Origin of the sequence: Endobacter medicaginis (genome assembly GCF_014192375.1) — a bacterium.
In the GTDB taxonomy this organism is placed as follows: Bacteria; Pseudomonadota; Alphaproteobacteria; order Acetobacterales; family Acetobacteraceae; genus Endobacter; species Endobacter medicaginis.
Window position 1 is genome coordinate 282,886 of sequence record NZ_JACHXV010000004.1, and the last position, 95,873, is coordinate 378,758.

General features: G+C 68.8%; 85 protein-coding genes and 1 riboswitch (1 of these 86 running past the window's edge). Of the genes, 40 read left to right on the plus strand and 45 right to left on the minus strand.

What is annotated here, in order from left to right; translation table 11 throughout:
- The 3 genes from tkt to FHR90_RS07060 form a co-directional block, all read right to left on the minus strand.
- Window positions 1–1,437 carry the 5' portion of a transketolase gene (gene tkt, locus FHR90_RS07050; RefSeq protein ID WP_246330102.1) on the minus strand. Its footprint begins 654 nt before the window's first position, so 1,437 of the gene's 2,091 nt are visible here — the first part of the coding sequence; it begins with the start codon at window positions 1,435–1,437; its stop codon lies off the left edge, out of view.
- A 203-nt stretch (window positions 1,438–1,640) separates the two neighbouring features.
- Window positions 1,641–4,772, minus strand: a complete 3,132-nt coding sequence (locus FHR90_RS07055) for an efflux RND transporter permease subunit (protein WP_176621728.1) — start codon at window positions 4,770–4,772, stop codon at window positions 1,641–1,643.
- 24 nt (window positions 4,773–4,796) lie between these two features.
- Window positions 4,797–5,984, minus strand: coding sequence for an efflux RND transporter periplasmic adaptor subunit (locus FHR90_RS07060; protein ID WP_183274965.1), 1,188 nt, complete (start codon window positions 5,982–5,984; stop codon window positions 4,797–4,799).
- 278 nt (window positions 5,985–6,262) lie between these two features.
- Here FHR90_RS07060 and glgX point away from each other — a divergent pair, with 278 nt between their 5' ends.
- Genes glgX through treY form a run of 3 tightly spaced genes read left to right on the plus strand, consistent with a single transcriptional unit; the run spans window position 6,263 to window position 12,911 of the window.
- Complete coding sequence (gene glgX / locus FHR90_RS07065) at window positions 6,263–8,410, plus strand: glycogen debranching protein GlgX (RefSeq protein WP_394367821.1); 2,148 nt, start codon at window positions 6,263–6,265, stop codon at window positions 8,408–8,410.
- The gene (gene treZ / locus FHR90_RS07070) at window positions 8,407–10,176 is read left to right on the plus strand and encodes a malto-oligosyltrehalose trehalohydrolase (RefSeq protein ID WP_176621725.1); all 1,770 of its coding nucleotides are present in this window, start codon (window positions 8,407–8,409) and stop codon (window positions 10,174–10,176) included. The genes glgX and treZ overlap by 4 nt, the downstream gene beginning before the upstream one ends.
- Entirely contained in the window at window positions 10,173–12,911 is a 2,739-nt protein-coding gene (gene treY / locus FHR90_RS07075; RefSeq protein WP_176621724.1) for a malto-oligosyltrehalose synthase, read from the plus strand. Before treZ ends, treY begins: the two co-directional genes overlap by 4 nt.
- Before the next feature lie 6 nt (window positions 12,912–12,917).
- On the opposite strand, the gene FHR90_RS07080 is transcribed toward treY, so the two are convergent.
- Window positions 12,918–14,153: a Zn-dependent hydrolase gene (locus tag FHR90_RS07080; RefSeq protein ID WP_246330083.1), complete on the minus strand. Its 1,236-nt coding sequence runs from the start codon at window positions 14,151–14,153 to the stop codon at window positions 12,918–12,920.
- 87 nt (window positions 14,154–14,240) lie between these two features.
- On the opposite strand from FHR90_RS07080, the gene uraH reads away from it, so the two are divergent.
- The 4 genes from uraH to FHR90_RS07100 all read left to right on the plus strand — a co-directional run bounded on the left by uraH (window position 14,241) and on the right by FHR90_RS07100 (window position 19,274).
- Window positions 14,241–14,579, plus strand: coding sequence for a hydroxyisourate hydrolase (uraH, locus tag FHR90_RS07085; RefSeq protein ID WP_176626981.1), 339 nt, complete (start codon window positions 14,241–14,243; stop codon window positions 14,577–14,579).
- Window positions 14,580–14,759: 180 nt separating this feature from the next.
- Window positions 14,760–16,604 carry a S53 family peptidase gene (locus FHR90_RS07090; RefSeq protein ID WP_183274967.1) on the plus strand — a complete coding sequence of 615 codons (1,845 nt, stop codon included), beginning with the start codon at window positions 14,760–14,762 and terminating at the stop codon, window positions 16,602–16,604.
- A gap of 121 nt (window positions 16,605–16,725) precedes the next feature.
- Complete coding sequence (locus FHR90_RS07095; protein ID WP_176623018.1) at window positions 16,726–18,693, plus strand: oleate hydratase; 1,968 nt, start codon at window positions 16,726–16,728, stop codon at window positions 18,691–18,693.
- 44 nt (window positions 18,694–18,737) lie between these two features.
- On the plus strand, window positions 18,738–19,274 hold the full coding sequence (locus FHR90_RS07100) for a hypothetical protein (protein WP_176623020.1): 537 nt from the start codon (window positions 18,738–18,740) through the stop codon (window positions 19,272–19,274).
- 467 nt (window positions 19,275–19,741) lie between these two features.
- Here FHR90_RS07100 and FHR90_RS07105 read toward each other — a convergent pair whose 3' ends face one another.
- From FHR90_RS07105 to FHR90_RS07120, 4 genes are all read right to left on the minus strand, one after another.
- The gene (locus FHR90_RS07105; protein WP_176623022.1) at window positions 19,742–21,547 is read right to left on the minus strand and encodes a glycoside hydrolase family 15 protein; all 1,806 of its coding nucleotides are present in this window, start codon (window positions 21,545–21,547) and stop codon (window positions 19,742–19,744) included.
- A gap of 57 nt (window positions 21,548–21,604) precedes the next feature.
- Window positions 21,605–22,966, minus strand: a complete 1,362-nt coding sequence (locus tag FHR90_RS07110) for a DHA2 family efflux MFS transporter permease subunit (protein WP_176623024.1) — start codon at window positions 22,964–22,966, stop codon at window positions 21,605–21,607.
- A gap of 190 nt (window positions 22,967–23,156) precedes the next feature.
- A complete protein-coding gene (locus tag FHR90_RS07115) occupies window positions 23,157–23,657 on the minus strand; it encodes a GNAT family N-acetyltransferase (RefSeq protein WP_218061987.1) in 501 nt (166 codons plus the stop codon).
- Complete coding sequence (locus tag FHR90_RS07120) at window positions 23,657–24,292, minus strand: NUDIX hydrolase (protein ID WP_183274968.1); 636 nt, start codon at window positions 24,290–24,292, stop codon at window positions 23,657–23,659. Before FHR90_RS07120 ends, FHR90_RS07115 begins: the two co-directional genes overlap by 1 nt.
- Before the next feature lie 87 nt (window positions 24,293–24,379).
- On the opposite strand from FHR90_RS07120, the gene thiM reads away from it, so the two are divergent.
- The 9 genes from thiM to FHR90_RS07165 are packed head-to-tail and all read left to right on the plus strand — an operon-like array spanning window position 24,380 to window position 35,629.
- The gene (thiM, locus tag FHR90_RS07125; RefSeq protein ID WP_183274969.1) at window positions 24,380–25,207 is read left to right on the plus strand and encodes a hydroxyethylthiazole kinase; all 828 of its coding nucleotides are present in this window, start codon (window positions 24,380–24,382) and stop codon (window positions 25,205–25,207) included.
- A gap of 1 nt (window position 25,208) precedes the next feature.
- Window positions 25,209–27,896 carry a mechanosensitive ion channel family protein gene (locus FHR90_RS07130; protein WP_183274970.1) on the plus strand — a complete coding sequence of 896 codons (2,688 nt, stop codon included), beginning with the start codon at window positions 25,209–25,211 and terminating at the stop codon, window positions 27,894–27,896.
- Window positions 27,889–28,632 carry a 2OG-Fe dioxygenase family protein gene (locus FHR90_RS07135; RefSeq protein ID WP_176624493.1) on the plus strand — a complete coding sequence of 248 codons (744 nt, stop codon included), beginning with the start codon at window positions 27,889–27,891 and terminating at the stop codon, window positions 28,630–28,632. Before FHR90_RS07130 ends, FHR90_RS07135 begins: the two co-directional genes overlap by 8 nt.
- Window positions 28,633–28,686: 54 nt before the next feature.
- Window positions 28,687–29,907 carry an MFS transporter gene (locus FHR90_RS07140; protein ID WP_176624495.1) on the plus strand — a complete coding sequence of 407 codons (1,221 nt, stop codon included), beginning with the start codon at window positions 28,687–28,689 and terminating at the stop codon, window positions 29,905–29,907.
- A gap of 8 nt (window positions 29,908–29,915) precedes the next feature.
- Entirely contained in the window at window positions 29,916–32,297 is a 2,382-nt protein-coding gene (locus FHR90_RS07145) for an adenylate/guanylate cyclase domain-containing protein (protein ID WP_183274971.1), read from the plus strand.
- Window positions 32,294–33,133 (plus strand): ABC transporter permease, encoded by an 840-nt coding sequence (locus tag FHR90_RS07150; protein ID WP_266153122.1) that lies wholly within the window; start codon window positions 32,294–32,296, stop codon window positions 33,131–33,133. Before FHR90_RS07145 ends, FHR90_RS07150 begins: the two co-directional genes overlap by 4 nt.
- The gene (locus FHR90_RS07155; RefSeq protein ID WP_176626022.1) at window positions 33,130–33,852 is read left to right on the plus strand and encodes an ABC transporter ATP-binding protein; all 723 of its coding nucleotides are present in this window, start codon (window positions 33,130–33,132) and stop codon (window positions 33,850–33,852) included. Before FHR90_RS07150 ends, FHR90_RS07155 begins: the two co-directional genes overlap by 4 nt.
- Window positions 33,849–34,850, plus strand: coding sequence for an MlaD family protein (locus tag FHR90_RS07160; RefSeq protein WP_183274972.1), 1,002 nt, complete (start codon window positions 33,849–33,851; stop codon window positions 34,848–34,850). The genes FHR90_RS07155 and FHR90_RS07160 overlap by 4 nt, the downstream gene beginning before the upstream one ends.
- On the plus strand, window positions 34,847–35,629 hold the full coding sequence (locus FHR90_RS07165) for a hypothetical protein (RefSeq protein ID WP_183274973.1): 783 nt from the start codon (window positions 34,847–34,849) through the stop codon (window positions 35,627–35,629). Before FHR90_RS07160 ends, FHR90_RS07165 begins: the two co-directional genes overlap by 4 nt.
- A gap of 102 nt (window positions 35,630–35,731) precedes the next feature.
- Here FHR90_RS07165 and FHR90_RS07170 read toward each other — a convergent pair whose 3' ends face one another.
- Genes FHR90_RS07170 through FHR90_RS17625 form a run of 4 tightly spaced genes read right to left on the minus strand, consistent with a single transcriptional unit; the run spans window position 35,732 to window position 41,233 of the window.
- Window positions 35,732–37,336, minus strand: coding sequence for a cisplatin damage response ATP-dependent DNA ligase (locus FHR90_RS07170; protein ID WP_176624757.1), 1,605 nt, complete (start codon window positions 37,334–37,336; stop codon window positions 35,732–35,734).
- Complete coding sequence (locus FHR90_RS07175; protein WP_176624759.1) at window positions 37,333–38,379, minus strand: ligase-associated DNA damage response exonuclease; 1,047 nt, start codon at window positions 38,377–38,379, stop codon at window positions 37,333–37,335. Before FHR90_RS07175 ends, FHR90_RS07170 begins: the two co-directional genes overlap by 4 nt.
- Window positions 38,376–39,905 carry a GMC oxidoreductase gene (locus FHR90_RS07180; protein ID WP_183274974.1) on the minus strand — a complete coding sequence of 510 codons (1,530 nt, stop codon included), beginning with the start codon at window positions 39,903–39,905 and terminating at the stop codon, window positions 38,376–38,378. Before FHR90_RS07180 ends, FHR90_RS07175 begins: the two co-directional genes overlap by 4 nt.
- Entirely contained in the window at window positions 39,902–41,233 is a 1,332-nt protein-coding gene (locus FHR90_RS17625; RefSeq protein WP_183274975.1) for an alpha/beta hydrolase, read from the minus strand. Before FHR90_RS17625 ends, FHR90_RS07180 begins: the two co-directional genes overlap by 4 nt.
- 124 nt (window positions 41,234–41,357) lie before the next feature.
- On the opposite strand from FHR90_RS17625, the gene FHR90_RS07190 reads away from it, so the two are divergent.
- Both FHR90_RS07190 and thiE read left to right on the plus strand, forming a co-directional pair.
- Window positions 41,358–41,657 carry a putative quinol monooxygenase gene (locus tag FHR90_RS07190; RefSeq protein WP_176626969.1) on the plus strand — a complete coding sequence of 100 codons (300 nt, stop codon included), beginning with the start codon at window positions 41,358–41,360 and terminating at the stop codon, window positions 41,655–41,657.
- A 43-nt stretch (window positions 41,658–41,700) separates the two neighbouring features.
- On the plus strand, window positions 41,701–42,330 hold the full coding sequence (thiE, locus tag FHR90_RS07195) for a thiamine phosphate synthase (protein WP_183274976.1): 630 nt from the start codon (window positions 41,701–41,703) through the stop codon (window positions 42,328–42,330).
- 6 nt (window positions 42,331–42,336) lie between these two features.
- Here thiE and FHR90_RS07200 read toward each other — a convergent pair whose 3' ends face one another.
- Window positions 42,337–43,077 (minus strand): SDR family NAD(P)-dependent oxidoreductase, encoded by a 741-nt coding sequence (locus tag FHR90_RS07200; RefSeq protein WP_183274977.1) that lies wholly within the window; start codon window positions 43,075–43,077, stop codon window positions 42,337–42,339.
- An 89-nt stretch (window positions 43,078–43,166) separates the two neighbouring features.
- Here FHR90_RS07200 and FHR90_RS07205 point away from each other — a divergent pair, with 89 nt between their 5' ends.
- Window positions 43,167–44,111: a LysR family transcriptional regulator gene (locus FHR90_RS07205; RefSeq protein ID WP_183274978.1), complete on the plus strand. Its 945-nt coding sequence runs from the start codon at window positions 43,167–43,169 to the stop codon at window positions 44,109–44,111.
- Here FHR90_RS07205 and FHR90_RS07210 read toward each other — a convergent pair.
- From FHR90_RS07210 to epmA, 3 genes are all read right to left on the minus strand, one after another.
- Window positions 44,084–44,695 carry a fasciclin domain-containing protein gene (locus FHR90_RS07210; RefSeq protein WP_176626485.1) on the minus strand — a complete coding sequence of 204 codons (612 nt, stop codon included), beginning with the start codon at window positions 44,693–44,695 and terminating at the stop codon, window positions 44,084–44,086. The two genes, FHR90_RS07205 and FHR90_RS07210, sit on opposite strands and share 28 nt — an antisense overlap.
- A 64-nt stretch (window positions 44,696–44,759) precedes the next feature.
- On the minus strand, window positions 44,760–45,170 hold the full coding sequence (locus FHR90_RS07215; RefSeq protein ID WP_183275007.1) for a hypothetical protein: 411 nt from the start codon (window positions 45,168–45,170) through the stop codon (window positions 44,760–44,762).
- 158 nt (window positions 45,171–45,328) lie between these two features.
- Window positions 45,329–46,309: an EF-P lysine aminoacylase EpmA gene (gene epmA / locus FHR90_RS07220; RefSeq protein ID WP_176626529.1), complete on the minus strand. Its 981-nt coding sequence runs from the start codon at window positions 46,307–46,309 to the stop codon at window positions 45,329–45,331.
- 47 nt (window positions 46,310–46,356) lie between these two features.
- Here epmA and FHR90_RS07225 point away from each other — a divergent pair, with 47 nt between their 5' ends.
- From FHR90_RS07225 to FHR90_RS07250, 6 genes are all read left to right on the plus strand, one after another.
- Complete coding sequence (locus tag FHR90_RS07225) at window positions 46,357–47,388, plus strand: lysine-2,3-aminomutase-like protein (protein WP_183274979.1); 1,032 nt, start codon at window positions 46,357–46,359, stop codon at window positions 47,386–47,388.
- A gap of 45 nt (window positions 47,389–47,433) precedes the next feature.
- Complete coding sequence (efp, locus tag FHR90_RS07230; protein ID WP_176626511.1) at window positions 47,434–48,000, plus strand: elongation factor P; 567 nt, start codon at window positions 47,434–47,436, stop codon at window positions 47,998–48,000.
- A gap of 137 nt (window positions 48,001–48,137) precedes the next feature.
- On the plus strand, window positions 48,138–48,989 hold the full coding sequence (locus FHR90_RS07235) for an inositol monophosphatase family protein (protein WP_246330084.1): 852 nt from the start codon (window positions 48,138–48,140) through the stop codon (window positions 48,987–48,989).
- 49 nt (window positions 48,990–49,038) lie between these two features.
- Window positions 49,039–49,893 (plus strand): OmpA family protein, encoded by an 855-nt coding sequence (locus FHR90_RS07240; RefSeq protein ID WP_183274980.1) that lies wholly within the window; start codon window positions 49,039–49,041, stop codon window positions 49,891–49,893.
- Window positions 49,893–51,017: a flagellar motor protein MotA gene (locus FHR90_RS07245; RefSeq protein ID WP_183274981.1), complete on the plus strand. Its 1,125-nt coding sequence runs from the start codon at window positions 49,893–49,895 to the stop codon at window positions 51,015–51,017. Before FHR90_RS07240 ends, FHR90_RS07245 begins: the two co-directional genes overlap by 1 nt.
- Window positions 51,018–51,023: 6 nt before the next feature.
- Window positions 51,024–51,986, plus strand: a complete 963-nt coding sequence (locus FHR90_RS07250; protein WP_176625202.1) for a peptidoglycan -binding protein — start codon at window positions 51,024–51,026, stop codon at window positions 51,984–51,986.
- Window positions 51,987–52,156: 170 nt separating this feature from the next.
- Here the strand turns inward: FHR90_RS07250 and FHR90_RS07255 are convergent, their stop codons facing one another.
- From FHR90_RS07255 to FHR90_RS07280, 6 genes are all read right to left on the minus strand, one after another.
- A complete protein-coding gene (locus FHR90_RS07255; RefSeq protein ID WP_176625204.1) occupies window positions 52,157–52,798 on the minus strand; it encodes a TenA family protein in 642 nt (213 codons plus the stop codon).
- Window positions 52,799–52,854: 56 nt separating this feature from the next.
- Window positions 52,855–53,400 (minus strand): hypothetical protein, encoded by a 546-nt coding sequence (locus tag FHR90_RS07260; RefSeq protein ID WP_176625206.1) that lies wholly within the window; start codon window positions 53,398–53,400, stop codon window positions 52,855–52,857.
- Window positions 53,401–53,447: 47 nt separating this feature from the next.
- Window positions 53,448–53,573 carry a type B 50S ribosomal protein L36 gene (gene ykgO, locus FHR90_RS07265; RefSeq protein WP_176625208.1) on the minus strand — a complete coding sequence of 42 codons (126 nt, stop codon included), beginning with the start codon at window positions 53,571–53,573 and terminating at the stop codon, window positions 53,448–53,450.
- A 133-nt stretch (window positions 53,574–53,706) separates the two neighbouring features.
- Window positions 53,707–54,078, minus strand: a complete 372-nt coding sequence (locus tag FHR90_RS07270) for a helix-turn-helix domain-containing protein (protein WP_176625210.1) — start codon at window positions 54,076–54,078, stop codon at window positions 53,707–53,709.
- Window positions 54,078–54,380, minus strand: a complete 303-nt coding sequence (locus FHR90_RS07275; RefSeq protein ID WP_246330085.1) for a type II toxin-antitoxin system HigB family toxin — start codon at window positions 54,378–54,380, stop codon at window positions 54,078–54,080. The genes FHR90_RS07270 and FHR90_RS07275 overlap by 1 nt, the downstream gene beginning before the upstream one ends.
- A gap of 100 nt (window positions 54,381–54,480) precedes the next feature.
- The gene (locus FHR90_RS07280) at window positions 54,481–55,410 is read right to left on the minus strand and encodes a hydrogen peroxide-inducible genes activator (RefSeq protein WP_183274982.1); all 930 of its coding nucleotides are present in this window, start codon (window positions 55,408–55,410) and stop codon (window positions 54,481–54,483) included.
- A 170-nt stretch (window positions 55,411–55,580) separates the two neighbouring features.
- On the opposite strand from FHR90_RS07280, the gene FHR90_RS07285 reads away from it, so the two are divergent.
- The 3 genes from FHR90_RS07285 (at window position 55,581) to crcB (ending at window position 57,848) form a co-directional block, all read left to right on the plus strand.
- The gene (locus FHR90_RS07285; protein ID WP_176625759.1) at window positions 55,581–56,132 is read left to right on the plus strand and encodes a peroxiredoxin; all 552 of its coding nucleotides are present in this window, start codon (window positions 55,581–55,583) and stop codon (window positions 56,130–56,132) included.
- Window positions 56,133–56,196: 64 nt separating this feature from the next.
- Window positions 56,197–56,745, plus strand: coding sequence for a carboxymuconolactone decarboxylase family protein (locus FHR90_RS07290; RefSeq protein ID WP_176625761.1), 549 nt, complete (start codon window positions 56,197–56,199; stop codon window positions 56,743–56,745).
- A 52-nt stretch (window positions 56,746–56,797) separates the two neighbouring features.
- Window positions 56,798–56,876: riboswitch (Fluoride riboswitch) on the plus strand.
- 21 nt (window positions 56,877–56,897) lie between these two features.
- Window positions 56,898–57,848: a fluoride efflux transporter CrcB gene (gene crcB / locus FHR90_RS17845; RefSeq protein ID WP_183274983.1), complete on the plus strand. Its 951-nt coding sequence runs from the start codon at window positions 56,898–56,900 to the stop codon at window positions 57,846–57,848.
- Window positions 57,849–57,854: 6 nt separating this feature from the next.
- On the opposite strand, the gene FHR90_RS07300 is transcribed toward crcB, so the two are convergent.
- The 20 genes from FHR90_RS07300 to secA all read right to left on the minus strand — a co-directional run bounded on the left by FHR90_RS07300 (window position 57,855) and on the right by secA (window position 79,708).
- Entirely contained in the window at window positions 57,855–58,703 is an 849-nt protein-coding gene (locus FHR90_RS07300; protein WP_183274984.1) for a CatB-related O-acetyltransferase, read from the minus strand.
- Between the two features lie 90 nt (window positions 58,704–58,793).
- Window positions 58,794–59,600 carry a bifunctional hydroxymethylpyrimidine kinase/phosphomethylpyrimidine kinase gene (gene thiD, locus FHR90_RS07305; protein WP_176624725.1) on the minus strand — a complete coding sequence of 269 codons (807 nt, stop codon included), beginning with the start codon at window positions 59,598–59,600 and terminating at the stop codon, window positions 58,794–58,796.
- 4 nt (window positions 59,601–59,604) lie between these two features.
- Window positions 59,605–60,957, minus strand: coding sequence for a phosphoglucosamine mutase (gene glmM / locus FHR90_RS07310; RefSeq protein WP_176624727.1), 1,353 nt, complete (start codon window positions 60,955–60,957; stop codon window positions 59,605–59,607).
- Window positions 60,954–62,024: a dihydropteroate synthase gene (folP, locus tag FHR90_RS07315; RefSeq protein WP_183274985.1), complete on the minus strand. Its 1,071-nt coding sequence runs from the start codon at window positions 62,022–62,024 to the stop codon at window positions 60,954–60,956. Before folP ends, glmM begins: the two co-directional genes overlap by 4 nt.
- A 79-nt stretch (window positions 62,025–62,103) precedes the next feature.
- Window positions 62,104–63,537, minus strand: a complete 1,434-nt coding sequence (locus tag FHR90_RS07320; RefSeq protein WP_176624456.1) for an alkaline phosphatase family protein — start codon at window positions 63,535–63,537, stop codon at window positions 62,104–62,106.
- 105 nt (window positions 63,538–63,642) lie between these two features.
- Window positions 63,643–64,725, minus strand: a complete 1,083-nt coding sequence (locus FHR90_RS07325; protein ID WP_176624454.1) for a nucleoside hydrolase — start codon at window positions 64,723–64,725, stop codon at window positions 63,643–63,645.
- Window positions 64,726–64,797: 72 nt separating this feature from the next.
- Window positions 64,798–66,714, minus strand: coding sequence for an ATP-dependent zinc metalloprotease FtsH (gene ftsH, locus FHR90_RS07330; RefSeq protein ID WP_176624458.1), 1,917 nt, complete (start codon window positions 66,712–66,714; stop codon window positions 64,798–64,800).
- Window positions 66,715–66,847: 133 nt separating this feature from the next.
- The gene (tilS, locus tag FHR90_RS07335) at window positions 66,848–68,116 is read right to left on the minus strand and encodes a tRNA lysidine(34) synthetase TilS (protein ID WP_183274986.1); all 1,269 of its coding nucleotides are present in this window, start codon (window positions 68,114–68,116) and stop codon (window positions 66,848–66,850) included.
- Window positions 68,094–68,963, minus strand: coding sequence for a hypothetical protein (locus tag FHR90_RS07340; protein WP_183274987.1), 870 nt, complete (start codon window positions 68,961–68,963; stop codon window positions 68,094–68,096). The genes tilS and FHR90_RS07340 overlap by 23 nt, the downstream gene beginning before the upstream one ends.
- A 137-nt stretch (window positions 68,964–69,100) precedes the next feature.
- Complete coding sequence (pal, locus tag FHR90_RS07345; RefSeq protein ID WP_176625573.1) at window positions 69,101–69,586, minus strand: peptidoglycan-associated lipoprotein Pal; 486 nt, start codon at window positions 69,584–69,586, stop codon at window positions 69,101–69,103.
- 177 nt (window positions 69,587–69,763) lie between these two features.
- Window positions 69,764–71,167, minus strand: coding sequence for a Tol-Pal system beta propeller repeat protein TolB (tolB, locus tag FHR90_RS07350; protein WP_176625571.1), 1,404 nt, complete (start codon window positions 71,165–71,167; stop codon window positions 69,764–69,766).
- Between the two features lie 30 nt (window positions 71,168–71,197).
- Window positions 71,198–72,166 carry an energy transducer TonB gene (locus FHR90_RS07355; RefSeq protein WP_183274988.1) on the minus strand — a complete coding sequence of 323 codons (969 nt, stop codon included), beginning with the start codon at window positions 72,164–72,166 and terminating at the stop codon, window positions 71,198–71,200.
- Between the two features lie 7 nt (window positions 72,167–72,173).
- Entirely contained in the window at window positions 72,174–72,563 is a 390-nt protein-coding gene (gene tolR / locus FHR90_RS07360) for a protein TolR (RefSeq protein WP_176625937.1), read from the minus strand.
- Window positions 72,564–72,641: 78 nt separating this feature from the next.
- The gene (gene tolQ / locus FHR90_RS07365; protein ID WP_176625933.1) at window positions 72,642–73,367 is read right to left on the minus strand and encodes a protein TolQ; all 726 of its coding nucleotides are present in this window, start codon (window positions 73,365–73,367) and stop codon (window positions 72,642–72,644) included.
- Between the two features lie 124 nt (window positions 73,368–73,491).
- Window positions 73,492–73,905, minus strand: a complete 414-nt coding sequence (locus FHR90_RS07370; protein ID WP_176625935.1) for a YbgC/FadM family acyl-CoA thioesterase — start codon at window positions 73,903–73,905, stop codon at window positions 73,492–73,494.
- Between the two features lie 17 nt (window positions 73,906–73,922).
- Window positions 73,923–74,975 carry a Holliday junction branch migration DNA helicase RuvB gene (gene ruvB / locus FHR90_RS07375; protein ID WP_183274989.1) on the minus strand — a complete coding sequence of 351 codons (1,053 nt, stop codon included), beginning with the start codon at window positions 74,973–74,975 and terminating at the stop codon, window positions 73,923–73,925.
- A complete protein-coding gene (ruvA, locus tag FHR90_RS07380; protein WP_183274990.1) occupies window positions 74,972–75,577 on the minus strand; it encodes a Holliday junction branch migration protein RuvA in 606 nt (201 codons plus the stop codon). The genes ruvB and ruvA overlap by 4 nt, the downstream gene beginning before the upstream one ends.
- On the minus strand, window positions 75,574–76,080 hold the full coding sequence (gene ruvC, locus FHR90_RS07385; RefSeq protein WP_176624589.1) for a crossover junction endodeoxyribonuclease RuvC: 507 nt from the start codon (window positions 76,078–76,080) through the stop codon (window positions 75,574–75,576). The genes ruvA and ruvC overlap by 4 nt, the downstream gene beginning before the upstream one ends.
- A complete protein-coding gene (locus tag FHR90_RS07390; protein ID WP_176624587.1) occupies window positions 76,077–76,826 on the minus strand; it encodes a YebC/PmpR family DNA-binding transcriptional regulator in 750 nt (249 codons plus the stop codon). The genes ruvC and FHR90_RS07390 overlap by 4 nt, the downstream gene beginning before the upstream one ends.
- Window positions 76,827–76,978: 152 nt before the next feature.
- Entirely contained in the window at window positions 76,979–79,708 is a 2,730-nt protein-coding gene (gene secA, locus FHR90_RS07395; RefSeq protein ID WP_176624585.1) for a preprotein translocase subunit SecA, read from the minus strand.
- A 259-nt stretch (window positions 79,709–79,967) separates the two neighbouring features.
- Between secA and FHR90_RS07400 the strand changes: the two genes are divergently transcribed.
- The 3 genes from FHR90_RS07400 to FHR90_RS07410 all read left to right on the plus strand — a co-directional run bounded on the left by FHR90_RS07400 (window position 79,968) and on the right by FHR90_RS07410 (window position 84,579).
- Entirely contained in the window at window positions 79,968–80,924 is a 957-nt protein-coding gene (locus tag FHR90_RS07400; RefSeq protein WP_183274991.1) for a peptidylprolyl isomerase, read from the plus strand.
- A gap of 7 nt (window positions 80,925–80,931) precedes the next feature.
- Window positions 80,932–82,149, plus strand: a complete 1,218-nt coding sequence (gene argJ / locus FHR90_RS07405; RefSeq protein WP_183274992.1) for a bifunctional glutamate N-acetyltransferase/amino-acid acetyltransferase ArgJ — start codon at window positions 80,932–80,934, stop codon at window positions 82,147–82,149.
- A gap of 93 nt (window positions 82,150–82,242) precedes the next feature.
- Window positions 82,243–84,579 carry a TonB-dependent receptor gene (locus tag FHR90_RS07410; RefSeq protein ID WP_176623207.1) on the plus strand — a complete coding sequence of 779 codons (2,337 nt, stop codon included), beginning with the start codon at window positions 82,243–82,245 and terminating at the stop codon, window positions 84,577–84,579.
- A 9-nt stretch (window positions 84,580–84,588) separates the two neighbouring features.
- Here the strand turns inward: FHR90_RS07410 and FHR90_RS07415 are convergent, their stop codons facing one another.
- On the minus strand, window positions 84,589–85,275 hold the full coding sequence (locus tag FHR90_RS07415) for a Fe2+-dependent dioxygenase (RefSeq protein WP_176623205.1): 687 nt from the start codon (window positions 85,273–85,275) through the stop codon (window positions 84,589–84,591).
- Window positions 85,276–85,359: 84 nt separating this feature from the next.
- Between FHR90_RS07415 and FHR90_RS07420 the strand changes: the two genes are divergently transcribed.
- The 8 genes from FHR90_RS07420 (at window position 85,360) to FHR90_RS07455 (ending at window position 93,381) form a co-directional block, all read left to right on the plus strand.
- On the plus strand, window positions 85,360–85,914 hold the full coding sequence (locus FHR90_RS07420) for a flavodoxin family protein (RefSeq protein ID WP_176623203.1): 555 nt from the start codon (window positions 85,360–85,362) through the stop codon (window positions 85,912–85,914).
- 134 nt (window positions 85,915–86,048) lie between these two features.
- Window positions 86,049–86,921, plus strand: coding sequence for a cytochrome ubiquinol oxidase subunit II family protein (locus tag FHR90_RS07425; protein ID WP_176623201.1), 873 nt, complete (start codon window positions 86,049–86,051; stop codon window positions 86,919–86,921).
- Window positions 86,918–88,972, plus strand: coding sequence for a cbb3-type cytochrome c oxidase subunit I (locus FHR90_RS07430; protein WP_176623199.1), 2,055 nt, complete (start codon window positions 86,918–86,920; stop codon window positions 88,970–88,972). The genes FHR90_RS07425 and FHR90_RS07430 overlap by 4 nt, the downstream gene beginning before the upstream one ends.
- 2 nt (window positions 88,973–88,974) lie before the next feature.
- Window positions 88,975–89,649: a cytochrome c oxidase subunit 3 family protein gene (locus tag FHR90_RS07435; protein ID WP_176623197.1), complete on the plus strand. Its 675-nt coding sequence runs from the start codon at window positions 88,975–88,977 to the stop codon at window positions 89,647–89,649.
- Entirely contained in the window at window positions 89,646–89,969 is a 324-nt protein-coding gene (locus tag FHR90_RS07440; protein WP_176623195.1) for a cytochrome o ubiquinol oxidase subunit IV, read from the plus strand. Before FHR90_RS07435 ends, FHR90_RS07440 begins: the two co-directional genes overlap by 4 nt.
- A complete protein-coding gene (locus FHR90_RS07445; RefSeq protein ID WP_266153115.1) occupies window positions 89,966–91,786 on the plus strand; it encodes a glycoside hydrolase family 15 protein in 1,821 nt (606 codons plus the stop codon). Before FHR90_RS07440 ends, FHR90_RS07445 begins: the two co-directional genes overlap by 4 nt.
- Before the next feature lie 254 nt (window positions 91,787–92,040).
- On the plus strand, window positions 92,041–93,153 hold the full coding sequence (locus FHR90_RS17630; protein WP_408871430.1) for a bifunctional GNAT family N-acetyltransferase/(deoxy)nucleoside triphosphate pyrophosphohydrolase: 1,113 nt from the start codon (window positions 92,041–92,043) through the stop codon (window positions 93,151–93,153).
- 66 nt (window positions 93,154–93,219) lie between these two features.
- A complete protein-coding gene (locus FHR90_RS07455) occupies window positions 93,220–93,381 on the plus strand; it encodes a glutathione S-transferase C-terminal domain-containing protein (protein ID WP_218062125.1) in 162 nt (53 codons plus the stop codon).
- Window positions 93,382–93,403: 22 nt separating this feature from the next.
- Here the strand turns inward: FHR90_RS07455 and FHR90_RS07460 are convergent, their stop codons facing one another.
- Both FHR90_RS07460 and FHR90_RS07465 read right to left on the minus strand, forming a co-directional pair.
- On the minus strand, window positions 93,404–93,676 hold the full coding sequence (locus tag FHR90_RS07460) for a hypothetical protein (RefSeq protein ID WP_176625506.1): 273 nt from the start codon (window positions 93,674–93,676) through the stop codon (window positions 93,404–93,406).
- A gap of 40 nt (window positions 93,677–93,716) precedes the next feature.
- A complete protein-coding gene (locus FHR90_RS07465; protein ID WP_218062123.1) occupies window positions 93,717–94,553 on the minus strand; it encodes a M4 family metallopeptidase in 837 nt (278 codons plus the stop codon).
- Window positions 94,554–95,096: 543 nt separating this feature from the next.
- Here FHR90_RS07465 and FHR90_RS07470 point away from each other — a divergent pair.
- Complete coding sequence (locus FHR90_RS07470) at window positions 95,097–95,801, plus strand: hypothetical protein (RefSeq protein ID WP_183274993.1); 705 nt, start codon at window positions 95,097–95,099, stop codon at window positions 95,799–95,801.
- Window positions 95,802–95,873: the final 72 nt, after the last annotated feature.

Below are 95,873 nucleotides of genomic sequence, written 5' to 3' on the forward strand. Positions count from 1 at the left end.
GATCGAAGACAGCCGGATCGGCGCCTTCATGTAATCCATGAAAATCAGGAAGCCCGACACATAGGTGCGCAGGCCCGCCAGCGCCATGCCGTTGGCGATCGATCCCATCGCATGCTCGCGAATGCCGAAATGCAGGTTCCGGCCGCCATAATTGTCAGCCTCGAAGCTGCCCGCGCCCTGGAAGGTCAGGTTGGTCTTGGTCGAGGGCGCGAGATCAGCCGCGCCGCCGATCAGATACGGCACATGGGTGGCGATCGCATTGAGCACCTTGCCGGAGGTATTGCGCGAGGCATCGCCCTTGGCGTCGGCCGGGAAGGTCGGAATGTCCGCATCCCAGCCCGGCGGCAGCTCGTGCGCCTCGAGTTCATCGAGCTCGCGGGCGAGATCGGGATACTGCGTGCGATACTTCGCCAGCATCTCCTTCCACTCGGCCGACAGCTTCGCGCCACGCGCACCGATCCCCTCGGCGAAATGCTGCATCACCCCGTCAGGGACATAGAACGTCTTGTCCTCGGGCCAGCCATAGGCGCGCTTCGCCCCCTTGACCTCCTCGTCGCCGAGCGCCTCGCCATGCGCCGAATGGGTGCCGGCCTTTTTCGGCGCGCCATAGCCGATCACGCTGTGCACGATGATCATCGTGGGCTTTGACGTGTCGGCCTTCGCCTCGTCGATCGCCTTGAGGAACGCCGCGGTGTCGTTCGCGTCGGCCACTTCCAGCACGCCCCAGCCATAGGACTCGAAGCGCTTGTGGACGTTCTCGCTGAAGGCGAGATCGGTACTGCCCTCGATGGTGATGTGGTTGCTGTCGTAGATCCAGGTCAGGTTGCCGAGCTTGAGATGGCCAGCCACCGACGCCGCCTCGGAACTCACCCCCTCCATCATGTCGCCGTCACCGCACAGCACATAGACATGATAGTCGAACAGCGGAAATCCGGGCTTGTTGTAGCGGCTGGCAAGATAGCGCTCGGCCATTGCCATGCCGACCGAATTGCCGCAGCCCTGACCGAGCGGACCGGTGGTGGTCTCCACGCCGGAGGTGTGGCGATATTCCGGATGCCCAGGCGTGCGCGAGCTGATCTGGCGGAACTGCTTGAGATCATCGAGGCTCAGCGCCGGCTCGCCGGGTGTCTGATGGTTCTCGCCGGCCGACACCACGCCGGTCAGGTAGATCAGCGAATACAGCAGCATCGACGCATGGCCGATCGACAGCACGAAGCGGTCGCGGCCCGGCCATTGCGGGTCCTTCGGGTCGTAGCGCAGCACGTTCTGCCACAGCTCGTAGGCGACCGGGGCGAGCGCCATGGGCGTTCCGGGATGGCCGGAATTGGCCTTCTGCACCGCATCCATCGACAGCGTGCGGATGGTGTCGATGCAGAGCTTGTCGATCCCGGTCGCGCCGGTCCCGGAAGCAGGCGCACTGCCCGTTCCGTCGGCCATGCGCGCAGGCAGACAGCTGCGTGCGATCAGAGTACCCCTCATACGCTGACTCCTCTATATTTTTTATGTGCCATCATACTGCTCCCCCCAGCCTCGAAAGGAAAGCGCGCGCGGCGGTGTTTCGTTGTCGCCCCCCACGGCCTCGGACGATCACATTGTCTCGACCGGCCCGCGTCGTCGGGAACCGTTTGTCACAAACGCGATCAATGGTGCCCGCGGTCGCGACTGAACAGGGCGTGGGTCTTCTCCCGCATGGTCTGGAACACGACGTAGAGCAGCGGGATGACGAAGATGCCGATGAAGCTCGACGCCAGCATGCCGAAGAACACCGGCGTGCCGACATCCCGCCTGCTGATCATCGCCGCCCCCGATGCATCCACCAGTGGCCAGACGCCGAGGATGAAGGCGAACGAGGTCATCATCACGGCCCGGAACCGCATGGCCGCCCCCTCGGCGGCGGCGTCGCGGATCGACGCCCCCGCCTCGCGCCGCTCCTTGGCGAACTCGACGATCAGGATGCCGTTCTTCGCCGCCAGCGCGATCAGCACCACCAGCCCGATCTGGGCATAGAGATCGAGCGCCAGCCCGCTCACCTTGATGCCCAGCATCGCGCCCAGCACGCCCACCGACACCGACAGCAGCACCGGGATCGGGATCACCCAGCTCTCGTAGAGGGCGACGAGGAACAGGAACGCGAACAGCAGCGCCATCGCCAGGATCGGCCCGGTCTGACCCTGCGCCTGGATTTCCTGATAGGCGGTGCCGGTCCACTCGTAGCCATAACCGGCCGGCAGCACCTGCTTCGAAATGCCGTCCATCGCCGCCAGCGACTGGCCCGAGGAGATGCCCGGCCCCGCACTGCCGTTGATCGTCACCGCGCGATAGTTGTTGTAGCGGGTGATCGCCTGCGGCGAGGTGATGTAGCGCGCCGTCGCCACCGACGACAGCGGCACCACGCCGCCACTCGAGTTGCGGACGTAGATCTTCCACAGATCGCTGATCGACGAGCGGTCGCGCGCCTCGCCCTGCACATAGACCTGCCAGGTGCGGCCATAGAGGTTGAACAGATTGACATACGAGCTGCCGAGTGCGGTCTGCAGGGCGCCGAAGATGTCGGCGATGTTGAGCCCCAGTTCCTGCGCCTTGGCGCGGTCGATATCGAGATAGATCGACGGATTGGTGTTGTCGAAGGTGGTGAACACCCGTGCGAGCATCGGGCTGGCGTTCGCCGCCCCTACCACGCCGTAGGTGTAGCGGCCGAGCTCGCCGAAATCCTGTCCCTCCAGCGCCTCGAGCTCGTATTCGAACCCACCCGAGGCCGACAGGCCGATCACCGGCGGCAGATTGAACGGCACCACCATCGCACCCAGCAAGGACTGGCTCTGCCGCGCCATGCGCGCGATCAGCGTCTGCGCGCGCTCCTCCACCGAAGTCCGGTCGGCAAACGGCTTCAGCCGTCCGACCACGAAGCCGGCATTCGGCTCCTGCACCTGATCAAGGAACGAGAAGCCGGTGACGGTGAAGGTGTGCGCCACCCCCGGCAGCTTCGCCACCATCTGCTCGACCTTGGTCAGCTCGTCATGCGTGCGCGTCACCGACGAGCCGTCAGGAAGCTGGATCGAGTTGAAGAAGACGCCCTGGTCCTCCTCCGGCAGGAACCCGCCCGGCAGCCCTGACTGCACCAGCACGATGCCGCCGAAGCACACCGCCACCATCACCAGGCTGAGGACCGAGAAGCGCAGCAGGCGCTCGACGATGCTCGCATAGCCCCGCCGCGACCGCTCGATCACGCCCATCACACGGCCCATGATGCCGCGACTCTTGTCGGTGTGACGCAGGAACACGCCGCACATCGCCGGCGACAGCGTCAGCGCATTGAGCGCCGAGATCAGCATCGCGATACAGATCGTCACCGCGAACTGCTGGAACAGCACGCCCGACAGGCCGGGAATGAAGGCGATCGGCACGAACACCGACAGCAGCACCAGCGAGATCGCGATGATCGGGCCGGTGATCTGCGTCATCGCCTTGCGTGCCGCCTCCTTCGGATGCAGATCCGGCTCCTCCTCCATCACGCGTTCGACATTCTCGACCACCACGATCGCGTCATCGACCACGATGCCGATCGCCAGCACCATCGCCAGCAGCGACACCGTGTTGGCGGTGAAACCGAGGGCCAGCATGCCGGCGAACGCACCGATCAAGCTGACCGGCACCGCGATGGTGGGGATGATGGTGGCGCGGATGTTGCCGAGGAACAGAAACACCACGATCACCACCAGCACGAAGGCGATCAGCAGCGTCATGATCACCTCGTGCACGGTGTCGTGCACGAAGTCGGTGCTGTCATAGGTGACGTTGTATTCGAGGCCCTGGGGGAAACGCTGAGCGAGATGCGCGACCTTCTGCTTGATGGCGTTGGCGGTGTTGATCGCGTTCGCCCCCGGCGAAAGATAGATCGCGAGCGCCACCGAGGGCTTGCCGTCGAAGCGCGATTCGGAATCGAGGCTGGTCGCACCGAGCTCGACGCGCGCGATGTCACGCACCCGCAGCACCGCGCCGTCAGGAGTGGCGCGAATGACGATGTTGCCGAATTCTGCCGCCGTGGTCAGCCGCCCCTGGGTCTGGACGTTGAGCTGGTACTGCTGGTCCTTCGGCGAGGGCTGCGCGCCGATCCGGCCCACCGCGGCGACCTGGTTCTGCGCGGCGATCGCGTTCGTCACATCGGTGACCGACAGGCCGAGCTGGGTCAGCCGGTTCACGTCGACCCACACCCGCATGGCGTAGTTCTGCCGCGACAGCAGCCGCGCCTGACCCACACCGGTGATGCGCGAGACCTCGTCGATGACGTTGATGGTGAGGTAGTTGGCAATGAACAGCGGCGTGAACTTGCCGCTGGGGCTGTAGAAGTTGATGAACTGCAGGATCGCCGAGGAGCGCTTCTGCACCGTCAGCCCCTGCGCCTGCACCGCTGCAGGCAGCTGCGGATTGGCGGTCTGCACCCGGTTGAGCACGTTGACGGTGTCGACATCGGGATCGGTGCCGAGCAGGAAGCTGACGGTGAGGTTGTAGCTGCCGTCATTGCCGCTGGTCGAGCGCATGTAGATCATCTTGTCGACACCGACGACCTGCGCCTCGATCGGCTGGCCGACCGCCGCCTCCACCACCGCCGCCGACGCACCGTAATAGGTTCCGGTGACCTGCACCTGCGGCGGCACGATGTCGGGGAACTGGGCGATCGGGATGCGGGTCATCGCCACCAGGCCCGCAAGGGTGATCACGATCGCGATCACCACCGCCAGGCGCGGCCGATCGATGAAGACGCCAGAAATCATCGCTGTCCTCCCGAACCGCCGGCCTCAGCCGTGCGCCGCCGGTGCGTTGTTGTCGCGGCTCATCGGCTTCGCATCCACCTTCTGGCCGAGATGCACCCTCTGGATGCCGTCGGCGATGAAGGTCTGGCCCGGCTTAAGTCCATGGCGAACCACCACATCGGTGCCGTCCTCGTCGCCCAGCGTGATGTCGATCCGCGTCGCGTCGCCCTTGTCGTCGACGCCGTAGACGTAAGTGCCCTGCTGGTCGGCCAGCACCGCCGCGCGCGGCACCACGAGCTGCGTCTGCGGCTGCGGATCGCCGACGGTGACGGTGACGAACTCGCCATCGAACAGGGTGCGGCTGCCGGTACCGCTCTCGGCGGCGCCATGCAGCGGGTTGGGTACCGTCGCGCGCAGGTTCAGCGTGTCGGTATTGGTCGCCACGGTGGGCGCGACATAGTCGAGCTTGCCGGTCTGGTCATAGGTCGAGCCGTCGGCCAGCGTGAAGGTCAGCTTCGCCGCCCCCAGCCCGCCCTGGCTCGCGAACGACGAGCGCATCGCCAGCAGATCGCGGGTGGCGACCGGAAACAGCACATACATCGGGTCCTGGCTGACGATGGTGGCCAGCGCTCCCGAGTTCGGGCTGACCACGTTGCCGGGATTGACCGCGGTCGCGGTGATGCGGCCGTCGATCGGTGCACGGATCTCGGTATAGTCGAGCTGGATCTGCGCGTATTGCAGGTTGCCCTGCGCCGACAGCAGGGCGCCGACATTGCCGCGCGCGCTGGCCACCGCGTTGTCGAAATTCTCCTTGGCGAAGGCTGGCGAGTTCTGCAGGTTCTTCTGCCGCTGGAGCTGGATTCCGGAATTGACCGTGGTCGCCTTCGCCTGCGCGACCGCGCCCTGCTGCGTCAACACGTTGGCCTGAAAAGGCCCCTGTTCGAGCTTGTAGAGCAGGTCGCCCTTGTGGACCTCGCTGCCCTCCTTGAACAGTCTCTCGTCGAGATAGGCCGTCACACGCGGGATCAGGGCGACACTGTCGATCGCCTGCACACGCCCGGTGAACTGCCGGGTCTGTGTCACCGGCCGGGTACCCGCGACCAGCGTGCCGACGACGGGTGCCGGGCGCGACGCGGGGGCCGGATCCGCTGCCAGGGCGGGCCCTGCCGAGGCGGCGAGTGCCCAGCACGCTATCGCCGATGGCAGCCAGCCAGATGCAGTGCGCTGCCCCATCAACCCGGAACTCCTGACCGCCATCGCGCCACCCCTGGCCGTCGCGCGACGAGACATGCCCGCTCCCGGCTCGTTGTTGAGAAGGACCGGGCCTGAATTAGGGCGACGCTGACCGATTGGTCAATCCTTAAGCCGGCGACCTGTTTTCTCCGCCAGCCGCACAATATCCCGTCAGAGCGGGCCGTGTAGCCAGCTATTGAAGTGAAACCCGCGGCTGTCTCGGCTGTTCTGCGCTGGCAACATGGCACGTCTCCGGACGGTGCCACATCCGAGCGGAGATCTTCCCATTGGCCAATTATGCCTCACGCCTTCGTGAAGGTCTCCCCTATCCTCGCGGCGCAACCTGGGACGGCGAGGGCGTGAATTTTGCGCTGTTTTCCGCCAATGCCACCAAGGTCGAGGTCTGCCTGTTCGACTCCGACGGTAAGACGGAGATCGAGCGGATCACGCTGCCCGAATACACCGACCAGATCTTTCACGGCTATCTGCCCGATCTCGCCCCCGGTCAGCTCTACGGCTACCGGGTCCATGGCTCCTATGCTCCGGAGGAAGGCCACCGTTTCAATCCGAACAAGCTGCTGCTCGATCCCTATGCGCGCATGCATCATGGCGAGCTGGTCTGGGATCCGGCAATATTCGGTTACACGCTCGGCCACCCGGACGGAGATCTGAGTTTCGACGAGCGCGACAGCGCGCCATTCGTGCCCAAGAGCGTCATCGTCGATGCCGGGTTCGACTGGCATGGACAGCCCACCCGCCGACCCGTCGCCTGGGACCGCACCATCCTCTATGAAACCCATGTGCGCGGCTACACGAAGCTGCATCCGAAAGTCGCGGAGCATCTGCGCGGCACCTACGCCGGCCTCGCGACCAGGGAGGTGCTGGACTACATCCACGGCCTCGGCGTCACCTCCGTCGAGCTGCTGCCGATCCACAGCTTCATCAACGACGGCCCGCTGCTCGACAAGGGCCTCACCAACTACTGGGGCTACAACACGATCGGCTTCTTCGCACCCGATCCGCGCTACTCCGCCGATCGCGACCAGACATTGCGCGAATTCAAGGAGATGGTGTCGAAGTTCCATGACGCCGGACTCGAGGTGATCCTCGACGTGGTCTACAACCACACCGCCGAGGGCAACGAGCAGGGACCGACACTTTCGTTCAAGGGCATCGACAACGCCTCCTACTACCGGCTGCTGCCCGACAACAAGCGTTACTACATCAACGATACCGGCACCGGGAACACCGTGAACCTGTCGCATCCGCGGGTCATCCAGATGGTCACCGACAGCCTGCGTTACTGGGCGATGGAGATGCATGTCGACGGGTTCCGCTTCGATCTCGGCACCATTCTTGCCCGAGAGCCCAATGGCTTCGACAACCAGTCCGGCTTCCTCAAGGCCTGCTCGCAGGATCCCGTGCTGAGCTCGGTAAAGCTCATCGCTGAGCCCTGGGACTGCGGCCCGGGCGGCTATCAGGTCGGCGGCTTCCCGCCCGGCTGGGCGGAGTGGAACGACAAGTTCCGTGACGACGTACGCGACTACTGGAAAGGTGACGGCTCGGCGAAATCGCTCGCACCCCGCCTGCTGGCCTCACCCGAGACCTTCAATCACCAGGGTCGTCGCCCCTGGGCGTGCGTGAACTTCATCACCGCCCATGACGGCTTCACGCTCAACGACATCGTCACCTACAATGACAAGCACAATGACGCCAATGGCGAGGACAATCGCGACGGCAGCTCCGACAACCGTTCGTGGAACTGTGGCGTCGAGGGACCGACCGACGACGAGGAGGTCAACCGTCTCCGCGCCCGCCAGATCCGCAACCTGCTCGCGACCCTGCTGCTCAGCCAAGGTACGCCGATGCTGCTCGCCGGCGACGAATTCGGCCGCACGCAGCAGGGCAACAACAACGCCTATTGCCAGGACAGCGAGATCAGCTGGGTCAACTGGGAGATCGAGGAGAAGGGCCATAGCCTGATCGCCTTCGTCCAGCGCCTCACCGCGCTGCGTGCTCGGTTTCCCATGTTGCGTCGCGGCCGCTTCCTGACCGGCGCGCACAACGACGAGCTCGACATCAACGAGATCACCTGGATCGGCGCCGGCGGCGAGGCCATGACCCAGGAAGAATGGGACAACCCGCAGGTACAGTGCTTCGGCATGATGCTCGACGGGCGTGCGCAGACCACCGGCATTCGCAAGCGTGCGCTCGACAACACCCTGCTGATCATCTTCAACGCCTGGCAGGACGTGGTGAACTTCACCCTGCCCGAGCAGGCCGGCCCGTGCGTGTGGCGCCGGGAGATCGACACCAACCTGTCGGAGGCGACCGGGGCGGAGGAAACCAGCTTCTCGTCGGGCGACGTCTATGAAATGACCGGTCGCTCGGTGCTGATGTTCGCCCGCGACAAGGAAGCCTCGTGATCCGCACCCAGCACGGGCCGTTGCCGCTCGGCGACGGTCTGGTCCGCTTCCGCCTCTGGGCGCCGGCCCAGGACCGTGTCGGCCTCGAACTCGACGGGCACGACCACGCGATGGTTGCGCATGACGACGGCTGGCACACGCTCGATATCGCGGCCGCGCCGCTCGCGCGCTACCGCTTCGTGCTCGGCGACGGGCTGCGCGTGCCCGACCCGGCCTCGCGCTTCCAGCCCGAGGACGTGCATGGACCCTCGCAGCTCCGCGATCCGGGCACCTGGCGCTGGCGCAACGAGTGGGCCGGTCGCCCCTGGGGTGATGCGGTGATCTACGAGCTGCATGTCGGCACGTTCTCCGAAGCAGGCACCTTTCTCGGCGCGATCGAGCATCTCGACGCGCTGGCCGCGCTCGGCATCACCGCGGTGCAGATCATGCCGGTGAGCGATTTCTCCGGTGCACGCAACTGGGGCTATGACGGCGTGCTGCCCTACGCGCCCGATTCCGCCTATGGCACGCCGGACGATCTCAAGGCGCTGGTGGATGCAGCCCACGCACGCGGGCTGATGATCTTCCTTGACGTCGTCTACAACCATTTTGGTCCGGACGGAAACTACCTCTCCGCCTACGCGCCGCAGTTCTTCACAGACCGCCACAAGAGCCCCTGGGGCGACGGCATCAATGTCGATGGCGAGGACAGCGGCCCCGTGCGGGCCTATATCCTCGACAATGTCCGCATGTGGATCGAGGAATTCCGTTTCGACGGGCTGCGCTTCGATGCGGTGCACGCAATCAAGGACGATTCACGCCCGCATATCCTCACCGAGATCGCCCGTGTCGCGCGCGGCTGCGTCGACCGGCCCGTGCACCTGATCCTGGAGAACGAGCACAACGACGCCCACAAGCTCGAGCGCCGCGATGGCCGCCCGATCACCTTCACCGCGCAGTGGAACGATGACGTCCACCATGTCCTGCACGTGGTGACCACCGGCGAGAGTGCCGGCTATTATCACGACTACACCGACCGTCCTGCCCTGCTCGGCCGCGCCATCGCCGAGGGCTTCGCCTATCAGGGCGAGACCATGCCCTATAGCGGGTTGCAGCGCGGCGAGCCGAGCGCCTACCTGCCGCCGGAGGCGTTCATCGCCTTCATCCAGAACCACGACCAGATCGGCAACCGCGCGTTCGGCGACCGCATCGCCGCACTGATCCCGCGGGAACCCCTGCGCGCCATCACCGCCATCACGCTGCTGCTGCCACAGATCCCGATGCTGTTCATGGGCGAGGAATGGGGCTGCCGGCAGCCTTTCGCCTTCTTCTGCGATTTCGAGGGCGATCTCGCCGACGCGGTGCGCGACGGACGACGCGCCGAATTCAAGAAATTCCCCGAGTTCCAGGACCCCAAGCAGCGCGAGCGCATTCCCGACCCCCTCGCCGAGAGCACGTTTCTGGCGTTCCGGCTCGACCGCGCCAAAGCCGATCCCGCCACCCTGCAGCACTACACCGACCTGCTGCGCGTGCGCGCCCGCTGCATCCGGCCACTCATCGACCACATCACCCATGGCGGCACTACGACCGCGCTCGCCACCAATGCCTGGCAGGTGCGCTGGCAGGCCGACACTCCGGCGGGTCGACGCGTCCTGACGGTGCAGTTCAACCTCTCCCCCAGCCGGGTCACCGCCCGGCCCACCGGCGGACGGGTGATCTGGACCGAGGGCGACACCCTTCCCGATCTTGGCCCCTGGGCCGTCCGCTGGTCTGTGGAGACCCCATGAGCCTGGTTCCGCGCGCTACCTACCGCCTCCAGCTTCACAAGGAATTCGGCTTCGGCGACGTCGCCGCCATCGCCCCCTATCTTGGACGGCTCGGCATCAGCCACGTCTATGTCTCGTCCTGGCTCAAGGCGCGGCCGGGCAGTACGCATGGCTATGACGTGGTCGACCATACCGCGCTGAACCCCGAACTGGGCAGCGAGCAGGATTTCACCGCGATGATCGCCGCCCTGCGCGGCCAACAGCTCGGAATCATCCTCGATTTCGTGCCGAACCACATGGGCGTCGGCGGCGCGGAGAACGCCGCCTGGCTCGATGTCCTGGAATGGGGCCCCTCTTCGCGCCACGCCGGCTATTTCGACATCGACTGGGATCCCGATCGGCGTTACCTGCGCGACAAGCTGCTGGTGCCCTTCCTCGGCAGCCAGTATGGCGAGGCTCTGAGGAAAGGCGACGTCGCCCTCAAGGTGGATGCGGAACATGGCGGTCTCGCCGTCTGGGCCTACGACGCGCACAAGCTGCCGGTCTGCCCGCTGCATTACGATGAGGTGCTGCGCGGCACCCAGCTCGAGCTGGCCCGTCTCGGCGACGCATTCAGCGATCTCGCCTACTGGCAGCCACAGATGGCCGAGCGCGCCGACGAGCTCAAGGCCGAGCTGGCCGCGGCATTGCGCGATCCGACGACCCGCGCGACGCTCGACGCCACCATCGCCGCCATCAATGCCGATCCGGCCCGTCTCGATGCGCTGATCGAGCGCCAGTACTGGCGCCTCGCCTTCTTCGGCGTCGCCAGCGACGACATCAACTATCGGCGTTTCTTCAACATCAACGATCTCGCCGGGCTGCGCATGGAACTGCCCTCGGTGTTCCGCGACGCGCATCGCCGCATCCGACGCTGGCTCGATGACGGCACGCTCGACGGCATCCGCCTCGACCATATCGACGGGCTGCTCGACCCGAAGACCTATCTGGTCCGGCTGCGCGAGCTGTCCGAACGCCCGTTCTACCTGGTGGTGGAAAAGATTCTCTCCGCCCACGAATCCCTGCGCCCCGACTGGCCGGTCGAGGGCACGACCGGCTACGATTTCACCAACCAGATCCTCGGGGCGCTGATCGACCCGGCCGCCGAGCCGACGCTCGATGCGTTCTATCGCGACTTCACCGGCATCGACACACCCTTCGAGAGCATCGTGCATGAATGCAAGCTGCGCATCATGGACGTGGAGATGGCGAGCGAACTCAACGTGCTCGGCCGGGATGCCGGGCGCATCGCACGCCAGAACCCGCTGACGGCGGATTTCACCCGCCACATCCTCCAGCGCGCCCTGCGCCAGATCGTCGCCTGCTTTCCGGTCTACCGCACCTATATCGATGGCGAGGGAACACCCACCGAGGCTGATCGCCGCGATCTAGACTGGGCGATCTCGCAGGCGCGTCGGCGCGAGCCGGTGCTCGACCCCTCGGTGTTCGACTTCCTCGCCGCCCTGCTGTCGGGGGAGCTGGCGAGTGCGCCGGATTCGGGCTTCTCGCGCACCCGCGCGCTCCGCCTGGCGATGAAGGCGCAGCAATACAGCGGCCCGGTGATGGCCAAGGGTCTCGAGGACACCGCCTTCTATCGCTACAACCGCTTCGTCGCCCTCAACGAGGTCGGCGGCGAGCCCGACCGCTTCGGCCTCAGCGCCAACGCCTTCCACCGCGCCAATGCCCAGCGGGCGAAGCACTGGCCGTCGGCGATGCTCGGTACCTCCACCCATGACACCAAGCGCGGCGAGGACACACGCGCCCGCCTCGCCGTGCTGGCCGACCTGCCGGAGGAATGGACCCGCCAGGTGCAGGGCTGGAGCCGGCTGCTGCGCGCCCGTCGCGGCGACGTGGAGGGCAATGCGCCGCCGGATCGCAACGACGAATACCTGCTCTACCAGCTTCTGATCGGGAGCTGGCCCGTCGAGATGCTCGACGAGGTCGATGCGAAGGGCCTGGAGACCTACGGCGAGCGGATCGCCGGTGCTCTGGAGAAATCCATGCGCGAGGCCAAGCTACATTCGAGCTGGGCCATGCCGGACGAAGCCTACGAGACGGCGATGCAGACCTTCGCCCGTGATGCGCTCGACCCGGAGCGAGCAGCGTTCTTCAACAGTTTCCTGCCCTTCGCGCGCCGCATCGCCGAGGCGGGCGTCCGCAACTCCCTGGCACAGACCGTCGCCAAGCTGACCCTGCCCGGCATGCCCGACACCTATCAGGGTTGCGAGATGTGGGACCTGTCGCTGGTCGATCCCGACAACCGCCGCCCCGTGGACTATGCCGCGCGCGAAGCCGCCCTCGCCCGCCTCGCCGCGGTGGCCGACACCGATCGCGCGGCCCATCTGCGCGAGTTGCTGCGCGAGTGGCGCAGCGGCGCGATCAAGCTCGCCGTCACCCATGCGCTGCTCGAACTGCGCAGCGAACTGCCCGAGCTGTTCGCACACGGCAGCTACGAACCGCTGACCATCACACCGGCCCAGGCCGCCGAAGGCGAACTCCCCGTTCTGGGCTGGCGTCGCGTGCAGGGTGAGGTCGAGCTGGTGGCGGTGATCACCCGCTTCCCCGGCCGCGACACCAGCGTCTCCGGCCTTGCCGCCATTCCGTCCGGCGTCTGGGACGATGTGCTCTCGCAGCGCAGCGTCACCATCAGCGACGACGCGATCGCACTCGACACGCTGCTCGACGGCCTGCCGGTGGCGGTGTTGGTGCGCCGCTGAGCCGTCTCAGCCCCGCAGGTCGAGCAGCGCGCGCACCAGCACGCGCAGCGTGGCGGTGCCGTCCTCGAGACTGAGGAACTCGTCGGGGTGATGGCTGAGCCCGTCTCGGCAACGTGCAAAGATCATCGCCACCGGGCCCAGCGTGCCCATCACCATCGCGTCGTGCCCCGCGCCGCTGGACAGGGTCATCGTCGGCTCGCCCAGTGCCGACGCCGCACGATGCAGACGCTGCTGCCAGTCCGGATCGCAGCGCGCCGCCGCGGCCTCGTGTACGATCTCGCCCTGGCAGACGACGTGATGCGCCTGCGCGATCGTGTCCAGCGCCTGTCGGATCTCCGCCAGCGCGCGCTCGCGCAGCGTATCGTCGGGTGCGCGCAGGTCGAGACTGAACCGCACCTCGCCCGGCACCACGTTCGCCGCCCCCGGCAGCACGCTCATCTGCCCCACCGTCGCGGTCAGCGACGCATGTGCCAGTCCCACCGCCCGGATCGCCCCCACCATCTCGGCCGCCGCGGCCAGCGCGTCGCGACGCCCCGCCATCGGCTCGGTACCGGAATGTCCGGCCCGCCCCAGCACCACGAAGCGCATGCGCGTCGCACCGTTGATCGCACTGACCACTCCGATCCGCCGGCCCGCGCGCTCCAGCACCGGCCCCTGCTCGATATGCGGCTCGACATAGGCGAGCACACCGGCCGGGTCGCGCGCCAAGGTCGCGATCGCACCCGCATCGCCGCCGAAATCCGCCAGCGCATCGGCGAACGAGATCCCGTCCGCATCATACGCGTCGGCCAGCGTGGCCGCATCGAGCCGTCCGGCCAACGCCCGCGATCCGGTCAGCGTCACCGGGAAGCGCACCCCTTCCTCGTCGCCGAACCCCAGCACCTCCACCGCGAACGGCAGCGCGACGGCATCCAGCACCTCCATCGCGGCAATCCCGGCGAGCACCCCGAACGCACCGTCGAACCGACCGGCATTGCGCACCGTGTCGAGATGCGAGCCGATCAGCAGCGCTCGTGCGCCGTCCGGCCCCGCGCGCCGGCCGACCAGCGTGCCGGCGGCGTCCAGCCCCGTCGCCAGCCCGGCCTCGCGCATCCAGCCCGTCACCATCGTCACCGCGGCGCGATGCGCCGGCGTGAACGGCAGCCGCGTCAGCCCCGGCCCGTCGGTACAGTCGGCAAGCGTATCGAGCCGCCCCATCATCCGCCGGGCGGCCTGTTCGATCCGGGAGTCGAGTTCGATCATCATCGTGTCCATCGCGGACGGGATTTTGCCTTCGACCGCCGACCCGCGACAAGATCGGCACCCGAACCGCAGGAGCGCTGAAACGAAATGACCGGCAAGTTGTCCACCCATGTCCTCGACACCGCCACCGGCCAGCCGGGCGCGGGCATGCGGCTCGATCTCTTCCGCATCGAAGGCGAGCATCGCGAACTGCTCGGCACGTTCGTGACCAATGCGGACGGCCGCTGCGACGCGCCGCTGCTCGCCGGCGAGGCGCTCCGCGCCGGCACCTATGCCCTGACCTTCCACGCAGCCGAATGGCGCGGCGATGCCCCCGGCTTCTACGACGAGATCACCATCCGCTTCGTCGTCGACGACCCCGCGCGCAGCTATCACGTGCCACTCGCCCTGAGCCCGTTCGGCTACTCGACCTACCGCGGAAGCTGACCCTGACAAGTTTCACTATTGTAACAGGGTTCATTATATTTCTCCCGGTTCTCCCTTTTTGTCTTGATCCATCCCGGAAATTCCGATCAGGTTAATTTGGCGTCATGAGAGCGACACCTGGCTGCACCGCCGGTCTCTGCTCCAGGGCGCGATCCGATCGATCTGCAAGGAGTTTCCGGCTTGCCGTTTCCCTACCGAACCGATCCCCTCCGCCGTGCGGCCCTGCTGGCGAGCTGCCTGGCCGTCACCGTGCTCGCGCCTTCCGCGCGCGCCGCGGACGCGTCCGGCTGGACCGCGACAGACACGCAGGCCTTCGTGCCGGCCATGCTCGCCCCCCGTGTCGGCGCCACCGCCGCCACGCTGGCCTTCCAGCAGCGCCTGCGCACCGCCGCCGCCTCGGCGACCGACGTCGAGGCCACCACACCGGTCAGCGTCACCGTCGCGCTGAAACTGCGCAACGAAGCCGAGCTCGATGCCCACAACCGCTCCGGCGCAGCACCGCTGAGCGCGGCGGAGGTCCTCGTCCGCTTCGCCCCGACCCAGGCCCAGGTCGCCGCCGTGGTCGCGCATCTGCGCACCGCCGGCTTCACCGACATCGAGGTCGCGCCGAACCGCCTGCTGATCACGGCGAACGGCAGCGCCGCCGCGGTACAGACCGCATTCCACACCCGGCTCGCACAGTTCACCTTCGACAACCGGGCGGTGTTCGCCAACACCTCCGCCGCCCAGGTGCCGTCCGCCCTCGGCGGCACGGTCGCCAGCGTGCTCGGCCTGCAGAGCGTCGTGCGCCCGCGCACGATGCTACATCGCGGCCCGCTGCGCTCGCCCGCAAATCTTTCTCCGCTCGCCGGCACCCGCGCCACCGCCTCCACGGTCGCCCACAGCCCGACCGATTTCGCCAAGATCTATGATGCCAGCTCGATCTCGACCGGCTCCGGCACCAAGGTCGGCATCATCACCTGGGGATCACTGACCAAGGTGATCACCGATCTCAAGAGCTTCACCTCCTCGGCCGGCCTGCCGACACAGACCACCACCACCGTCAAGACCGGTTCCAGCGGCTCGTATGTCGTGGATGCCGATTCCGACGGCGAATGGTGCCTCGACAGCCAGACGATCGTCGGCACCTCGGGCGGCGTGTCGCAGCTCTATTTCTACACCGCGCCCAACGGCGGCAATGGCCCGACCGATGCCGGCATCACCGCCGCCTACAACCGCGCCGTCAGCGACGACATCGTCAAGGTCATCAACGTCTCCCTCGGCGAGGACGAGACCGCGTCCCACAGCTCGGGCACGCAGTCGGCCGACGACGCCATCTTCAAGACCGCCGTCGCGCAGGGGCAGACCTTCTCGGTCTCTGCGGGCGACGAGGGCGTGTACGAATCGACCGGCGGCGTGATCACCGACGCCAACGGCAACCTCAACACCGACCTGTCCAAATACAGCGTCAGCGAGCCCGCGACCTCGCCCAACGTGATCGCCGTCGGCGGCACCACACTGTCGACCACGTCGACGACCACCTGGGCCGGCGAGACGGTCTGGAACGAGGGCCTCGCCTACGCCGACGACTATGACTATACCGAGCGCCTCTGGGCGACCGGCGGCGGCGTCAGCGTCTACGAGACCGCCCCCTCCTACCAGACCACCGCACTCGGCTCCTCCACCACCAAGCGCGTCCTGCCCGATATCGGCTTCGACGCAGCCCAGGTCTCCGGTGCGAAGATCATCGTGCATGGCAGCACCGAGCAGATCGGCGGCACCTCGCTCGCGTCCCCGATCTTCGTCGGATTGTGGGCGCGTCTGGAAAGTGCCAATTCCAACGCGCTGAAGTTCCCGGCCTCGAGCTTCTACGCCACCTTCCCCGGCCAGCCGACGCTGCTGCACGACGTCACCAGCGGCAACAACGGCTACAACGGCTACGGCTACAAGGCCGCGACCGGCTACGACCGCACCACCGGCTTCGGCAGCTTCGATACCGCCAAGCTCGCCACCTATATCAGCGGCCATTCCACCTTCGCCCGCTGATCGCCTCCTGCACCGATCTCCGCGCGGCGCGGAGATCGGTGCAGCCTGCCACACCGCAATATCATTTGACGCCACGGTCCGACCCGCCTGCACTCCTACGTGCAGAACAGGGGATGGATTCATGGACCGCCACTTCGTCCAGCCGCTCAATCCGGACGCGGAGCCCTATCCGGTCGAAGCCGACGCCAGCGCCGCCTTCTGGCGCAAGGGCGCGCGGCAGACGATTCCCGGCCCCGACACGATCGGCGCGTATGCCCGCAGCCGACCGGCCCCGGTCGAACCCGTGCCCGGCCGCCGCGCCTGGATCATCGGCAGCGGCGTCGCCGGCCTCGCCGCCGCCTTCTACATGATCCGTGACGGACGCATGCAGGGCCACGACATCACCATCCTCGACGCGATGGACATCGCCGGCGGCTCGCTCGACGGCGCGGGCAATGCCGAGGACGGCTACATCATCCGCGGCGGCCGCGAGATGAACTGGAACTACGACAATTTCTGGGACGTGTTCGCCGACATCCCGGCCCTCGAACTGCCCAGCCCCTACAGCACGCTCGACGAATACCGGATGGTCAACGACAACGACCCGAACTGGTCGAAGGCGCGGCTGCTGCATCGAAGGGGCGAGGTCCGCCCCTTCGCCACCCTCGGACTGAGCCGCGCGCAGCAATGGGAACTGCTGAAACTCTTGCTCAGGCGCAAGGAGGATCTCGACGACATCACCATCGAGCAGTATTTCTCGCCCGGCTTCCTCGAGACCAATTTCTGGTATCTCTGGCGCTCGATGTTCGCCTTCCAGAACTGGCAGAGCCTGCTGGAAATGAAGCTCTACATGCACCGCTTCCTCGATGCGCTCGACGGGATGGCGGACATGTCGGCGCTGGTGTTCCCCAAATACAACCAGTACGACAGTTTCGTGGTGCCGCTGACGCGTTTCCTCGCCGACCATGGCGTGAGGATGCGCTTCGGCATCCGCGCCTACGACCTCGACATGACCGACGATGCCCGCACCGTCACTTCGATCCGCTGCAGGACCGGCGAGGCGGACGAGACCATCCCCCTCGGCCCCGACGACGTCGTGTTCGCCCTCACCGGCTCGATGACCGAAGCCACCGCCTATGGCGATCTCGACACCGTGCCGGTGCTCGATCGCGGCGCGCTTGCCCCGCACGACGACAGCGACTGGGCGCTGTGGCGCAACCTTGCGCGAAAATCACCGATCTTCGGCCGGCCGGAGAAATTCTGCGGCAATGTCGACGCCTCGATGTGGGAATCGGCCACGCTGACCTGCCGCCCCTCGCCGCTGATCGACCGGCTGCGCGAACTCTCGGTCAACGACCCCTATTCGGGCCGCACCGTCACCGGCGGCGTCATCACCTTCACCGATTCCGCCTGGGTGCTGAGCTTCACCTGCAACCGCCAGCCCCATTTCCCCGACCAGCCCGACGATGTCATCGTGCTGTGGGTCTATGCGCTGCTGATGGACAAACCCGGCGACCATGTCGGCAAGACCATGCCCGAATGCACCGGCCGCGAGATTCTCGCCGAGCTATGCTTTCATCTCGGCATCATCGACCATCTCGATGCCGTGGTCGAAAACACCAAGGTGCGTCTCGCCCTGATGCCCTACATCACCGCGCAGTTCATGCCACGCGCGGCCGGCGACCGCCCGCGCGTGGTGCCCGAAGGCTGCACCAACCTCGCCCTGCTCGGCCAGTTCGTCGAGACCGCCAACGACGTCATCTTCACCATGGAAAGCTCGGTGCGCACCGCGCGCATCGGTGTCTACACCCTGCTCGGCCTGCCCAAGCAGGTTCCCGACATCAGCCCGTCGCAATACGACGTCCGCAACATGCTGCGCGGCGCCCGCGCGATGAACAACAACGAACCGTTCCTCGGCGAACGCCTGCTTCACCGCCTGCTGGGCCGCACCTACTTCGCCCATGTCCTGCCACCGCTGCCCGACCACGACACCACCGAGGACGCCGCGGAGGCGGAAATGACCGGCCTGTTCGGCCGCGGCCATCAGGCGATCGCCACCCTCTCGGGCTGGGTGCGAGGCTTCCGTGACAGGCTCGGCGAGAGGTCTTAGCCAACTCTCTATCGGGAATTACTATAAGTAAGTGGAGGTCGAATATGAGCGTTACCGGTCTTGCATTTCTTGGGATGGTCTTGAATTGTCATATAACCGATGCTCATTATAAATTCCGATCTTCTTCCGAAGTGTCCGCCGAATTTGTTGACATTGGTGATACGAGCATCAATGAAAATGACGGCAAGACAATCGCTTTGCGAATGGATTTTTCGCGAACAGGTCATCAGTTTTGGTGGATCGCATCGGATGGAGGCAATACGACCCCAGAGAATATGACTCCAATCGAACACAAATCAAAAGATGATTCATCATTACAAGAAACACATGACTTAGGAAACATTTCCAAATTCGGATCACATGGAAACATATCTACACCGTTCATCGGATTCGACTCCAACTACAATGTGATCGATATAGTTCCATTGAAAAATGATACGCAGGCCCCTGCGCATTTCATAATGCCTTACCTGGGAAGTGTTATATGGAATGGATCCCAGAAGCCTTTCGGGTTCGGTTCAGCAGAAGATAGGATCGGAATCCAAATGTTCGATCTCGTGTCCTGCGATCGACATCGATAATATTTTGGACCAAGCGCGGGGGTATATACTTTATCTTCTACGCGCAGAGCTCTGAAGTGGCAGATGCGCGTCGGAAGACGGACGCTTCGATCTGGTCCAGCACTGCTCGATCTATTCCGGCGCGATCAGGAGCACGGGCATCGCCCTGGAGTGAACCGTCATAACCAGCTCGCTGGGCTGGGCGGTCAAGAACGCAAATAAATCGGCCTCAACCTCGCCTCCTTGAGCAACTGAAGGAGGAACTGGGCCTCGATCATTTCGAAGGCCGTTCCTGGATCGGGCTGCATCGCCACGCCCTGCTCGGCATGATGGCCTACGCGTTTCTGCAATCCTGCCGCCTCAAGGCGACGGTGCGGAAAAAAACATCGCCACACCCACCACCCCAGCCCAGCCTGACGGCGATCCGCCAGGCCATCCTCGACCGCAGTCCGCACCCGTCACGGAAAGTGCCAAAGTGGTGTCAGGCGCTACCGGCGCGCGGCCATCTCACGGTCGAGCGTGGTCGCGGCGCTGATGAGTGCGAGATGGGTAAAGGCCTGCGGGAAGTTGCCTAGATGCTCGCCCGCATGGCCCAACTCCTCGGCGAACAGCCCGACCTCGTTGGCATAGCCGAGCATCTTGTCGAAAATGAACCGCGCCCGGTCGAGATCGCCGGCCCGGGCGAGACACTCGACATACCAGAACGAGCACATCGTGAACGTGCCCTCCTCGCCCGACAGCCCGTCCTCGCCATTACGGTAGCGATAGACCAGCGAGTCGACGACGAGATCCTGCTCGATCGCCCGCATCGTCGACAGCCAGCGCGGATCGCTCGCGCCGATGAACCGGAGCAGCGGCATCAGCAGGCAGGCTGCATCGAGCGTGTCGCCTCCGCGTGTCTGCACGAAGGCCTGTCGCTCGGCATTCCAGAAATTGTCGTGAATGTCGTGGTAGATCGCGTCGCGCACCCGCCGCCAGTCCTCGATCGGCGCCGGCAGGCCGCGCTTGTCCGACAGCCGCACCGCGCGATCCATCGCCACCCAGCACATCAGCCTCGAGTGCAGGAAATGCTGCTGCCCGCCCCGCACCTCCCAGATGCCTTCATCCGCGCGCTCCCAATTGCGCGTCACATAACCGACGATCCGCCGCACCACCGTCCAGCTCTCATACGAGATCTGCGCGACATGCGCATCGGTGAGATAGATCGCGTCCATCAACTCGCCATAGATGTCGAGCTGGAGCTGGTTGTTGGCCCCGTTGCCGACCCGCACCGGCACACTGCCGAGATAGCCGCGAAAATGCCCGAGCTCCGTCTCGTGCGGCACCTCGCCGCCGTCGACGGCATACATGATCTTCATCTCACCGGAAGCGCCGGCCTCCGCCTCGCGCGCATTCAGCCACGCACCGAACGCGCGCGCCTCGTCGGCATGGCCGATACGCAGGAACGCATAGGCGATGAACGCCGAATCCCGCAGCCAGGTATAGCGATAGTCCCAGTTGCGCTCGCCCCCCGCCTCCTCCGGCAGGCCATACGTCACCGCCGCCACCATCGAGCCGTGCTCGGCACAGGTCAGCAGCTTCAGCGCCAGCGCCGAGCGCCGCACCTCCGCCGCCCAGCGGCCATTGTAGTCCGACCGGTTCGCCCAGGCGCGCCAGGTGTTCGACGTGGTCTTGAAGGACTCGGCGACCCATACATCCGCGCTCGGATCGCCGGCATCGAGTGCGGCGTCCTCCAGCACGAACGCCGCGCTCTCGCCGGTATCGAGCGTGAACTCCGCCACCGCATCGCCACCATCGGCCGCGAGATCCACCGTCGACCACAGCCGCAACGCCATCCCCTCGCCGTCGGGTGCGAAGATCGCCTCGCGACCGCTCCTCAGCTCCAGCTCATGCTTCGCGCGGCCGTAATCGAAGCGCGGCGCACAGTGCAGCCGGAACGTCACCGGCCCCATCACCGCCTTCACCCGCCGCACCAGCCGCTGCACCGGCGCATCCGCCCCCGGCTCGACCTCGGCATGGTTGAAGAAGTCGCAGATCTCGCTGACCCCGCCATGCGCCATCAGCCGCGTCAGCAGCACGTTCGTGTCCGGCAGATAGAGCTGCCGGTGCCGCCCGCCATCGAGCACGGGCGCGAGGCTGAACGATCCGCCCCGATCGTCGTCGAGCAGGGAAGCGAACACGCTGGGACTGTCGAAGCGCGGCCAGCACAGGAAGTCGATGGCTCCGTCATTGGCGACCAGCGCGGCGGTGCGAAGATCGCCGATGACGGCGTGGTTCTCGATCGGCTGGGCCATGCGCCACAAGCGCGCCGCCGCACGCTCGGTTGCCTGCGCCCAGAGACACGTCTTGCCCTACCGCGACGCGGGCGCCGAACCCCGCGTGCCCCACCACCCCATCAGCACGATCGCCACCCCCACCGCGATCACCGCCCACCAGGCGGGCACCAGCGCCGCCACATCGCCGCGCACCACGGTCCCCACCAGCGCGATACCCAGTGCCAGCCCCACCTGCCGCGCCGTCGACGCCACCGACCCGGCCAGCGCGGTGCGCTCGCGAGGCAGACCCGCAATCGCTGCCGTGCTGATCGGCGCGTTCACCGTCCCATACCCCGCTCCGAACAGCATCAGCGCGCCCATCAGCCGCCACACCGGCGTCGTCTCCGCCAGACCCAGCAGCGCCACCCCGCCCAGCCCGATCAGCACGCCTGCCACCAGCAGCGACGGCCGCAGCCCGAACGCCCCCACCGCCCGCCCCGACAACGGCGCCGCGATCATCGAACACAGCGCCAGCGGCACACTCACCAGCCCGGCCCGCACCGGCGAGAACCCGCGCAACACCTGCAGATAATAGGGCAGCAGGAACAGCAGCGCCCCCAGGCAGGCGAACGCCCCCATCGCAATCGCGATCGCCGCCACGAAAGGCGGCCTTCGGAACAGCTCCAGCTCCACCAGCGGCAGCCGCACCCGTCGTTCCACCACCACCAGCGCCGCCGCGCCGAGCCCCGCCACACCCAGCGACACCAGCACCCGAGCCGAACCCCACCCGGCCCGCGGCGCCTCGATCAGCCCCCAGACCAGCCCGGCCAGCAGCGCGATCACACAAAGCTGCCCCGCCCAGTCGAGCGGCCGCCGATGCCCTTCCTGCCCCACCGGCAACAGCACACTCGCCGCCACCAATGCGACGATCATCACCGGCACGTTGATCCAGAACACCGACCGCCAGCCCACCAGATGCGTCAGCGCCCCGCCCACCACCGGCCCGACCGCCATCGCCAGACCCGACACCGCCCCCCAGATCCCGATCGCCCGCGCCCGCGCCCGCGGCTCGGGATGCGCCTGCACGATCAGCGACAGCGCCGACGGGTTCATCATCGATCCGCCCACCGCCTGCAACGCCCGAAACCCGATCAGCCAGCCCATGCCCGGCGCCACCCCGCAGGCCAGCGACGACAGCCCGAAGATCGCCAACCCCACCCGAAACACATGCCGCCGCCCGAACCGGTCCGCCATCGCCCCCGACAACATCAACAGACACGCCGCCACCAGCGGGTAGGCATCCACCGTCCACTGCAGCGCGGAAATCGACGCCCCAAACTCGGCCCTGATCGACGGCAACGCGACATTCACCACCGTCGCATCCATCGCCACCAGCAACAGCGACAGACAACACGTCGCCAGCACCACCCCCGGCCGGCCGCGCCACCGGCGGGTCATGCGGTTTCGCAGGAGGCGCTGCCCCCTGCACCCCCGGCAAAGGGCTTCAGCCCTTTGCGATCCCGATCGTCATGCGACCGCAGGGATGGGCCATGCCCATCCCTGCGGTCGCATAATGACCGAGGTGCAGGAGGCCGAGCCTCCTGCCAGGGGGTGCGGGGGACAGCGTCCCCCGCGAAGCCCGCATCACTCATCCCAGCAGCCGGTGGACGTAGACGAGGTCGAGCCAGCGGCCGAACTTGAAACCCACTTCGGGCAGGCGGGCGGTTTCGGTGAAGCCGCAGGCGCGGTGCAGGGCGAGCGAACCCGTGTTGTCGGCGGCGACCAGCCCGATCATGGCGTGCATGCCGCGTCGGGTGGCGTGGTCGATCATCGCCTCAAGCAGCCGCCGGCCAAGTCCCTGCCCCTGCGCGTCGGGCGTGACATACACCGAATGCTCGACGGTGCGATCGTAGCCATCCTTGGGATGAAACGGCCCATAGCTGGCGTAGCCGAGCACGGTACCTGCACGATCGGCGACCAGGATCGGGAAGTTGCCGGCGGCCTGACGGGCGAGCCAGGCGGCGCGTTCGTCGAGTGTGGTGGGCTCGCGCGACCAGTTCGCGGTGGTGTGGGTGATGGCGTGGTTGGCGATCGCCAGCAGGGCGGGCAGGTCGGCGTCGGTGGCGTGGCGCAGGTCGATGGAGCCCATCAATCGAACTCGGTCGGCAGGTCGGGATCGCGGCGATGGGCGAACAGCCGGGCGATCTGGTGCGGCAGCACGCGGCCGCGCGACAGGTCGCCGGGGATCGCGTCCTCTGCGAAGAAGGCGATCTCGCTGGTCTCGAGGCTGGTGGCCGGCGCGCCGCCGGTGAGCGTGCAGAGAAAGAACAGCTTGTAGATCGAGAACAGCCCGGCCGGGCTGTGACCCTGGGTCGCGCGGTCATGCACCAGGGCGAGCTTGTCGGCGCGTCCCGTATAACCCGATTCCTCGTACAGCTCGCGGATCGCGCAGGCGCTCGCACTCTGGCCCGGGTCCGCCCAGCCGCCCGGCAGCGTCCAGCGCCCGCCATCGGCGACCTCGCGCACCATCAGGATGCGGCCCTGCGCGTCGAACGCGGCGGCGCGGACATCCACCTTCGGCGTCATGTAACCCTGCTCGGCGGCCAACAGCCCGCGCAGGGCGATCGCGTCGCCAGCGCCGGAGTCCGCCAGCATGTCGGCGGCGATCGCCTGCAACTGCGCAAAACGCTCGCGGTCATAGGGGTCGCGGGTGAAGGCGAGGCCGTTCTGGGCGATGGCGGCGAGCGAACGGGCGCGCAGCAGGGCCGCCGGTTCCTCCTCCATACGCCACCTCCCCGATCCGCCTGCCGTGACGATACAAGCGCGCGCCCGATTGGCAACCGTCGCGCCTGTCGTCAGTTAGTGTCCTGCATGAGCCCAGAGCAGACCCTTCGGACGCTTCGCGCCAGGCGTCCGCTCGTGCACAGCATCACCAATCTGGTGGTCGCCAACCTGACCGCCAACGCGCTGCTGGCGATCGGCGCCTCGCCGGCCATGGTCGAGGGCATCGACGAGGCGGCGGAGCTGGCCGCCATCGCCGACGCGCTGGTGGTCAATCTCGGCACCATGACCCGCGACCGTGCGGAGGCGATGGTGCTCGCTACCGCCTCGGCGCGCGCGCATCGTCGCCCCTGGGTGCTCGACCCGGTGGCGGTCGGCGTGCTCGACCACCGCTCGCGCGTCGCCGTCGCGCTGCTGGAAGCGCGCCCCGACGTGATCCGCGGCAATGCTTCCGAGATCATCGCCCTCGCCCGCCGTGCCCAGATCCATCAGACCGACGCCGTCGGCGGCCGCGGTGTGGACAGCGGCGACACCACCGAGGCCGCACTGCCGGCGGCGATGGCACTGGCCCGTGCGACGGGGGCGGTGGTCGCCGTCAGCGGCGCGATCGACCGCATCACCGACGGCGTGCGGCTGGCGACGATCGCCAACGGGCACGAGATGATGCCGCTGGTCACCGGGCTCGGCTGTACGGCGAGCGCGCTGATCGGCGCCTGCCTCGCGGCCGCCCCACCCTTCGAGGCGGCACTGCACGGCGCGCTGTTCACCGCACTGGCCGGCGAGATCGCCGCTGAGGGCGCGACCGGACCCGCCACCCTGCAACTCCGCCTGATCGACACGCTGCACACCCTCTGCGCGGCGGATCTCGTCCGCGCCCGCCTCACCGACACGCACGCCACAGCACAGGACCAGCACTGACATGCGGCTGACACGACACGCCTCCGCCGGCGCAGCGCTGCTGCTCGCGCTGTGTGCGACGGCTCCCGGGCCGACGGCCTTCGCCCAGGCCGAGCAGCAGACGGAGCATCATGCCGAGCCACAGCCCGAGCACCCCGACGCCCCACCGCCGCAGGCCGCGCATGACGACGACACGCAAGCCGCCCGGCAGGCACCAGCAAAGCCCGCACCCGCCCACGCCCAGACACCTGCCCCCGCGAAACCCGCGCCCGCGGCCGCCGCGCCCGCGAAACCCGAGGACAAGCCGGCCCCCGTCAGCCTGACCAAGGACAGCCTCGCCGGCGACCTGATCGACGAGGTCACCGGCGCGAGTGCCGCGATCGCCGCCCGAGTCGCCAATTTCGCCACCCTGTTCTCGGATCTCCGCTTCGCCACCCGCTTCTCGCATACCGAGATGACCGCGCCCGGCGGCCTCGATGCGCTGTGGGACCGGCTGGAGCACGGGCTCGGCCTGCTGGTGGCGGCGATCGTGCTGATGATCGCGCCGCGGCCTCTGCTGCGGCGGACGATGAGCCGGCTGGAGGGCATCGTCGAGCGGGCCGACCAGCGCGCAGCGCGCCGCCGCCTGGCCGAATCGCCCCCGCCGCCGCCGCCCGAGCCCGAACCGCCTGCCGACCCGGAGCCGGCGCGCGAGCCGGCCGGCGGCAAAAGCGACAGCACGCCGATCACCGATCACATCACCCCCCCGGAGGCCACCGTCTCCGTCGCCCAGGGCGAGGCATCTGAGGCCGAGCGCGCGGCCCTCGACGCTGACGGCAAGCCGCAGCAGGCCGCGGAGGCAAAATTGTCGCTGGCCGACATCCATGCCGGTGCCGCGACCCGCAGCCCGCTTCCCGCCGCCGCACCGCTGGCCGAGGCCGCCAGCGAGGAAGACCGTCAGGAGCAGCTTGCCGAGGCCGCCCGCAGCGCCGAGACCGAGGCGCGGCGCCGCGAGGAGCGCGAGCGCGACGCGATGAACCGCCACCGCACGCTGCATGTGCTGCGCCGCATTCCCATCGCCGCGCTGCGCCTGCTGGTCGAGCTGCTGCCGGTGGTCGTCTTCGCACTGCTGTTCTGGACCGGGCTGGCGGTGCTCGACATGCGCCCGGCGACCGAGCGGGTCTATACCGCGGTCGGAATCGTCACCATCGGCGCCTGGTCGCTGCTCGCCCTGCTGCGCAGCCTGCTGTCGCCGAAGCAGCCGGCGCTGCGCCTGATCGGCTCGGGCGACGATTTCGCCCGCCGGCTCTACGCCTGGCTGCGGATCCTGGTGATCGCGGCGGCGGTGGCGGCGGCGATGATCCAGTGGGCGCAGGCGATCGCCATGCCGACCCGCGGCGTGCGCGCCATGGCCAGGCTGATCGTGCTGATCGAGCACCTGCTGATCGCCGGCATGATCTGGAACCTCCGCCGCGACATCGCCGAGAAGCTCACCCCGCCGCGGCGCCTGCGCGAACGTCCGCTCGGCCGCGCGCTGAGTGTCGCGGCGCACTGGTGGTGGCTGCCGGCCCTGTTCTTCGACCTCGCCCTGTGGCTGGTCTGGGCGGCCCAGATCCGCGACGGCTACGAACGCATCTGGCGGCTGTTCCTGTCCACCGCGGTGATCCTCATCGTCGCGAGGCTGGCCGCCATCGCCCTGCTCGGCCTGCTGGACCGGCTGCTGCGCCTCGACGAGGCCCGCGCCAAGACGCATCCGCTGCTGCAAGCGCGCGTGCAGCGCTACTACCCGATCCTGCGCCGGATGGTCGGCTGGGCACTGGTGGTGATCGCGCTGATCGCCCTGCTCCAGGCCTGGGGCCTGCCGGCGCTGGACTGGCTGCGCAGCGGCATCGGCCAGCGCGTCACCTCGGCGGCGGGATCGATCGTGGTGGCGGTGATCTTCGCCGTCGTCGGCTTCGAGTTCGTCTCCCTGCTGCTCGAACGCCAGGTGGACCGCTATGTCGACAGTGGCCAGAGCGTGCGCGCCGGACGCCTGCGCACCCTGCTGCCGATCATCCGCTCCGTCCTGCTGGTCGCACTTGGCATCATCGTGATCTTCACCGTGCTGTCGCAGATCGGCGTGAATGTCGCCCCCCTGCTGGCCGGGGCAAGCATCATCGGCGTCGCCCTGGGCTTCGGCTCGCAGAAGCTGGTGCAGGACTTCATCACCGGCATCTTCCTGCTGCTGGAAAACGCCATGCAGGTCGGCGACACCGTCACCGCCGGCGGGCTGACCGGCGTGGTCGAGCACCTGTCGGTGCGCACGCTGCGACTGCGCGCCGGCGACGGCTCGGTGCACATCATCCCGTTCAGCTCCGTCTCCACCGTCACCAACGTCAATCGCGGCCGCGGCAATGCGGCGGTCAGCTTCGACATCGCGCCGAGCGCCGACGTCGACCGCGCCGCCGACATCCTCAAGGCGATCGCGCTGGCGATGCGCACCGAGGACGATTTCCGCGACGGCATGCTGTCGGACCTGCAGTACTGGGGCGTGAACGCGGTCAGCGGCACCGCCGTCAACCTCGCCGGCCAGATCGTATGCACCGATTCCGCCCGCTGGGCAGTGCAGCGCGCGTTCAACCGGCGCGTCCTGCTGGCCTTCCGCGACAAGGGCATCGAGCTCGCGAACACCATGCAGACCATCCAGCTTGTCGGCACCGATCCGGGGGCGCATGACGGCCCGCATGCCTGACGCACGTCCGCCCAGCCCCCCTCTCGCCGCCGCCGGATCGGCGCTGATCCGCGATGGCTTCGCCTTTGCCCGCGCCGACGAGATGCGCACCGCCCTGGTGGAGGCGGGTGGGCGCGACTGGGAGGGCTTCGCCGCCTCCTGGAACGATCTCGGACTCGACCGCTACATGGCCGATGGCGGCCGCTACCGCCGCCGCCGCCACGCCGCCTTCGCGCTGGCGGCGGACGGCACCATCACCCGCAAGCCGCACCAGCCGCATTATCAGAGTCGGGACTACAACGCCCTCAATGGCGGCGTGGAGCGCTGGTTCGCCCCCGTCACCGATGCGGTCGGCACCCATCCGATGACGCTGGCCGTCCTGCGCATGGCACACGACCTGTTCACCCCCCGCACACCGCCCGAGCTGCGCCCGTCGAGCTGGCACGCCGAACTGCACCAGTTCCGCATCGAGGCCGAACCCGGCGGCGAGGGCCGTCCCACACCCGAGGGCATGCACCGCGACGGCGTCGACTGGGTGCTGGTGATGCTGATCGGCCGCATCAACGTCCGATCGGGCCTGACCACCATCCACGACCTCCGCCGCCGCGAGATCGGTCATTTCACCCTCGCCGAGCCGGGCGACACCGCTCTGGTGGACGATTTCCGCGTCTATCACGGCGTCACCGCCATCCACCCGCTCGACCCCGCCCTGCCCGCCCATCGCGACGTGCTGGTGCTGACGCTCAGGCGGGGGTAGGCGCGGCGGAGATGAACGCCTAGACAGAAACCAGACCGCGCGAGGAGACACGGCATGGCGGGCACGGCGACGTCAGCGGCGACCTTCGGCCAGACCAGGCCCGCCAGGGGCACCATCTATCCGGTGCTCGGCGCGATCAGCGTCTGCCATCTGCTCAACGACATGCTGCAATCGCTGCTGCTGGCGATCTATCCGCTGCTCAAGGCCGGATTCGCGCTTGATTTCGGCCAGATCGGCCGGCTCACGCTGGTCTATCAGCTCACCGCCTCGATCCTGCAGCCGCTGATCGGCAACTACACCGACCGCCGGCCCCTGCCGTTCTCGCTGCCCTTCGGCATGGCCAGCACCGGGGCCGGGCTGATCCTGCTCGCCCTCGCACCGAACTACGCCACCCTGCTGGCCGCAGCCGGGCTGATGGGCATCGGCTCGTCGATCTTCCATCCGGAATCCTCGCGCATCGCCCGCCTCGCCTCGGGTGGCGCGCACGGGCTCGCACAGTCGATCTTCCAGGTCGGCGGCAATCTCGGCTCCGCCCTCGGCCCGCTCGCCGCCGCACTGGTCATCCTGCCGCACGGACGAGGTGCGACCGCCTGGTTCGCGCTCGCCGCCCTGCTCGGCATCGTCATCCTGACCGGGCTCGGGCAATGGGTGCGCGCCGGCGGTCATGCGAAGCCGAGACCGAAAGGCACCCGTCACCCCGCCACCGGCCTGTCATGCCGGCAGACCATTACGGCCCTCGCCGTGCTGGTCGCGTTGGTGTTCTCGAAGTATTTCTACCTCACCTCGCTGAGCTCGTACTACACCTTCTTCCTGATGCACCGGTTCGGCATCCCGGTGCGCTCCGCGCAGCTCGACCTGTTCGTGTTCCTCGGCGCGGTGGCGGTGGGCACCATCGCCGGCGGTCCGATCGGCGACCGGATCGGACGCAAGAAGGTCATCTGGGGCTCGATCCTCGGCGTGCTGCCGTTCAGCCTCGCCCTGCCACATGTCGGGCTGCACGCCACCATCCTCCTGTCGGCGATCATCGGCGTGGTGCTGGCCTCCGCCTTCTCGGCGATCCTGGTCTATGCCACCGAACTGCTGCCGGGCCGGGTCGGCATGGTGTCGGGGCTGTTCTTCGGGCTCGCCTTCGGCATGGGCGGCATCGGCGCCGCAGTGCTCGGCGATCTGGCCGATCACAGCTCGATCACCACCGTCTACCAGCTCTGCGCCTGGCTGCCGGCACTCGGATTGCTGACCGTGCTGCTGCCGGATGTGCGCAGGATGCCGGCCTGAGCGGCGGAGTGCGCGCCCAGGAAATCATCGACCCGACCGGACGGCGACGGCGCGATCTCGGCCGGCGCGTGCGGCGCATCGTGCTGCCGATCGCCGCGGTCGCCCTGGTGATGGCGGCGATGGCGGCGGTCGGATGGCGCAGCTACGACATCGCGCGCCGCTCGATCGCGAAACTCTCCAACGCCGTGCTGGTCGCCACCCAGACCGCGATCGCCCAGGAGATGGCGACCTATCTGGTTCCGGCGACGCAAGGCCAGGCGATCGGCCTCGACATGGTCCAGCACGGCGCCCTCGCCCCCAGCGCCGGCACGCTGGGCGCGAACAGCTTCCAGCGCTTCGCCGTCGCGCTGATGCGCCAGGACCCGCAGGTCGCGGCCTTCTATCTCGCCAATTCCGACGGCGATTTCGAGCTGGTGCAGCGTGCCGCCGAGGGCGCCACCGACACCATCGTGGTCACCGACAAGACGCCCGATCACGCCCGCACGCGCACCGAGACCCGCACCGACGAGTCCGGACGCGTCACCGCACAGCCGCCGCAGCCCAGCACCTACGACCCCAGAAAGAGCCCCTACTACCGCGGCGCGATGCGCCAGCCGGTCGAGGGCGGCTCGGCCTCGGTGCTGCCGGACGGCTCGACCGTCTACTGGTCGGCGCCCTACCTGTTCAAACCCACCTCGCAGCCGGTGATCACCGCCTCGATCGGCTACACCGATCCCGGCGACAGCCGCGACCATGTGCTGGCCGTCAACATCGCGCTCGACCGGATGAGCGCCTTCCTCGCCCGGCTCAAGATCGGCGAGCACGGCCATGCGATGATCCTCGACCGCGCCGGCCAGATCATCGCCGCCCCGCCGCTCGCCGACGCCCATGACGACCCCACCGCCTGGCGGCTCGACCACGGCATCACCGACCCCCGCCTCGCCGACGACGCCGACCTCGTACGTGCCTTCGACCTGTTCCGCGTGCAGGGGTTCGGCCCGCAATCCTTCGTCCTGCACGGCGTGCGCTACATCTCGCTCGCCGCCCGACTGCCGGGTGCCGCACCCGACTGGGTGCTGCTGCTGAGCGTGCCGGCGCGCGACTTCGCCGCCTTCTCCGCCGCCGACACCCGCTCCACCTTCGTCTCGCTGCTGGTGATCCTGCTGCTCGCGGCCGGGTTGGCCGGGGTGCTGATCTGGCAGGGGCTGCGCTCGGACCGCCTCGTCGCAGCACTCGATGCGCGCAACGCACGCGGTTCTGCCGAACGCGAGGCGCTGCACGCCTTGCTGTCCGAGCCGCATCTGCTCGATGCCGCGGTCGCCGCACCAGGCCTGACCGAGCGCCTCGCCGAGGCGGCGGGCGCGGCGCGCGCCTCGATCTGGCGGCTGGTGCATGACGGCACCGTGCTGCGCTGCGACGACCTTTATGACGCGCGCAGCGACACCCATGCCGGCGGTGCCGAACTCCAGCTCGAATCGGAGGAGGATTTTGCCGACGCCCGCGCCCGCGAGGCCGGGTTCGCGGTCGACGACGCCGCCGCCGACCCGCGCACCCGCCGATACTGGCGCCAGGTCATGCGGGCCGCCGAGACCCGGGCGCTGCTGGCGGTGCCGGTGACCGGCGCGGACCGCACCGCGGCGATGCTGCTGATCGAGAACCCGACCCGGATCGGCGAGACGGAAGGGCTGATCGACATGATCGGCGGCATCGTCGCCCTGCGCCTGCATGACGAGGCCGAGCGCACCCCCGCCCCCACCCCCACCCCCGCCGGTGCGCTGCCGGCGACGCACGAGACGCGCACCGACCCGCTTGGCGACAACCTGCTGCTCGATCCGGGCGCCGACGGCGCGGCCCCGACCCCGGGCCTGTTCCCGTCGGTCGCGATCATGGTGCTGGCCTTCGGCGACAGCGGCGTCGAGGACACGCCCTCGACCGACCAGACCCTGCATCTCGTCGACGACATCGCCTCCGGCCTGCAGGACATCGCCCGCCGGCACGGGCTGTTCTCGGTCAAGGTCGCCGGCCACCGTCTCGTCGCCGCCGCCGGCTGCACACCCGAACCCGATCCGCAGGCGCCGATCCGGCTTGCCCTCGCCGCGATCGCCATCCGCGACTTGTGCCTGTCGCGACTGAGTGCCGCCGATATCGACCCCGCCTTCCAGATCGGCCTCGATGTCGGCCCCACCTTCGGCGCCGAGCTCGGCCGCGAACCTTCGGTGTTCAACCTGTGGGGCGAGACGGTGCGCGTCGCCGAGGCGATGGCGCAGTCCAACCCGCAGCCCGGCTCGATCCAGGTCACCGAAGGCATGTACATCCTGCTGCGGCAGCATTTCCTGTTCCGCACCCGCGGCAGCTTCTACACCCCGCGCGGCGGTGTTTCGCGCGCCTATATCCTGGCAGGCCGGCAGTGAGCGGCGCGACGGCCGAGCGCGCGCCCCTGCCGCTGCGGCTGCTGCCGGGCAGGCTGCGGCGCACCGCCGCGGCCGTCGGCCGGCAGACCCGCGCGATGCTGCGCTTCCTGCTCGCCCTGGTCGGCGCGAGCTACGGGGTGGCGCGCGAGGCGCTGCGTCCGACGAGCTGGCGGCGCACCACCCGCACCGAGTTCCGCACCACGCTGCGCCAGGCGGCCGGCGGCGGCGTGCTCGCCACCGTGCTGACCGGCATCCTGGTGGGGGCGGCGGCGGTGGCGCAGGCGATGTACTGGCTCGGCATCGCCGGGCTGGTGGAAAGCGGCGGCGTGCTGGTGATCAACGTGCTGCTGCGCGAGTTCGCCCCCATCCTCGTCGGCATCATCCTGCTCGGCCGCAGCGGCATGCCGATGGTCGCGGAGATCGCCCGTCTGGGCGCGTCCGGCCGGCTGCGCACGCTGGAGGCGGAAGGTGTGGACAGCTTCATCCTGCTGGTGCTGCCGCGCAGCCTCGCCTTCGCGGTCAGCGGCTTCACCCTCGGCATCGTGTTCGCCGTCGCCGCCCTGCTCTCGGCCTACGTCACCGGTATCGCCGAAGGGGTGGTCAACACGCCGCTGTGGAGCTTCATGGCGCATGTCTCGACCTCGATCGGGGCGCATTCCTATGTCGCGGTGCCGATCGAACTGGCCCTGGTCGGCTATCTGGTCGGGCTGTCGAGCTGCCTGACCGGGCTGGGGCTGGCCGGCGAGGACGGGCTGCTGCACCAGCTCGCCCACGGGTTCGGCCGCGGCATCCTCACCGTGATGACGGTCAGCATCCTGTTCGCGGTGTTCGCATGAGCGAGACCACCGCCCCGGCCAGCCGCGCGGTGCTCGAGCTGCGCGACCTGCGGCCCGATTTCCGCCTCAGCCAGCTCGCCCCGCACCCGGTCAACCTGCGCCTGCGTGCCGGCGAGTGCCTCCAGATCGTCACCCGCGGCTGGCGCGAGGCGGCCGCCTTCGCCGATCTGTGCGAGGGGCTGGTGGACCCGTTCGACGGCACCGTGCTGATGCAGGGGCTCGACTGGGCCGGGTTGCCGCGACGCGAGGCCGGCGCGCTGCGCGGGCGCATCGGACGCACCCATCATCGCGGCGCCTTCAACGAACTCGCCCCCGTCGGCGAGGACATCCTGCTGCCGCAGCTGCACCACACGCGGATACCGCGCCCGAAGCTGATCGCCGCCGCCGAAGCGCTGTGCCTGCGTTTCGGCCTGCCGGGCCTGCCCACCGGCCTGCCCGGCGAGATCGGCGAGGCCGATCTTGCCCGCGCCAACTGCGTTCGCGCCTTTCTCGGCCACCCCGACCTGCTGCTGCTGGAGCCGCCGATGCTCACTGCCCCCGACCTGCTGCCGGCCTTCCTCGCCGCACTGACCGAGGCCCGAGACCGGGGTGCTGCGGCGATCTGCTTCACCCGCCGGCTCGATCTCGGCGATGGCGCGGTGCGCCGCTCCTTCGGCGGCGTGTTCAGCCATCGCAGCCTGCTCGGCGATGACGGCCTGCGGCCGCTGCATCTCGCATGACCCCCGAACGTCCCCCCGAGCTCCAGGCCGAACGCGCCCGCGACACCGTCGCGGCGGAGGCGATCGCCGGGCATCGCAGCGGCCGCCTCACCCGGCGCCGCTACACCGACGAATGGGTCGGGCTGCTGGTGCTGGCCGCGATCGGCGTGTTCGCCGCCGCCGCGATCGAGGCCGGCATCCTGCACAACTGGCTGCAACCGCCCGGCCGGCTGCACATCCTGCTGCCGCAGACCGGGGTGGGCGGGCTGTCGCCGGGTGCCGATGTCGAGGTGTTCGGCATCCATGCCGGCACCGTGCGCCATGTCCGCCTCAATCCCGATGGCGAGACCTGGGCGGAGGCCGAGATCGACCCGCAGGCCGAACCCTTCATCCGCCGCGACAGCGCCGCCACCATCAAGCTGCGCTACGCGGTCGCGGGGGCGGCCTATGTCTCGCTGTCGCGCGGCAAGGGCGAGCCGATGGACTGGCACTACGCCGTGGTCAAGGCGACCACCGACCCCAACCCGGTCGACATGATCACCGCCACCATCGCCGACATCCGCACCCATGTCCTGCCGATCCTCGACAACGCGCAGGCGATGACCGCCTCGCTCAAGGCCGTCGCCGCCGACCTCCAGCAGGGCCGCGGCAGCGCCGGCAAGCTGCTGACCGACGACACGCTGATCCGACAGGCCGAGGCGACAGTGACGAAGCTCCAGGACACGATCGCGAAGCTCCAGCCGCAGATCGGCTCGGTGCTCGACCACGCCAACCGCACAATGAGCAACGTCCAGTCCGCCAGCCGCGACCTCAAGGCCGCCACCCCGCAGCTCCCGGCCATCACCCGCAACGCCCGCGACGCCACCGCCGAGCTGCCTGCCCTGCTGCTCCAGGCGCAGGCCACCACCCACGACCTGCAGGGCCTGATCACCCAGCTGCGCGGCCTGTGGCTGCTCGGCGGCGGCGGCACGCCCAAACCCGCCGACCACCGCATCAGCCCCGCGCAGGTCGCCCCATGAGGCGCGCACCCGCAGCCCTCGCGCTCGCATTGCTGCTGCTGTCAGGCTGCGCGAGCCACCCCGCCCCGCCGCAGGACGATGCGATGGAGGTGGCGATCTCCGCCGGCCGCCAGGCGATGGACAACCACCAGCCCGCGCAGGCGATCCCCCGCTTCGAGGACGCGAACCGCCGCGCCCTGCTGCGCGACGACGCCCCGGCCCTCGCCGATATCGGCTACGACCTCGCCGCCGCCCGCCTCGCCGACAACCACCCCGACGCCGCCCTGTCCGAACTCGCCCGCACCCGTGCCGCACTGTCCCTGCGCGGCCACCCCGCCCCGCCGGCACTCGATCTCGTCGCAGCCGCCGCCCTCGACCGCCTCGCCCGCCTCCCCGAAGCCCGCATCGCCGCCACCCGCGCCGCCACCAGCCCCGACCCGGCCATCGCCGCGCGCGCGCTCTTCCTGTCCGGCCTGATCGCCGACCATGCCGGCGACCGCACGGGCGTCATCGACGCCAGCACCCGCCTCGACCACCTCGCCCCGGCGAAAGCCCTGCCCCGCTGGCGCCAGGCCGACCGCCTCGAACTCGCCGCCCGCGCCGCCCTGGCCTCCGGCCACCCCGACACAGCCCTGGCCACCATACGCCAGGCCATCGACCTGCGCCGCGACGACACCGACTATCCCGCCCTGCGCCGCGGCCTGCGTCTCGCCGCGGCCGCGGCAGGCGCACTGGGGCAAACCAGTATGGCGGCAGCCTACGAAGCCCAGGCTACGCAGAGTCTCGACGCGGCGAAGTGAGCGTTCTTTCTTGAAAGAAAGAACCAAAGAACTTCTAAAAGATTTTTTCGTCAGTCGGATAAAAGTCTTTTTGCTTCTTTTTCTTCAGAAAAAGAAGAACCCTTATGACGGGATCAGCCGCAACAGCGTCTCCAGCCGATCCGCCTCCTCGAACGGCTTGTCCGGCCGCAGCCGCGCGACACGCGGAAAGCGCAGCGCCACCCCCGATTTGTGCCGGTTCGAGCGCTGGGCGGCATCGAACGCGATCTCCAGCACCAGCCCGGGTGCGACCTCGCGCACGGGCCCGTAGCGACGGGTGGTGTTGTTGCGGATCCAGCGGTCCATCTGCGCCAGTTCCGCATCGGTGAAGCCCGAATACGCCTTGCCGACCGGGACCAGTTCCGCACCTTCCGCACCGTCGCGCCACAGGCCGAACGTGTAGTCGGAATAAAACGAGCTGCGCTTGCCATGCCCACGCTGCGCATACATCACCACCGCGTCGATGGTCAGCGGATCGCGCTTCCATTTCCACCACAGACCCTTCGGCCGCCCGGCCACATAGGGGCTGTCACGGCGCTTGAGCATCACGCCCTCGATCGACGCCGCGCGTGCGCCATCGCGCAGGCTCGAGAGGGTGTCGAAATCCGCCGCCTCGATCACCGCCGAGAGATCCATCCTCGGCGGCCGATGCGTCGCGAACCACGCTTCCAGACGTGCCCGCCGCTGCTCAAAGGGCAACGCGCGCAGGTCCTCCCCTTCCTCGAACAGCAGGTCGTAGAGCCGCACGGCCACCGGATGCTGTTCCATCAGCGCCACGCCGGGCACCTTGCGGTTCAGACGCTGCTGGAGGTCGGCGAAGGGGGCGACCTCGCCGTCGCGGATCACCAGCAATTCCCCGTCGAGCACCGCATCGAAGCCCATCGCCTCGACGATCTCCGGAAATGCCGCCGAGACGTCGTCCGACCCGCGCGAGTAGATGCGCCGCCCGCCCGGCACCGAAACGAGCTGCACGCGGATCCCGTCCCATTTCCACTCCGCGCAGTAGGCGGCGTAGTCGAGTGCGGCGATATCCGCCGCCTCCAGCGGCTGTGCCAGCATCGGCGAGCGGAACACCGGCGCATCCTGCGGATCGGGCCGCGGCCCGCGCGCCTCGAGCCAGTCGAACAGCTCGGCATAGGGTGGAGCGAGCCCGTGCCAGACCTCCTCGATCTCGTCGACGCTCACGCTGCCGCCGGCCAGTTCCGCCAACGCCGTCTTCGCCAGCCGCGCCGATGCACCCACGCGCAGCGCTCCGGTCATCAGCTTGAGAATCGCATAGCGGACCGGCGGATCGGAGGCATCGAGCCAGCCCTCGAGAAGGGCGGGAAGCTCCGCCTTCGGCGTATGCATCAGCCCGTCCACCACCTCGGCCAGCATCGGCGGCGTGCGCACGCTGTTGCGGCCGAACGCGTCGTCACGCGCGGGCCAGATCAGCGACACCGTCTCGGCGAGATCGCCGACATAGTCACACGACCATTCGAACAGCACCGGATCGGTGCGCGCCTGCGCGAGCGCACGGATCAGCGCGGGCTTGGCGAGCGGAAACGACAGCGTGCCGGTCAGCGCCGCCAGCCCCCAGCCGCGATCGGGATCAGGCTCGGTGCGGAAGAATTCCCGCAGCAGTGCGAGCTTGGCCAGCCGCCCCGGCGTCAGTGTCAGCCGCTCCAGCAGGGTGGCGAAGGCGATCATGCCGCCGCCCCCTCACCCTCCGCGGCCGGCGCCTCCTCCTCGTCGCCATAGCCGAGCAGACGCAGCGCGCGCCCGGTGCGCCCCGAACCCTCGATCCAGTGGATCAGCGCCTCCTCCCGCCCGTGCGTCACCCAGATTTCCGGCGCATCCACCTCGTCGATGGTGCGACAGAGCTCGTCCCAGTCGGCATGATCCGAGATCACCAGCGGCAGTTCCACACCGCGCGCCTTCGCCCGCTGCCGCACCCGCATCCATCCCGAGGCCAGCCCCACCACCGGATCGGCGAGCCGCCGCGCCCAGCGATCGGCGATCGCCCCCGGCGGAGCGAGCACGATCGCGCCCGCCAGCTCCGCCCTCGCCCGCCCTGTCGCCGCACGCAGATCACCCAAAGGGACACCCAACCGCTCATAGGTGTCGCAGACCGACATCAGCGCACCATGCAGATAGATCGGTCCGTCCCACCCTGCCTCGCGCAGCAGCAGGATCAGCCTCTGGCACTTGCCCAGCGCATAGCACCCCACGACATGCGTGCGCTCGGCAAACAGCCGCACGCTGTCGAGCAGCCTGCCGATTTCGCCGCGCGGATCGGGATGGCGGAACACCGGCAGGCCGAAGGTCGCCTCGGTGACGAACACGTCGCACGCCACCGGCACGAACGGCGCACAGCTCGGATCGGCGACGCGCTTGTAATCGCCGCTCACCACCGCGCGACTGCCGCGATACTCCATCACCACCTGCGCACTGCCCAGCACATGCCCGGCCGGCTCCAGCCGCACCTCGACATCGCCGATGCGCAGGCCCTCGCCATAGCGCAGTTCCTGCTGCTCGCGCGCCGGTCGATCCTCGCCCATCCGGGTGCGCATGATCGCCAGGCTTTCCGGCGTGGTCAGCACATGCTCGTGGCCGGGCCGCGCATGATCGGCATGGGCATGGGTGACGATCGCATGCGCCACCGGCTGCACCGGGTCGATATGGAATCCTCCCGGCGCGCACCACAGCCCTTCCGGACGCGGCGTCAGCCAGCCCGACGGATGCGGCGTCATCGCGCCGCGAGGAAGGCGCGCGCGGTGCGCAGCGACAGCGCCATGATCGTCAGCGCCGGATTGGCCGCCAGCGCGCTCGGAAACACCGAGTTGTCGCAGATCCACAGATTGTCGATATCAAAACTCCGCCCGGCCGGATCGACGACGTTGCGATCCCCGCTCCTTCCCATCCGGCAGGTGCCGATCGTATGCGCCACACGCGGCAGCACCTGGATGTCGCTCGCCCCCGCCTGCTGCCAGATCGCCCGCATCACCTTCGTCGCATGGGCATCGAGCGCGCGTTCGTTGTCGTGATAGGAAAAACGGATCAGCGGCCTGGCCATGCCGCTCTCATCGGTCTCGTCCGACAACACCAGCACGTTGTCGTCATGCGGCAGCGTCTCGCCATTGATGCCGATCCCGGCGGCATGGTTGTAGCGTGACAGCAGATCGACCAATGCGGCTCCGCGCACACCGCCGCGCGACAGCATGTTGGCCCAGGTCACCGGCAGCACGCCGAGGCTCTGGATCAGATAGCCCCCGGCGAAATCCGCATCGTCGGGGCGGACGAAATCCTCCGTGATCAGCGCGGACGGATAGCCCTTGTTCATCCGCATCTCGTCGTCGAATATCCCCCACACCTGGGTCGCGACATGCGCCATGTAGTTCCGCCCGACCTGGCCGGAGGAATTGGCAAGCCCCGTATGCAGCAGCAGACGCGGCGTCTCCACCGCGCCGGCGCAGACAAACACCTGCCCGCACGCCTGACGGTAACGCACCCCGTCGCGCAGATAGACGACATCGCTGATCCTGCCGGACGAATCACGGACGAGATCGATCACCATGCATCCGTCGCGGATCTCCGCGCCATGCGCGGTGGCGATGCGCAGCCAGGTATTGGCGGTGCTGGCCTTGGCATCGTTGCGACAGCCTTGGTGACAGTGCCCGCAACTGATGCAGGCCTGACGGGTGAAGCCGTCGGGTTCGACCCGGTCGGCGGTCAGCACCGCGGCCGGCGACGTCGCATGGCGGATGCCAAGCGCATCGCAGCCGCGCTGCATGACCTGCGCCGGCGCGTTCAGCGCGACCGGCGGCAGACGGTAGCGGCGATCGGCGTCCCACGGATACTCCCTGGGCCCCGACACGCCGATCACCGCCTCGACGGTCTCGTAAAGTGGCGTCAGTTCATCGAGACCGAACGGCCAGTCCTCGCCACCCTCCGCCGCCATGCGCAAGTCGCGCGCATCGGCCCGCGGCGTGAACGCGCCCCAGTGCAGGGTGGAGCCACCCACACCGATGCCGCTGTTGTTGCCCCCGAACGCCTCCGGCGTCGCCCCGCCCGAGAGACGCTCCGACAGCCAGTAGATCGGGTCGGCGGCCAGTTCGTCAGCGACGAAATCGCGCGGGTCCCAGGCACGGCCGGCTTCCAGCGCCACCACCCGCACCCCGGCGCGCGCCAGCTCCGCCAGCAGCGGCGCGCCCCCCGCACCGGTGCCGATCACCACCACATCGACCGCCTCCGGGGTCGCCCCGATGGCGGCACTCACCGCCACACACTCCCCGCCGGCGGCTCCCACGGCTCCACCACCCCGATCCCGACCGGCGCGAACCCCGGCAGGCGCGGCGTATCGCCGCCATAGGCGGGCCCATCATACCCCATTTCCGCCATCTGCTGTGGACGCGCGACATGCAGCCGCGCCAGCGCCGCCTGCACATCGGCCACAAACGCCGCCTCGCGCGAGACCGCCACGTCCCCCGACGCGATCTCGTCGAGCAGCCGATCGCGCGCCCGCGCATCGAGCCCGGCGAGCGCGCCGCCGGCACGCCGATCCAGCGCGGCCACGCCCTCGCGCCAGGCCTGCGCATCGGGCGGCAGGATCGCGAACCGCCAGCCATCGCCACCCCCCTCGCAAGCCGCCACCGCCGCACGCACCAGCCCCTCGGCCGCCACCCCAGGCAGGCACCAGCCGGCCACAGCCTCCAGACACGCCGCCATCGCCTCGGGTGCCGGCGGCGGCTCGGCCTGCACCCGCGCCTGCAACACCGCCCGCGTCCCCGCGCTGACCCGCACACCATCGATCAGCGCGCGAAAGTCGCGCCGATCGGCCGGCATCGCGATCGGCGCCGCCTCGAATTCCGCCATCCACGCGCCGATCACCTGCGCCAGCACTGCGCTGCGCTCCAGATGCAGCAGATGCGCCGCCCCCCGCAGCACCACGAACCGCGCATTCGGCAGATGCGGCAGCATATGCTCCGCCTGCGCCTGCGGACCGAGCGCCCCATCCTCGTCCCCCGCCACCACCAGAGCCGGGACATCGAGCCGCCCGATCCGCTCGCGCCAGTCCTCCTCCAGCCCCGCCGCCAGCCATGCCCACCAGGCCTCGGGATGGCTGCGCAGCACCGCCGCGACCGCCGCCGCGCGCTCGGCTTCCGGCAGCGGGCCTGCGCTGTTGGCGTCCACGAACTGCTCCGCCTGCGCGCGGCTGTCGTCGGGATGGCCACGAAACCAGCCCAACATGTCCTCGCGTGCCTGCGCATCGATCGGTTCGGGCGCCGGCGGCGAGCCAGCCAGCAGCACCAGCCCCTGCAGCCCCGCCAGGCGCGCATCGCCATCCTGCGCCGCACGCGCCACCGCGAGCGCGATCTTCGCGCCCATGCTCTGCCCCATCAGCCAGAACCGCGCGCGTCCCGACAGCGCGTCGATCACATGGTCGCGCATCGCCGCCACGTCCCGCCGCCCCAGCGGCGCGGCGCTGCCGAACCCCGGCAGGTCGATCCCCTCCACATGCAGGCCTCCGCCCGCGTCGCGGTCGAGGGACGCCCAGGCCGTCGAGTCGCCGCCGAGGCCGTGCAGGCCGATCAGGTTTTCTGTCATGCGCTGCTATCGCGCGAGGCAAGGCAGGGATGCGTCCGGCGCGTGCGACCTGCGGATTTTGTGATGTTCGCCCCACTGCCGCACCGGCGTTGTCGTGCAGGTCTACAGCACGGAGGAGACACGCATGGCCAGCCTTCACGTCATCGCCACCATCATCGCCAAGGACGGACAGCAGGAGGCGCTGCGCGAGGCCCTGCTGCCGGCGGTGCACGCCTTCCGCACCGAAGACGGCTGCGAGGGCTACAGCGTGTTCGAGGATCGCGACCGCCCCGGCCGTATCATGACCCACGAGATCTGGCGCGACGCGGCGGCTCTGGACGCGCACATGAATTCGCCCACCATGCAGTCGCTCAAGCCGCGCCTGCCGGAGCTGCTCGCCGCGCCGTTCGAGGTCATCGTGCTCGACGCGCTGCTGACCCTCTGACGCCCGCCTCCCTCGCGGGCGGAGGATGGGGTAGAACGCGGGCATGACCCGACCCTGCCAGCTCTATCTGATCACCCCGCCCGCGCTGGTCGCCGCCACCTTCGCCGACACGCTGGCGCGCGCCCTCGATGCGGGCGAGGTCGCCGCGGTCCAGCTCCGACTCAAGGATGTCGGCGACGACGAGTTGCTGCGTGCGATCGACATCCTGCGCCCCGTCGCCCAGTCGCGCGACGTCGCGTTTTTGCTCAACGACCGCGCCGACCTCGCCGCGCGTTCCGGCTGCGACGGCGCGCATGTCGGCGCGTCCGACGGCGACGTGGCCACCGCCCGCCGCCTGCTCGGCCCCGACCTCCAGCTTGGCGTGTCCTGCTACGACAGCCGCGAACTGGCGATGCTGGCCGGCGAGGCCGGCGCGGACTACGTCGCCTTCGGCGCGATCTACGAAAGCCCCACCAAGCAGACCGACATCCGTGCCGACCTCTCGCTGCTGGGCTGGTGGTCGGAGCTGATGGAACTGCCCTGCGTGGCCATCGGCGGCCTCACGCCGGCCAACTGCGCCCCCGTGGTGCAGGCGGGTGCGGATTTCCTCGCCGTCGTCAGCGCGGTGTGGTCACACCCCGATGGTGCTGCCGCCGGGGTGAGGGCCATGCTGGCGGCAATCCACGCCGCCTGACCGCACCTACCTGACCGCGCGCGCCATGCCACCATCGACGGTGATCGTCGTGCCGGTGACATAGGAGGCCCGCTCGGAAGCGAGGAACACCGCGACCGCGGCCAGTTCCTCAGGATCGCCGAACCGCCCGAGCGGGATGTTGTCGGCGATGAAGCGCGCCCGCTCCGCCTCGTCGGGATGGATGCGGTTGCGAATCTGCTCGCTCCACAGCCGCCCCGGCGCGATGGCATTGACCGTCACCCCGTCGGAGGCGACCTCGCTCGCCGCCCCCTTCGACCAGAAGGTCAGCGCCGCCTTGGCCGCCCCGGCGGTGTTGAGCCCGTGCGTCTCGTTGTTGCCGGTCAGGCTGATCACCCGCCCCCAGCCCCGCGACCGCATCGCCGGCAGCAGCCGCTCGGCCAGCCGCCGCGGCGCGGTGAAGTTGAGCGCGAAATCGCGCGCCCACACGGCGTCGTCCCCGCCCAGCCCGATCGGTCCCGCCGCACCGGCGGCGTTGACGAGGATGTCGATGCCGCCGAGCGCCGCGGCGGCCGCATCCGCGCCACGATCGAGCGCGTCCGGATCGGCGATGTCGCACATGATGGCCGCGGCACCGTGACGCGCCACGAACCCCTGCAGCGGCACCTCGCGCCGCGCCATCACCGCCAGCCGCACCCCTTCCTGTGCGAGGGCCTCGGCAATCGCCGCCCCCAGCCCTGCGCTCGCTCCGGTGACGAGCGCGCGCTTTCCTGACAGTCCCAGTTCCATGATCGGCCTCCCTGACCGCATCGTCGATGCCCATGCCGATCTGGGACGTCTTGAAGGGTGACGGAATAACCGTCTTACTCATGGCATCGATGAGATGGAGTTCACCAATCCGTCCCGGCCTCGCCACTCTGGAAGCCTTCGCCGCCGTCGCCCGCCTCGGCAGCTTCCGAGCCGCCGCCACCGCGCGCGGCGTGACCCCCTCGGCGCTGAGCCACCTCATCCGCGGCCTGGAGACAGGGTTGGGCACGCGACTGTTCCACCGCACCACCCGCAGCCTGCGCCTCACCGATGCCGGCGAGCGCCTGCTCGACAGGATCGGTCCGGCACTCGGCGAGATCGACGACGCCCTCACCTGCCTTGGCGCCGCGGCCACACGCCCGTCCGGCCGGCTCCGGCTGAACGTGCCGCGCAGCGCCGTGCCGCTGGTCATCGCCCCGCTGCTGCCGCGGTTTCTCGCGGACTATCCAGAGGTCACGCTCGAGGTGGTCGGCGACGACCGGCTGGTCGATATCGTCTCGGGCGGGTTCGACGCCGGCATCCGCCTCGCCACCCGCCTCGCACCGGGGATGGTGGCGGTCAAGCTGTCGCCCCGGCGGCGATTCGCCGTGGTCGGCTCGCCCGCCTATCTCGCCACCCACGGCAGGCCCCGCACGCCGTTCGACCTGTCGGCGCAGGCCTGCATCTGCCGACGCTATCCGGCCGGCGGCCGCTATGCCTGGGAGTTCGTCAACCCCGCTGACGGCGAGGTGGTCGAGATCGATGTCGATGGCCGCATCGTCACCACGGAGGTCAGCCTGATGCGCGCAGCCTGTGTGGCCGGGGCCGGCCTCGCCCACCTGTTCGAGCATGACGTCGCCGACCTGCTCGCATCAGGCGCGCTGGTCAGGGTGCTGGAGGACTGGTGCCCGCCACTGGCCGGCTTCTCGCTGTATTACCCGAGCCGCCGCCACCCGCCGGCCGCCCTGCGTGCCTTCATCGACACGGCACGCGAGGTGCTGTCCGCCGCTCAGCCGGCAACCGGCCGGATCGGCTGATCGAGCCCGTAGAGCGTGCCGTTCGAGGTCGGCACGCTGACGATCACCGGCGACTGCGTCAGGCCGGTGCCGTCGGTGAACAGCAGCCGGTTGGTGGCCGGATCGATGCGCACGGTGATGGTGTCATGCTTGTAGAAGGTCCGCAGCACCACCGCGCCATGGTTCCTGCGGATCGCCTGGAACAGTTTCTCGATCGGCCAGTCGCCCTCGATCACCGTATAGCCGAGATAGCGGCGCAGCGCCGAGCGGTAAGGAACGGTGCGCACCCGGTCGAGGGCCTCGGCCGGCACGCTCTCGATACCCTGGTTGGTCACCGCCAGTACCGTGAACGGGCCGCGGCCGCGCAACGTGCCGTAGAGCCCGGATTCCTGCATCAATTCCTGGTAGTCGGCGAACACCAGCGTCTCGCTGAGCCCCTCGGCGAGCGGCCGGTCACGATAGACGGCGACATCGCCGATCATCGTGCTGCGGTTGGCGTTGGCGGTCAGATACGGGTCCTGCCGGATGCCGCTGGTGCAGCCCGAAAGGGCCGCACCGATCAGGCCGCCGGCCAGGATCAAGCTTGCCGCGCGCCAGATAGCCATGGACCGGTCACTCCGCAGACGAATCGTCGTCTGTGTCTATGAACGAGCCCCGCCCGTCAGGCAACTAGCAGCCGTCGCCGCGCAGCTTCCAGCTCGCCACCTTGCCGGAATCGATCTCGAAGGTGGTGGTGCAGGTCGAGGTGTAGGCCATCGGCGGAATGCCGCCGAAGCCGCCGCCCCAGCCCGGACCCCAGCCACCGCCCCAGCCGCCCCAGCCGCCGCCCCAGCCACCACCCCAGCCGCAGCCCCAGCCCCAGCCCCAGCCGGGCGTGCCGGGCGAATAGTTGGTGTCGCGCTGCTCATAGGCGACGAAACGGGCCACCCCGGTCTGGTAGACCCGGGTCGGCACGCCGAAGGTCCGCACCAGGGTGGTCTCGTCCTGGCCGATCATCGAGTTCAGTTTCGCGCGCTGTTCGGGGCTCGGCACCTCGCAGGCGGCCAGCGCGCACAGCGCCACCAGCGCCACCCCGCCCATCGCCCGCTTCGCCACGCGTTGCGTCGAAAGGCGGGAGTTGCCGTCCTGCCGTTCCGTCTCGAATGCCATCGCCGATGCTCCATGCTGGCCGCGCCGCAGGAATCGGCACGGACCTCTTATGAATACGAAACAGACTACGATCCGGACGGTTGCGCCACTTACGACATGTTTAATCCAAGCCACAGTATGTCACCGATGCGCCGCACCCCGGTGGCCAGCATCACCAGCCGGTCGAAACCGAGCGCGATTCCCGAACAGGGCGGCATCGCCTCCAGCACCGACAGCAGCGCCTCGTCGATCGGCCACTCCTGCCCCCCCAGGGCGGCGCGACGCGCCCGGTCGGCCATGAAGCGCGCCCGCTGCTCGGTCGCATCGGTCAGTTCCTCGAACGCATTGGCCAGCTCCAGCCCCTCGGCATAGAGCTCGAAGCGAAGCGCGGCGCGCGGATCGCAAGGATCGCGACGCGCGAGTGCCGCCTGCGGCGCCGGCCAGTGCGTCAGGAAGGTCGGCCGGTCGCGCCCGATCGCCGGCTCAACACGCTCCAGCAGCAGGCGGAAGAACAGCGCCTCCCAGTCCTCGCCCTCGCGCAGCGTCACCCCCGCCTGCGCCGCCAGCGCGCCCGCATCCCCCTGGCTCGCCAGCACGTCGGCACCCACATGGCGCGCGAACGCCTGCGCCATCGTCAGCCGCTCGAACGGCCCGTCCACCCGGCACCCCCCCGCCAGCACCGGCGGCAGGGTGGCGCGCAGCAGCGCCTCGGTCTCGTCCATCAGCGACGCCATCGACGCACCGGGGCGATACCATTCCAGCATGGTGAACTCGGCGCTGTGCGTATGGCTGGCCTCGCCGTTGCGCCACACCCGCGCGAGCTGGAAGATCGGCCCCGAACCCGCCGCCAGCAGGCGCTTCATCGCGAATTCCGGACTGGTATGCAGATACCGTAAATCCCGCCGCCCGTCCGGCGCCTCCCACTCGGTCGCGAACGCCCGCAGATGCACCTCCTCGCCCGGGGTCGCCACCACATAGGGCGTCTCCGCCTCCAGATAGCCGCGGCTCTCGAAGAACGCGCGGACCGCCCGCGCGACCAGCGCGCGACGACGCAGCAGGGGCAGGCGATCGGTCAGCGGCGACAGGCTCATCAGGCTTATCTTGCGTCGGCGGCGCGTGGCGCGCTACCAGCCTGCCGATGTCCCCACCCACGCTGCGCACCGCGTCGGCGCTGATCGCGGCCGGGCTCGCCCCCGCCGCGGCGCGCGAGACGCTCGACGCCGTCGCCGAGCGCTACGCGACCGCCATCCCGCCCGCCCTCGCAGCCCTGATCGACCATCCCGACGACCCGATCGGCCGCCAGTTCGTCCCGCATCCCGACGAGCTGCACACCGCCGCGCACGAACGCCTCGACCCGATCGGCGACGACGCGTTCTCGCCGGTGCCCGGCATCGTGCACCGCTACGCCGACCGCGCCCTGCTCAAGCCGCTGCTGGTCTGCCCGGTCTACTGCCGGTTCTGCTTCCGCCGCGAGCATGTCGGGCCGGAGGGCGGCCTGCTGGACGACACGCAGCTCGACCGCGCCCTGGCCTGGCTCGCCGCCAACCCGCAGATCGGCGAGGTGATCCTCACCGGCGGCGATCCGCTCGCGCTGTCGCCGCGCCGCCTGGCCCGCATCCTCGCCGCCCTCGACGCGATGGCGCATGTCCACACCATCCGCATCCACACCCGCGTCCCCGTCGCCACCCCCGAGCGCATCGACACCGCCCTGCTCGACGCGCTCGAGACCGAGACCCCGCTGTGGGTGGTGCTGCACGCCAATCACGCACGCGAACTCACCCCCGCCGCCCGCACCGCCCTGCGCGCGCTGTCGCGGCGCGGCATCCCGCTGCTCGGCCAGTCGGTGCTGCTGCGCGGCGTCAACGACAGCCCCGAGGCACTCGAGGACCTGCTGCGCGCCCTGCTCGCCGCCCGGGTGAAGCCGTACTACCTGCATCAGCTCGACGCCGCCCCCGGCACGCAGCGCTTCCACGTGCCGATCGCCGAGGGCCGCCGCCTGCTCGCCGACCTGCGCGGCCGCGTCACCGGCCTCGCCTGGCCGACCTACGTGCTCGACATCCCCGGCGGCGCGGGCAAGGTGCCGATCGGACCGGACTATCTCGACGGCAACAGGGTACGCGACCCTGCCGGGATGTGGCACGAGGTTGCCGATCCGGCCCCGGCGGGATAGAAGCCCGCCACTCCGACACAAAAAGCACGAACGAGCCCAGTACCCATGAAACAGCAGGCGAACCTGATCCGCGCCGGCCAGGTGATCGAGCATGACGGTCGCCGCTGGACCGTGCTCAAGCAGCAGATCATCATCCCCGGCAAGGGCAACGCCATCATCCAGGTCGAGATGCGCGACCTCAAGACCGGCAACAAGTCCAACGAGCGCTGGCGCACCGCCGACACCGTCGAGCGGCTGATGACCGAGGAAAAGGAGTACACCTACTCCTATACCGACGGCGAGAACCTGATCCTGATGGATCCGGAGACCTTCGAGCAGTTCCCCGTCCCCGTCGGCATCCTCGGCGACGCCGCCCCCTTTCTGCAGGACAACATGGAAGTGGTGGTCTATCTCGTCGAGGGCGACCCGGTCTCCATCCAGCTCCCCGCCCAGGTGACGCTGAAGATCATCGAGGCCGACCCGGTGACCAAGGGCCAGACCGCCACCTCCTCCTACAAGCCGGCGATCCTCGAGAACGGTGTGAAGGTGATGGTTCCGCCCTTCATCGAGGCCGGCGAGAGCATCGTGGTGCGCACCGAGGACTCCACCTACGTCGAACGCGCCAAGGGCTAGCAGGCCGGCTGAAGAACCGGACGGGTCGGCTGAGCGGCGCCTTTGCGCGCAGGATTCGCTCGCTCATCCTCAGCCGCCAGTTCCTCGGCAGCCTGCTAGTCTCTCCTTCCTGACGTCCACACGATAAGGGTTTGCCGATGGCTCCGCGCCTGTCGCCGCACATGACCGTCATGCAGAACGCCGCGCAGAAGGCCGCCCGCCGCCTGCTGCGCGACTTCGCCGAGGTCGAGCAGCTGCAGGTCAGCATCAAGGGGCCATCGGACTTCGTCTCCGCCGCCGACCTGCGCGCCGAGACCACCATCCGCGAGGAGCTCGAACGCGCCCGCCCCGGCTACGGCATGCTGGCCGAGGAGGGCGGCGAGTCCGGCAGCCAGAAATGGGACTGGCGCTGGGTCGTCGACCCGCTCGACGGCACCACCAACTTCCTGCACGGCATCCCGCACTGGGCAATCTCGATCGCACTGCAGAAGCGCGCGCCCGACGGCAGCGCCGAGATCGTCGCCGGCATGATCTACAACCCGGCCGGCAACGAGATGTTCTGGGCCGAGAAGGGCATCGGCGCCTATCTCAACGATCGCCGCCTGCGCGTCTCCGCACGTCGCGAGATGAGCGAGGCTCTGCTCGCCACCGGCATCCCGTTCGGCGCCTCCAGCCCCCGCGCGCGCCTGCCCTTCGCCCGCACGCTCGGCACGCTGATGCCGCAGGTCGCCGGCATCCGCCGCTTCGGCTCGGCCGCGCTCGACCTCGCCTGGGTCGCCGCCGGCCGCTACGACGGCTACTGGGAGCTCGGCGTGAAGGCCTGGGACGTCGCCGCCGGCGTGCTGATGGTGCGCGAGGCCGGCGGCTACGCCTCCGACGCCGGCGGCGCCGAGATCCAGGCCCTCGACACCGAGATCCCCACCGTCGTCGCCGCCAACACCCAGCTCCATGTGAAACTGCGCACCCTGGTCGCCGAGGGCGTGGAGACCACCGCCACGCCGAACGCATAGACGCAGGCGGCGATTCCCTTGCCGCCGGTTTTGCTCTAGCGTCCGGCGCATGCTTCGACCTCACGCTTCCGTCATCACGCGCGGCCTGCTGCTCGCCGGGTTCGCCCTCGCCGCGGGCACCGGCCCGGCCCTCGCCCAGGTGACCACCAACAGCAACGCGCTCGACGCGCTGGGCGGCGCGCCAGCACCTGCCGCCGCGCCCGCCCCGCACGACAGAAGCACCGCCCCGGCCGCGCAGCCCCACAGGAACCACCCAAGGACCGCGCCGGCCGCACCGCGGACCGCGCCGCCGTCTCCGATCGCCACCGCCGCCCCGCCCCGCCCCGCCCCACTGCTGCCGCCCGCCCTGGTCGGCCCGCCGCCGCCCGCGCCGGTGCTGGCCGCACCCGTGGTCAACGTGCCGCTGCATCCCGCCCCGATGCCGCCCTCCCCCGCCTTCGAGGCGGACGGACCGGGCGAGCAGAACCGCCTCGCCGGTGATCGCGGCCTGCGGCTGAGCTATGCGCCCGGCAGTGCGGCGCTCAACAACGTCACCAACGGCGCCATCGTCGGCTACCTGGTACCGCTGCTCAGGGCCCACCCACAGAGCCGCATCGAGATCGACGCCTTCGCCCCCGCTGTCGCCAATGACGAGAGCGCCGCGCGCCGGCTGTCGCTCCAGCGCGGTCTCGGCGTGCGCTCGGTGCTGATGCACGAGGGCATCCCCGCCACGCGCATCTATGTCCGTGCCCTCGGCAACACGCAGCCGCCCGGCCTGCCCGGCGAGACCGGCGCCAATCATCGCACCGACCTGCCGCCCGACCGGGTGGAGGCGGCACTGGTCGGTGAAGACGCCGCGGTCCCCGCGCAGTCCGCCGCCCAGGACAAGGCCGCCGGCGACCTGAAATCGGGAAACCCCACCTGATGACCCGCCCCACCGGCTACCTGCTGCGCATGGTGGTGTTCCTCGCCATCGTCGCCGGCTTCGCGGCCCTGCTCTGGCCCACCCTGGTCACCGCCTTCGCCAACAACCCGGTGCTGGACGGGCTGATCCTCGCCGTGCTCGCCCTCGGCATCCTGTGGAACATCCTGCAGGTGGTGCGTCTCGGCCCCGAGGTGCGCTGGCTCCAGCAGCTCCAGCAGCCGCGCGCCGGCCTTGCCCCGCCCACCCCGCCGAAACTGCTCGCGCCGATGGCCTCGATGCTGGCCGCGCGCAACCGCGCCGACCGGCTGGTGCTCTCCACCCCCGCGATGCGCTCCCTGCTCGACAGCCTCGCCGCCCGTCTCGACGAGAGCCGCGAGCTGTCGCGCTACATGACGCAGCTGCTGATCTTCCTCGGCCTGCTCGGCACGTTCTACGGCCTGCTGCTCACCGTCAGCTCGATCTCCGGCGTGATCGGCGATCTCTCCGTCGGCTCCGGCGACGTCACGCAGATGTTCGACCAGCTCAAGGCCGGGCTGGCCAAGCCGCTGCACGGCATGGGCACCGCGTTCTCCGGCTCGATGTTCGGCCTCGCCGGCGCGCTGGTGCTCGGCTTCCTCGATCTGACCGCCGGCCAGGCGCAGAACCGCTTCTTCAACGAGCTGGAGGAATGGCTCGCCGGCATCACCCGCTTCGGCGGCGGCGGCATCGGCGAATCGGGCGAGGCCCCGCTGCCCGCCTACGTCCAGGGCCTGCTCGAACAGACCGCCGAGAACCTCGACGCACTCCAGCGCGCCCTCGCCCGTGGCGAGGAAGACCGCACCGCCCAGACCCGCGCCATCGCCGCCCTCGCCGACCGCCTCGGCGGCATCGGCGACATGCTGCGCACCAACCAGCAGCTCATGCTGCGCGTCGCCGAGGGCCACGCCGCCCTCGCCCCGGCCCTCGCCCGCCTCGCCGACCGGCCCGACGACAGTGCCGAGCTGCGCACCCATCTGCGCAACATCGAGACCTCCGCCTCGCGGCTCGAATCCGGCCACACCCAGGGCATCGCCGAATTGCGCTCCGACATCCGCCTGCTGACCCGCACGCTGGCGGCCCTCGGCGGCGGCACCCCGGCGGCCTGAGCGGGAATGGCACGCCGCCGGCGCAACCACGGCAGCGGGCTCGACGCCTGGCCCGGCTATGTGGACGCACTGTCCACGCTGCTGATGGTCATCACCTTCGTGCTGCTGGTGTTTGTGCTCGCCCAGGCCTTCCTGTCGGTGGCCCTGAGCAAGCGCCAGCAGGTGCTCGAACAGCTCAACCACCAGATGGCCGAACTCAGCCAGATGCTCGGTCTCGAACAGGCGAAGAACAAGTCGCTCGAACTGCGCGTCGCCACCCTCGGCACCACGCTTGGCACGCTGACCTCCGAGCGCGACACGCTCCGCGGCCAGCTCGACAGCGCCCAGAAACTCACCACCGATCAGGCCGCCCAGGTCGCCACCCTCGACCAGCAGCTCGACCAGCTCCGCGCCCAGATGACCGCGATCGCCCAGGCCCTCGACATCTCGCAGAAGACCCTCGCCGACCGAGACGCGAAGATCGCCGATCTCGGCAACAAGCTGAACATCGCGCTCGCCGACCGCGTCAACGAGCTCAAGCGCTACCGCAGCGAGTTCTTCGGCAAGCTCAGCGAGGTGCTGAAGAACCGCCCCGGCATCCGTGTGGTCGGCGACCGCTTCGTCTTTCAGTCCGAGGTGCTGTTCCCGCCCGGCAGTGCCGAGCTGTCACCGCAGGGCACGGTCGAACTCGACAAGTTCGCCACCGCCCTGAGGGACATCAGCAAGGAAATCCCCGCCGACCTGCCCTGGATCCTGCGCGTCGACGGCCACGCCGACCACGACCCGATCTCCAGCACCCGCTTCGCCTCGAACTGGGAGCTGTCGGCCGCCCGCGCCATCAGCGTGGTGAAGCTGCTCATCGCCCGCGGCATCCCCGCCAACCGCCTCGCCGCCACCGGGTTTGCCGACACCCAGCCGCTGGACGCAGGACACACCGCTGAGGCCTACGCGAAGAACCGGCGCATCGAGATGCGGCTGACGGACAGGTGAGCCGGAAACCTTCTTTTTCTGAAGAAAAAGAAGCAAAAAGACTTCTGGCCGTTTGACTGGTCGTCCAGGCGGGGAATTGATGGCGACCTTCGCCGATATCGAGGCGCCCGGGTTAAGCCCCCTGCCGCACGGCCCCCGGCCTCGACTGAGCCGGCGCGCGGGCGGGGGGCTTAGTCGGCGTAGGCGTCGTCGAAGAAGCGCTTCTCGAGACCGACCGCACGACGGAAGAAATCATGACACAGGGCGGCCTGCTCCGGCCCCACCCGGTCGAGCTCGCCGCGCAGGGTGGCAACCAGATCGCGGAACGCCGGATTGTCATGCAGCGTGATCCACTCCGCCTGCACGAAATCCTCCGGCAGGGACGCAGGCGCGCGCATCGCCCAGTCGAGATAGAGCCATTCCGCCACACACAGCACCGACAGGATCGCCGCATAGCATCGCGTCTCGGCCGCCTCCTCCATCAACGCCTTGAACCCGGCGGTCGACGCCGCATCCGGCATCCCCTCGCGTGAGCGCTCATCGACGCCCAGCGCGGCAAACGCCCGCAGGAAATAGGTATTCTCCTCGCCTGCCACGACGCCTGCGAACCGGCCCAGCCGCAGACGCGGCTCGAGCCGGTCCGCAGTCGCGATCGCCGCCCCGAGCAGACGAAGGAAACTGTCCAGAAAACGATAGTCCTGGATCAGATACCGGCCCATCACCTCCGGTGCGACCCGACCCGCATGCAGCTCGCCGACGAACCGATGCGTGACGGCCTGCGACCAATGCGGCTCGCTCGCCTGCCGCAACTGCTCGGTGAAACGCTCGGCCATGAGACAGAATCCTCGTCGCGATCGCTCCGTCCGCCCGTCAACGCGGCCGCACACCCTCAGGTTGGCGCGCCGTTCGCCTTGAGATCGAGCGCCTTCGCGCGCGCCTGCGCCCCATCGGTCTTCGGATCGAGCTCCAGCAGCTTCTGCCAGGCGCGTAGCGCCGCCGCATCGTCGTGGCGGCTCTCCTCGATCATCGACAGGTCGCGCCAGGCGAAGATGTTGCGCGGCTCGCGCGACAGCGCCCCGCCCAGCGAGCGGATCGCCGCATCGTCATCACCCGCCTCCGCCTGTGCGAGTGCCAGGCGCCGCCAAAGCTCCGATTCGCCGGGCTGCATCGCCAGCGTGTCGTTCAGATCGGCCACCGCATCGCCATAGCGATGATCGCCGATCTCGCGCTCCGCCCGCCGCGTCATCAGCCGCGCGGTCGGCGACAGCCGGTCGGTCCAGACCGCGAGCAGCTGCGCCTCCAGATCGCGCGCGCTCCCCGTATCCGGCGCATGCGCGAGCCGGTCGAGCAGCGGTGCCGCCTTGTCCTCGACCGTCGGCGCCGCAACGGCCACAGGTGCGGCACCCAGCGCCAGCCCCAACAGAAAAGGGCGCACCCGGAGGCGCGCCCTTCTGATCCACACGGACGGCATCGAGAGCTGGATCAGCCCTGACGTACCTTCATGCGCGGGTTCTTCTTGTTGATGACATACACCTTGCCGTGGCGACGCACGACGCGGCAGTTCTTGTCGCGCACCTTGGCCGACTTCAGGCTGTTACGAACTTTCATGACCCTCGACCTCTAACCCCGACACGACCGCCGGGGCGCGCGCGAGGCACATCCGAACGGCGAAAAGAGGCGCGTCCTTACCAATCCGACCGGGCGAATGTCAAGCAATCCGGACCATGTCCGGATGCAGGATCTACGCCGGCACGGAAGCGCCAAGCAGCAGATCGGCGGGAATTTTCCACGCACGGCTGAGCTTGCCGATCATGTCCTTCGACAGCTCGCGCCGGCCGGACAGCACCTCCGACGCCCGTGGCCTGGACCCGAGCAGTTCGGCCAGATCGGCCTGCGTGCGCCCGGTCTGCTCCATCACCAGCCTGATCACGCCCACCGGATCGGCGGCCTCGATCGGACAGGCGCGTGCCTCATACGCCCCGATCAGGGTGGCGAGCACATCGAAGCGGTCGCCCTCCGGCGTACCGGGCTCCGGCTCGTCAAGAAAATAGGGCTCAATCTGACCAAGCGCCCACGCATACGACCCTTCGTCATTGACTGGTCGGACATCCATCACACGGTCTCCGGATCGATCCTGTCGTACTCCGCATGCGTACCAACGAACTTGATCAGCACGCGCCGGTATCGATAGGCGACATGACAGATGATACGGTAGCGATTGCCGCTGATATCGAAGATGACACGGCTGTCACCGACGAAATCCGCGGCGTTGAACATGGCTCGCACATCGGCCGGGCTGGACCACTCGGCCTTCGACACCAGATGGTACCAGGCCCGCAACGGCGTCTCGGCGCGAGGGTGACACGTCCAGAACTCCCGCAAGGTCCGGACAGCAATCACCTGCATGCCGACCATCTACCCCGTTCCCACGACGGAAACAACATATAATTCCCATAACGGGAACCATCGTCCACCGCGGACGCCCACGTGCCGAGCTCGAGCACCACCGCCTCTCTCAGCCGGCCTGGATCACCGGCCGACGCAGGCCCCGCGCCAGCCGCGCGGCAAAGGCGCGCAGCGCGTCCGCCTGCGCATCGCCGCTGCGAAACGCCAGCGCGATCGTCCGCCACGCCCCGCCCGCATCGCCCCCCGACAGCGGCCGCACCGCCAGCCCGTCCGCCAGCCCGGCATCGACCGCCAGCTTGGGCAGCAACGTCACCCCGAGCCCCGCCGCGACCATGCGCGTCAGCATGTGCAGCCCCGTCGCCGCGAACCCCTCGCCCGACTCCGACAGATCCCACCCGCTCTGCTCGCGGCACGCGGTCAGCACATGGTCGCGCAGGCAGTGGCCATCCTCCAGCAGCAGCATCGGCTCGTCGCGCAGCATCGCCATCGACAGGCTCTCCTGCCCGGCCAGGCGATGCGCCTGCGGCAGCGCCACCACCAGCTCGTCGCGCAGCACCGGCACCGTCTCCAGCCCACGGCAGTCGCACGGCACCGCCAGCAGCGCGGCATCGAGCCGCTGCGCTTCCAGACCCCGCAGCAGCCGGTCGGTGACATCCTCGCGCAACGACAGCCGCAGCCGCTCGCCCCGCGCCGCCAGCAGCCTGTCGAGCACGAAGGGCCCGATGGTCGGGATCAGGCCGAGTCGCAGATCGGCGATCTCCACCGCCTCCGCCTGACCGACCGATGCGGCCACCGATTCGAGCGCAGCCAGCGCCGTCCGCGCCCGCCGCACCACCTCCTCGCCCTCGGTGGTGAACACCACGCCGCGACTGCCCTCGCGCTGCAGCAGGCTCGCCCCGAGCTGGCGTTCGAGGGCGATCACCCCCGCAGACAGCGTCGACTGCGTCACCGCACACACCGCCGCCGCGCGGCCGAAATGCCGCGCCTCGGCCAGCGCGACCAGATAGCGAAGCTGTTGCGGCGAGGGCAGTGGCGGCATGGGCGGGCAAATCCTTGATCGACGGGTTCGATCGAACGTTCAGGAATTATTCATTGGATCGAAAATCAACTGCACTACATATTTTGTGCCGTGCCGCAAATGCGACCGCCCGATGCGCCTCGCCGCGCAGACCGGCGCGCCGCTGGCCCCAAATCCGAAGGAGCACCGTCATGCTGACCGTTGGCGATCGTTTTCCCAGCTTCGACCTCACCGCGGTGAAAGGCGGCGAAGCCGGCCTGAACCTCAAGGACGCCTTCACCCAGATTTCCGACACCACCGATGCCGGCAAGTGGAAGCTGGTGTTCTTCTGGCCGAAGGACTTCACCTTCGTCTGCCCGACCGAGATCGTGGCCTTCGGCAAGCTCGCCTCCGATTTCGCCGACCGCGACACCGTGGTCTACGGCGTCTCGACCGACAGCGAGTTCGTGCACGTCAACTGGCGCCTGCACCATGACGATCTGCGCACCCTGCAGATCCCGATGCTCGCCGACATCAAGCGCGAGCTCTCCGAGGGCCTCGGCGTGCTCGACCGCGACGCCGGTGTCGCCAAGCGCGCCACCTTCCTCGTCGATCCCGACGGCATCATCCGCTTCGTCGACGTGACCGACATGTCGGTCGGCCGCAACCCGCAGGAAGTGCTGCGCGTGCTCGACGCGCTGCAGAGCGACGAGCTGTGCCCGTGCAACTGGAACAAGGGCGACGAGCACCTCAAGGCCGCCTGATCCCTTCCCGCAGGGGGCGACCATCCAGGTCGCCCCCGTTTCCGACAGATAAGAAAGAACCGCCATGTCGATCGAGGCGCTGAAGAACCGGGTCCCCGACTACGCCAAGGACCTCAAGCTCAACATCGGCTCGCTGGCCAACGAGACCCTGCTCACCCCGCAGCAGGTCGCAGGCACCTTCGTCGCCTCCGCGCTCGCCTCGCGCAACGCCGAGGTGACCCGCGAGGTGCTCGAGGAATTCGGCCCGAAGCTCTCGCCAGAGGCGCTCGCCGCCGCCAAGGCCGCGGCCTCGATCATGGGCATGAACAACGTCTACTACCGCTTCGTGCACATGATCGGCGGTGATTACGCGAACCTGCCGGCACGACTGCGGATGAACGTCATCGGCAAGCCCGGCGTCGACAAGGTCGATTTCGAGCTGTGGTCGCTGGCCGTCTCGGCCGTCAACGGCTGCGGCATGTGCGTCGAGAGCCATGAGAAACAGGTCCGCGCCGGCGGGCTGAGCACCGAGCAGGTGCAGGCCGCGGTCCGCATCGCCGCGGTAGTGCATGCCGTCGCCGCCACGCTGGACGGCGAGGACGCGCTCGCCCGCGAGACCGCCGCAGCGGCCTGAGCCCGGGCCGTTTCCGGACCGCTTGAGCCCCGTCCCGTGCCGCTGTTAGGCTCGGCGGAAACGGGATGGGGTTCCCCGGTCAACCGCTCCTGCGCCCTGCCGGCGTTCGAGATGATGACTCCTGCATCATATTCGTCCCCGCAGGAGACCCCATGCTGCTCAACTACGCCCTTGTCGCCCTCGGCGGCGCGCTCGGCTCCATGCTCCGCGCCTGGGGGGTGGTCGCCGTCCAGACCCTCACCGGCGCCGCCCTGCCCTGGGGCACCATCGCGATCAACGTCATCGGCTCGTTCGTCATCGGCTTCTTCGGCACGCTGACCGCCAATGACGGGCGCTTCGCCGCCCCCCACGACCTGCGCACCTTCGTCATGGTCGGCATCTGCGGCGGCTTCACCACCTTCTCCTCGTTCAGCCTGCAGACGCTGGAGCTGATCCGCGACGGCCGCCCCGCCGCCGCACTCGGCAATGTCGCGCTGTCGCTGGTGCTCTGTCTCGCCTCCGTCGCCGCCGGCTACGGCGCCGCGGTCGCCCTGCGCGGCGCGCCCGTCGGGCTGAACCTGTCCGACAACGCCCGCCACATGGTCGTCGCCATCGCCCGGCCGGTGCCGTCCGACACCGGCGTGCTCGCCTTCGCCCGACGCCTCGCACCCCAGGACGGCGGCCGGCTCACCCTGATCGCCATCGAGAGCGGCCAGCGCGACCTGGTCCCCAGCGTCGACATCCCCGCCACCCGCCTCCGCGCCCGCTGGATCGCCGAAGCAAGGTCCGAACTCGACACCTGGATCGCCTCCTGCCGCAACGACGGCATCGACGCCCGCCTCGTCACCGTGCGCGGCAGCGGCGCGCTCGCCCTGCTCGAACACGGCCGCAGCACGCACCTGCTGCTGCTCGACGCCGACAGTGCACGCGGCCATGCCAGACTGTTCGCCCTGGCGGCGAGAACGCGACGGCCGGTACTGCTGGTGCCGCACGACAGCGTGGTGCCGGACGGGTTGCAGGCCGGGCAGCAGGGCTGCGAACTCGCCACCTTGCCGGGTATGCGTCGAATCGATCGGCGCCAGTCCGGCGACGCCACGACCACCGCGCTCGTCTGGCAGGCCTGAACGCCGTCAGGACGGTTCCGGCGCGAGGCCGTACAGGCCCAGGACCTCCGCATCTTTCAAGACCGCCTCGATGAACGGATGCATGTCGGCGCCGATCAGCAACGGAATGAATCGATCGACGAGTGCGTCCGGCCAGTCCCACCAGCGTACCTTGAGCAGGAACTCGACCACCTCCGGCGCGAACCGTGTCGAGCGGACCCGGCCCGGATTGCCGACACAGATGCTGTAGGGCGGGATGGTCCCCGAAACGATCGTGCCCGCGCCGATCACGCAGCCATCCCCGATGCGTGCCCCCGGCAGGATGATGGCCTGGTGTCCGATCCAGACATCGTTGCCGATGACGACATCGCGGGCGACGTGATCGATGCCGCCCACTGCGGTTCCGGGCCAGTCGAACCACAGGGTCATGAAGGGATAGGTGCTCGGCGTGCGGACGGTATGATTGCCGAGAATGATCGACGGATCGGCCAGCGAGCAGTAGCGCCCGATCGTGAGCCTGCCGAGGCTCGGTTCCAGGATCAGCGGTCGGCCGTAGGTCTTCTCGCCGATGCTCCAGCCGAACATCTGGATCTGCTGCGACAGGAGATCCGCGGTATAGCTGCCGAAGCGCTGGATGCGCGTGCGGCTGTACTCGCGGACCAGATCGATGAAACGGCCGCGCGCCACCGGATCCGACCGCAGCCAGGCTTGCCGGACCTCCGCGGGATCGAGGTTCTCGATCAGGGCCGCCAGCGCCGGCTGGCCGTCATCGGGGCCTTCCAGCAGCGATTGCACCGCACTGATCGACGGTGAGACGTCCTGAGGCAACATCGGCCGCATTCCCTTCCGGGGTTCCGTTCCGCCGACGCCGGTCAAGGCTTGCTCACCGCGTCGGACATTCCGAAACCGGAACGATATCGCATCGGCAGGATTTGTCGATACGCACGCTCCGCGCGGCCGGCCGGACTATCCGACCAGCGGATCGCACCGTGTGGTAACGGCGTGATCGAGCGGACCCGCCCCCGACCCATACCCGGGTGCGGCCGCGATCGCCCGCTGCAGATACGATCGCGCGCGCGCAATCGCCGCAGGCAGGGCCAGCCCCTGCGCCAGCCCACAGGCAATCGCGCTGGCCAGCGTGCAGCCAGTGCCGTGGGTGTGGCGCGTGGCGATGCGCGGGGCGGTGAATTCCTCGATCCCATCTGCGGTAAACAGCAGGTCGGTGAGCACGTCGCCGGGCAGATGGCCGCCCTTGAGCAGCACCGCGCCGGCCCCCAGCGCGAACAGCCGCCGCCCGACCGCCTCCATCTGCCCGACATGGTCGAGCGGCAGCCCGGCGAGCAGCGCGGCTTCCGGCGCATTCGGCGTCAGCAGGCTGGCCATCGGCAGCAACTCAGAGCGCAGCACCCCGATCGCCGCCGAATCGAGCAGCGAGGCCCCGCCTTTGGCCACCATCACCGGATCCAGCACGAAGGGCACCGTGGGGCGCGCCCGCAGTGCGTCGCGAACGGTACGGATGGTGGCGATGTCGCCCAGCATGCCGGTCTTGACCGCATCCGTACCGAGATCGTCCCACACGCAGTCGATCTGCCGGCGGATGAAGCCGGGCGCGACCGGCACGATGTCGTGCACGCCGAGCGTGTCCTGCGCGGTCAGCGCGGTGAGAGCCGTCATCGCGAAACCGCCCAGCGCGGTGATCGCCTTGATGTCGGCCTGGATGCCCGCCCCGCCGCCGGAATCGCTGCCCGCAATGACCAGGACGCGGCCCTTCACCTCCTCAGGCCGCCTGGCTGACGTGCTCGATGGTCTCGCACAGCCGGTCCACCACGCTCTCGACCAGCGCGCGGTCCTCGCCCTCGGCCATCACCCGCACCAGCGGCTCGGTGCCGCTCTCGCGCAGCAGCAGCCTCCCCTGCCCGGCGAGCTCCGTCTCGGCGAGGCGCACCTGCGCACGCACGCTGTCGGCACGCAGCGGCGACGGGCCGGTGAAGCGGACATTCTTGAGCACCTGCGGCAACGGCTGGAACAGCCGGCACACCTCGGAGGCCGGCCGCCCCTGCTCGACGATCACCGACAGCACCTGCAACGCCGCGATCAGCCCATCGCCGGTGGTGCCGTAATCCGACAGGATCATGTGGCCCGACTGCTCGCCGCCGACATTGTAGCCGCCGGTCCGCATCCGCTCGGCGACATAGCGATCACCCACCGCGGTCCGCTCCAGACGCAGCCCCTCGCCCTCGAGGAACCGCTCCAGCCCGAGATTGGACATCACGGTCGCCACCACGCCGCCGCCCTTGAGCCGCCCGTCGCGCCCCCAGGCACGCGCGATCAGGGCGAGGATCTGGTCGCCATCGACGATCTGGCCGCGCTCGTCGCAGATCATCACCCGGTCGGCATCGCCGTCGAGCGCGATGCCGAGATCGGCGCGGTGTGCCACCACCTTCGCACACAGCGTCTGCGGCACGGTGGAGCCGCATTCGCGATTGATGTTGAGCCCGTCCGGCGAGGTGCCGATCCGGTGCAGGTCCGCGCCCAGCTCCCACAGCGCGGTGGGCGCGACCCGATAGGCGGCGCCATGCGCGCAGTCGAGCACGATCTTGAGCCCGTCCAGCCGCCGGCCGCGCGGGAACGAGGATTTCGCACTCTCGATATAGCGCCCGGCGGCGTCGTTGAGGCGCGAGGCGCGACCGATCGCCGCCGGCGTCGCCAGCCGCCCGGAGAGATCGGAATTGACCAGCGCCTCGATCGCGTCCTCGACCTCGTCCGACAGCTTGAACCCGTCCGGCCCGAAGAACTTGATGCCGTTATCCTCGAACGGGTTGTGCGAGGCCGAGATCATCACGCCGAGATCGGCGCGCAGGCTCCGCGTCAGCATGGCGATCGCCGGCGTCGGCAGCGGACCCACGAACGTCACGTCCATGCCGGCGGAGAGGAACCCCGACACCAGCGCCGACTCGATCATGTAGCCCGATAGCCGCGTGTCCTTACCGATCACCACCCGGTGGCGATGGTTGCCGCGGATGAAGTGCAGCCCGGCCGCCTGACCGAGCCGCATCGCGGTCTCAACACTCATCGAGCCCTTGTTGGCGGTGCCGCGCACCCCGTCGGTGCCGAACAGACGACGCTTCACTTGCCGAACTTCCCGATTCCCTGGGGGCCGATGACCCCTTCTACCACGCCATGCAGCGCAGACCACATCCGCAGGGCCTCGACGGTCTGGGCCACGTCATGCACACGCAGGATCACATCGCCGAACGCCAGCCCCGGCAGGGCGGCCACGATCGACCCCACCGCGCGCCGATCCGCCCGCGCCTGCCCGGTGGCCGCCCCCACGAACCCCTTGCGCGACACCCCCAGCAGCACCCGGCAGCCGAGATTGGCGAGCGCCGGCAGCCCGCGCAGCAGCACGAGATTGTGCTCGGCGGTCTTGGCGAAACCGATGCCCGGATCGACGATGATCCGCTCGCGCCCGACCCCCGCCGCCACCGCCCGCCCGATCGCCGCATCCAGCTCGTCGAGCACCTCGGCCATCACGTCGCCATAGGCCGCATGCGCATCCATCGTCTGCGGCGTGCCGCGCATGTGCATCAGCACCACCGGCGCCTGCGCCTGTGCGACGATCTCCGCCGCGCCCGGATCGGCCAGCGCGCTGACATCGTTGATCACCGTCGCCCCGGCTTCGAGCACCGCCGCCATCGTCGCCGCATGCCGCGTATCGACGCTGACGCAAACCCCCTCGGCCGCGAGCCGCGACACCACCGGCAGCACCCGCGCGATCTCGTCGGCAGGCGTCACCGCGACCCCGCCCGGCCGCGTACTCTCACCACCGACATCGACCAGCCCGGCGCCCGCCGCCACCAGCCCCCGCCCGGCCCCGATCGCCGCCTCCGGATCGGTGCGTCCGCCATCGGAAAAACTGTCGGGGGTCACGTTGAGGATCCCCATCACCAGCATTCCGCCCGGCAGTCCGGCCAGCGGCGGCCGCGCGGTCAGCCGGTCGAGCACCTCCGACCAGGCCGCCGGCGCCTCGACCGCCCTGACGAAGGCACCCCCCACCCCGAGCTCACGCAGCAGGGCGAACGCCGCCCCGCCGCCGCCGGCCAGCGGCAGGGCATCCCCGGCCCGGACCGCGTCCGCGGCCTGGCAGCCGAACAGCAGACCGGAGGGTTCGAGCCAGAGAGATCGCGCACAGGACATGACCCCGGTTCAAGCACCGATCGCCCGACACGGCCAGCGCCGAACTGCCGACGCTTCCTCAGTCACATCAGAGCCTGTCTCAGAGTTCGAGACCGAGCACCTTGAAGCCGTTGGCCCTGGCATAGCCTTGCAACATCTTGATGTCGTCGAGATGATGGTCATGTCCGGCGCCGCGCACCTGCGCCTCGCTCAGGATCACCGGGGCGGCGGCCGGCACCGCGAAACCCGGCGGCACCGAGGTATCGACCTGGTCGCGCGGCAGCAGGGCGGAGGCGATCGAGCCGGACGTGGCCGCACGGATACCGAGCGGGGCGAGGCCGAAGCGCGTGCAGATGAAGTTCAGGATCGCATTGGGATCATACTGGTTCCTGACCACCGTGCCCGTGCCGTTGCGACGCGCCCGCGGCCCGATCAGCACGAACGGCACCCTTATGCCGAGGCGGCCGTCATTGCCGCCGCCGGCCAGATTGGCCTCGCGTGCGCTCACCGGCGCCATCGGCGGCGCGACATGATCGGCAAATCCGCCCCACTCGTCATAATTGATGATCAGCAGCGTGTTCGCCCAGGCCGGGCTGAGGCGCAGGGTCTCGTAGATCGAGTTCAGAAACGCCTGACCGTTGCGCACATCGGCGATCGGATGGTCGTCGTTCGACAACCCCAGCGCCTCGCCGATGAAGGCGGGGTCGATGAACGAGATCGCCGGCAGGCTGCCGCTCAGCGCATCGAGGGCGAACTGGGCGACGGGCTTCGAGATACCGAGCAGGCGCGTGCCCCACAGCGCGGTCATCGGCGCATCGGAATAGTAATAGCGCGCCGACACCCCGGCCTCCGCCGCACGATCCCAGATCGTCGGCAGGGTGCTCAGCAGGCCGGAATGGTCTGCAGGCGTGCCGCCCGTGGACAGCCGGTCGCACTCCCCGGCATGCATGTAGATCCGGTTCGGCCAGGTCGGCCCCATCAGTCCGGTGAAATAGCGATCGCCGATGGTGAAGAGGCTCGCCGCCGCCGAATAGAACGGCACCTGCTCGCGAGAGAAATAGCCCAGCGGAAACGGGTCCGCCTGCAGCAGCGAGGGCAGGCCGTTGACGGTGACATCCTCCGACCGCAGGAAGCCGTCCATCGCGCCATTGTTGAAGCAGGTCCGCCCGGCATCGTAGCCATGCACCGGATCGCCGCCGAGCAGGTTCCAGGTGTCGGGCAGGCGATAGCTGCCGAACGACTGGCCGTGGGTGTTGGTGAAGCTCCGCCCGGCCTGCACGCCATCCGCGCCCGGCACCCAGCCGAGCATGTGATCGAAGGAGCGGTTTTCCATCATCAGCACGATGACATGCCTGATGTCGGAGAAATCGTCCGCGACGCCGGGTGTCGCCTGGGCGAAGGCGCGGCCGGGAAGCCGGCTCGCGGCCGCGGTCGCGGCGAGCCCGGCGAGCAGCCGGCGGCGGTCACGGTCGATGCCATCGGCGGTCATCGCCGGATCGGAGGTGCCATCGCCATCGCCGGTGTCGTCGAACATCATCGCCGTCTGTCGCCCCTTCGGTGAAGAACGGGGCGGACCCTAACCCCGCCTGGCGGCGGGGCGGAACGGGCTCGGGGTCTTTGTCTTCAAAACATCATCGGCTCAGCCGCGCTGCAGCGCACGGAACACGACATCGCGAAAACGCTGGCCGCCACCATGGGCGGCGATCGCGGCGTTCGGGGGCAGCAGCTCGCCGGTGTAGAGATGCGTCCCGCCGAACACATAGGCGCCGCGCGTCTCCGTGCCGTTGAGTTCCACGGCGACATGCACCTGCTCGAAGCGGTCGATGATCGCTGGGTCGAGCAGCATCGCGGCCGCCAGCGGGTCGTTGTAGGTGGCGCCGGGCTTGTGCCGTGTCTGCATCTCGAAGCGCAGCCGCTCGGTGTTGGAGCGCAGGAAGATCTCGCTTCGCCTGGTATGAAGACCCCCGATCCGCTCGAAATCGGCAGGGCCGAGCATCGCGTCCGGCCCGAGATCGCCGGTCATCACGATCGGTGCTCCGGACCTCATGACGATGTCGGCCGCCTCCGGATCGACCATCGAATTGAAGCTGACATTGGTGCCGATCCCCTCGTAGCGACCACCGACCAGCACGATCCCGCGCAGCTTGCCGGCGATGGCAGGATCGACGATCAGGGCCGAGGCGATATTGGTCAGCCCGCCCAGCCCGAGCAGCACCACCTCGCCGGGAAATCTCGACACGATATCGACGATCGCCGTCGCCGCATGTCCGGCCGCGGCCGGCGCGCCACCATCCGGCACGACGAGTTCGCCGAGCCCGGAGGCGCCGTGGATGAACCCGGCATGGGGATAAGACCGGTTGAGCAGCGGATGACCCAGCCCGCGGAAGACGGGAATCGTCCCGTTGCCGAACAGTCGCGCCACATACAGCGCGTTGCGAACCTCCTGGTCATACTCGACATTCCCCGGAGCAACGGTAATCGCCTCGATGCCGAGCCCAGGCGCACCGAGCAGCATCAGCAGCGCCAGCAGATCATCGGTGCCCGGATCGGTGTCGACGATGACGCGGCGCACACCGTTCAGCCAGTCGACGGACGGCACCGGCTGGCCCAGGGCGGTCCACGCCGCCTGACCGCGCGCGCCCTTCACCGCTGCTCCCGCGACCAGCGCGGCCGCGCCACCGAAAATGAACCCGCGCCGACCGACGCGGCAGGATCGGCTCATACCCGCTGCAGCCCCGTCATCGAACGAATGCAATCCATGCGCGGACACGAGGCAGGGCGCGCGGCGTGCGGATCAGCCTGCCGCCGGGGCCGGCTCGGCCGGCGGCTCCTCCTGCCGCTTGCCCGTGCTGGGCACCGAGGCGCGACGGTTCTCGACCATCGGCTCGTCCACCACCCGCTTGATCACCGGCTCGCCGCGCAGGACGGTACGGATCTCGTCGCCGGACAAGGTCTCGTATTCGAGCAGGCCGCGCGCGAGACGATGCAACTCCTCGACATTGTCGCTCAGCAGCGTGCGGGCGTGGTTATAGGCATTGTCGATGATCGAGCGGATCTCGCTGTCCACCTCGCGCGCGGTGGCCTCGGAGACGTTCTTGTTCTGCTGGACCGAATGGCCGAGGAACAGCTCCTGGCTGTTATCGCCATAGGCCATCATGCCGAGCTTCTCGCTCATACCCCATTCGGTCACCATCCGGCGCGCCTGGTCGGTGGCCATCTTGATGTCGCCCGACGCACCCGACGAGACCTTGTCGGCGCCGAAGATGATCTCCTCGGCCGCACGCCCGCCCATCGCCATCACCAGCTCGGACAGCAGCTTGGACTTGCTCTTCGAGTAGCGATCACCCTCCGGCAGGCTCATCACCAGGCCGAGCGCCCGGCCGCGCGGGATGATGGTCGCCTTGTGGACCGGGTCACATTCCGGCAGGTGCATCGCGCAGAGCGCGTGGCCGCCCTCGTGATAGGCGGTCATCCGCTTCTCGGCATCGCTCATCACCAGCGAGCGGCGCTCCGCCCCCATCAGCACCTTGTCCTTGGCGTTCTCGAACTCGAGCATCGCCACGGTACGCTTGCCGAGGCGGGCGGCGAGCAAAGCTGCCTCATTGACGAGATTGGCCAGATCGGCGCCCGAGAAGCCGGGCGTACCACGGGCGATGGTCTTGGGGTCGACATCGGAGGCAAGCGGCACCTTGCGCATGTGCACGCGCAGGATCTTCTCGCGACCGGCGACGTCGGGATTGGGCACCACGACCTGACGGTCGAAGCGGCCCGGACGCAACAGGGCGGGGTCGAGCACGTCGGGACGGTTGGTGGCGGCAATCAGGATCACGCCCTCGTTGCTCTCGAACCCATCCATCTCGACCAGCATCTGGTTGAGCGTCTGCTCGCGCTCGTCATTGCCGCCGCCCAGGCCGGCGCCGCGATGGCGCCCCACCGCGTCGATCTCATCGATGAAGATGATGCAGGGCGCGCTCTTCTTGCCCTGCTCGAACATGTCGCGCACGCGCGAGGCACCGACGCCGACGAACATCTCGACGAAATCCGAGCCGGAAATGGTGAAGAACGGCACGTTGGCCTCGCCGGCGATGGCACGGGCCAGCAGCGTCTTGCCGGTGCCGGGTGGGCCGACCAGCAGCACGCCCTTGGGGATCTTGCCGCCGAGACGCTGGAATTTCTGCGGGTCGCGCAGGAAATCGACGATCTCCTGCAGCTCGCCCTTGGCCTCGTCGATGCCTGCGACGTCATCGAAGGTGATGCGGCCCTGCTTCTCGGTCAGCATCTTCGCGCGCGATTTGCCAAACCCCATCGCCCGGCCGCCACCGGACTGCATCTGGCGCATCACGAACAGCCAGGCGCCGAAGAACAGCAGCGTCGGCAGCCAGCCGATCAGGATTCGCAGCAGCGGCGAGGTGTCGGATTCGAGCGGCTTGGCGATCACCTGCACCTTGTGATCGAGCAGGCGGGAGACCAGGCCGGGATCGCTCGGCGCATAGGTCTCGAAGGCGGTGCCATTGGTGAGCTGGCCGGAGACGTTGTGCTCCTGGATCACCACGCTGCGCACCTGCCCGGAATCGACGTCGCTGATGAAGTCGGAGAAGGCGAGCTGCTGCGCGAGGTGCTGGTTGCTGGCCGGTTGAAGCATCTCGAAGACCAGCGCCAGCACGAGGGCGACGATGATCCACGGGGCCAGCAGACGTCCGAAATTACCCATCTCTTCCTTCATCCGTGGCCAGGAGGGTGCGGCGGCAGCCCGGCATCCCGACCAGTCCTCAACATAGGATGCCCGACAAAGGTAAACAGCCCCTTTCTGTGCAGATCGGCCACAGTACGGGATGATTTTTATGTCAGGGCCACAGGGCCCGGCCCAGCAGCGGATCGCGCCAGACGGGTTCGACGCCCAGATCCGCGTATCCCGGCTCGAAGAATCCGAGATGAGGCACGGCGACCAGCCGCGCCCCCTGGCGCAGGGCCGGAATCGCGGCCCGCAGTGCCGGCTTCGGCCAGGGATGGGCGACGACGCGCGGGGGCGGTTGGGCGCCGAGCGCGCCGAGAGTGACGCCGTCGCCCGGCCTGCCGCGCAGGCGGAAGCGCGCATCCCAGACCGCGCCGTCCGCAGCCGCGACCGGCGCGGCACAGGCGGCGGGCTCGCGCACCAGCCAGACCGCACCCGCGGAACGCACGGCGCGCACACCGCCGAGCGTCGCACCCGCGGCCGCCCTGGCGGCAAATGTCGCCAGGGCGTTCGTGCCGGGTGCGAACGCCCCCGCCCCCACCCAGCGCACCAGTGCCGACAGCGCGGCCGGGCTGAGCCGGGCCGGGGCGACACGCAGGGCCACCGCACCATAGGCCGTCGGCGCGCAGCAGGCGGCGAGTTCATCGGCGAGCGCCGCCTCGCCGCGCATCCTGGCCGATCCGGCCGCAGCGGCACGCGCCAGCAGCGCGGCGATGGCGTCGGGATCGTCGCGCAGCCCGGCACGCAGGCGGGCGCGGGTGTGACGGTGATCGGCGTTGGACGGATCCTCCACCCAGCCGAGTCCCGCCGCGCGCAGCACCTCGCGCAGCCCCTGCGGCGGGCAGCCGAGCAGCGGGCGCACCAGGCGAAGGTCGCGCTGCTCGGCGATCGTCGCCATTGCCGCGAGACCGCGCTCCCGGCTGCCGGCCCGTTCACGCATCGCCACCGTCTCGGCCTGGTCCAGCCGGTGATGGGCGAGCAGCAGGTCGATCGCGCCGGCCTCGCGACACGCTGCAAACAGCGCCGTGTAGCGGGCCGCGCGGGCACGGGCGGCGATCGCCGGACCCGGGCCGAGATTGTCGAGCCGCAGGATGCGGGACTCGACGCCGATCGCGGCCAGGCGCCGCGCGGTCAGCGCCGCCTCGTCGGCCGATTCCGGGCGCAGGCGATGATCGACGATCAGCCCGAGCAGGCGATCGGGCCGCCCTTGCGCGGTCCCGGCCTGCCAGCGCTGTGTCAGCCACGCCAGCGCGAGGCTGTCGGCGCCGCCCGAGACCGCGAGGGCGACGGGGCCGCCGGCCCAAGGACCGAGCCCGGCCATCCGCCCGGCGAACCAGGCGGCGTCGGGCGGTGCAGCGTCAGTGGCAGGCGCTGCGGGCACGCAGGGCGCTCGCCGCCCCCTTGACCTTGGCCGAGGCGGCGGGGAATTCGCTCCTGAGCTTGCCGAGCGCCTCGCAGGCCGAGTTGTGGTCGCCGAGCGCGGTCATCGCATAACCGACCCCGAGCAGCGCGTCCGGCGCGCGCGGGCCGCGCGGCGCGCGCTGGTAGGCGTCGTAATAGGCGAGTGCCGCCTGCTGGTACTGACGCTCGCCGGTCAGCGCCTGGCCGAGCAGGAACTGTGCGGAAACCGAACTGCCGGCCGCGCGGGCGGATTGCTCGGCGGCGGCGTAGTCGTGACGCGCGAGGGCGGCGTTGCCATCGCGCAGGGCCTGTTCCGGGGTCGCCGCGCGCGGCGCAGGCGGGGCGGCCGGCGTCTTCACCGCCGGCCCGGCGACGGCCGGCGCGACCGCGGCACCGGCAGCAGCGCCGGCCGCGGCTGCGTTGCCCCCGCCCTGCTGAAGCTGAAAGCCCAGATCGCTGACCTGCTTCGACAGGGTGGCGGTCTGCGTCTGCACCTGGTTGGTCAGATCATCGACGCGACCACGCAGCTCACGCACCTGATCCTCGAGCCGGGAGACGCGGTCGAGCAGCTGCGCGGTCAGCCCACCCGTCGCGGCACCGCCGGCATCCGGAGCGCCCTGCGGCACCGGCGCGGGCAGGCCGCCACCGGAACCGCCCTGGGTCTGCTGGAGCTGCTGCACTTCCTGCCGCAGTTCGAGAATCTGGTTCTGCAGGGCGATCGCGTCACGCGAGTCCATCTGCGCGCGGGCGGCGGGAGCGGCGAGCAGGCAGGTCGCGGCCAGTGCCGGCAGCGGCAGCAGGCGCAGGAAATCGAAACGGACGGTCACGTCGGGCTCCGCAGCAGACAGATCGGATGCGCCAGAGACAGGGTAAGCCGGCGCCTCCTGTCAAGGCAGAGTCGCAAAAAGGGCGGAGCCTCGCGGCCCCGCCCCTCGTCTTCGTTCGCAGAAGCGAAACCCCGGTCTCAGCGGACCGAGGTGATCGCGTTGCGGTTCTGCGACCACGCCTCTTCGGTATCGCCCGGATCGGTCGGACGATCCTTGCCGTAGCTGATGGTGCTCAGACGGTCGGCGCTGACACCCTTGGCGACCAGATAGTCGCGCGCGGCGTTGGCGCGGCGGTTGCCGAGCGCGAGGTTGTATTCCTCGGTGCCGCGATCGTCGCAGTTGCCGGCGATCTGCACGGCAACCTGCGGGTAGCGCGCCAGCCAGTCGGCCTGGCGGTCCAGCGTCGACTGCGCGTCGGACGACAGGCTGTTCTGGTTGAACGCGAAATAGACGCGATCGCCGACATTGGCGACCAGGTCCTGCTCGCTGCCCGGAACCGGGCCGGCGGTGCCGGTCGTGGCCGCACCCGTGCCGCCTGCGGCGCCGGTGTTGGCAGTGTTGTCGGACGAACAGGCGGCGAGCAGGGCGGCGAGGCCGAGAACGCCGAGGACCTTCAGGCGCATGAGTGCGATTCCTCGAATGGACGAAGTTGAAACGAGCGTCCCGTCAGCGCCGGGCGCAGCGCAATAGTCCCATTGCCCCGGAAGATGATTCCGGTAGCGATTCGGACACGAAACGCGCAATGCGCCCACCGGTTGCCCCGGTCAAGACGACCCGGGCCGGCTAATCGTTATTTAATCCTACCCCGCGAGCGGCGACCATGCCGGACCCGACGCACCGCCCGGGGTCGACATCCGCCGCTGGTTGAACCCGGCGATGTCGATCTGCGACAGCCACGACGAGAACCCGCCCCCGCCCGACCCCGCCGCCGACTGCTCGCAATAGGCGATGACGCGCCCGTTGGGGCAGAAGCTCGCCCCCTCGACGGTGAAGCCGGAGGTCAGCGTACGCTCGCCGCTGCCATCGGGATTCATCACCCCCAGCGCGAAACCGCCGCCGCCGATGCGCGAGAACGCGATCAGGTCCCCCCGCGGCGACCACACCGGCGATTCGTACTGACCCTTGCCATAGGAGATGCGCTTCGCACCGCCGCCACCCGCCCCCATCACATAGAGCTGCGGGCTGCCGTCGCGATCCGAGCAGAACACGATCTGCGACCCATCGGGGCTGTAGCAGGGCGAGACATCGATCGCGCCGGAATTGGTGAGCTGCGTGCGCCCGCCGCCCAGGGACACGCGCCAGATGTCGGACCCGCCACCGCGCGTGACCGCCATCAGCACCGAACCGCCATCGGGGCTGAAGCGCGGCGAGAACGACATGCCCGGGAACTCGCCCAGCACCCGCTGCCGGCCGCTGCCGAGGTCATAGAGATAGACGCGCGGGCGGTTGTTGGCGAAGCTCATGAAGGCGATCTGGTCGGCATGCGGCGCGAAGCGCGGCGACAGCACCAGCCACTCGCCGCCGGTCAGCACGCGGTTGTTCGCACTGTCCTGGTCCATGATCGCCAGCCGCGTCACCGGGCTGCTGCGCGACCCGCTGCGCGCCACATAGCAGATGCGGGTATCGAAATAGCCGCTCTCGCCCAGCATGCGCGAATAGATCACGTCGGCGATCATGTGCGCGATGCGTCGCCAGTTCGCGCCACTGGTGGTGAACGCCGTGCCCTGGAGCTGCTGGCCCGCATTGACGTCCCACAGCCGGAACTCGACCCGCGCGTTCGACCCGCCGCCCTGCGCCGAGCCGGTGACCAGCGCACGCGCGCCCATCGCCTTGTAGGTGGCGAAATCGGGCATGCCCGAGCCACCACCGGCGGAAGCCGCGGCACCCAGCGGACGGAACAGCCCGCAACCGGCGAGATCGTTGTTGATCACCGAGGTGATCTGATCGCCCAGACCCGGACCGAAGGACGGGATCGCGATCGGAATCGGCTCCTGACGCGCACCGGCCACCGAAATCTCCGCCGCCCCCGGCGCATTCGGGTTCGCCCCCTGGGCCGAGGCGCGCGGTGCCAGCAGCGGCACCGCGGCGATGCCACCGAACACGCCGCCGGCCAGTGCGATGGCCTGGCGACGGGCCAGACCGCGCCGGTCGGCAGCCAGATCGGCCAGGCCTTGGGCGGTATCGTCATCAAGCAGGTGCGACATGACTTTCCTCGATCCTTGCTTTCCCGGCACTCACGGCCGGAACACGAATTTGAGCTGCTGGGTACGGCCCAGCAGGTTCGGCGGCATCGGCAGATGCGCGCATTGCGGGCTCAATACCGCCGCACGCGCCCGCTCGGCCAACGCCCGATAGCCGGGATCGGACGCCATCCGCGCCGCGTCCCCCGGCGAGAACGACACCATCCGCGCCTCCCCCGACGCATCCACCGTGACCGTCAGATGCGCCGAAAATTGGGCATAATCGCGCGCCTCGGTGTCTTCGGTGTAGCAACGCTTCACCGAATTGCCGATCGCCGCCTGCTGCCCCTGGGTGAGCTGGCCCGTCACGTTGGCGAGCGAGCCGCGCGCCTGGTCGGGATTGGCCTGCGCGCTCGGCGCATGGGTCTGCTTCTGGTCGGCGCGGAACTTCTCCAGCGTCGCCATCAGCGAATGCGAATCCACCGCCGTGTTCTTCGTCGGGTTCGGCTGCGTGATGTGACTCGCGACCGGCGGGCTCGGCAGCGCGGGCAGCGGATTGGGCGTCGGCGGCGCGATCGTCTTTGCCGGCGAGGGCGGCGAGGGCGTCGGCGGCGTCTGCACCGCCTCCGGCGACGGCGTGTCCTGCTTCGGCGGCGTGGGCAGCGGCTCGATCTTGGCCGGCGTCACCTCGGGCGGCGGCGGCTGCGGGGTCGGCGGCGGCGGTGGCGGCGGCGGTTCCTCGATCGGCTTGAGCTCGGGCGGGGTGGGCGAGGGCTGCGCCTCATGCGGTACCGGATCGGCGACCGGCGCCACCTTGGAGACCGGCTTCGCCTCCGATTTCTCCGGCGTGGTCGCCGCCGACCCGCCGGTGAACTCCATCTCCACCGAAGGCGGCTCCTCGGGCTCCGGCGCCTTCGGCACCGGCAGCACGATCAGCAGCGACAGCAGCACAAGCAGATGCGCGCCCGCCGAATACAGCAGGCCACGTCGCAGAACCCTGTCGTCATCGCGGAGGCGACGCACCGGTCGCCTACTTCGTCGGCGCGCTGGTCGGCTGTTGCGCCAGCAGGGCCACGCGGGTGAAGCCACCCTGGGTAATGCGGCCCATCACCTCCATCACCTTGCCGTAGTCGATATGCTGGTCGCCACGCACGAAGATGCGATGCGTCGGATCGTTCTGGCTCATCGCCTGGAGCTTGGCCACCAGCTCGTCGAGGCTGACCACCTGATCGCCGATATAGGTCGAGCCATCGGCCTTGATCGACACGGTGATCGGCTTGTTGTCGGAATTGACCGGGGTGGCGTCGGTCTTCGGCAGATCGACATTCACCCCCGTGGTCATCATCGGCGCGGTGACCATGAACACGATCAGCAGCACCAGCATCACGTCGACCAGCGGGGTGACGTTGATGTCGGCCATCGGCCGGTAGCGCGACCGCGCGCCCAGCGGGCCGCGACCGCCGCCGCCCGAGGAAGGTCCGAGCCCGCCGGCCACCGTTCAGCTCCGCTCTTCGGACTGGCGCGACAGGATCGCACCGAACTCGGTGCCGAACGTCTCCAGCCGGGTCGCGAAACGCGTCATCTTGGCATTGATGGTGTTGTAGGCGATCACCGCCGGGATGGCGGCGATCAGGCCGATCGCGGTCGCGAACAGCGATTCCGCAATACCGGGGGCCACCACCGCGAGGTTGGTGTTGTGCATCTTCGCAATCGCCGAGAAGCTGGACATGATGCCCCAGACGGTGCCGAACAGGCCGATGAACGGTGCGTTGGCGCCGACGGTGGCGAGAAACACCATCCACCGCTCCAGCCGCTCCATCTCGCGGGCGATGGTGATGCCCATCGCCCGATCCACCCGGTCGCGCACCGAGCCGCGCGCCAGGTCGGGCGAGACCCGCGCGCTGCGCCGCCACTCGCCCATCGCCGCACCGAACACCGCCGCCATCGGATGCGAGGTGCGCACGCCTTCCTGCTCGTAGAGGTCGTCGAGACTGCCGCCCGACCAGAACCGCTCCTCGAACGCATCCGCCTGGGCATTCACCCGGCGCAGCAGCATCAGCTTCTGGTAGACGATCGCATAGACCCACACGCTGGCGACGATCAGCCCGACCATCACCAGCTTGACGACGATCGACGCCTGCAGGAACAGCCCCCACAGCGAGAGGTCGCCGCCCGAGGCCGCAGCGCCCATGTTCACCGCATCCACAGCCCGATCCAAGGCCATACTCCCACCAACAGGCGTCCGATTCGGACGAAAACCGCGCTTCGTTTAGCCGCCTTTCAAGCGGAATTGAAGAAGCACGGCACAGAAGATTGTTCGCATTACGTTTTCGTGAGGTCCAACGGCCTCATTCGCCGCTGCGCATCCCCTCCAGCACCTCGCGCCAGCGTTGCGGAATGCGCGTCGGCGAGCCGTTGGGGCGCACGCAGGCCAGCGTCACCTCCAGCCGCGCCACCGCCACGCCGTCGCGTTCGAGGATCTGGTTCAGCTTGACGGTCGCCCCACCGAGGGCCGTCACCCCGCTGACCACGGTGATCAGATCGTCCAGCACCACCGGCTTGAGGCAGTCGAGCGAGACATGGCGCACCACGAAGCCGCAGCCATGCAGCCGCACCATCTCGGCGACACTCGCCCCCTCCGTGCGCAGCGCCTCGGTGCGCCCGCGCTCCGCATAGGCAAGATACTGGGCGTAATACATCACGCCGAGCGCATCGGTATCCTCGTAATAGACGCGATAGGTGGCGCGGTGATGTCTGGGCAAGGCTGAAATGTCCCTCTTCAGGCGTCGCTGTCGGACAGCAGATCGAGCGGCAGTTGCGAGGCCGAACGCGGCGGCACCAGCCCGAGATGCCGCCAGCCGAGCTCGCCCAGCACGCGGCCGCGCGAGGTGCGCAGCACCAGCCCTTCCTGGATCAGATAGGGCTCGATCACGTCCTCGATCGTGTCACGCGCCTCGGCCAGGGCCGCCGCCAGCGTCTCCACCCCCACCGGGCCGCCATGATGATGCTCGGCGATCCGCCGCAGATACCGCCGGTCCATCGCATCGAGCCCCAGCGCGTCCACCTCCAGCCGGGTGAGGGCCGCATCCGCCAGCGCACGATCCACCACCTGCCCGGCCGCCGTCACCGCGGCGAAATCGCGCACCCGCCGCAGCAGCCGTCCCGCGATGCGCGGCGTGCCGCGCGAGCGCCGCGCGATCTCCTCCGCCCCTTCCGACGACAGCGCGAACCGCAGCTTCTCCGCCCCGCGCGCCACGATCAGCCGCAGTTCCTCGGCGGTGTAGAACACCAGCCGCAGCGGAATGCCGAACCGGTCGCGCAGCGGCGTCGTCAGCAGCCCCGAGCGCGTCGTCGCCGCCACCAGAGTGAACGGCGACAGATCGATGCGCACGGATCGCGCCGCCGGCCCCTCGCCGATGATCAGGTCGAGCTGGAAATCCTCCATCGCCGGATACAGCACCTCCTCGATCGCCGGCTGCAGCCGGTGGATCTCGTCGATGAACAGCACGTCGCGCGGCTGCAGATTGGTCAGGATCGCCGCCAGATCCCCCGCCCGCTGGATCACCGGCCCCGACGTCGCCCGAAACCCCACCCCGAGCTCGCGCGCCACGATCTGTGCCAGCGTGGTCTTGCCCAGGCCCGGCGGCCCATGCAGCAGCACATGATCCAGCGCATCGCCACGGCCGCGCGCCGCCCGGATGAAGATGTCGAGATTCTCCCGGCTCGCCTTCTGCCCGACGAACTCGTCGAGCACCTGCGGCCGCAGGCTCGCCTCGGCCGCATCCTCCGCCTGGCGCGCCGCGCCGATCGTTCGCCCGGCATCACCGCTCATCGGGCAAGTTCCTTGAGACTGTCACGGATGATGCGGTCGAGCCCCGCCCCCTCGCCGAGGCGCTCCATCACCCGCCCCACCACCGGCTGCGCCTCGATGCGCCGGAACCCCAGACCCGCCAGGGCGAGCAGCGCATCCGTCTCCAGCCCCGCCCCCGCACCGACCACCCCGGCCGGCACCGACGCCCCGCCCGACGGCATCGCCCCGGCCTTGTCGCGCAGTTCGCTCAGGATTCGCTCCGCCAGCCGCGCCCCCACCCCCGGCGCGCGGGTGATCGACGCCCGGTCGCCGGCCGCGATCGCCGCGATCAGGTCGCGCGGCGACAGCGCCGACAGGATCGCCAGCGCCACCTTCGCCCCCACCCCCTGCACCGTGGTCAGCAGCCGGAACCAGTCGCGCTCCGCACTCTCGGCAAATCCGTACAGCGTGATCGACTCCTCGCGCACCAGCGTCTCGACCAGCAGCCGCGCCACCTCCGGCGCGCGCGGCAGGGCCGCCAGGGTGCGGGTCGACGCCATCACCAGATAGCCGACGCCGTTCACATCGACGACGCAGGACGCCGCATCGGTCTGCACCACCAGCCCGGTCAGCAGCGCGATCATGCCATGCGTGTCCCGGTGGCGACCTTCAGCGCGGAGGTGCGGTGATGGGCGTGGCAGATGGCGACCGCGAGCGCATCCGATGCGTCCGCGCGACGGATCACCGCGCCGGGCAGCAGCCGCCGCACCATCATCTCCACCTGCTCCTTGGTCGCCGCCCCGGTGCCGACCACCGCGCGTTTAACCGCCATCGCACCGTATTCTGAGACCGGAATGTCGTGCAGCGCCGGTGCCAGCAACGCGACCCCGCGCGCATAGCCGAGCTTCAGCGTCGACGACCCGTTGCGGTTGACATAGGTCTCCTCGACCGCCGCCTCCTCCGGCGCATAGGTCGAGAACAGCCCCACCAGCGCATCGTGCAGCACCCGCAGCCGGTCCGGCACCGGCAGTTCGCCATCCGTGGCGATCACCCCGTCCGCGACATGGCGCAGCCGGTTGCCGATCGCGTCGATCACCCCCCAGCCGGTGAAACGCAGGCCCGGATCGAGTCCGAGCAGCCGCGTCACGCCGACAGCTTCTCGGCGACCGCATCCGGCAGGTCGAAATTCGCCCACACGTTCTGCACGTCGTCATTCTCGTCGAGCACATCGACGAGCTTGAGCACCGAGACCGCCTTCTCCTCGTCGAGCGTGACCGACAGGTTCGGCCGCCACTCGAACGCCGAGCGCGCCGGCGCCCCGAACCGCGCCTCCAGCGCATCGCGCACCCCGAACAGCGCCTCCACCGTGCAGGTGATCTCGTGCCCCTCGGCATCACTGGTGACGTTGTCCGCCCCCGCCTCGATCGCCGCCTCCAGCATGTCGTCCTCGCTCGCCGCCCCGGCCGGATAGACCACCACCCCGATGCGGTCGAACATGAACGACACCGAATTGGTCTCGCCGAGATTGCCGCCATGCTTGGAGAACGCCGCCCGCACGTCCGACGCCGTGCGGTTGCGGTTGTCGGTCAGCGCCTCGACGATCACCGCCACACCCGCCGGACCGTAGCCCTCGTAGCGCACCTCGACGTAATCCTCGCCGCCCCCCGCGCCGCTCGCCTTCTTGATCGCCCGATCGACCGTGTCCTTGGGCATGTTGACCTCACGCGCCGCCACGATCGCGGCCCGCAGGCGCGGATTGGCGGCCGGGTCGGGCAGGCCGGAGCGCGCCGCCACCGTGATCTCGCGGATCACCTTGGCGAACTGACGCGCACGGCGGGCGTCCTGCGCGCCCTTGCGGTGCATGATGTTCTTGAATTGCGAATGGCCGGCCATTTTTCCCCTGTCCTTCTTTTTCTGAAGAAAAAGAAGCAAAAAGACGTCTATCCGTTTCTGGACGGTCAGGAGGTGCTGGCACCGTCCCGAACCACCCCGAAAAAATCCAGAAGTTCTTTGGTTCTTTCTTTCAGGAAAGAACCAAAACTTCGTTAAGCCAGCCGCCCGTGGCAGTGCTTGTATTTCTGCCCCGACCCGCACGGACACGCGGCATTGCGCGACAGCGCGGTCCAGGTCGCCGGATCATTGGCATCGAACGCGGGCTCCGCGACAGCCAGATGCGCCTGCGCATACGCCGCCCCCGCCTCGCTCGCCACCGCATCGACGAAGGCCGGTGCAGGCACCACCTCCACCTCACCCGCGGCAAAACCCAGCGGCGCGGCAGCGGGCGGCTCCACGGCAGGCGAGATCTCGACGCGCGACAGCATCGCCATCACCCGCTCATGCATCTCGCCGAGCATATGCGTGAACAGCGAATACGCCTCGCTCTTGTACTCGTTGAGCGGGTCCTTCTGACCATAGGCGCGCAGACCGATGCCCTGGCGGAGCTGGTCGAGCAGCAGCAGATGCTCCTTCCACACCCCGTCCAGCGAGGTCATCAGCACCTGCTTTTCGATGAAGCGCATCATCTGCGGACCGAGATTGGCCGCCTTGGCAGCGAGATTCTGCGCCGCCGCCTCGTCGATGCGCTCGCGCACCGTCTCCGCGTCCACCCCATCCTCGGCCGCCCACGCGGCAATCGGCAGATCGAGATTGAAGACGCGACGCACATCCTCGGCGAGTGCTGCACTCTCCCACTGCTCGGCGAACGCCCGCTCGGGAATGCGCGCGGTGACCAGCTTGGCCGCCTGCTCGTGACGGATCTCGGCCACCGTCTCGCTCAGATCGTCGGCGGCCATGAACTCGCGGCGCTGCGCATAGACCTCGCGCCGCTGGTCGTTCATCACGTCGTCGTATTTGAGCAGGTTCTTGCGGGTGTCGAAATTGCGCGCCTCGACCTTGCGCTGCGCGCGCTCGATGCCGCTGTTGAGCCAGCTGTGCACGATCGCCTCGCCCGGCTTGATGCCGAGCTTCTGGAACATCCCGGCCATCCGGTCGGAGCCGAAGATGCGCATCAGATCGTCTTCGAGCGACAGGAAGAAACGCGACGCCCCCGGATCACCCTGACGCCCCGACCGGCCGCGGAGCTGGTTGTCGATGCGGCGGCTCTCATGGCGCTCGGTGCCGATGACGAACAGCCCGCCCTTCTCCTTCACCTCGCCCTGCCATTGCGCGATCTGGGCGCGCATCGCCGCCTCGGCCGCCTCGCGCTCGGGGCCTTCCGGCAGATGACCAAGCTCCTGGCGCACCCGCATCTCGGCATTGCCGCCGAGCTTGATGTCGGTGCCGCGCCCGGCCATGTTGGTCGCGATGGTGATCGCCCCCGGCGCACCGGCCTGGGACACGATCCCCGCCTCCTGCTCGTGGAACCGCGCATTGAGCACCGAATGACGGATGCCGCGCGCGTTGAGCAGGTTCGACAGCGCTTCGGATTTCTCGATGCTGGTGGTGCCGACCAGGATCGGCTGACCGGTCGGCTGCACCTCGGCGATCAGGTCGGCCACCGCGTTGAACTTCTCGCCGGCGGTCATGTAGACCTCGTCGTCGCCATCCTTGCGCGCCACGGGCAGATTGGTCGGGATCTCGACCACGTCGAGCTTGTAGATCTCGTGGAACTCGTCGGCCTCGGTCATCGCCGTGCCGGTCATGCCCGACAGCTTCGGATACATGCGGAAGTAGTTCTGGAAGGTGATCGAGGCCAGCGTCTGGTTTTCCTGCTGGATCGTCACGTGCTCCTTGGCTTCCAGCGCCTGGTGCAGTCCTTCGGAATAGCGCCGCCCGTCCATCATCCGGCCGGTGAACTCGTCGATGATGATCACCTTGTCGTCACGCACGATGTAGTCGACATCGCGGGTGAACAGCGTATGCGCGCGCAGCGACTGCTGCACGTGATGCACCACCGCGACATTGGTCAGATCATACAGCCCGCCATCGGGCATCACGCCCGCCTCGACCAGCAGCTCCTCGACCCGCTCCGAGCCCGGCTCGGTCAGCGTGACGGTGCGGAACTTCTCGTCCTTGTCATACACCCCCTCCTCGCGCACCAGACGCGCGACCACCGCATCGACCGAGCGATACAGATCGGAACTGTCCTCGGCCGGACCCGAAATGATCAGCGGCGTGCGCGCCTCGTCGATCAGGATCGAATCCACCTCGTCGACGATGGCGTAGTTGAACGGCCGCTGGACCATGTCCTCCAGCCGATACTTCATGTTGTCGCGCAGATAGTCGAAGCCGAGTTCGTTGTTGGTGCCGTAGGTCACGTCCGCGGCATAGGCGCGACGGCGCTCGTCGTCCGACAGGTTCGGCACGATGATGCCGGTGCTCAGTCCCAGGAACCCGTACAGATGCCCCATCTCCTCGGCATCGCGCCGGGCGAGATAGTCGTTGACGGTCACGACATGCACGCCCTTTCCGGTCAGCGCATTGAGATAGACCGGCAGGGTCGCGACCAGCGTCTTGCCCTCGCCGGTGCGCATCTCGGCGATGCGTCCCGAATTGAGCACCATGCCGCCGATCAGCTGCACGTCGAAATGCCGCATCCCCATCACCCGGCGCGACGCCTCACGCACCACCGCGAACGCATCCGGCAGCAGCTCGTCGAGGCTCTCGCCGGCGGCCAGCCGCGCACGCAGTGCGGGGGTCTGCGCGGCCAGCTCGGCATCGTCCATCGCGGCGTAGCGGGGTTCGAGCGCGTTGATCTGCGGCACGCGCCGCTGATACGCCTTCAGCGAGCGGTCATTGGCAGAGCCGAACAGGGCGCGGGCGATCGATCCGAACATCAGGGCCTTCCGAGCAGGCGCGCTCCGCGCCCTCTCGCCCGGCAGGACTGGATCGGCCCCTCCAGCGGAAGGGAACGGGCCACGGAGGAACCGGGATCAAGGGTGGAACGCGCGCCGCTGTGAGATAGGACCCGCGCCCAGCGTGGTCAACAACCGCGAGCCCGACCCCTTGCCGAAGGGCCGGGTTTGACGCATGGATGCCGCCCGAACACCGCCTATCCCGCCTGTTTCCGGCTTGTATCACAAGGTCCATCGCTCCATGCGCCTGTCCCGCCCGGCTTCCGCCCTCGCGGCAACCGCCCTGCTCGCCACCGCGCTGACCCCCGCGGTCGGCCTCGCCGCGCCCAAGCCCGCCGAATCGGCCCCGGCCGCCGCGCCCTCGCCGCAGGACACCGCCAACAAGGTGCTGGCCACCGTCAACGGCGAGAAGATCACCGTCGCCGATGTCGAGCAGCTCGCCAACTCGTTGCCGCCGCAGCTCCGCCAGCAGGACCCCAGCCAGCTCCTGCCGAAGCTGATCGACGCGCTGGTGGTGCGCAAGTCGCTGCTCATCGCGGCCCAGAAGGACAAGCTCGGCAACGACCCCAAGGTGAAGGCCGAGATCGTCCGCGCCCAGCAGCAGGCCGCCGATTCCGTGCTCCAGGCCGCCTACATGACCAACGCGCTCAAGCCGATGGTCACCGACGCCGCCATCCAGCAGGCCTATGACCAGTTCAAGGCCAACTTCAAGGGCGAGCCCGAGGTCCATGCCCGCCACATCCTCGTCAAGACCGAGGCCGAGGCCAACGACATCATCAAGCAGCTCAAGGGCGGTGCGGATTTCGCCGCCCTGGCCAAGAAATACAGCACCGACAAGGGCAGCGCCGACACCGGCGGCGGCGATCTCGGCTGGTTCAAGAAGGGCGACATGCTGCCGGAGTTCTCCGACGCCGCCTTCGCGATGAAGAAGGGCGAGACCTCGTCCAAGCCCGTCAAGACCCAGTACGGCTACCACGTGATCCAGGTGCTCGACACCCGCACCGAGCCCGCGCCCACGCTGGACCAGGTCCGCGACCAGATCCGCGCCCAGCTCGAGCGCCAGGATGCCCAGCAGGTCGCCGACAAGACCGTCAGCCAGATGAAGGTCGTGCGCTACAACCTCGACGGCAGCGTCGTGCAGCCCGCCCCGGCGACCCCGCCCGCCGCCCCGGCCACCCCCGCGCCCGCCGGCAAGTAACATCGCGATGGCCGCGCTGGCGCGTTCCCCGCTCGCCGTCGACCTGCCGGAGCTGCCCCCGCTCGCGGGCGTCCGCTTCGCGTCGGGCGAGGCGGGGATCCGCTATCGCGGCCGCACCGATCTGGTCCTTGCCACCTTCGCCCCCGGCACCACGGTCGCAGGTGTGTTCACCTCCAACCGCTGCCCCGGCGCGCCGGTGGACTGGTGCCGGCGCATCCTCCCCGGCGGCACCGCCCGCGCGCTGGTGGTCAATGCCGGCAACGCCAACGTCTTCACCGGCCGTGCCGGCGTCGAGACCGTCGAACAGACCGCCTCTGCCGCCGCCACGCTGGCCGGCTGTGACCCGTCGGAGGTGTTCATCGCCTCGACCGGCGTGATCGGCGAGGTCCTGCCCGTCGAGAAGATCACCGCCGCCCTGCCCGCCCTCGCCGGACAGCTGTCCGAGACCGGCTGGGCCGACGCCGCCCGCGGCATCATGACCACCGACACCTTCCCCAAAGGTGCGGTCCGCACCGCCACGATCGGCGGCACCCCCGTGCGCATCCAGGGCATCGCCAAGGGCAGCGGCATGATCGCCCCCGACATGGCGACCATGCTGTGCTTCATCGCCACCGACGCCGCCCTGCCCGCCCCCGAGCTGCAGGCACTTCTCTCAGCCGGCGTGCGCGGCTCGTTCAACCGCACCACGGTCGATTCCGACACCTCCACCTCCGACACCGTGCTGCTGTTCGCGACCGGTGGCGCCGCCAACCCGGCCGGCGCCGATCTGGCCGATTTCCGCGCCGCCCTCGACGACCTGCTGCTCGATCTCGCCCTGCAGGTGGTCCGCGACGGCGAGGGGGCCCGCAAGCTGATCCGCATCGACGTGCACGGCGCCGAGACCGACGCCTCCGCCGGCCGCATCGCGATGGCGATCGCCAACTCGCCGCTGGTCAAGACCGCGATCGCCGGCGAGGACGCCAACTGGGGCCGCATCGTGATGGCGGTCGGCAAGTCCGGCGAGCCCGCCGACCGCGACCGCCTCTGCATCGCCGTCGGCGGCACCTGGATGGCCCGCGCCGGCACCGTCGTGCCCGGCTACGACGAAACCCCGGTGGTCGCCCACATGCAGGGCGGCGAGATCGACATCGCCGTCGACCTCGGCCTCGGCACAGGGCGCGCGACCGCCTGGACCTGCGATCTCACCCACGGCTACATCGACATCAACGGCTCCTACCGATCCTGAGCGCGCCCGTAGCGGCCAGTTCGGGCTCGACATGACCCGCGCCGACTGACTACGAACAGCTCTGTTCCACTGTCGATCCAAAGGGCGCGTCGCATGACTTGCAGTCTCAGGGGCGCGATGCTGTCGATCCCGGCGCTGACCGGGCTGGTCTCCGGGTCAGCCGGCGCGCAATCCGTGACCCATGCCCCTGATCCGGCGATACCCGCGATCGACATGGCCACCGACGACACCCTGCCGGTCGAGGAGCGCATCACCGTCGAGGGCCATGCCTTCAACGTCCTCAAGCAGCCGCTCGGCATCTCGCGCCTGCCCAACGACGTGCTGCACACCCCGCAGCAGATCAACGTCGTGCCGCAGGCGCTGATCCGGCAGCAGAACATCACCACCGTCGACCAGGCGCTGCGCGACGTCCCCGGCGTCACCGCGTCGATCGGCGAGGGTGCGAGCGGCATGGCGGGCGACCAGTTCCTCATCCGCGGCTTCACCGCACAGAACGACCTCTACGAGGACGGGCTGCGCGATTTCGGCGTCTACACCCGCGACTCCTTCGACCTCGAATCGGTCGACGTCATCAAGGGCCCCTCCTCGGAGGTGTTCGGCAATGGCACCACCGGTGGCGCGATCAACATGACCACCAAGTCCCCACGCCTGACCAACCATGCCGAGGCAGGCTTTACCGGCGGCTCCGCCAATTTCCATCGCGGCACGTTCGACTTCAACCAGCGCCTCGACGCGTCCACCGCGCTGCGCATCGAGGGCATGGGCACCGAGGCCGACACGGTCGGGCGGAACTTCATCTATTCGCACCGCTGGGGCATCGCCCCCTCGATCGCCTTCGGTCTCGGTCGCCGTTCGACACTGATCCTGCAATACGTGCACCAGTCCGAGAACTCGATCCCCGATTACGGCACGCCGCTGATCCTCGGGCCCGGCACACACGTCTACAGGCCGGTCACCGAATACGGCGTCGACCGCGCCAATTTCTACGGCATGGACATCGACCAGAACGCCACCAGCGACAACAAGCAGACGGCCCGCTTCTCCTACCGGCTGACGCCCCACATCACGCTCTACGACGACCTGCGCGGCGAAGCGTTCTTCCGCCAGTTCGCCGCCTCCAAGATCGTCTGCGACGCGACCTGCACGGCGAACTTCTTCGGCCCCCACCCCGAACGCGCGCTGGTCGCACGCTCGGGCGCCGATACCGGGGGTGCGGGCAACGGTGCGAGCGGCGGCTCGACCAAGCAGCCGCTGCCCTACGACCAGAGAAGCTGGTCGGTGCAGAACGTCGCCTCCCTGGTCGCCGAATTCTCGACCTTCCACCTCCACCATCAACTGATCAGCGGACTCGACATCAGCCGGGTCGGCAACGTGCTCGCCTCGTCGGTCTACCTCAAGGCGCGTCCGTTCGCGAACCTGCTCGCGCCCGACCCGCATGTCGGCGATCTCGGCCTCGTGCCCGGCCAGCAGGACATCCCCGGCCTGGTGAACTATTCGGGCATCGGTGCGAAGGACAACTACAACGGCTACGGCTTCGACACCGGCGCCTTTCTCTCCGACCAGATCGAGCTGACGCGCTGGCTCTCGCTCAAGGGCGGCCTGCGCTGGGACCGCTGGCAGACGAGCTACAACGCGCTCGGCGGCAATCTCCGCCTCTACCCCGACCTGCATTTCCACAACGTCACCAACGTCATCAACCCATCCGTCAGCCTGCTGGTCACGCCGGACGAGCACCAGACCTACTACTTCACCTGGGGAGCGGCGACGACGCCGGCCGGCATCTACGTCACCAACACGCTGTTTCCGATCCGACCGCCCGCCGGCGACATCTCCGCGCCGGAACATTCGCATCTCTACGAGATCGGCGCCAAGTACAGCCTCGCCCATGACCGCCTCGGCCTCACCGCCGCGCTGTTCCGGCTGGACAAGGACAACGCGGTGTCCACCGATCCCTCGACGGGGCTTGCGACCAGCACCGGCGACGAACAGCGCAACCAGGGTCTCGAACTTTCAGCAACCGGCCTGATCCTGCCGCACTGGAACATCAGCGCCACCTATGCGCTCTACGATGACGAGACCACCGCCTCGCTGACGGCGTCGAATGTCGGCCGCCGCATCCCCTATGTCGCCCACAACCAGGCGACCCTATGGTCGGTCTACGAGGCCTTCGCCGACCGGCCGTGGAACCTCGCCTTCGGCGGCGGTGTGATCTGGCGCCAGCATGTCTGGCTCGACGCCGCCAATACCGCACGCGTCCCCGCCACGCTGGATTTCAGCGGCACCGTCTCGCACCATTTCGGCGCACACTGGAAGATTGCGCTCAACGGCTACAATCTCGGCAACCGTCTGAACTATTCCAGCCTGTTCACCAACCGTGCGACGCCCGCACCCGGGCGCACCTTCCTCGGCCAGATCAACTACAGCTATTGAGGGCGCGCGCTACAGCTCGCACCACTGCCGCATCAGGTTGTGATACACCTTGACCAGGCTGAGCACGGCCGCGTCGTCGTCTGGCAGCCGGCGACGCAGGTCGATGATCGCCTGGTCGAGGTCGAACAGCATCTCGCGCGCACCCGCGTCGCGCACCATCGACTGGGTCCAGAAGAACGACGCCCAGCGGCTGCCGCGACTGATCGGTGCGACACCATGCAGCACGGTGGTGTCGTAGACGATCATGTCGCCCGCCGGCAGCTTCACCGGCTGCACCCCGCGCGCCTCGTACATCAGCAGCTCGCCGCCGTCATACTCGGCTGGATCGGTCAGGAACAACGTCGACGACACGTCGGTGCGGACCCGCGCGCCACCTGACGGACCGATCGGCCGGATGGCGTTGTCGACATGCACGTCGAACCGCATCCCCACATCGTAACGGTTGAACAGCGGCGGCACCACGCGCAGCGGCAGCACCGCGGAATTGAACAGCGCGTTGCGCCCCAGCGCACGCAGCACCACCTCACCAAGGGCCCGATGTGCCGGATGATCGAGCGGCACCTGAAGATTGTGCTTCGCCTTCGCCGACTGCTTCCCGGCCGTCGCCTTGCCGTCCCCCCAGTCGGCCGCCGCCAGCCCTTCGCGGATATCGATGAGTTCCTCCGGGCTCAGCACGCCCCGAACATGCAGCAACATGCGCGTCCGCCTCCTCCGCCGGCCCTTGTCATCCGCGCCAGGACGACGAATATCGGCACCGTGCAGATCCGCATGGGAACCGTCATGACCGACATCATCGTCATCTACCATTCAGGCTATGGCCACACAAAGGTCGTCGCGGAACACGTCGCCCGCGGCGCAGGTGCCACACTCATCGCCATCAGCCCCGAAGGCGACATCACCGAGGCCGACTGGGCAGCCCTCGACAAGGCGGATGCGATCGTGTTCGGCTCGCCGACCTACATGGGCAACGTGAGCTGGCAGTTCAAGAAGTTCGCCGATGCCACCTCGAAGAAATGGTTCACCCAGGCCTGGAAGGACAAGGTGTTCGCAGGCTTCACCAACTCCGCCAGCCCCAGCGGCGACAAGCAGGTCAGCCTGATCGCCCTGCAGACGCTGGCCTCCCAGCACGGCGGCATCTGGGTCAGTCTCGGCCTGCTGCCGAACAACAAGAAGGCCGCGACCCCGGCCGACCCCAACAATCTCGGCGGCTCGGTGGGGCTTCTCGCCCGCTCGCCCGCCGATGCCAGCGTCGAGGAAATCCACACCGGCGATCTCGAGACGGCCGAACTCTACGGCGCGCGCATCGCCGCCATCACCGCCCGGCTCAAGGCCTGACCGAATCTCTGTAACATTGCGTAACCTCCGCTCGCGGCAACCGCGCCGCCGGCGGAGCGTAACCTGTCCGATCGGCCCCGTGGCCGCGGCTGGTTCAGGATGACGCGATGCCGAGACAGCGTGTGTGGAGACGCATGCTTCGTCTGTCGCCGCTGATCGCACTATGCCCGCTTCTGGGCGGCTGCCTGCCGGCAGGCGGCAGCCTGCTCGATCCCGCCGGACCCGTCGCCCTGCAGCAGCGCGCCTGGCTGATCGAGATCACGCTGTGGATGATGATCGTCATCCTGCCGGTCTTCATCCTCGTCCCCCTGGTCGCCTGGCGCTACCGCCGCCGCCGCCGCGCCGATTACGCGCCGGGCTGGACCTTCTCCTGGCCGCTCGAGTTCATCGTCTGGGGCGTCCCCTGCCTGGTCGTCGCCGGCATGGCGTGGCTGATCCTCGCACGCGAGCAGCCGCTGGGCCCTGCCCGCCCGCTGCCGGGCGACGCCCCGCCGCTGCAGGTCGAGGTGGTGGCGCTGGACTGGAAATGGCTGTTCATCTACCCGCAATCCGGCCTCGCGACGGTGGACCGGCTGGTCATCCCGCGCGGCCGGCAGGTGGCGCTGCACCTGACCTCCGACGCCACCATGCAGTCCTTCTTCATCCCCGCGCTGGGCAGCCAGATCTACGCGATGGCCGGCATGGTCACCTCGCTGCACCTGCGCGCCGACCGCCCCGGCACGCTGTCGGGAATGAACACCCAGTTCAACGGCATGAAGTTCCAGGACGACCGCTTCGAGGTCGACGTGCTCGATCCCGACGCCTGGCAGGCCTGGCAGGCCGCACACGCCGGCGCCCCCGCCCTCGATGCGCACGCCTACCGGGTGCTGACCAACCCCGGCGACCTGAAACAGACCCTGCACGATTTCGGTCAACCGCCCGACGCCCGGCTGGCCTTCACCGCGCCGAACGGACTGTTCGCCAGCATCGTCGCCCATTCCGCCCAGATGCCCGGAGAGATGAAATGAGCCTGTGGCACGCGCTCTTCGGCAAGCTCGGCTACGACGCGCTGCCATTCTACAGCGCCATCGCAACCGGGGCGGCGTCGATGGTGGTGATCGGCGCGCTGGTCACCGTGGCGGGGCTGACCTGGTTCGGCGCCTGGGGGACGCTGTGGCGTGAGTGGCTGACCTCGGTCGATCACAAGCGCATCGGGATCATGTATGTCGTGATCGCGCTGGTGATGCTCAGCCGCGCGCTGATCGAAGGCTGCCTGATGCGCGCGCAGCAGGCCGTCGCCTACGACCAGAAGGGGTTCCTCACCCCCGACCATTTCTCGCAGCTCTTCTCCACCCACGGCACGATCATGATCTTCTTCATGGCGATGCCGTTCCTGATCGGCGTGATCAATTTCGTCATGCCGCTGCAGATCGGCGCGCGCGACGTGTCGTTTCCGGTGCTCAATTCCGTCAGCCTCGCACTCACCGCCGCCGGTGCCGCGCTGCTGATGGTGTCGCTGTGCCTGGGCAAGTTCTCCACCGGCGGCTGGAGCGGCTATCCGCCCTATACCGAGATCGCCTACAGCCCCGGCGTGGGTGTCGATTACTGGATCTGGGCGCTCAGCCTGAGCTCGATCGGCACCACGATGACGGGGCTCAACTTCGCCGTCACCATCTACAAGAAACGCGCCCCCGGCCTGACCCTGATGCGCATGCCGCTGTTCGTCTGGGCCGCACTGTGCACCGCGATCCTGATGGTGTTCGCCATGCCGCCGCTGACGGTCGCCACCAGCCTGCTCGCGCTGGACCGCTATGCGGGCGCGCATTTCTTCACCAATGGCGGCGGCGGCAACATGATGAACTACGTCAACCTGTTCTGGCTGTTCGGCCACCCCGAGGTCTACATCCTGATTCTGCCGGCGTTCGGCGTGTTCTCCGAGGTGTTCTCGACCTTCTCGGCCAAGGCGCTGTACGGCTACACCTCGCTGGTGATCGCGGTGATGGCGATCGCGGTGCTGTCCTTCACCGTCTGGCTGCACCATTTCTTCACCATGGGCCAGGGTGCGGACGTCAACTCCGCCTTCGGCATCGCCACCATGCTGATCGGCATCCCGACCGGGGTGAAGATCTACGACTGGATCGCGACGATGTATCGCGGCCGCGTGCGCTTCTCCGTGCCGCTGCTCTACGCGCTCGCCTTTTTGATCCTGTTCGCCGTCGGCGGCCTGTCCGGCATCCTGCTCGCCAATCCCGGTGTCGACTACCAGGTCCACAACACGGTGTTCCTGGTGGCGCATTTCCACAACGTCATCATCCCCGGCGTGCTGTTCGGCATGCTCGCCGCCTATCACTACTGGTTTCCCAAGGCCTTCGGTTTCCGGCTCGACGAGCGCTGGGGGCGCATCTCGTGCGCGCTGTGGACGGCGGGTTTCCTGCTCGCCTTCATGCCGCTCTACGTGCTCGGCGCCATGGGCCTGCCGCGCCGCACCGTCAGCTACACCGAAGCCGCCTACCACCCCTGGACGCTGATCGCCGCCGGCGGCGCAGCCCTGCTGTTCGCCGCCCTCGCCAGCCTCATCATCCAGCTCGTCGTCAGCATCCGCCACCGCGCGGCCCTCGCCGTCCCCGCCGGCGACCCGTGGGACGGACGCAATCTCGAATGGTCGGTCGCCGCCCCACCGCCCGAGTACAATTTCGCCACCCTCCCCCATGTCGACGGCATCGACGCCTTCGCCCGCCGCAAGTCCGCCCACGACGCCTACCCCGCACCGCCCGCCTACGAGGACATCGAGATCCCGCGCCCCAGCGCCCTCGGACCGGCGATCGGCATCGCCGGCGTGGCTGCCGGCTTCGGTCTGACCTGGCATATCTGGTGGATGGCCGGCCTCGGCCTGCTGCTCGCGATCGGCGCGGTGATCGCCCGCAGCTTCGTGCGCGAGACGATCGAGGTCATCGACGCCGCCACCGTGGCCGCCGAGGATCGCGCATGGCGCGCCCTGCTGGCGAGCGAACCGGCCGTCGATCGCGACGCGGAATGCGCGTCGGCCAATCGCGGCCTCGCCCTGCCGGAGGCGGTGTGACGATGACGGCGAGTGCGACCCGACGTCATCCCGGCCTCAATCTCGATCACGGCGACGAGGCCGCACAGCTGCAGACCGAGGAGCTGATGTTCGGCTTCTGGATCTTCCTGATGAGCGATCTGGTGCTGTTCGCGCTGCTGTTCGCCACCTTCGGCACGCTGCGCCACGCCCTCGCCGGCGGTCCCGGACCGCAGACCCTGTTCGAGCTCGGCAGTGCGGCGAAGGAAACCGCCCTGCTGCTCGCCTCCAGCTTCACCTTCGGCCTCGCCACCCTGTCGATGAAACACGAGCACGCCACCGGCGCGGTGCTCGGCTGGATGGGCCTGACCCTGCTGCTCGGCGCCGGCTTCCTCGGCCTGGAAGTGCATGATTTCGTCTCGATGACCGACAAGGGCGGCGGCATCGACCGCTCGGCCTTCACCGCCGCGACCTTCGCACTGGTCGGCACGCACGGGCTGCACGTCACCTTCGGCAGCCTGTGGATCGTGGTGATGATGATCCAGGTCGGGCTGATCGGCCATCGGCGCGACGACTCCCCAACCCACGCCGCCGGTCGCCGCAAGCTGGTCGATCGCGTGCACAACCGCATGCTCCGCCTCGCCCTGTTCTGGCATTTCCTCGACATCGTCTGGATCGGCATCTTCTCCTTCGTCTATCTCGGAGGGCTCGCCCGATGAGCAAGGCCCCCGGCTACCGCGACGAACTTCGCAGCTACGTCGTCGGCATCGTGCTCGCGGTGCTGCTGAGCGGGGTGTCCTTCGCCCTCGTCGCCTGGCATCCCGCCAGCCTGCGCACCACGCTGTGGGTGATCTCCGTCGCCGCCGCACTGCAGGCGCTGGTGCATTTCCGCTGCTTCCTGCACATCGACCTGTCCCGCCAGAAGCGCGACGACCTCTCGCTGATCGTGTTCTCCGTGCTGGTGATCCTGCTGATGGTGGGCGGCAGTTTCTGGATCTACGACAGCCAGATGAGCCTGATGCAGCCCTCCGCGGCGTGACCGGCGCCCAGACCCTCGCCATCGGTGCGCATGGCCGCGACGGTGGCGACATGCCGATCGAGCACTACGCCGCACTGGGCGACGGGCGCTCCGTCGCGCTGCTCGCCGCCGATGGTGCGATCGACTGGTGGTGCCTGCCCGGGATGGCCGACATGCCCGCCTTCGGCGCGCTGCTCGCGGGCGAGCCGGGCGGCGGCTGCCTGACCGTCGCCCCGAGCGGCCCGTTCAGCGTCATCCGCCGCTACGTGCCCGACAGCAACGTCGTCGAACACGTCTACGAAACCGCAGGCGGCCGGCTGCGCGCCACCTTCGCGCTCAATGGCGGCATCGCCGGACGCCTGCCCTGGTCGGAGCTGGCGATCCGGCTGGACGCGATCGAGGGCGAGGTGCCGATGCGCGTCGAGCTGCGCCCCGCCCTGCGCGTCGGCCGCGCCACCAGCTGGCGCGAGGACACGCCGTCGGGCCCGGTGCTGCATCTCGACGGGCTGATGCTGGCGCTGCGCAGCACCTTCGCCACCCGCCCGGCCCGCGACGACGATGCCGGCGTCAGTGCCACCGTCACCGTCCGCGATGGCGAACGCCATCTCGTCGCCGTGATCGCGACGTCGCACGCACCGCTGGTGCTGCCCCCCATCGCGGACATCGACCGGCGCATCGACCGCACCATCGCCGCCTGGCGCGAATGGCTGGCCGCGCGCAGCCTGCCCGGCCCCTGGCGCGATGCGGTCGCGCGCAGCGCACTCGCGCTGAAGCTGCTGCTGTATGCACCCACCGGCGCCATCGCCGCCGCGGCCACCAACGGCCTGCCGGAACGCATCGGCGGCGACAGGAACTACGACTATCGCTATGCCTGGGTGCGCGACGCAGCCCTCAGCATCAACGCGCTGCTGCGCATCGGCGCCTATGAGGAAACCCAGGCCGCGTTCGCCTGGCTCGCACAGACCGTGGCCCGGCACGGCGAGATCCGCACCATGTACGGGCTCGAGGGCGACCTCGCCCCCGAACAGACCGAACTCGACCTGCCCGGCTGGCGCGGCAGCCGCCCGGTGCTGCACGGCAACCGCGCCCGCTCGCAGCTCCAGCTCGGCGTCTATGGCGACCTGCTCAACACCGCCTCGCTGCTCGTCGAGGCCGGACATGTGATGGATCTCGGCACCCGCCGCCTGCTCGCCGAGCTGACCGACCGCTGTGCCGATCTGTGGATGTCGCCCGACAGCGGCCTGTGGGAACTCGCCGAACAGCAGCATTACACCTATTCGAAGATGGCCTGCTGGGCGGCGATGGACCGCGCCGTCCGGCTGGCCGAGCTCGGCCAGATCGACCCCGGCCGCAAGGCGCGCTGGTCGCGCGTGCGCGACGCCATCGCCGCCTGGGTGGAGCGCCATGGCTGGTCGGAAGCGCGGCAGTCCTACGTGATCCACCCGGGCTCCGACAGGCTCGACGCCTCGATCCTGCTCGCGATCCGGATGGATTACCCCAGCCACGACCGGATGCGCGCCACCTGCCGGGCGATCGATGCCGAACTCTCCGCCGGCCCGCTGCTCTACCGCTATTCCGACGCCGCGCAGGAGGAAGGCACCTTCGTCGCCTGCGCGTTCTGGCTGGTACAGGGCTACGCGTTGCTCGGCGAGCGCGACACCGCCCGCCGGCGGCTGGCGACGGTGCTCGACGCCACCGGTCACAATCTCGGCCTGCTGAGCGAGGAAATGGCCCCCGATGGCCCCACCATGCTCGGCAACATCCCCCAGGCGCTCAGCCACCTCGCCCTGATCGGGGCTGCGCACGCGCTCGGGGCCGATCCCGCCCCGGCCCCCTGAACGCGCCTCGTCGCGATGACCCGGGCGGCGAACCGGGCCGCCCGCATGATCGCCTCCGGCCAGGGTCGACCGTGGCCGAACGGCCACAACCGGCGTTGCTCGGATCACTCACGCCCGCGTGATGGATGACGCAGGCCCGCGCATCGGCCTACAGTCGCCAAAGCTGCAAGGCGATGCGAGGAAACGGTCGTAACTCTATGATCGAATTGGCTCAAATCACTCCAATCGCGGGTTCGATGCGTCCTGCCGGCCTGATGATCGGCACCGCGCCGCCGCGCCTGCGCGAACAGACCCGGCCCGGCGCCGACACCGCCCTGCGCAGTCCGCGCTTCCTGATGCGCCTGCCCGACCCCGCCGATGCGGCCGACCTGCACCGGCTGGTCAACGATTGGGGCGTGGTGCGCATGCTCTCCCGCCTGCCCTTCCCCTATCCGCGCAGCCTGACCGACGACTGGATCGCCTCCGTCGGCGCCCAGGCCGCCGGCCGCACCGCCTGGCACTTCGTCATCATCGACACCGCCGGCCGGCCCACCCGCCCCTCGATCGCCGGCGGTGCGACGCGCGTGGCGGGCGAGACGCTGGTCGGCTGCATCGGCCTGCAGTTCGACGCCGCCAGCCGCCATGCGACGCTGGGCTACTGGATCGGCCGGCCGTTCTGGGGCTCGGGCATCGCCGCCGAGGCCGCCGCGCGGGTGACGCAATGGGCCTTCGCCCATCTGGAGATCGACCGCATCGGCGCGGCCGTGGCGCTGGACAACCCCGCCTCCGCCGCCGTGCTGCGCCGCATCGGCTTCGTCGAGCGCGGCACCGGCACGCAGATGTTCCTCGCCCGTGGCGGCGAGCACCCCGTCACCCTGTTCGAGGCGCGCCGCGACACCCTGCCCGTCACCCCCCGCACCCCGCATGCCCAGAGCGCGAAGCCGTCCGCGCCCCGCGACGAGACCACCGGCCAGCCCGGCCCTGCCGGCAAGCCGATCGTGCTGGTGGCCGCGGCCGCCCTGATCGACGCCGACAACCGCGTCCTGCTGGCACGCCGCCCCGAGGGCAAGCGCATGGCGGGGCTGTGGGAGTTCCCCGGCGGCAAGCTCGAACCCGGCGAGACCCCCGAAGCCGCCCTGGCCCGCGAGCTTCGCGAGGAGCTCGGCATCGAGATCGCGCAGTCCTGCCTCGCCCCGATCGGCTTCGCCTCGCACGGCTACGACGATTTCCACCTGCTGATGCCGCTGTTCATCTGCCGCCGCTGGACCGGCCGCCTGACCCCGCGCGAGGGCCAGACCCTCGAATGGGTGGAAGGCGCCCGTCTCGCCACCTACGCCATGCCCGACGCCGACAAACCCCTGGTGCCGCTCCTGCGCGACCTGCTGTAGGATCAGACCGTCGATACGGATGGCCCGGCCGGCCACGAGGCGCGCGTCCTCGATTCCACCGCGATCCTGCTCTGTCTCGCCGACAGCTGCACCATCGCCGACATCTCCGCCTGGAGCTGGCTGGACCGCGCCGACCGGGTCTTCAAGGGCACGGCAGACCCGCTTGCGCCTTTCCCCAACCTCCGCCGCCTGATGGCGGCAATCGACGCCCACCCCTCCGCCGGGTAGGCGCCTCTCCGTCAGTCGATCGTCAGTCGATCGTCGTGGTGATGCTGCGCAGCAGCACATCGGGGATCATCTCCGGCGTCGCCTCGATGATCTGCGGACCGCCCGGCCCCTGCCGGGTCAGCCGATAGCGCAGGTTGGCATTCACCGCCGCTCCCTTCGCGAACAACGCATCCAGCCGGGCTCGATCCTCCGCCGACAGCGCCGACCACGCGACGTGGCCCTCGCTGTGCACATGCGAGGTCGGCGAGAAACCGCCAACCACGCCGCCGAGTTGCTCGATCTTCACATCGTCCATCGTGTGTCGGCTCCGCGGTCGGTCCGCGCCTGCAGCGCCGTCAGAGCCCGACAGCAGTCCAGGCAGCATCCACAGCAGCATGAACCGCCGGCGTGCTGGCAAACATGCTTTGGGCAAGCGAACGCGTCCTTGCTGCAAACTGTGGCATCGTCATGTTCGGGCTCGGACCGAACCCGGTCTGCGCCTTGTACCAGATCTTGCCCGCCTTGTCCCAGGAGTGACCGCCGATCGCCGTCGCGGCCTTGCAGAAGGCGAGATTCGGCGGTCCGCTCGAATAATGCGGATCGAGATTGCCGATCCCCGGATAGTAGTGATCCGGCTGTGCCGCCAGCGCGTGCGCCGCCTTCGGCGCGGCCATGTCGCGCAGGCAGGTGAAGCCCTTCTGATGGGCGACCGGCCCGATGATCGCCGCCCCGATCAGCCAGTCCGCCTGGGTTGCGACCTGGTTGGCTTCCCATTGCCGGAACATCGAGCCGAACACGTCCGAAATGCTCTCGTTCAATCCGCCCGCCTCGCCGCTGTAGGCCAGGCCGAGACTGTGCTGGGTGACGCCATGCGTCAGCTCGTGACCGATGACATCGTTGCTAAGGGTGAAATCGAGGAAGGTGGCGCCGTCACCGTCGCCATAGGTCATCTGCGCGCCGTTCCAGAAGGCGTTGTTGAACTTTGTCGAATAGTGCACCGACGAGACCAGCGTCATGTGCGCGCCATCGATCGAGTCCCGGCCGAACACGTCCCAGTAGAACTTCGCAACCGAACTCGCCTCCACGCAGGCCCGCTTTACGGTCGCGTCGGCCGAATTCGCCGGGTTCGCCACCGGCGTGCCCGGCAGGGTCGTTGCGTGCCGGCAATCGTAGACCAGGCTGGGCGGAAACAAGTGCGGCCTCGGCGGCTCCGGCGGCTCCGGAGGATTCTTCGGCAAGCGGGGTTGCGGCAGGCTCGACGCGGTCAGAGAAAGTTCGGCGTTCTATTAACGTATCTTGCAAAAATGACTGCTCAGCCGCGCGGTGTGTATCAACCCGTGACGAACATCCTCCGGCAGATCGACATCCGATGCAGACGCATCAGCACATCGCCCGATACAATGCGGCATCTGCATGACATATTGGCGTTCCCCATGCGGTATTCTGTTTAGACTTGAACATGATCCGTTCTTGTCGCCCTCGATTCCATATTATTGCCGCTTTCGTGAGTCAAGACAGTATGCGTCAAATTATCCAAGAATTTACTTACTATCTTTTCGTTACGGTAAAAGTTTGGTTTGCTGTGTTGTGGTGGCATTTTCTTGGGGTTTCTCTATTTTTATATATCTTACTTCTACAGAAAATGTCAATTTGTCCAGTTCGTCCAGATTATCGTTGCCTTCTCGTGTCGATTGGGTGTCCGATTTCAATCAGGCTTGTTATGACTTCGTAACTGCATGAGGGAGGTGCCGATGCGATCCCCGACGATCATCGCCTGCCTGCTCGCACTGACCGCCGTCACCGGGTGTGTCCCTGTGGCGACACGTGTCACGTTCGGCCCGCTGGGACCCCATGCCGAGTCTCAGGCGGGGACGCTTTATGCCACGACCGACGCGAGTTCGCGGCTGATCTTCACCAGGCCGATGGCGACCGGGCCGATCATCTGCTCCGAGCCGAGCCCCGACCTCGCGCTCGCCTTCGGCCGCATAGTCAACGGCAAGCTCATCGGCGGCAACGGCAAGATCAACGCCACCGCCGAACTCGACACCGCCGTCACGCCCTCGATGATCGCCATGGCGGGACGCAGCGCCGGCGTCGTCGCCCTGCGCGACGGCCTGTATTCCGCCTGCCAGGCGTACGCCAACCATGTCATCGGCCGCGAGGCCTACGCCCTAATCCTCAGCCAGTACGGCAACCTGCTGGTCGCCCTCGCATCCGCCGGTGGGGCCGATGCCGCCACGATCCCGGTCGGACAGCAAACAGCGGTCCAGGGCGACAAGCCCGCCGCCACGCGACAGGGGGCCGCCGGGGACCACGTCGCCGAAATGCAGCAGCAGGCGATGCAGGCGCTCATCGTCACCTGCCTGACCCAGCCCGACGTCGCCCAGCTCTCCCGCGACCAAGATCACAACGAGGCGTTAGGGCTGGGACCCATAAAGTAGATTCCCACGACGGCTTCGACGTGATTCAAAGTCTCCGGAAGGAGACCACCGTTGGACCGAGACCATTTCTGG

Bases quoted from the DNA above. Each gene is read 5' to 3' on its own strand.
- FHR90_RS07095 (WP_176623018.1), top strand. From the start codon at position 16,726: ATGGACCGCCACTTCGTCCAGCCGCTCAATCCGGACGCGGAGCCCTAT.
- folP (WP_183274985.1), bottom strand. From the start codon at position 62,024: ATGTCCTGTGCGCGATCTCTCTGGCTCGAACCCTCCGGTCTGCTGTTC.
- FHR90_RS07460 (WP_176625506.1), bottom strand. From the start codon at position 93,676: ATGGACGATGTGAAGATCGAGCAACTCGGCGGCGTGGTTGGCGGTTTC.
- FHR90_RS07140 (WP_176624495.1), top strand. From the start codon at position 28,687: ATGGCGGGCACGGCGACGTCAGCGGCGACCTTCGGCCAGACCAGGCCC.
- FHR90_RS07190 (WP_176626969.1), top strand. From the start codon at position 41,358: ATGGCCAGCCTTCACGTCATCGCCACCATCATCGCCAAGGACGGACAG.
- FHR90_RS07400 (WP_183274991.1), top strand. From the start codon at position 79,968: ATGCGCCTGTCCCGCCCGGCTTCCGCCCTCGCGGCAACCGCCCTGCTC.
- FHR90_RS17625 (WP_183274975.1), bottom strand. From the start codon at position 41,233: ATGACAGAAAACCTGATCGGCCTGCACGGCCTCGGCGGCGACTCGACG.
- FHR90_RS07135 (WP_176624493.1), top strand. From the start codon at position 27,889: ATGCCTGACGCACGTCCGCCCAGCCCCCCTCTCGCCGCCGCCGGATCG.
- FHR90_RS07060 (WP_183274965.1), bottom strand. From the start codon at position 5,984: ATGGGGCAGCGCACTGCATCTGGCTGGCTGCCATCGGCGATAGCGTGC.
- FHR90_RS07290 (WP_176625761.1), top strand. From the start codon at position 56,197: ATGTCGATCGAGGCGCTGAAGAACCGGGTCCCCGACTACGCCAAGGAC.
- FHR90_RS07325 (WP_176624454.1), bottom strand. From the start codon at position 64,725: ATGAGCCGATCCTGCCGCGTCGGTCGGCGCGGGTTCATTTTCGGTGGC.
- FHR90_RS07425 (WP_176623201.1), top strand. From the start codon at position 86,049: ATGCTTCGTCTGTCGCCGCTGATCGCACTATGCCCGCTTCTGGGCGGC.
- FHR90_RS07415 (WP_176623205.1), bottom strand. From the start codon at position 85,275: ATGTTGCTGCATGTTCGGGGCGTGCTGAGCCCGGAGGAACTCATCGAT.
- FHR90_RS07080 (WP_246330083.1), bottom strand. From the start codon at position 14,153: ATGATCGAACTCGACTCCCGGATCGAACAGGCCGCCCGGCGGATGATG.
- FHR90_RS07435 (WP_176623197.1), top strand. From the start codon at position 88,975: ATGACGGCGAGTGCGACCCGACGTCATCCCGGCCTCAATCTCGATCAC.
- thiM (WP_183274969.1), top strand. From the start codon at position 24,380: ATGAGCCCAGAGCAGACCCTTCGGACGCTTCGCGCCAGGCGTCCGCTC.
- FHR90_RS07115 (WP_218061987.1), bottom strand. From the start codon at position 23,657: ATGGGCTCCATCGACCTGCGCCACGCCACCGACGCCGACCTGCCCGCC.
- tolR (WP_176625937.1), bottom strand. From the start codon at position 72,563: ATGGCCGACATCAACGTCACCCCGCTGGTCGACGTGATGCTGGTGCTG.
- FHR90_RS07440 (WP_176623195.1), top strand. From the start codon at position 89,646: ATGAGCAAGGCCCCCGGCTACCGCGACGAACTTCGCAGCTACGTCGTC.
- FHR90_RS07055 (WP_176621728.1), bottom strand. From the start codon at position 4,772: ATGATTTCTGGCGTCTTCATCGATCGGCCGCGCCTGGCGGTGGTGATC.
- FHR90_RS07320 (WP_176624456.1), bottom strand. From the start codon at position 63,537: ATGTTCGACGACACCGGCGATGGCGATGGCACCTCCGATCCGGCGATG.
- FHR90_RS07285 (WP_176625759.1), top strand. From the start codon at position 55,581: ATGCTGACCGTTGGCGATCGTTTTCCCAGCTTCGACCTCACCGCGGTG.
- FHR90_RS07175 (WP_176624759.1), bottom strand. From the start codon at position 38,379: ATGACGCCGCATCCGTCGGGCTGGCTGACGCCGCGTCCGGAAGGGCTG.
- pal (WP_176625573.1), bottom strand. From the start codon at position 69,586: ATGCGCCTGAAGGTCCTCGGCGTTCTCGGCCTCGCCGCCCTGCTCGCC.
- FHR90_RS07215 (WP_183275007.1), bottom strand. From the start codon at position 45,170: ATGGGCGGGGTGGCGCTGGTGGCGCTGTGCGCGCTGGCCGCCTGCGAG.
- ftsH (WP_176624458.1), bottom strand. From the start codon at position 66,714: ATGGGTAATTTCGGACGTCTGCTGGCCCCGTGGATCATCGTCGCCCTC.
- efp (WP_176626511.1), top strand. From the start codon at position 47,434: ATGAAACAGCAGGCGAACCTGATCCGCGCCGGCCAGGTGATCGAGCAT.
- FHR90_RS07410 (WP_176623207.1), top strand. From the start codon at position 82,243: ATGACTTGCAGTCTCAGGGGCGCGATGCTGTCGATCCCGGCGCTGACC.
- FHR90_RS07390 (WP_176624587.1), bottom strand. From the start codon at position 76,826: ATGGCCGGCCATTCGCAATTCAAGAACATCATGCACCGCAAGGGCGCG.
- FHR90_RS07470 (WP_183274993.1), top strand. From the start codon at position 95,097: ATGAGGGAGGTGCCGATGCGATCCCCGACGATCATCGCCTGCCTGCTC.
- FHR90_RS07430 (WP_176623199.1), top strand. From the start codon at position 86,918: ATGAGCCTGTGGCACGCGCTCTTCGGCAAGCTCGGCTACGACGCGCTG.
- uraH (WP_176626981.1), top strand. From the start codon at position 14,241: ATGACCGGCAAGTTGTCCACCCATGTCCTCGACACCGCCACCGGCCAG.
- FHR90_RS07200 (WP_183274977.1), bottom strand. From the start codon at position 43,077: ATGGAACTGGGACTGTCAGGAAAGCGCGCGCTCGTCACCGGAGCGAGC.
- FHR90_RS07120 (WP_183274968.1), bottom strand. From the start codon at position 24,292: ATGGAGGAGGAACCGGCGGCCCTGCTGCGCGCCCGTTCGCTCGCCGCC.
- FHR90_RS07245 (WP_183274981.1), top strand. From the start codon at position 49,893: ATGACCCGCCCCACCGGCTACCTGCTGCGCATGGTGGTGTTCCTCGCC.
- tolB (WP_176625571.1), bottom strand. From the start codon at position 71,167: ATGTCGCACCTGCTTGATGACGATACCGCCCAAGGCCTGGCCGATCTG.
- FHR90_RS07250 (WP_176625202.1), top strand. From the start codon at position 51,024: ATGGCACGCCGCCGGCGCAACCACGGCAGCGGGCTCGACGCCTGGCCC.
- FHR90_RS07235 (WP_246330084.1), top strand. From the start codon at position 48,138: ATGGCTCCGCGCCTGTCGCCGCACATGACCGTCATGCAGAACGCCGCG.
- treY (WP_176621724.1), top strand. From the start codon at position 10,173: ATGAGCCTGGTTCCGCGCGCTACCTACCGCCTCCAGCTTCACAAGGAA.
- FHR90_RS07255 (WP_176625204.1), bottom strand. From the start codon at position 52,798: ATGGCCGAGCGTTTCACCGAGCAGTTGCGGCAGGCGAGCGAGCCGCAT.
- thiE (WP_183274976.1), top strand. From the start codon at position 41,701: ATGACCCGACCCTGCCAGCTCTATCTGATCACCCCGCCCGCGCTGGTC.
- FHR90_RS07420 (WP_176623203.1), top strand. From the start codon at position 85,360: ATGACCGACATCATCGTCATCTACCATTCAGGCTATGGCCACACAAAG.
- argJ (WP_183274992.1), top strand. From the start codon at position 80,932: ATGGCCGCGCTGGCGCGTTCCCCGCTCGCCGTCGACCTGCCGGAGCTG.
- FHR90_RS07240 (WP_183274980.1), top strand. From the start codon at position 49,039: ATGCTTCGACCTCACGCTTCCGTCATCACGCGCGGCCTGCTGCTCGCC.
- FHR90_RS17630 (WP_408871430.1), top strand. From the start codon at position 92,041: ATGATCGGCACCGCGCCGCCGCGCCTGCGCGAACAGACCCGGCCCGGC.
- FHR90_RS07205 (WP_183274978.1), top strand. From the start codon at position 43,167: ATGAGATGGAGTTCACCAATCCGTCCCGGCCTCGCCACTCTGGAAGCC.
- epmA (WP_176626529.1), bottom strand. From the start codon at position 46,309: ATGAGCCTGTCGCCGCTGACCGATCGCCTGCCCCTGCTGCGTCGTCGC.
- FHR90_RS07130 (WP_183274970.1), top strand. From the start codon at position 25,209: ATGCGGCTGACACGACACGCCTCCGCCGGCGCAGCGCTGCTGCTCGCG.
- FHR90_RS07270 (WP_176625210.1), bottom strand. From the start codon at position 54,078: ATGGATGTCCGACCAGTCAATGACGAAGGGTCGTATGCGTGGGCGCTT.
- FHR90_RS07225 (WP_183274979.1), top strand. From the start codon at position 46,357: ATGTCCCCACCCACGCTGCGCACCGCGTCGGCGCTGATCGCGGCCGGG.
- FHR90_RS07275 (WP_246330085.1), bottom strand. From the start codon at position 54,380: ATGGTCGGCATGCAGGTGATTGCTGTCCGGACCTTGCGGGAGTTCTGG.
- FHR90_RS07280 (WP_183274982.1), bottom strand. From the start codon at position 55,410: ATGCCGCCACTGCCCTCGCCGCAACAGCTTCGCTATCTGGTCGCGCTG.
- FHR90_RS07160 (WP_183274972.1), top strand. From the start codon at position 33,849: ATGACCCCCGAACGTCCCCCCGAGCTCCAGGCCGAACGCGCCCGCGAC.
- ruvA (WP_183274990.1), bottom strand. From the start codon at position 75,577: ATGATCGCGCTGCTGACCGGGCTGGTGGTGCAGACCGATGCGGCGTCC.
- FHR90_RS07155 (WP_176626022.1), top strand. From the start codon at position 33,130: ATGAGCGAGACCACCGCCCCGGCCAGCCGCGCGGTGCTCGAGCTGCGC.
- secA (WP_176624585.1), bottom strand. From the start codon at position 79,708: ATGTTCGGATCGATCGCCCGCGCCCTGTTCGGCTCTGCCAATGACCGC.
- FHR90_RS07170 (WP_176624757.1), bottom strand. From the start codon at position 37,336: ATGATCGCCTTCGCCACCCTGCTGGAGCGGCTGACACTGACGCCGGGG.
- FHR90_RS07210 (WP_176626485.1), bottom strand. From the start codon at position 44,695: ATGGCTATCTGGCGCGCGGCAAGCTTGATCCTGGCCGGCGGCCTGATC.
- tolQ (WP_176625933.1), bottom strand. From the start codon at position 73,367: ATGGCCTTGGATCGGGCTGTGGATGCGGTGAACATGGGCGCTGCGGCC.
- FHR90_RS07105 (WP_176623022.1), bottom strand. From the start codon at position 21,547: ATGGCCCAGCCGATCGAGAACCACGCCGTCATCGGCGATCTTCGCACC.
- crcB (WP_183274983.1), top strand. From the start codon at position 56,898: ATGCTGCTCAACTACGCCCTTGTCGCCCTCGGCGGCGCGCTCGGCTCC.
- FHR90_RS07110 (WP_176623024.1), bottom strand. From the start codon at position 22,966: ATGACCCGCCGGTGGCGCGGCCGGCCGGGGGTGGTGCTGGCGACGTGT.
- ykgO (WP_176625208.1), bottom strand. From the start codon at position 53,573: ATGAAAGTTCGTAACAGCCTGAAGTCGGCCAAGGTGCGCGACAAGAAC.
- FHR90_RS07100 (WP_176623020.1), top strand. From the start codon at position 18,738: ATGAGCGTTACCGGTCTTGCATTTCTTGGGATGGTCTTGAATTGTCAT.
- FHR90_RS07165 (WP_183274973.1), top strand. From the start codon at position 34,847: ATGAGGCGCGCACCCGCAGCCCTCGCGCTCGCATTGCTGCTGCTGTCA.
- ruvB (WP_183274989.1), bottom strand. From the start codon at position 74,975: ATGAGCGGTGATGCCGGGCGAACGATCGGCGCGGCGCGCCAGGCGGAG.